The 112,235-nt window shown below is 55.3% G+C and carries 120 protein-coding genes, 1 tRNA gene and 3 pseudogenes (1 of these 124 running past the window's edge); 68 read left to right on the top strand and 56 right to left on the bottom strand.

Annotation, left to right across the window (positions count from 1 at the left end; genetic code table 11):
• From H8Z83_RS10805 to H8Z83_RS10785, 5 genes are all read left to right on the top strand, one after another.
• Positions 1-1,591, top strand: partial view of a sensor histidine kinase gene (locus tag H8Z83_RS10805; RefSeq protein WP_187015029.1) — the 3' portion only. It extends 665 nt beyond the left edge of the window; the window shows 1,591 of its 2,256 coding nt (coding positions 666-2,256); its start codon lies off the left edge, out of view; it ends in the stop codon at positions 1,589-1,591.
• 435 nt (positions 1,592-2,026) lie between these two features.
• The gene (locus tag H8Z83_RS10800; protein WP_243184934.1) at positions 2,027-2,377 is read left to right on the top strand and encodes an XRE family transcriptional regulator; all 351 of its coding nucleotides are present in this window, start codon (positions 2,027-2,029) and stop codon (positions 2,375-2,377) included.
• Between the two features lie 298 nt (positions 2,378-2,675).
• Positions 2,676-3,425 (top strand): DUF975 family protein, encoded by a 750-nt coding sequence (locus H8Z83_RS10795; RefSeq protein WP_187015027.1) that lies wholly within the window; start codon positions 2,676-2,678, stop codon positions 3,423-3,425.
• 50 nt (positions 3,426-3,475) lie between these two features.
• Positions 3,476-4,987: a flotillin family protein gene (locus H8Z83_RS10790; protein WP_187015026.1), complete on the top strand. Its 1,512-nt coding sequence runs from the start codon at positions 3,476-3,478 to the stop codon at positions 4,985-4,987.
• A gap of 77 nt (positions 4,988-5,064) precedes the next feature.
• Positions 5,065-5,469 carry a DUF2500 domain-containing protein gene (locus H8Z83_RS10785; protein ID WP_243184932.1) on the top strand — a complete coding sequence of 135 codons (405 nt, stop codon included), beginning with the start codon at positions 5,065-5,067 and terminating at the stop codon, positions 5,467-5,469.
• A gap of 294 nt (positions 5,470-5,763) precedes the next feature.
• On the opposite strand, the gene H8Z83_RS10765 is transcribed toward H8Z83_RS10785, so the two are convergent.
• The 5 genes from H8Z83_RS10765 to H8Z83_RS10755 all read right to left on the bottom strand — a co-directional run bounded on the left by H8Z83_RS10765 (position 5,764) and on the right by H8Z83_RS10755 (position 16,840).
• Positions 5,764-13,161: an S-layer homology domain-containing protein gene (locus H8Z83_RS10765; RefSeq protein WP_243184929.1), complete on the bottom strand. Its 7,398-nt coding sequence runs from the start codon at positions 13,159-13,161 to the stop codon at positions 5,764-5,766.
• 47 nt (positions 13,162-13,208) lie between these two features.
• Positions 13,209-15,086 carry a hypothetical protein gene (locus tag H8Z83_RS19620; protein WP_243184927.1) on the bottom strand — a complete coding sequence of 626 codons (1,878 nt, stop codon included), beginning with the start codon at positions 15,084-15,086 and terminating at the stop codon, positions 13,209-13,211.
• Complete coding sequence (locus H8Z83_RS10760) at positions 15,083-15,415, bottom strand: hypothetical protein (protein WP_187015025.1); 333 nt, start codon at positions 15,413-15,415, stop codon at positions 15,083-15,085. The genes H8Z83_RS19620 and H8Z83_RS10760 overlap by 4 nt, the downstream gene beginning before the upstream one ends.
• Positions 15,416-15,568: 153 nt before the next feature.
• Positions 15,569-15,697, bottom strand: coding sequence for a hypothetical protein (locus H8Z83_RS19885; protein ID WP_256435329.1), 129 nt, complete (start codon positions 15,695-15,697; stop codon positions 15,569-15,571).
• A gap of 453 nt (positions 15,698-16,150) precedes the next feature.
• Positions 16,151-16,840 carry an S-layer homology domain-containing protein gene (locus H8Z83_RS10755; RefSeq protein WP_187015024.1) on the bottom strand — a complete coding sequence of 230 codons (690 nt, stop codon included), beginning with the start codon at positions 16,838-16,840 and terminating at the stop codon, positions 16,151-16,153.
• Positions 16,841-17,078: 238 nt separating this feature from the next.
• Between H8Z83_RS10755 and H8Z83_RS10750 the strand changes: the two genes are divergently transcribed.
• From H8Z83_RS10750 to H8Z83_RS10740, 3 genes are read left to right on the top strand one after another with little or no spacing between them, the layout of a single operon-like run.
• Complete coding sequence (locus tag H8Z83_RS10750) at positions 17,079-17,588, top strand: RNA polymerase sigma factor (protein ID WP_187015023.1); 510 nt, start codon at positions 17,079-17,081, stop codon at positions 17,586-17,588.
• Positions 17,575-18,429, top strand: coding sequence for an RsiV family protein (locus H8Z83_RS10745; protein ID WP_187015022.1), 855 nt, complete (start codon positions 17,575-17,577; stop codon positions 18,427-18,429). The genes H8Z83_RS10750 and H8Z83_RS10745 overlap by 14 nt, the downstream gene beginning before the upstream one ends.
• A complete protein-coding gene (locus H8Z83_RS10740) occupies positions 18,429-18,779 on the top strand; it encodes a hypothetical protein (protein WP_243184924.1) in 351 nt (116 codons plus the stop codon). The genes H8Z83_RS10745 and H8Z83_RS10740 overlap by 1 nt, the downstream gene beginning before the upstream one ends.
• A gap of 401 nt (positions 18,780-19,180) precedes the next feature.
• Here H8Z83_RS10740 and H8Z83_RS10735 read toward each other — a convergent pair whose 3' ends face one another.
• The 4 genes from H8Z83_RS10735 to H8Z83_RS10720 form a co-directional block, all read right to left on the bottom strand.
• Positions 19,181-20,686, bottom strand: a complete 1,506-nt coding sequence (locus H8Z83_RS10735; RefSeq protein WP_147563759.1) for a recombinase family protein — start codon at positions 20,684-20,686, stop codon at positions 19,181-19,183.
• A gap of 85 nt (positions 20,687-20,771) precedes the next feature.
• Positions 20,772-20,960 carry a hypothetical protein gene (locus H8Z83_RS10730; RefSeq protein ID WP_021886981.1) on the bottom strand — a complete coding sequence of 63 codons (189 nt, stop codon included), beginning with the start codon at positions 20,958-20,960 and terminating at the stop codon, positions 20,772-20,774.
• A gap of 631 nt (positions 20,961-21,591) precedes the next feature.
• Complete coding sequence (locus tag H8Z83_RS10725; RefSeq protein WP_187015020.1) at positions 21,592-22,011, bottom strand: sigma-70 family RNA polymerase sigma factor; 420 nt, start codon at positions 22,009-22,011, stop codon at positions 21,592-21,594.
• 462 nt (positions 22,012-22,473) lie between these two features.
• Positions 22,474-23,232, bottom strand: coding sequence for a helix-turn-helix domain-containing protein (locus H8Z83_RS10720; protein ID WP_187015019.1), 759 nt, complete (start codon positions 23,230-23,232; stop codon positions 22,474-22,476).
• A gap of 267 nt (positions 23,233-23,499) precedes the next feature.
• Between H8Z83_RS10720 and H8Z83_RS10715 the strand changes: the two genes are divergently transcribed.
• A complete protein-coding gene (locus H8Z83_RS10715) occupies positions 23,500-23,859 on the top strand; it encodes a helix-turn-helix transcriptional regulator (protein WP_187015018.1) in 360 nt (119 codons plus the stop codon).
• Positions 23,860-24,036: 177 nt separating this feature from the next.
• Here the strand turns inward: H8Z83_RS10715 and H8Z83_RS10710 are convergent, their stop codons facing one another.
• The 22 genes from H8Z83_RS10710 to H8Z83_RS10605 all read right to left on the bottom strand — a co-directional run bounded on the left by H8Z83_RS10710 (position 24,037) and on the right by H8Z83_RS10605 (position 41,957).
• Positions 24,037-25,386, bottom strand: coding sequence for a relaxase/mobilization nuclease domain-containing protein (locus H8Z83_RS10710; protein ID WP_187015042.1), 1,350 nt, complete (start codon positions 25,384-25,386; stop codon positions 24,037-24,039).
• Between the two features lie 142 nt (positions 25,387-25,528).
• Entirely contained in the window at positions 25,529-25,822 is a 294-nt protein-coding gene (locus H8Z83_RS10705) for a CD1845 family protein (RefSeq protein WP_187015017.1), read from the bottom strand.
• 144 nt (positions 25,823-25,966) lie between these two features.
• Positions 25,967-26,314: a plasmid mobilization protein gene (locus H8Z83_RS10700; protein WP_178626138.1), complete on the bottom strand. Its 348-nt coding sequence runs from the start codon at positions 26,312-26,314 to the stop codon at positions 25,967-25,969.
• Positions 26,311-26,484 carry a DUF4316 domain-containing protein gene (locus tag H8Z83_RS10695; protein WP_187015016.1) on the bottom strand — a complete coding sequence of 58 codons (174 nt, stop codon included), beginning with the start codon at positions 26,482-26,484 and terminating at the stop codon, positions 26,311-26,313. Before H8Z83_RS10695 ends, H8Z83_RS10700 begins: the two co-directional genes overlap by 4 nt.
• A gap of 10 nt (positions 26,485-26,494) precedes the next feature.
• On the bottom strand, positions 26,495-27,073 hold the full coding sequence (locus H8Z83_RS10690) for a defense against restriction DarA-related protein (protein WP_187015015.1): 579 nt from the start codon (positions 27,071-27,073) through the stop codon (positions 26,495-26,497).
• Positions 27,074-27,207: 134 nt separating this feature from the next.
• The gene (locus tag H8Z83_RS10685; protein ID WP_187015014.1) at positions 27,208-27,558 is read right to left on the bottom strand and encodes a cysteine-rich VLP domain-containing protein; all 351 of its coding nucleotides are present in this window, start codon (positions 27,556-27,558) and stop codon (positions 27,208-27,210) included.
• Entirely contained in the window at positions 27,548-27,733 is a 186-nt protein-coding gene (locus H8Z83_RS10680; protein WP_118482312.1) for a hypothetical protein, read from the bottom strand. The genes H8Z83_RS10685 and H8Z83_RS10680 overlap by 11 nt, the downstream gene beginning before the upstream one ends.
• Positions 27,730-28,470: a DUF4366 domain-containing protein gene (locus H8Z83_RS10675; protein ID WP_187015013.1), complete on the bottom strand. Its 741-nt coding sequence runs from the start codon at positions 28,468-28,470 to the stop codon at positions 27,730-27,732. Before H8Z83_RS10675 ends, H8Z83_RS10680 begins: the two co-directional genes overlap by 4 nt.
• Complete coding sequence (locus H8Z83_RS10670) at positions 28,467-28,718, bottom strand: DUF4315 family protein (RefSeq protein ID WP_055060864.1); 252 nt, start codon at positions 28,716-28,718, stop codon at positions 28,467-28,469. The genes H8Z83_RS10675 and H8Z83_RS10670 overlap by 4 nt, the downstream gene beginning before the upstream one ends.
• A 15-nt stretch (positions 28,719-28,733) precedes the next feature.
• A complete protein-coding gene (locus H8Z83_RS10665; protein ID WP_187015012.1) occupies positions 28,734-30,377 on the bottom strand; it encodes a C40 family peptidase in 1,644 nt (547 codons plus the stop codon).
• Positions 30,358-32,691: a VirB4-like conjugal transfer ATPase, CD1110 family gene (locus H8Z83_RS10660; protein WP_366464145.1), complete on the bottom strand. Its 2,334-nt coding sequence runs from the start codon at positions 32,689-32,691 to the stop codon at positions 30,358-30,360. The genes H8Z83_RS10665 and H8Z83_RS10660 overlap by 20 nt, the downstream gene beginning before the upstream one ends.
• The gene (locus H8Z83_RS10655) at positions 32,675-33,055 is read right to left on the bottom strand and encodes a PrgI family protein (RefSeq protein ID WP_097785037.1); all 381 of its coding nucleotides are present in this window, start codon (positions 33,053-33,055) and stop codon (positions 32,675-32,677) included. Before H8Z83_RS10655 ends, H8Z83_RS10660 begins: the two co-directional genes overlap by 17 nt.
• On the bottom strand, positions 33,043-33,633 hold the full coding sequence (locus H8Z83_RS10650; protein WP_187015011.1) for an MT-A70 family methyltransferase: 591 nt from the start codon (positions 33,631-33,633) through the stop codon (positions 33,043-33,045). The genes H8Z83_RS10655 and H8Z83_RS10650 overlap by 13 nt, the downstream gene beginning before the upstream one ends.
• Entirely contained in the window at positions 33,630-34,304 is a 675-nt protein-coding gene (locus H8Z83_RS10645; RefSeq protein ID WP_365803100.1) for a DNA-methyltransferase, read from the bottom strand. Before H8Z83_RS10645 ends, H8Z83_RS10650 begins: the two co-directional genes overlap by 4 nt.
• 129 nt (positions 34,305-34,433) lie before the next feature.
• A complete protein-coding gene (locus H8Z83_RS10640; RefSeq protein ID WP_187015010.1) occupies positions 34,434-35,300 on the bottom strand; it encodes a VirB6/TrbL-like conjugal transfer protein, CD1112 family in 867 nt (288 codons plus the stop codon).
• 12 nt (positions 35,301-35,312) lie between these two features.
• On the bottom strand, positions 35,313-35,525 hold the full coding sequence (locus H8Z83_RS10635; RefSeq protein ID WP_097785041.1) for a Maff2 family mobile element protein: 213 nt from the start codon (positions 35,523-35,525) through the stop codon (positions 35,313-35,315).
• A 195-nt stretch (positions 35,526-35,720) separates the two neighbouring features.
• Positions 35,721-37,559, bottom strand: coding sequence for a VirD4-like conjugal transfer protein, CD1115 family (locus H8Z83_RS10630; protein WP_187015009.1), 1,839 nt, complete (start codon positions 37,557-37,559; stop codon positions 35,721-35,723).
• Positions 37,546-38,001 carry a PcfB family protein gene (locus H8Z83_RS10625; RefSeq protein WP_365803093.1) on the bottom strand — a complete coding sequence of 152 codons (456 nt, stop codon included), beginning with the start codon at positions 37,999-38,001 and terminating at the stop codon, positions 37,546-37,548. Before H8Z83_RS10625 ends, H8Z83_RS10630 begins: the two co-directional genes overlap by 14 nt.
• 60 nt (positions 38,002-38,061) lie before the next feature.
• Positions 38,062-38,775 carry an antirestriction protein ArdA gene (locus H8Z83_RS10620; RefSeq protein ID WP_118482324.1) on the bottom strand — a complete coding sequence of 238 codons (714 nt, stop codon included), beginning with the start codon at positions 38,773-38,775 and terminating at the stop codon, positions 38,062-38,064.
• A gap of 2 nt (positions 38,776-38,777) precedes the next feature.
• On the bottom strand, positions 38,778-39,848 hold the full coding sequence (locus tag H8Z83_RS10615) for a DNA cytosine methyltransferase (protein ID WP_187015008.1): 1,071 nt from the start codon (positions 39,846-39,848) through the stop codon (positions 38,778-38,780).
• 1 nt (position 39,849) lies between these two features.
• Entirely contained in the window at positions 39,850-40,191 is a 342-nt protein-coding gene (locus H8Z83_RS10610) for a DUF7768 domain-containing protein (RefSeq protein WP_147563399.1), read from the bottom strand.
• 392 nt (positions 40,192-40,583) lie between these two features.
• Positions 40,584-41,957 carry a ParB/RepB/Spo0J family partition protein gene (locus H8Z83_RS10605; protein WP_187015007.1) on the bottom strand — a complete coding sequence of 458 codons (1,374 nt, stop codon included), beginning with the start codon at positions 41,955-41,957 and terminating at the stop codon, positions 40,584-40,586.
• A 130-nt stretch (positions 41,958-42,087) separates the two neighbouring features.
• Between H8Z83_RS10605 and H8Z83_RS10600 the strand changes: the two genes are divergently transcribed.
• From H8Z83_RS10600 to H8Z83_RS10550, 11 genes are all read left to right on the top strand, one after another.
• Positions 42,088-42,936 (top strand): hypothetical protein, encoded by an 849-nt coding sequence (locus tag H8Z83_RS10600; protein ID WP_187015006.1) that lies wholly within the window; start codon positions 42,088-42,090, stop codon positions 42,934-42,936.
• Between the two features lie 332 nt (positions 42,937-43,268).
• Positions 43,269-43,664 carry a Fur family transcriptional regulator gene (locus H8Z83_RS10595; protein ID WP_058117458.1) on the top strand — a complete coding sequence of 132 codons (396 nt, stop codon included), beginning with the start codon at positions 43,269-43,271 and terminating at the stop codon, positions 43,662-43,664.
• Between the two features lie 22 nt (positions 43,665-43,686).
• Positions 43,687-43,983, top strand: coding sequence for a hypothetical protein (locus H8Z83_RS10590; protein ID WP_187015005.1), 297 nt, complete (start codon positions 43,687-43,689; stop codon positions 43,981-43,983).
• Positions 43,984-44,096: 113 nt separating this feature from the next.
• Positions 44,097-45,626: a metal ABC transporter solute-binding protein, Zn/Mn family gene (locus tag H8Z83_RS10585; protein ID WP_366464127.1), complete on the top strand. Its 1,530-nt coding sequence runs from the start codon at positions 44,097-44,099 to the stop codon at positions 45,624-45,626.
• A 9-nt stretch (positions 45,627-45,635) separates the two neighbouring features.
• Positions 45,636-46,340 (top strand): metal ABC transporter ATP-binding protein, encoded by a 705-nt coding sequence (locus H8Z83_RS10580; RefSeq protein WP_436231645.1) that lies wholly within the window; start codon positions 45,636-45,638, stop codon positions 46,338-46,340.
• Positions 46,340-47,194, top strand: coding sequence for a metal ABC transporter permease (locus H8Z83_RS10575; RefSeq protein WP_187015003.1), 855 nt, complete (start codon positions 46,340-46,342; stop codon positions 47,192-47,194). The genes H8Z83_RS10580 and H8Z83_RS10575 overlap by 1 nt, the downstream gene beginning before the upstream one ends.
• Positions 47,191-47,748 carry a hypothetical protein gene (locus H8Z83_RS10570; RefSeq protein ID WP_187015002.1) on the top strand — a complete coding sequence of 186 codons (558 nt, stop codon included), beginning with the start codon at positions 47,191-47,193 and terminating at the stop codon, positions 47,746-47,748. Before H8Z83_RS10575 ends, H8Z83_RS10570 begins: the two co-directional genes overlap by 4 nt.
• 305 nt (positions 47,749-48,053) lie before the next feature.
• Positions 48,054-48,578 (top strand): YcxB family protein, encoded by a 525-nt coding sequence (locus tag H8Z83_RS10565; protein WP_187015001.1) that lies wholly within the window; start codon positions 48,054-48,056, stop codon positions 48,576-48,578.
• On the top strand, positions 48,575-49,339 hold the full coding sequence (locus tag H8Z83_RS10560) for a YwaF family protein (protein WP_187015000.1): 765 nt from the start codon (positions 48,575-48,577) through the stop codon (positions 49,337-49,339). Before H8Z83_RS10565 ends, H8Z83_RS10560 begins: the two co-directional genes overlap by 4 nt.
• A gap of 40 nt (positions 49,340-49,379) precedes the next feature.
• On the top strand, positions 49,380-49,838 hold the full coding sequence (locus H8Z83_RS10555; protein WP_187014999.1) for a hypothetical protein: 459 nt from the start codon (positions 49,380-49,382) through the stop codon (positions 49,836-49,838).
• Positions 49,839-49,952: 114 nt separating this feature from the next.
• Positions 49,953-50,555: a hypothetical protein gene (locus H8Z83_RS10550; protein ID WP_187014998.1), complete on the top strand. Its 603-nt coding sequence runs from the start codon at positions 49,953-49,955 to the stop codon at positions 50,553-50,555.
• A 399-nt stretch (positions 50,556-50,954) separates the two neighbouring features.
• On the opposite strand, the gene H8Z83_RS10545 is transcribed toward H8Z83_RS10550, so the two are convergent.
• A complete protein-coding gene (locus tag H8Z83_RS10545) occupies positions 50,955-51,743 on the bottom strand; it encodes a CPBP family intramembrane glutamic endopeptidase (protein WP_187014997.1) in 789 nt (262 codons plus the stop codon).
• 426 nt (positions 51,744-52,169) lie between these two features.
• Positions 52,170-52,865 (bottom strand): Crp/Fnr family transcriptional regulator, encoded by a 696-nt coding sequence (locus H8Z83_RS10540; protein ID WP_187014996.1) that lies wholly within the window; start codon positions 52,863-52,865, stop codon positions 52,170-52,172.
• A gap of 87 nt (positions 52,866-52,952) precedes the next feature.
• On the opposite strand from H8Z83_RS10540, the gene H8Z83_RS10535 reads away from it, so the two are divergent.
• The 26 genes and pseudogenes from H8Z83_RS10535 (at position 52,953) to H8Z83_RS10410 (ending at position 75,025) form a co-directional block, all read left to right on the top strand.
• Positions 52,953-53,666, top strand: coding sequence for an ATP-binding protein (locus H8Z83_RS10535; protein WP_187014995.1), 714 nt, complete (start codon positions 52,953-52,955; stop codon positions 53,664-53,666).
• Between the two features lie 78 nt (positions 53,667-53,744).
• Positions 53,745-53,855 (top strand): annotated as a pseudogene (locus H8Z83_RS10530) (rubredoxin); the annotation flags it as partial.
• A gap of 25 nt (positions 53,856-53,880) precedes the next feature.
• Positions 53,881-54,138, top strand: a complete 258-nt coding sequence (locus H8Z83_RS10525; protein ID WP_118601945.1) for a DUF2249 domain-containing protein — start codon at positions 53,881-53,883, stop codon at positions 54,136-54,138.
• A gap of 4 nt (positions 54,139-54,142) precedes the next feature.
• Positions 54,143-54,832 (top strand): DUF2249 domain-containing protein, encoded by a 690-nt coding sequence (locus H8Z83_RS10520; RefSeq protein WP_187014994.1) that lies wholly within the window; start codon positions 54,143-54,145, stop codon positions 54,830-54,832.
• Positions 54,833-54,855: 23 nt separating this feature from the next.
• Complete coding sequence (gene hcp / locus H8Z83_RS10515) at positions 54,856-56,451, top strand: hydroxylamine reductase (protein WP_187014993.1); 1,596 nt, start codon at positions 54,856-54,858, stop codon at positions 56,449-56,451.
• A gap of 457 nt (positions 56,452-56,908) precedes the next feature.
• Positions 56,909-57,451, top strand: a complete 543-nt coding sequence (rbr, locus tag H8Z83_RS10510; RefSeq protein ID WP_187014992.1) for a rubrerythrin — start codon at positions 56,909-56,911, stop codon at positions 57,449-57,451.
• A gap of 14 nt (positions 57,452-57,465) precedes the next feature.
• Positions 57,466-57,840: a desulfoferrodoxin family protein gene (locus H8Z83_RS10505; protein WP_187014991.1), complete on the top strand. Its 375-nt coding sequence runs from the start codon at positions 57,466-57,468 to the stop codon at positions 57,838-57,840.
• A 156-nt stretch (positions 57,841-57,996) separates the two neighbouring features.
• Positions 57,997-58,167 carry a ferredoxin thioredoxin reductase catalytic beta chain gene (locus H8Z83_RS10500; RefSeq protein ID WP_187014990.1) on the top strand — a complete coding sequence of 57 codons (171 nt, stop codon included), beginning with the start codon at positions 57,997-57,999 and terminating at the stop codon, positions 58,165-58,167.
• Positions 58,168-58,179: 12 nt separating this feature from the next.
• Entirely contained in the window at positions 58,180-58,383 is a 204-nt protein-coding gene (locus tag H8Z83_RS10495) for a 4Fe-4S binding protein (RefSeq protein WP_187014989.1), read from the top strand.
• The gene (locus H8Z83_RS10490) at positions 58,380-58,958 is read left to right on the top strand and encodes a 4Fe-4S binding protein (RefSeq protein WP_187014988.1); all 579 of its coding nucleotides are present in this window, start codon (positions 58,380-58,382) and stop codon (positions 58,956-58,958) included. The genes H8Z83_RS10495 and H8Z83_RS10490 overlap by 4 nt, the downstream gene beginning before the upstream one ends.
• A gap of 28 nt (positions 58,959-58,986) precedes the next feature.
• The gene (trxA, locus tag H8Z83_RS10485; RefSeq protein WP_187014987.1) at positions 58,987-59,307 is read left to right on the top strand and encodes a thioredoxin; all 321 of its coding nucleotides are present in this window, start codon (positions 58,987-58,989) and stop codon (positions 59,305-59,307) included.
• Positions 59,304-60,995 (top strand): FAD-dependent oxidoreductase, encoded by a 1,692-nt coding sequence (locus H8Z83_RS10480; protein ID WP_187014986.1) that lies wholly within the window; start codon positions 59,304-59,306, stop codon positions 60,993-60,995. Before trxA (H8Z83_RS10485) ends, H8Z83_RS10480 begins: the two co-directional genes overlap by 4 nt.
• Positions 60,992-61,663 carry a GTP pyrophosphokinase gene (locus tag H8Z83_RS10475; protein WP_187014985.1) on the top strand — a complete coding sequence of 224 codons (672 nt, stop codon included), beginning with the start codon at positions 60,992-60,994 and terminating at the stop codon, positions 61,661-61,663. The genes H8Z83_RS10480 and H8Z83_RS10475 overlap by 4 nt, the downstream gene beginning before the upstream one ends.
• A 355-nt stretch (positions 61,664-62,018) precedes the next feature.
• Positions 62,019-62,450: an RrF2 family transcriptional regulator gene (locus tag H8Z83_RS10470; protein ID WP_243184921.1), complete on the top strand. Its 432-nt coding sequence runs from the start codon at positions 62,019-62,021 to the stop codon at positions 62,448-62,450.
• Positions 62,451-62,472: 22 nt separating this feature from the next.
• A complete protein-coding gene (locus H8Z83_RS10465; RefSeq protein ID WP_187014983.1) occupies positions 62,473-64,386 on the top strand; it encodes an acyl-CoA dehydrogenase family protein in 1,914 nt (637 codons plus the stop codon).
• A gap of 22 nt (positions 64,387-64,408) precedes the next feature.
• Complete coding sequence (locus H8Z83_RS10460) at positions 64,409-65,620, top strand: FprA family A-type flavoprotein (protein WP_187014982.1); 1,212 nt, start codon at positions 64,409-64,411, stop codon at positions 65,618-65,620.
• A gap of 165 nt (positions 65,621-65,785) precedes the next feature.
• Positions 65,786-68,302 carry a ribonucleoside-diphosphate reductase subunit alpha gene (locus tag H8Z83_RS10455; protein ID WP_187014981.1) on the top strand — a complete coding sequence of 839 codons (2,517 nt, stop codon included), beginning with the start codon at positions 65,786-65,788 and terminating at the stop codon, positions 68,300-68,302.
• A gap of 10 nt (positions 68,303-68,312) precedes the next feature.
• Positions 68,313-69,356: a ribonucleotide-diphosphate reductase subunit beta gene (locus H8Z83_RS10450; protein ID WP_187014980.1), complete on the top strand. Its 1,044-nt coding sequence runs from the start codon at positions 68,313-68,315 to the stop codon at positions 69,354-69,356.
• Positions 69,357-69,390: 34 nt separating this feature from the next.
• On the top strand, positions 69,391-70,254 hold the full coding sequence (locus H8Z83_RS10445) for a nitroreductase family protein (RefSeq protein ID WP_187014979.1): 864 nt from the start codon (positions 69,391-69,393) through the stop codon (positions 70,252-70,254).
• A 128-nt stretch (positions 70,255-70,382) separates the two neighbouring features.
• Positions 70,383-71,564, top strand: coding sequence for an FprA family A-type flavoprotein (locus H8Z83_RS10440; RefSeq protein ID WP_187014978.1), 1,182 nt, complete (start codon positions 70,383-70,385; stop codon positions 71,562-71,564).
• 301 nt (positions 71,565-71,865) lie between these two features.
• Entirely contained in the window at positions 71,866-72,135 is a 270-nt protein-coding gene (locus H8Z83_RS10435) for a helix-turn-helix domain-containing protein (RefSeq protein WP_187014977.1), read from the top strand.
• A complete protein-coding gene (locus H8Z83_RS10430) occupies positions 72,095-72,427 on the top strand; it encodes a DUF4300 family protein (protein WP_187014976.1) in 333 nt (110 codons plus the stop codon). The genes H8Z83_RS10435 and H8Z83_RS10430 overlap by 41 nt, the downstream gene beginning before the upstream one ends.
• 320 nt (positions 72,428-72,747) lie before the next feature.
• Positions 72,748-72,960: a hypothetical protein gene (locus tag H8Z83_RS10425; RefSeq protein ID WP_187014975.1), complete on the top strand. Its 213-nt coding sequence runs from the start codon at positions 72,748-72,750 to the stop codon at positions 72,958-72,960.
• Positions 72,957-73,157, top strand: coding sequence for a helix-turn-helix domain-containing protein (locus H8Z83_RS10420; RefSeq protein ID WP_187014974.1), 201 nt, complete (start codon positions 72,957-72,959; stop codon positions 73,155-73,157). Before H8Z83_RS10425 ends, H8Z83_RS10420 begins: the two co-directional genes overlap by 4 nt.
• A gap of 147 nt (positions 73,158-73,304) precedes the next feature.
• Positions 73,305-73,619 carry a hypothetical protein gene (locus H8Z83_RS10415; RefSeq protein WP_187014973.1) on the top strand — a complete coding sequence of 105 codons (315 nt, stop codon included), beginning with the start codon at positions 73,305-73,307 and terminating at the stop codon, positions 73,617-73,619.
• Between the two features lie 92 nt (positions 73,620-73,711).
• Positions 73,712-75,025, top strand: coding sequence for a hypothetical protein (locus H8Z83_RS10410; protein WP_187014972.1), 1,314 nt, complete (start codon positions 73,712-73,714; stop codon positions 75,023-75,025).
• 25 nt (positions 75,026-75,050) lie between these two features.
• On the opposite strand, the gene H8Z83_RS10405 is transcribed toward H8Z83_RS10410, so the two are convergent.
• The 5 genes from H8Z83_RS10405 to H8Z83_RS10385 all read right to left on the bottom strand — a co-directional run bounded on the left by H8Z83_RS10405 (position 75,051) and on the right by H8Z83_RS10385 (position 77,537).
• Complete coding sequence (locus tag H8Z83_RS10405) at positions 75,051-75,323, bottom strand: hypothetical protein (RefSeq protein ID WP_187014971.1); 273 nt, start codon at positions 75,321-75,323, stop codon at positions 75,051-75,053.
• A gap of 105 nt (positions 75,324-75,428) precedes the next feature.
• Positions 75,429-76,352 carry a thioredoxin-disulfide reductase gene (gene trxB / locus H8Z83_RS10400; protein WP_187014970.1) on the bottom strand — a complete coding sequence of 308 codons (924 nt, stop codon included), beginning with the start codon at positions 76,350-76,352 and terminating at the stop codon, positions 75,429-75,431.
• Positions 76,353-76,362: 10 nt separating this feature from the next.
• Positions 76,363-76,686 (bottom strand): thioredoxin, encoded by a 324-nt coding sequence (trxA, locus tag H8Z83_RS10395; protein ID WP_418499825.1) that lies wholly within the window; start codon positions 76,684-76,686, stop codon positions 76,363-76,365.
• A gap of 9 nt (positions 76,687-76,695) precedes the next feature.
• On the bottom strand, positions 76,696-77,112 hold the full coding sequence (locus tag H8Z83_RS10390) for an RrF2 family transcriptional regulator (protein ID WP_187014969.1): 417 nt from the start codon (positions 77,110-77,112) through the stop codon (positions 76,696-76,698).
• A 2-nt stretch (positions 77,113-77,114) separates the two neighbouring features.
• Positions 77,115-77,537 carry a rhodanese-like domain-containing protein gene (locus H8Z83_RS10385; RefSeq protein WP_187014968.1) on the bottom strand — a complete coding sequence of 141 codons (423 nt, stop codon included), beginning with the start codon at positions 77,535-77,537 and terminating at the stop codon, positions 77,115-77,117.
• A 198-nt stretch (positions 77,538-77,735) separates the two neighbouring features.
• Between H8Z83_RS10385 and H8Z83_RS10380 the strand changes: the two genes are divergently transcribed.
• From H8Z83_RS10380 to H8Z83_RS10320, 12 genes are all read left to right on the top strand, one after another.
• Positions 77,736-78,125 carry a Fur family transcriptional regulator gene (locus H8Z83_RS10380; RefSeq protein WP_187014967.1) on the top strand — a complete coding sequence of 130 codons (390 nt, stop codon included), beginning with the start codon at positions 77,736-77,738 and terminating at the stop codon, positions 78,123-78,125.
• Positions 78,122-78,631, top strand: coding sequence for a ferritin (locus tag H8Z83_RS10375; protein ID WP_187014966.1), 510 nt, complete (start codon positions 78,122-78,124; stop codon positions 78,629-78,631). The genes H8Z83_RS10380 and H8Z83_RS10375 overlap by 4 nt, the downstream gene beginning before the upstream one ends.
• A gap of 94 nt (positions 78,632-78,725) precedes the next feature.
• Complete coding sequence (locus H8Z83_RS20200; protein WP_366464142.1) at positions 78,726-78,905, top strand: nitrous oxide-stimulated promoter family protein; 180 nt, start codon at positions 78,726-78,728, stop codon at positions 78,903-78,905.
• A gap of 14 nt (positions 78,906-78,919) precedes the next feature.
• Positions 78,920-79,534: a class I SAM-dependent methyltransferase gene (locus tag H8Z83_RS10365; RefSeq protein WP_187014964.1), complete on the top strand. Its 615-nt coding sequence runs from the start codon at positions 78,920-78,922 to the stop codon at positions 79,532-79,534.
• Position 79,535: 1 nt separating this feature from the next.
• Positions 79,536-80,141, top strand: coding sequence for a class I SAM-dependent methyltransferase (locus tag H8Z83_RS10360; RefSeq protein ID WP_187014963.1), 606 nt, complete (start codon positions 79,536-79,538; stop codon positions 80,139-80,141).
• Between the two features lie 15 nt (positions 80,142-80,156).
• Positions 80,157-80,858, top strand: coding sequence for an L-2-amino-thiazoline-4-carboxylic acid hydrolase (locus H8Z83_RS10355; protein WP_187014962.1), 702 nt, complete (start codon positions 80,157-80,159; stop codon positions 80,856-80,858).
• Between the two features lie 26 nt (positions 80,859-80,884).
• The gene (locus H8Z83_RS10350; RefSeq protein ID WP_187014961.1) at positions 80,885-81,661 is read left to right on the top strand and encodes a ZIP family metal transporter; all 777 of its coding nucleotides are present in this window, start codon (positions 80,885-80,887) and stop codon (positions 81,659-81,661) included.
• A gap of 154 nt (positions 81,662-81,815) precedes the next feature.
• Positions 81,816-82,607 (top strand): class I SAM-dependent methyltransferase, encoded by a 792-nt coding sequence (locus H8Z83_RS10340; protein ID WP_187014960.1) that lies wholly within the window; start codon positions 81,816-81,818, stop codon positions 82,605-82,607.
• 44 nt (positions 82,608-82,651) lie between these two features.
• The gene (locus H8Z83_RS10335) at positions 82,652-83,008 is read left to right on the top strand and encodes a DUF3793 family protein (protein WP_187014959.1); all 357 of its coding nucleotides are present in this window, start codon (positions 82,652-82,654) and stop codon (positions 83,006-83,008) included.
• 36 nt (positions 83,009-83,044) lie between these two features.
• Positions 83,045-83,467, top strand: a complete 423-nt coding sequence (locus H8Z83_RS10330) for a flavodoxin (RefSeq protein WP_187014958.1) — start codon at positions 83,045-83,047, stop codon at positions 83,465-83,467.
• A 678-nt stretch (positions 83,468-84,145) separates the two neighbouring features.
• The gene (locus H8Z83_RS20195) at positions 84,146-84,979 is read left to right on the top strand and encodes a helix-turn-helix domain-containing protein (protein WP_494546119.1); all 834 of its coding nucleotides are present in this window, start codon (positions 84,146-84,148) and stop codon (positions 84,977-84,979) included.
• 623 nt (positions 84,980-85,602) lie between these two features.
• The gene (locus H8Z83_RS10320; protein ID WP_187014956.1) at positions 85,603-85,779 is read left to right on the top strand and encodes a hypothetical protein; all 177 of its coding nucleotides are present in this window, start codon (positions 85,603-85,605) and stop codon (positions 85,777-85,779) included.
• 554 nt (positions 85,780-86,333) lie between these two features.
• On the opposite strand, the gene H8Z83_RS10315 is transcribed toward H8Z83_RS10320, so the two are convergent.
• Positions 86,334-86,409, bottom strand: a tRNA-Ala gene (locus H8Z83_RS10315).
• A 326-nt stretch (positions 86,410-86,735) separates the two neighbouring features.
• Between H8Z83_RS10315 and xdh the strand changes: the two genes are divergently transcribed.
• Positions 86,736-89,303, top strand: a complete 2,568-nt coding sequence (gene xdh / locus H8Z83_RS10310) for a selenium-dependent xanthine dehydrogenase (protein ID WP_187014955.1) — start codon at positions 86,736-86,738, stop codon at positions 89,301-89,303.
• 39 nt (positions 89,304-89,342) lie between these two features.
• On the opposite strand, the gene H8Z83_RS10305 is transcribed toward xdh, so the two are convergent.
• Positions 89,343-89,912, bottom strand: a complete 570-nt coding sequence (locus tag H8Z83_RS10305) for a nucleotidyltransferase family protein (protein ID WP_187014954.1) — start codon at positions 89,910-89,912, stop codon at positions 89,343-89,345.
• A gap of 99 nt (positions 89,913-90,011) precedes the next feature.
• Here H8Z83_RS10305 and xdhA point away from each other — a divergent pair, with 99 nt between their 5' ends.
• From xdhA to H8Z83_RS10275, 6 genes are all read left to right on the top strand, one after another.
• Positions 90,012-92,318, top strand: a complete 2,307-nt coding sequence (gene xdhA / locus H8Z83_RS10300) for a xanthine dehydrogenase subunit XdhA (RefSeq protein ID WP_494546118.1) — start codon at positions 90,012-90,014, stop codon at positions 92,316-92,318.
• Positions 92,319-92,320: 2 nt separating this feature from the next.
• Positions 92,321-93,208 (top strand): xanthine dehydrogenase subunit XdhB, encoded by an 888-nt coding sequence (gene xdhB / locus H8Z83_RS10295; protein WP_187014952.1) that lies wholly within the window; start codon positions 92,321-92,323, stop codon positions 93,206-93,208.
• Positions 93,208-93,714, top strand: coding sequence for a xanthine dehydrogenase subunit XdhC (gene xdhC / locus H8Z83_RS10290; protein ID WP_187014951.1), 507 nt, complete (start codon positions 93,208-93,210; stop codon positions 93,712-93,714). Before xdhB ends, xdhC begins: the two co-directional genes overlap by 1 nt.
• 168 nt (positions 93,715-93,882) lie before the next feature.
• Positions 93,883-94,536, top strand: a complete 654-nt coding sequence (locus tag H8Z83_RS10285; protein ID WP_187014950.1) for a cytidylate kinase-like family protein — start codon at positions 93,883-93,885, stop codon at positions 94,534-94,536.
• Between the two features lie 507 nt (positions 94,537-95,043).
• A complete protein-coding gene (locus tag H8Z83_RS10280) occupies positions 95,044-95,508 on the top strand; it encodes a MarR family winged helix-turn-helix transcriptional regulator (RefSeq protein WP_187014949.1) in 465 nt (154 codons plus the stop codon).
• On the top strand, positions 95,505-96,872 hold the full coding sequence (locus H8Z83_RS10275; protein WP_187014948.1) for an MATE family efflux transporter: 1,368 nt from the start codon (positions 95,505-95,507) through the stop codon (positions 96,870-96,872). Before H8Z83_RS10280 ends, H8Z83_RS10275 begins: the two co-directional genes overlap by 4 nt.
• 213 nt (positions 96,873-97,085) lie before the next feature.
• On the opposite strand, the gene H8Z83_RS10270 is transcribed toward H8Z83_RS10275, so the two are convergent.
• A complete protein-coding gene (locus H8Z83_RS10270; protein ID WP_187014947.1) occupies positions 97,086-97,427 on the bottom strand; it encodes a winged helix-turn-helix domain-containing protein in 342 nt (113 codons plus the stop codon).
• A gap of 124 nt (positions 97,428-97,551) precedes the next feature.
• Here H8Z83_RS10270 and H8Z83_RS10265 point away from each other — a divergent pair, with 124 nt between their 5' ends.
• A complete protein-coding gene (locus H8Z83_RS10265; protein WP_187014946.1) occupies positions 97,552-97,989 on the top strand; it encodes a WapI family immunity protein in 438 nt (145 codons plus the stop codon).
• Between the two features lie 77 nt (positions 97,990-98,066).
• A complete protein-coding gene (locus H8Z83_RS10260) occupies positions 98,067-98,405 on the top strand; it encodes an immunogenic protein (protein ID WP_187014945.1) in 339 nt (112 codons plus the stop codon).
• A 143-nt stretch (positions 98,406-98,548) separates the two neighbouring features.
• Here the strand turns inward: H8Z83_RS10260 and H8Z83_RS19605 are convergent, their stop codons facing one another.
• The 15 genes and pseudogenes from H8Z83_RS19605 to H8Z83_RS10185 all read right to left on the bottom strand — a co-directional run bounded on the left by H8Z83_RS19605 (position 98,549) and on the right by H8Z83_RS10185 (position 111,799).
• Complete coding sequence (locus H8Z83_RS19605; RefSeq protein ID WP_256435330.1) at positions 98,549-99,703, bottom strand: IS3 family transposase; 1,155 nt, start codon at positions 99,701-99,703, stop codon at positions 98,549-98,551.
• A 362-nt stretch (positions 99,704-100,065) separates the two neighbouring features.
• Positions 100,066-101,556, bottom strand: a complete 1,491-nt coding sequence (locus H8Z83_RS10250; RefSeq protein WP_187014944.1) for an SEC-C metal-binding domain-containing protein — start codon at positions 101,554-101,556, stop codon at positions 100,066-100,068.
• 52 nt (positions 101,557-101,608) lie between these two features.
• Complete coding sequence (locus tag H8Z83_RS10245) at positions 101,609-102,427, bottom strand: KilA-N domain-containing protein (protein WP_187014943.1); 819 nt, start codon at positions 102,425-102,427, stop codon at positions 101,609-101,611.
• A 16-nt stretch (positions 102,428-102,443) separates the two neighbouring features.
• A pseudogene (locus H8Z83_RS10240) lies at positions 102,444-102,572 on the bottom strand (low molecular weight protein-tyrosine-phosphatase); the annotation flags it as partial.
• A gap of 362 nt (positions 102,573-102,934) precedes the next feature.
• Positions 102,935-103,141: a hypothetical protein gene (locus H8Z83_RS10235; RefSeq protein WP_187014942.1), complete on the bottom strand. Its 207-nt coding sequence runs from the start codon at positions 103,139-103,141 to the stop codon at positions 102,935-102,937.
• 2 nt (positions 103,142-103,143) lie between these two features.
• Positions 103,144-103,659 carry a hypothetical protein gene (locus H8Z83_RS10230; RefSeq protein WP_187014941.1) on the bottom strand — a complete coding sequence of 172 codons (516 nt, stop codon included), beginning with the start codon at positions 103,657-103,659 and terminating at the stop codon, positions 103,144-103,146.
• A 76-nt stretch (positions 103,660-103,735) separates the two neighbouring features.
• Positions 103,736-104,191, bottom strand: a complete 456-nt coding sequence (locus tag H8Z83_RS10225; RefSeq protein ID WP_187014940.1) for a low molecular weight protein-tyrosine-phosphatase — start codon at positions 104,189-104,191, stop codon at positions 103,736-103,738.
• Positions 104,192-104,279: 88 nt separating this feature from the next.
• Positions 104,280-104,588, bottom strand: a pseudogene (locus H8Z83_RS20190) (DUF1016 N-terminal domain-containing protein); the annotation flags it as partial.
• Between the two features lie 177 nt (positions 104,589-104,765).
• A complete protein-coding gene (locus H8Z83_RS10215) occupies positions 104,766-105,512 on the bottom strand; it encodes a metallophosphoesterase family protein (RefSeq protein WP_187014939.1) in 747 nt (248 codons plus the stop codon).
• A complete protein-coding gene (locus H8Z83_RS10210) occupies positions 105,509-107,164 on the bottom strand; it encodes a recombinase family protein (protein WP_187014938.1) in 1,656 nt (551 codons plus the stop codon). Before H8Z83_RS10210 ends, H8Z83_RS10215 begins: the two co-directional genes overlap by 4 nt.
• A gap of 63 nt (positions 107,165-107,227) precedes the next feature.
• Positions 107,228-107,968, bottom strand: coding sequence for a recombinase family protein (locus H8Z83_RS10205; protein WP_187014937.1), 741 nt, complete (start codon positions 107,966-107,968; stop codon positions 107,228-107,230).
• 4 nt (positions 107,969-107,972) lie between these two features.
• Complete coding sequence (locus H8Z83_RS10200; RefSeq protein WP_187014936.1) at positions 107,973-109,568, bottom strand: recombinase family protein; 1,596 nt, start codon at positions 109,566-109,568, stop codon at positions 107,973-107,975.
• A 75-nt stretch (positions 109,569-109,643) separates the two neighbouring features.
• Complete coding sequence (locus H8Z83_RS10195; protein ID WP_174232995.1) at positions 109,644-109,787, bottom strand: hypothetical protein; 144 nt, start codon at positions 109,785-109,787, stop codon at positions 109,644-109,646.
• Between the two features lie 93 nt (positions 109,788-109,880).
• Positions 109,881-110,288: a YolD-like family protein gene (locus H8Z83_RS10190; RefSeq protein WP_187014935.1), complete on the bottom strand. Its 408-nt coding sequence runs from the start codon at positions 110,286-110,288 to the stop codon at positions 109,881-109,883.
• On the bottom strand, positions 110,285-111,799 hold the full coding sequence (locus H8Z83_RS10185) for a Y-family DNA polymerase (protein WP_187014934.1): 1,515 nt from the start codon (positions 111,797-111,799) through the stop codon (positions 110,285-110,287). Before H8Z83_RS10185 ends, H8Z83_RS10190 begins: the two co-directional genes overlap by 4 nt.
• Before the next feature lie 161 nt (positions 111,800-111,960).
• Between H8Z83_RS10185 and H8Z83_RS10180 the strand changes: the two genes are divergently transcribed.
• Complete coding sequence (locus H8Z83_RS10180; RefSeq protein WP_187014933.1) at positions 111,961-112,221, top strand: hypothetical protein; 261 nt, start codon at positions 111,961-111,963, stop codon at positions 112,219-112,221.
• Positions 112,222-112,235: the final 14 nt, after the last annotated feature.

Below are 112,235 nucleotides of genomic sequence, written 5' to 3'. Positions count from 1 at the left end.
TTTCAAGGTCGGCGAGGAAGAGGCAAAGGTTACCATAAAAATGGCTGTGCGGCAAATCCCCATTCTCTACAAGGGCAGCAACAGCTATTCGTACAACTCCCTCTACTGGATATACCGGAGCCTTCAGAACAGCCACGAGGCGTGGAGATCGCTTGCAATTTCCTTCTGCGTGGGGCTCGTGCTGCTTGCAGCATGGTTCGTGCTGAGGAAGGAGCGGTACGCGGCAGATCAAGCCATCGCCAAAGTGACCTTCCATATCTGGACGGAACTGCGCTTCCTTGCGGTGTTCCTGTGCCTGCTTTGTCTGACGGTTCCCATGCTGGCGGCTGCTGACGGCTATCTCTGGTGGTATCCGGATGATGTGTCTTATACGATAATGCAGACCCTCCGCTGCTTCGGTACGGGGTTGTTCAACCCCGGCGCAGCGCTGGGGCTATTCTGGGCGGTATGGTTCATCCGTAATGACCACCATTATCATCCCGCCGAAACACGCAAGAGCCTATACCGTACCGTATCCAGCGCCATGCGGAAAAAAGAATTGACCTATCCCATACAGAAGCGGATCAATCGCCGGATCGCCATTCGTAATTTGGCAACGGTTCTCGCCACGCTGGGTTCTTTTGCTCTTTTGTACATTTATCTTGAAACCTATGACGAAATCGCACTCTTGGGTATATGCGCCGTTTGGCTGGTGCTTGGCCTGCTCTCCTCGATTTTGTGGGGACGCCGCGAACGGGCGCTTGCCCGTGATTTTGGGCTGCTGGCCGACCATGTGGCCGCGGTCCAGAGCGGCGAGTTGACCACACCGCTGGATCTGCCTGCGGATGCAGACCTGCGTGAGACCGCCGAACGGCTCAACAGTATCCAGTCCGGCCTAAAGGCAGCGGTGGCAGAGCAGACCCGCAGTGAGCGCATGAAGGTGGAGTTGATCTCCAATGTATCCCACGATCTGAAAACGCCGCTGACCTCCATCCTCAGCTATTCTGAACTGTTGATGCAGGAGCCGCTGGAGGGAGCGGCCTCGGATTACGCACAGATCATCCAGCAAAAGGCATTGCGGCTCAAGAGTATGGTGCAGGATGTGTTTGAGATCAGCAAAGCCGCCAGCGACCAGCTCCCCGTGAAGCCGGAGGTGCTGGACTTTGGCAAGCTCCTGCGTCAAACCCTTGCCGACATGGATGGCGAGATTCAAAAATCCGGCCTGACCTTCAAGCTTGACCTGCCGGAGCAGCCGGTTGAGATCACGGCCGACGGTACGCGCCTGTACCGGGTGTTCCAGAATCTCCTTCAGAATGCCCTCAATTACAGCTTGCCTGGGAGCCGCGTCTACCTCTCTCTGAAAACCACCGGCAAAGCGGCAGTCGCCTCCCTCCGCAACACCTCCCGCAATGAGCTGCCGGAAGGTGTGGACTTCACCGCCCGATTTGTGCGGGGCGACGAGAGTCGCACGGATGGCGGCACCGGTTTGGGCCTGTCTGTTGCTAAGAGCTTCACCGAGGCTTGCGGCGGCACCTTCCGGGTGGAAACCATGGCGGACCTCTTCACTGCCATCGTGAGCTTTCCCGTGTCCATGCATAAACCCAAGCAGTGAACGATGCAAATATAAGGGACCTATGAAGTTTTATCATAAATGAGAACAAGCCGGGCAAACGCCTCGGCTTGTTTTTTTAAATCGTTGTTTACTTCCTTGCGAGTGCAAATTATAATATTAGCAAGAAGCTGGCAGTGATATGACCACCTACAAATGGCTCAATCTGCTTTTCAGCAAACGTGGCATCAATTCCAATCGGATTGAGACTTTTTATGATAAGTTGTTTATATAGCGATAAACTGAACTTGAGATCGTGAGGGTACAGCTATGGCGAGAGTTTCCACCAGAGAGAATAAAAATATATATCAGTTGACCAGAGAAAACCTGAAGCTTACCAGAGAGACCGCGAGTGAACTGTTAGAATCCATTCCGCCGGAGCGTATAGAAAAGATTGAGAACGAGCGCTCTTTTCCGCATCCGGATGAAGTGCTTACAATGGCAGAGAAATATAAAAAGCCGGACCTGTGCAACTATTACTGCGCCAATCAGTGTCCCATCGGGCAGGAGTATGTGCCGGAGGTCAAGATCAAGGACCTGTCTCAGATCGTGCTGGAAATGCTGGCATCTTTAAACGCGATGAATAAGCGGAAGGACCGGCTTATTGAAATCACGGCTGACGGCAAAATTTCCGATGATGAGCTGGAGGATTTTCTATACATTCAGGAGGAGCTGGAACGCATTTCCATTACGGTGGAGACCTTGCAGCTCTGGGCAGAGAAGATGCTGGCTGCCGGTGTGATTGATGAGGCGCGGTATGAAGCGTATCGGAGCCGGAAGAAAACCTGAAAGGGGTATTTTGCTCCGAAAGTGAAAATAAACTGCTGTATCTTTCCAATTCTATGATGTATTCCGCCGTCCTTTTGCTGTACGCTATTCTCAAGCAAAGGGGCGGCGTTCCAAAAACCGGAAAAGGAGCTGAGGGCAATGGGGCCAGAGAGCGGCTGTTGACCATCCACTTGATGGAATTATTGAGAAAAAACGGAAAATATGCAACAAAATTAGGATTGGAACCGTCTATAAAAGTGAGAGTCCTTGCAGAAAAGAAATATAGTGGGGAAGCCCATGGGGCGGAAAGGGAGAGCTAATGAAATACGCGGCAGATTTTAGGCAGGAAGCTAGGGCGGCGCTTCAGGGGAAATGGCCGTTGGCCATTCTGGTGGGATTGGTGGCGGCGATTCTGGGAGGAGCCACTTCCGGCGGACCTGAATTTAAGATCAATTTTACCGGCGGCAGCCTGAACGCGAATATTCAATATGCCGGACAGACCATCTACTCTTGGGGAGACGGGATCACACCGGGACTGCGGGCAGTTCTGGTTGGCGGCGCGATCTACCTGATCTTAGCGGCAATCGTGCTGGGGGTCCTGTATTTCATTCTGGGCAGTGTTATCGAAGTGGGCTATGCCCGGTTCAACCTGAACCTGACCGCCGGAGAAAAGCCACCCTTTGAAACGCTGTTTTCCTACTTCCCCTATTGGAAAACCATAGCTGTGACTGCGCTGCTTCAAGCCGTGTATATTCTTCTTTGGACGCTGCTGCTGATCATCCCCGGCATCATGGCTTCTTACAGCTATGCCATGACCGGCTACATTCTGGCGGAGCATCCGGAACTGACAGCCGGCGAGGCCATCGCACAGTCCAAGGCTATGATGGCGGGGAACCGCTGGCGGCTGTTCTGCCTGCAATTCAGCTTTATCGGATGGGACATCCTGTGTGCTCTGACGCTGGGCATCGGCAATCTGGCCCTGCGGCCTTACAGACACGCTGCTGAAGCGGCGTTCTACCGGGAGCTGTGCGGCGGTACGGTGCCCGAAGACGAGGAATACTCCGTATAAGTATTGTCATCCCTTAAAAACTACATAAAGAAAAAGAAAAGGAGAACCACATGGACATTTTACTGAAGGCAATTCCCATTGCGATTCCCGTGATCCTGGTCATTCTCATTTTCCTGATGGGCTACGTGAAAGCACCCCCCGACGTGGCCTACATCATCTCCGGCCTGCGGAAGCACCCCAAGGTGCTCATCGGTAAGGCCGGTATCAAGATCCCCTTTCTGGAGCGGGTGGATAAGCTGATCGTCCGCCAGATCTCCATCGATATCAAGTCTGAAGGCTACATTCCCACCCAGGACTTCATCGGCGTGGACGTGGACGCCGTGGCCAAGGTGCGGGTGATGACAGACCCGGAGGGCATCCAGTTGGCCATGAAGAACTTCCTGAATATGACGGAGGACGACTTCAACCGGGCTATCGTGGATTCCTTGCAGGGCAACATGCGTGAGATCATCGGCACCATCACTCTGAAAGAGATCTGCAATGACCGTAAGAAGTTCGGCGACGAGGTGCAGTCCAAGGCCCAGACCGATATGAACGCGCTGGGCATCCAGATCATCTCCTGCAATATCCAGCGTGTCACCGATGAAAACAGCCTTATCAACTCGCTTGGTCAGGACAACATGAGCAAGATCCAGAAGGATGCTGCTATTGCCAAGGCTGAGGCAGAGAGGGATATTGCCATCGCCCAGGCCCAGGCTGCCAAGGCGTCCAATGATGCCCAGGTGGAGGCGGACATGCATATCGCCCAGAAGCAGAATGATCTGGCGATCAAGCAGTCTGAACTGAAGGTGCAGGAGGATACTAAGCGGGCCGAGGCCGACGCCGCCTACACCATCCAGCAGCAGGAGCAGCAGCGCTCCATTGAGACGGCTACCGTCAATGCCCAGATTGCCAAGACGGAGCGCGAAGCCGAGCTGAAGAGCAAGGAAGTCGAGGTCAAGAAGCAGTCCCTGGACGCCGAGGTCCGCGCCGCTGCCGACGCCGACCGTTACCGCAAGGAGCAGGAGGCACAGGCAGCTCTGTACCAGCGGCAAAAAGACGCGGAAGCTGTCCGCTATGAGCAAGAGCAGGCGGCGGAAGCCGCCAAGAAGGCCGCCGAGGCTGCCCGTTTCGCCAAGGAGCAGGAAGCTGCCGGTATTGCCGCTGTCGGTCAGGCGGAAGCCGAAGCCATCCGGGCCAAGGCCTTGGCAGAGGCCGAGGGTATCGACAAGAAGGCGGAGGCCATGAAGAAGTACGGCGAGGCCGCTGTGATCGAGATGATCATGAACGCCTTGCCGGAGATCGCCAAGAACGTGGCGGAGCCCCTCAGCAAGGTGGATAAGATCACCATGTACGGCGAGGGCAACAGCGCCAAGCTCCTCAGCGACATCGTCAACGGCACCACCCAGGTCACCGAAGGCATCAGCGCCGGAATGGGGCTGGACCTCAAGAGCCTGCTGGCAGGTGCCCTGGGCGGCAAGCTGGCGGCGGGCAATTCCCAGCCGGTGCAGGTGACGGTAACGCCCCAGGCCCAGCCTGACGCGGCGGCCGCTTCCGCGGACACGCCGGAGCAGCAGGTGTGATGACTTAACCGGACATAAAATCTGCCTGGGGCCTCCTGCAGGAGGTCCCAGGCTTCCGTAAAGAGAGGAGTTCGTTTATGATAGGCTTTGGAGGATACCCGGGCTTTGGTATGACTTTCAGCATCATGCGGATCATGGTTCCTGTCATATTTGTGTTGGTGTTTGGCATTATTATCGTAGCAATGGTTCGAGGTATATGTGAATGGAACAAAAATAATCATTCACCGAAACTGTCCGTTCCTGCCAAGGTGGTATCCCGGCGTACCGCTGTTTCTCACCACCACCATCACCAGGGAAATGGGATGCATCATACCCATACCGCTACCAGCTATTACGCCACCTTTCAGGTAGAGAGCGGCGACCGGATAGAGTTTCTGGTATCCGGCACGGAATACGGAATGCTGGCGGAAGGAGACTCAGGGGAGCTGACCTTTCAGGGTACCCGCTATTTGAATTTTCAACGGAACGAGTCGGCGGAATGAAGGGCGTAACCGTCAAACGCAGCGGCGGATTGAAGATTTCCCGTGAAAATGAGAGAATACCCCGTATAGAGCGTAGAGTCCACGCATAGTGAACGGCTCCTTGAGATGGCGGCCTTTTATACGTGGTTAGATTTTACGCTTACTTATAAAGTTCTATTCGCCATTAGCTTTGACGGTTACGATTTGTCAAGGGTATTTTTCCACGCCGTCACACATAAAGCAAGCGGCGGCTCGTGGCGAGCCGCCGCTTGTAACCTGATTGGATTTAATTTTTGCTTATCCGCAGCTCGCCGATCACTCTACAGTAAAGCGATACAAGAAGGTTACGATTTGCGCTCTGGTGCAATCCGCGTCGGGGCTGAATGTGGTGTTGGTGGTTCCCTTGGTGATGTTCTCCTTGACCGCCCACAGTACCGCATCAGCATAGTAGGCGGTGGACTTCACATCGGCAAAGGGATTGGCCGTACCCGCTGCCGGGGACTTCTCGGAACGCCACAGGAACGCGACAATCTGGGCGCGGGTGCAGGTCATGTTGGGGCTGAACGTGGTGTCGCTGGTGCCCTTGGTGATGCCATTCTCCACCGCCCACAGCACAGCGTCGTAATAATAGCTGCCCACAGGGATGTCGGCGAAGGGCATGGCGCGGGTTTCGGGTTCGGGACTGCCAGCTGCTCTCCACAGGAAGGTCACGGCCTGCGCACGGGTGCAGATGCCGTCCGGGGAGAAATGGGTATCATCGGTTCCCTTGGTAATGCCGTTTTCCACTGCCCAATCCACAGCGTCCTCATAATAGCTGCCGGTGGCTACATCCACAAACACGCCGGTCTGGGGGTTGCCGTTGGCTTTCATAAAGATGACCTCAATGGTATGGGTTCTGCTGACATTCTCAAAGGTGTAGGACTTCACTGCGCCGATGCTCTTGCCGTCGATCTTGACGTTGGAGACGGCGTAGCCCTTATCCGGGGTGATGGTGAAGGTCTGATCCCGGCCCTCGCGGACGCTGACATTGCCGGAGGGAGAAATGGAGCCGCCAGCCCCGGCAGTTGCCTTGATGGTGTAGTAGCTGTAGCCGCTGCCGCCACCGCCTGCATTGCCGCCTGTGCCGCTATTGCGCAGAATCGTCAGCGTGTAGGTTTTAGTACCGATCTCCACGACAATGTCGGTTGTGCCGCTCTTGGGGATGGCAACGGCTGCGCTGCCGCCGGTGGACAGAGCCTGTCCGTTGATGCTCACGGGCTCGTCGTTTCCAGACACCGCTGTGACCAGCGTAGATGTTGCTCCGCTATCATTTTGCAGCGTATAGGTATAGTTCGTTCCGTTGGCGGTAAAATCGCCGAGCCCCACTGCCAGACCTTCAAAGGTCAGAAGGTCATTACCGGGCACTGCGGCTCGCACCACTACGCGGGTGCCAAGCTTGGAGAAGGTGACGGTTTCCGTCCGGAAGGTTTCCCCGGAGATGGCACCGCCAATACTGGTCTTTTTCGTTTCCAGAACGGTCCCGGCAGCATCCAGCAGCGTGGCCACCAGCGCTGCGCTGGTCTGAGACTGCAGGCAGTTGTTGCGCAGGGTAATGGCGGCGGTGCTGTGACCGTTGCCGTCGTTCCCCTGTGTCACATCCATCGTCAGCCGCTCTCCGGTGCGGGCCAGTGCGCCGGTCATATGGACGCTGGCCTCACTGTCACTGCCGTCATACTCCGGCAGGCGCTGATTGCTTCCCAATCCACCGATCTCGCCTTCCGCCCACGCCTCGGCGTACAGATAGGTACCCACATTGGGGATCTCGGTTTTGCCAATGGATGTCATATACTTGCCCAGATCATAGGTCAGATCCAGTGTAAAGCTTCCCTGATCGATGCGGGCGAGGGCGCTGTCATCGGAGATGGTGATTTCATTATCGCGAACCGATACGCCGGTTGTGGTGCAGGCTACCTCTGCATGTTTGGTATGCAGATCATCCGCATAGAACGCAAGCTTCACCTTGCGGTTCTTTCCGCTGGCCAGCGTGGCGGCAGAGGAATTATAGAGGGTCATGCGCACCGTGCGCTTGCCGGCGCTCTCCGCAATCACTTCCATTTGCGAGATGCCAATGTCGGGATAATCCAGATACACTGTGCCGGTTTCGTTGATGCCGGCGGCGGCGGTGATGGTATAGCGCGGGTCGGTCACGTGGTCCTCCACATGGTGCCAGACGGTAAGGGTGGTGCTTTCATTGGGCAGCAGTTTTTCCGTAAGGGTGGCGGTTTCCCCGCTGCCAAGGCTGACCGTTAGGTTTTTCACATCGTTCAGCCCGGTGTTGCGGATGGTAAAGTGAATGGGTGTCAGGCTGTTCAGCGCCAGCGTTGCATAATCCACACCGATCTGTTCCACTGCCACTGCATCGGTGATAAAATCAGAGGTAGCGGTATAGAGGATCGTTTCCTCACCCGGAACGGTCACGCCGCCGATTACCTTCGGGCTTTCGTCGTCATACCGGGTGGCCTGAATGACAGCCTGCACCTGATTGGTGCCGCTGACATAGGCATCAAAGTGGTCAGCCAGCGTGCGATCCGGCAGTTTTGCCAGTTTCAATGGTGCGGAGAGCGTGTAGGTATTTGTATTTGCGTCATAGCGCAGCTTGGTCGCCTTCAAAATGCCGTGATCTACCGCGCCGTTGGCGTCATTGACAGTCTCATTCCAGACGATGGTAAGATCATTGCGGCTGCGATGACCCCCGCTGAGGGAAGCGAAGCGGAAGTCTCCGCCCACGACGGCGTTGCCGCTGCTGGTCAGGGCAGACAGAGAGCCGGGGAAACTGTTGGACATGGTGCCGCTGCCGTCCACAGCCAACAGCTGAATATCGCTGCTGCCGTCTCGGACACTATGCCAACCGATGACAAATCGGTCATCCCCGCCGCCGAAGTCGGCTGCAACGACCTGGGGGGCTTCGTCAAGATTGCTGTCACAGGTCGCCAGCATGGCTGTACCGGGCGTTTCGTCAGCAGCCACGGTACAATAGGCGATCTCGTAGTCGGAGGTATTTCCGGTTCCGCTGCGGTCCAGCGAGTAAACCGCCATAGCGGTTCCGTCGGGCAGCATGGCCGCCTGCAACGCCTTCACGCGGCCAGTAGCACCGTTATAAAGCATTTTGGCATCGCTCCATTTGCCGTTACTGCTGTCATAGCAGCTGTACATGATACAATCTCTGGTCGTGAAGTTCAGCAGGTTGTTGCTGCCCGAAGCGCTCACGGGATCGGGGGTGTAGACGCTGCGCCAGAACACGATGGCCTTGCCGTCGCCGCCCACTGCCGTGGCTGGGGCCAGATCCGGCGTGCCGTCTTCGGTTAGGCGGGTGGAAGTCCAGGTTGAGCCGTCATAGACGGACGCTACGATCTCCGTGCTGTTCATCAGCAGGTTTTGCTCTTCCAATGTCACGGGATCACCGGCATTTTTACCCGGCAGGTCGGTGCCCATGCGAACCCAAGCCGCCGCCGCGAAGCTTTCAGTGCCGGACAAAGAAACGCTCGTGTCGCCGTGGCCGGTGAACCCTGTGGGATCGTCAATTTGGATGGAGGGAGAATAGACGCCGCCATTGAGGGTGGAGAAATGCGCCCGGCTGTCGTAAATACTGCTGCTGTCGCCGTCGTTGATGTAGGCCAATACCTTCCCGTCATCGCTGAGCTGTGGATAGGATGTGGGGTTGGCATTGGTCTGGATGTTTTGCAGCCCACTGGGGGAGTTCAGAGAGAACAGCATCATCCGCTGCCGGGGCTGGCCCCAAGTACGGGCATATTGCTCCAGATAGTCCCGGCTTTGGAGCGTTGCACTGGCAGAAGCCACCTGCATTCCGCTCTGGGCCGCCGCCATCTGCAGCGAGGCAAGGCTCAGCCCGCTGGTGGCGCTATTCCAGTAGTCGTCGATTTTTTTCCAGTCATTAAAAGTCCTGGTGGCTCCAAAGGTTCCGGAGGCGATCACCGCCTCGTAGGAGATAAACAGGAAGCTGGCCACAAATTTGATTCCCACTTCGCTTTGGATCCCCAGGGCCTGACCGTTGATCTGGCGCTTTGTCTCGTCGGCAAGATAGGTGCGGGAAAGGAACTTATTCTGACTGTCCACATCCAAATTGCCGAATAGGCCGATCTTCAGCGCCACGATCGAATAGTCAAAGCCAATGCCGCCAAACGCGTGGACATATGCGTTGATACGCAGCGTGGTCAAAAAGTCATTCACTGCCGTGGCCGTGGGATCGCTCCAGGCAAGACCCTCGCCCTGCTGGCCGTAGCGCACTGCGGTACGGAAATCCAGCTGAATGGCGCCACCCAGCTCAAAGGTTGCTGTCAACGGTACGGGGCCAGCCATGGCGTTCACGCTGAAGGAGAAGCCCACGCCAACGCCGGCGGTAAAGCCGCCGCCTACGGTGAAAACCTCCCACTCCTTTTTTTCGGCGTTATAGCGGATCTCCGCTTCGTAAAAGCCCTCCAACTGCAAGTTGAGATCCGTGCTGGTGACATTGTCGGCCAAGGAGTTGGCTTTGTATTCCCCCTTGGGATCATAGGTGCCCTGGGCCATCTGGCTCAGATCCCCGGTACCGGGCACGCCCACGTCCAGGTTTTGCGTCAGCACATTCGCACTCAACGCCACGCCGTCCTCGGAATAGTCCATGTCCTCCATCTCCAGCGTATTGTACCCGGCCCAAATCATGGCACGGAACACGGAGGGATCTTCGCTGGGGGTGATGATCATTTTGAACATGGAACTGTTCACCGGACCGCTCAGATCATCCAGCCGTCCGGTCAGCACCTTGAGAATGTTACTGCCGTCCACTTCGCCAAAGTCAACTTGATTCACTCCACTGGAGGAGGTCATCGTCGCCAGAATACCGGTGACGCGCGCATCCTCTGTCACCTTGGGCACTCGGGTCAGATCAACGACCCGGAAGGGCAGTATTTTCTCCTGCAGCAGGCTGCCGTTCAGGCTCAGCTGCGTTTTCATACCCACATCCTTGCCGTCGGCGATCCATCCAGAGGTGGTCATGGTGGCCTCGGTGAGGGTCAGATCGTTTTCCGCTACGGGGATGGATGAGAAGGGATACTGCTTGGTACTGCTGCTCTGGGCGGCAGGAAGAACGCCGTATTCGTCCGCCAGCTTGAGACTGTAATTCTGCGCGTCGGCAATATCCTCGCCCCAGAGGAACATGGTGGTGTGCAGACTTGCTGTTTTAAAGCTGCTGTTAGGGCCGATCTTCCCGGTCGAGCTGCGGACATCCACCTTCTGACCGTTGGCAAGACCGTAATCAACGCTTTGCGTCACAATGAAGGGCTTGTTTGCCTCCCCCGCCGGCACGCGCTCCAGAGAGACAACGCCCTCTGCGGTGCGCATTACATCGTCCACGCCCAGCTTGCCGTTGACGGTCAGCAGCAGCGGATAGTACTGGTCGCCGTCAATTTCGCTGATCTCCAGAATGTACTCCAGCTGATCCAGAGCGGAAAGCGCCGTGGTGCTGCTCTCGCCCTTTTCGGCCGACCAGAACTGGGTGGAATCCAGATAGACGGTTATATTTCCCGCCGCATCCGTGGTATAGATGCCGCCGGTGGTGCCGTCGGCAAGTGCGTCTGCCTTGGAGCCCAGCAGAGCTGTCTCGCAGTAGCCTCCGTTTTTATAAACGCCGCCGCGAACGGTCACCGTCTTGTTCACCAGCGGATCGCCGCCCGGCGTGATGAGCGCCACAGATGCCCGGGCGACTCGCCGGAGGGTGAAGGTATTCAAGGGATAAAGCTGCAGTTTTGTGGCATCCCGCTCGCCGGAACGCAGATTTTCTTTATAGATGGTGCCCAGATAAATATCCCCACCGGTGCCGGACCGCAGAGACACCTCACTGTCGATTCCGTTGGGTTCGTAAAGCGCCAGCACGCCTTCACTGTTGGTCGTGAACGTTTTGGACGCGCCTTTGCCGTCGGTGTATTGCAGCGTAGTTTCCGCCGCAGGCGTCAGCTGGAAGAGATAGAACTTATTTTGCAGCGTCTCCGCTGTCACCTGTACGGCGGCGCTCATGCCCGTGGCGGCATGGGTAGCCGTGACGGTTGCGGTGCCGTTGGCCCGGCCGGACAGCGCCATTTTGGTTTCGGGAAGGTAAGACTTAAAGGAGAAGTTTCTGATGTCCTCATACAGTCCGCCCTGCTTGTAGTTGACGGAAATGGCATTGTTGTCGGAGGCCCACTTGATGCCGTCTTTAAAGGAGTTCCATCTGTACTTGTCATAGTTGATGCCGATGTACTCGATCAGCCCCAGCTCCTGGCGCAGCTGCAAAATTTCAGCTGTAACGGTGGGCAGGCTACCGCTGACCTTGGAGGTATTGTCCATGGTCAGCGCAGAAATCGTGTTTCCTTCGTCGTCCTGCACCTTCAGTGCGTCGGCATCGTAGACATACAGGGGGAAGGAGTCGGTGCTGGGAGCTTCCTCACCAGGATTCTCCACGCTCAAAACCACTTGATAGGTGTCCTTCAGATTGCCGTCTTTCACCCTCTGTAACAGCAGGGGGAAACTCCCGGAGGTGCCGGATAGGCGCTCACTGTCCACCACTTTGGTGGTGTTGTTGTCCTCTGTGACCCGGGTAATGGTCAGCGTGGGCTGCGGAGAGGCACCGGTAGTGGCGTTTTCCACCGACCAGCCGATATTGACGGTGCCGTCGGTATCCTTGTAGTAAATGCTCCGGGGCGGTGTCAGCTTGGCTGTGGCAGGCGGCGCCTGCACGATGATCCAGGCAAGTGCCGACAGGCGGATGTCCTCACTCTTGGCGTTGGGGTGCGGCATGGAGACCCGCACCGTGTAGGCCGGGGTATTGCCGTTGGAGAGCTCGGAGAGCACATTCTTCGGGATCCGCACGCTGTTTTCACCTTTGCCGGCGGTATAAGACGCAACGAGCTGGCTGGCGCTCAGCGCCGCCTCATTCTTGTGGTTGCCCTTATACAGTTCGATCGTGTAATGGAATTCTTTGTTCGGTGCCATCAGCGCGGCGTTGGAGCTCCACAGCACGGTGGCGGGCTGATTTACCCGCGTCACGATGGACGCGCTGCCGGGAATCACCAGTGCCAGGGAATCGCCTGCCGTCACGGTATAGGGCTGTGACTGGCCCGACACATCATCATTGTCAGTGTCCACAGTCCCGTTGTCCGCCGTAAAGGTAAAGATGACGGCTCCCACCTTGGTTCCTGTGGTGGCAACAACGCCGGTATCCTCGTTGATGGTGGCAATGAGCGGGTCACTGCTGCTCCATTTACCGGTGGTGTAGCTGGCCGGCTCACCGCTTTCCCCCAAAACCTTGGCCTGAAGCGTGGGGCGGGCGGTTGCAGCGAGGGAAATCGTATAGTCGGCGGAATTCGCTTCCGGGACGACCTCCACCGTGTGCGCGGAAACTCTCTTTGCCACCGTGAACTGCCGGGTCAGGGGAAGAACATTCACCCAGTTAGAGTTAGACTCGTCTCGCTCGCCCTCGTTGGCCTGCAGCGTCACCGTGTAGGTGCGGTCGAAATCAGAGGGTGGTGCGATTGCGTAGTCGCTGACGGTGAAGGCTTCCTTCTCTGTGTCCAGATAGACCTGCAGAAGGATCGGTTCATCCGCGGAGCCGTACCTCAGTTCGAGGCGGAAAGGGGCTTCCTTCGGGTCTGTTCCTTCCGGGGTGTGATAACTGTTGTATACGGTCTTGTAGGCCTGCTCCATGTTGGCCTGCATCTTGAACGATGCCTTGCCGTTGGCGTAGTCGGCGGTCAGTGCGGTGGGGCGTTGCGCATCAAGACGCTCCTCAGCGCAACGCCGGTAATCGAGTCGCTCTGATAGGGCGTGGTATCCAGCTCATGGCCGAAAACATCTTCCACACCGGTCATATCATTGACGATGACCGTGGTGTCATCCGCATCCTGCACCGGGTACCAGAGCATTGCCGTGACGCCGTAGTCGTTCATGGAAAGCGCAGCGGCGGTATACTCTTCGCCATTGATGGTCACGCGGGCGCCTCTAAGATCCACGAACTCGCTAAAGGTAACTGTGATGGGCACGTGCTGTCCGCTGGCATAGGTTCCCGCCGGGGCCGTGACGCTTTGAATGATGGGCTTGTCCGTGTCCACCAGCTTGGCGGAGACGTTGCTGGTATTGACGGTGGCGGAGGAGTTATTGTATCCGCCAAATACCTTATCAAAGTCTAGATACAGTCGGAAGGGCAGATAGTACCGCTGATCCACTCTGTTTTGCGTGGTAGACTGCAGGGAGATGTCGACCGTACTGCCCTTTTTAATCGTACAGTCCAGCGTTCTCGTTTTGTTGCTGCTGAGCTCCAGATCTGTTCCATCGAGCTTGTACTCCGTCAGATAGAACGGGGCACAGGGTTGGGCACTATTATAGCCATACGGCGCAGGGCCAGTATAGGCAGCTACGCTTTCTCTGCTCCAGTCAAACTTGATGCTGGCGTCGATTTGGTATGGCTGATAAAACTTGGGGGAGCTGTCGGGAAGCACCGAGTTGCGGGCACCCTCCAAAACTCTGATGGTATCGCTTAGTTCAACGAAGTTCGGATTGTTGGCACCGCCGCCGACAGTGTATCCATCTGCCAGCAAAGGAATCCACAATTCCGAAATTATTTCTCCTGGTTTTTTTTCGTAAGCATAGTCCGGCGCGGTCATTGATGTTTGTATTGTGGGGACGCCAACCGTCTTTTTTAGCTTGAGCTGACAGTGGTCGGCATAAGCGGCACCGTCATAGAACACCAGATTTTCCGCATCGTAAAATTCAATCATCCCCAGCAGGTCGCCATAGGAATAAGTATTATCGTGCCAGTCCATGGGACTTCCTTTGGTTGTAACCTTGACAGTGATTTTTTGATTACTTAAACTGAAAGTCGAGCCTACGTCATAGGTCAGCTTGTAGGTCCCGTCGCCTTGATCGACCCCACTCTCCCCGCCTATCGAGACCGTCACACCGGTGATATAATCGCGGAGCTGGCCTTCTTGAATGCGGTAGGAAAAGCTGACCGGTTTTCCGCGGTATACAGTAAAAGCCCCGGATTTGCAGCTGTTGTTTACGAGATCCTCCAGCGTTAGGCTCATCATGCCGCTCATATCCACCGTCTCAACGCCATCAGGCTTTGTGGCAGAGGCGGGATTCCGCAAGCTGATGCCCCGCAGCTCCAGCTGCTCCATCAGGCTGTTGAGATTCTCCAGAGCTTCCCCGGTAAACTCCCTGCCGGAGAAATAGGTGTCCTTGATCCGCTGCAGCTCCTGTTCGATTTGGATCATGGTCTTCAAATCGCCCAGCGCCACCGGAGTCCCATCCACGTCGGCTATGCGGGTGAGATCCGTGGCGGGATTTTCCAGCAGCTCCATGACAGCCGCCAGTGTCAACATCTGGCTGTCCAGCGTGATGGTTTGATCCACCTTGAAATTGCCGTCTTCATCCAGCAGGCCCAAAGCGTTCAGCACGGAACGCACTTGGTCGCTGCTGCCGCCAGTCAGGGCGGAGAGCTGCTCCAAAATCGCCTGATTTTCCTCGGGTGTGTTGCCCAGCGAATCGCTCAGCGCTGCAAACGCCGTAGTTGGCAGCAGCGTGAGCGTCATGCACAGGCTCAGCAGCGCCGCTAAAAATCTTTTCTTCATGCTTCCTCATCCTCCTTAGTTCGTTCCTCCTGTTTATTGTTTTTCTTTCTCAATCGTGTGCAAAACACGGTAACGACCACCGCCGCAATAAAGCAGATCACGCCAACCAACACATAGCTGCCCACGTTTTCCAGCAGCATCGTTGCGCCGTTTAAGCCCTGCACCGCACCCGGCGACCGGTCGGGGAAATGTCCCATCGCATAAATAAGGCAACAGCAAAGCGCAACAGACACAAGCGACAATCGCTCGGTGATGTGCTTTTCCTGTCGGCGGCGTATTTGCCACGCTCGGCTTTTGACAAGCTTCACACGCTGCCCGGTATCCATCATCAAAAACACTCCTTTCAAAAAAGTCTTAAAACGGGCGTTCACTTATATAGGTACAGAAAAAAGCAAAACTACGCACCTAAAATTAAAAAATTTTTATTTCATTTTCGCACCATACGCCAGTGGTAGGTTGCCTTTTCAATTTTTCTCGTATTTTTACAGATATTTTGTCAATCCGGCCCGTAAAGCGTCATTGACCGATTCCGTCAAATTCTTTCCTTCCTCCAGCGCCATCCTACGCAGCGCCTTATCAATATCCCAATCCAGATAATAGGCCCGCTGCACCTGATCACTATTCTTCTTTGCAGTTTTTTCTTTAGCAGCAACAGTATTCTCGCTCTGGCGTCCTGCTCCGATGATAGACTTAAACGCAGCCTCCCGGTCAAACTTCGCTTACTCAGCCCACTGTTTTGCCCCGCCTGGATGATCTGGCTCCACTCCTGCAGACGATACTCATCCCGGATCGCTAACACATCTTCCGTTTCTTGCACGCACTCCCTTCGCATTCGAAAACTTACACGCAGTCTTTGTTGACTGCATATCATTTTCTCACACTTACTCAACCTTGGAAATGCGGGTGGTTATTGAGCACTTACGAGGAAAAGGTTTGAGTTGATGCATAGAGGTTTAAAGTTTCCTATGGCGAAAAAGGAACGGCGCAGCAGACGATTATAACACCGTCTGCTGCGCTGTCCTTTGCCTGATGTGGAATCATGTATGGATGAACTGGCAGCTGCTTTACTCAGCCATGTCCCGCCAAAGGAATGCCACAATTTGGCCGCGGGTGCAGTTGTTGCCGGAGCCGAACAGACCACCGCCGATACCGCCGGTGATGCTGTTTTCCAGCGCCCATGCCACTGCGTCATAGCAATAGCTGCCGGGGAGTACGTCGCCGGGAACTTTAGCTGTGCCCTTGGGAGCGGGAGAACCGGCCGCACGCCACAGGAAGGTCACTGCCTGTGCGCGGGTGCAGGTTGCGTCGGGGCTGAACTTACCGTTGCCGGTGCCGCCGGTGATGCCCTTCTTCACGGCCCATTCCACTGCCTTGGCGTAGTATGTGTCGGCGGGAACGTCCGCGAAGGTGGCAGCCGCCTTGATTTCCGCAAACTCAGCGGTGACGGTGACCTTGCTGTCAGGCATGGTGAAGGTGTACTTGCCGTTGCCCTTGTCGGTCAGCTTGAGCTTATTGCCGCTGGCGTCCTTGACAGTGAGGCTATCCAACTCGTAGCCCTTATCAGGGGTCACGGTGACGGTCACCCGGTCGCCCTTGGAGGCGTTCTTGGGGCTGACGGTCACATCGCCGTTCTTGGTGCTGGGTGCGGATACAGCGTAGCTGCTGCCGGAACCGGAGGAAGAGCCGCTGGAGGAGCTGCCGCTGGAACCGGAAGAATGATTGCTCTGTTTCGGAGTTTCGAGTGTGAAGGTCAAATCCTTACTCCTCTTGACAAAACCGGTCTCATTCTGGTATATGGTAAAAATATTGGAATCACAGCAGATTTCATTCATCGGGCAATCTGCCCTGTACTTTGCCAAACACAATAAGAAAGGGCAAACGGATCAACCACTCCAGCCAAAGAAAAAATTTCAAGTGCTGCCACCTTTTTCGTGCTCAAAGCGTCTATATAGATGACCGGAAAGCAAGGGGCTTGATAGGAGGTCATCCAGTGTGGTAAAAAGATTAGATAAAGATGACTTCACCCGTCTGGTGCTGCAGAATCAGACGGCCATGTTCCGAACCGCCCGGGCAATCGTGTCAACCGACGAAGACGCAGAGGATGCGGTACAGAGTGCCATTTGTACTGCCTTTACGAAGCTGGATGCCCTGCGGGACCCTGCAAAATTCAAATCGTGGATCCTGCGGATCGTAGTTAACAACTGCTATGACCTATGCCGGAAGTATCGGCCAATCACTGATCTGTCTGAAGTACAGGACTTTCTGCCTGCAGACGATCCGGATCCGACTGAACGGCTGTCCCTATGGGAAGCGGTGCTATCATTAAACCCGGAAATGCGCTCCGTGGTAACACTGTTCTATTATGACGGATTTTCCATTCGGGAGATCAGCCGCACTTTAGGGATCAGCGATGCAGCAGTAAAAACCAGATTGTCCCGCAGCAGAAAGCAGCTGCGCCTTTTGCTGGCCGATGAACAAGGAGGGGTCTATGGATCAATTTGACGAGTTGCTCCACCAGCGTGCCGCTGAGGAATCATTTCCGCTCCCGGAGGATTATGCCGGTCGGGTGTTCCAAACCTGCGCGGCTCTGGACGAAAATTCCCGACGGCGTCAGCGACGCCACTGGGAAACATGGGTCGCAGCAGCGCTTGCGCTGTTCATCACAATTCCAAACGTATCCCCATCAGCTGCGGCAGCGATGGCGGAGATCCCTGGGCTGGGGGCGTTGGTGAAAGTGGTCACCTTCCGGAGTTACGCCTACAATGATGGACATAGTTCTATGGATATCTCCGTACCGGAGTTATCCGGCAGCGATGCAGCTGATACGGTAAATCAGGAAGTCCACGCATACACCGACGAGCTGATGACGCAGTTTTACAAAGACTGTGAACGCATCGGAAATGGCTATCAGGATCTGCGTGTATCCAGCGTGGTGCTTACCAACACGGACACATGGTTTACCCTTCGCATAGACGCCACACAAACGGAAGCCAGCAGCTATGCCTTCAGCCGCTTCTATCACATTGACAAAGCAACGGGACAAATGATCTCTCTGAGGGATCTCTTCCGCGATGGGACCGATTATGTGTCAGTGCTGTCCAATGAGGTGCTGCGGCAAGTGGAAGCGCAGATGTCCGCAAATCAAGCCCTCGCATACTTCCCGGAGGATTTTGCTGGGATCGACGCGGAGCAGAATTTCTATCTCGACGCAAACGGAAATCTCGTGTTGGTCTTCGACGAATTCGCGATTGCGGCAGGCTCTATGGGGATGCCGGAATTCACGATTGAAAAAAACATCTATCAAGACCTCTTAAAAGAAGCATATCAGAAAGGATTCGTATGATGAAAAAGAAATTATTTGTATTGCTGACGGTTGTATGTATTTTGGCGCTGGCTACCGCTTGCGGCAGCCAGACATCCGGCACAGACACAGATTCCAATGCCGGCACTCAAAGCGGAGCGCAGCAGGAGGAAAGCACCCTGACCGGCAAGCTGGACGAGAAAAAGGACTTTATGTTTGTTGTGACGGATGACCAAGGCGCTTCCTACCAGTTTTCCATCGACTCCTCCGCAAAGCCGGAAGGGTATGATGATGTTGCTGTGGGTGACTCCGTCACTGTGACCTACACCGGCGCGTTATCGGAGGTTGATCCCTTTGAGGGCACAATCGCTTCTGTGGAGAAAGTTAAATGACATTCGCCCTTGAAGATAACAAAAAGTAGAAATCGGAGCCAGAACGGCTCCGATTTTTGCTTTTTACCACCATTCGCTCGGTGGATTTTGCTGGGAAAATCAATAACGGAACTACATCAGTCACCCTAACAATAACAGACTGATAAAATATGCGAAAACGCCGCCCGGTGTCGGGCGGCGCTGTTCTTGAGTTTGAAATAACCATTGGGACGAGAAAGGAGAACCAACTTTTATGTTACAAAGCCATTTTTCAACTATCCTCCTTATGCGACTTGGTTCTACAAAACGTATTGAACAGTGCTATAATACAAGGACGCTATCTTTTGGATGTGCTGCAAACTGGGTTACATCGCTTGACAAGGGCACACAGCCCTTTGTCGTGTGCGATGGATAAGTAAAGGTCAAATTTTCCACTCAATCGAAACGTGTTCGTCGGTTGCGCGGATCTGTGAGATCAGGCCATCGGCAACCTGCCGCCTGTCCTCAAAGTCAATTTCTTCCCATTGGTTGAGGTAGACTGATAACCGCTCGATCTGCTCCGGGGACATGGTTTCCGCTGACAGCGCCGCAATCTCTTTTGTCAGGGCTTGGCGGCGTGTGTCCAGCTCCTCAATTTTGCTGTTAGCGTAGGACAGCAGCACCGCATTGGCCCCGGTCAGAGTATTCAGCAATTTTTCAATCTCGTCCTCTACGCGGGCAAGCTCCATGTTCAGCGCGGTCAATTTGGGATTGACCGTTTCCCGCTTTGCCGTCAGCGTCTGGAACTCGGACAGCTTCTTGACCATCTCGCCGTACAGGAATCTTTCAAATTCCCGTGTACGGAGCGTCCCGCAGCCGTCACAGCTTTTACTGTCGGCTCGCTTGGAGCAGCGGAGATATTGAACGCCTGTCGGGTTGCCAACGCTCATAAGCGCATACCCGCAACGGCCACACTTGACCTTTCCGGCAAGCCATGTGTTTTTTGCCTTGCGCCCGCCTTGGAATGTCTTGTTTGCCATGAGCTTTTTCCGGCAGCGCAGCCATGTATCAGACGATACCAGCCCCTCGCTGGGAGCCAGAACAAGTATCTGATCTTTCAGATGCTTGTTTTTTCTTTCCTGCACATCCCGGCCCTGATAGAGATAGCAGCCGTTTGTCCCGGCAAAATCTGTTGCTTCATTGACTACCACCGTACCCTGACTTTTGAAGAACTCGTACATATCGAGGTCAGCCTGTGCGTAAATGGGGTTTCTCAGAAGTTGGGAGATAAAGCCCCGCTTCATTTCCTTGCCGTAAATCAGGATACCCTCGTCGGCAAAGTAGCGGGCGATGTCCCCGAAAGAGGTTCCGGGTTGGGAGTACATTTCAAACATCAGCTTTGCAATATCTGCTGTTTCCGGGTCGGGCTTCATCATTTTTGTGCGGATGCCCTCAATGGTGGTCGGCTCCAGTTGGAAGCCGTAGGGAGCTGCGCCGCTCATGTGAAAACCGTGCTGGCAGCGGGAATAGTAGGCATCGGTCACGCGCTTCTGGATGGTTTCGCGTTCAAGCTGGGCGAACACGATGCAGATATTCAGCATCGCCCGGCCCATCGGGGTGGACGTGTCAAACTTCTCCGTGGAAGATACGAACTCAACATTGTATTCCTGAAAAGTTTCCATCATGGTTGCGAAGTCCAGAATGGAACGGCTGATACGATCCAGCTTATAGACCACCACGCGCTTGATCAAGCCCCGGCGAATATCGGCCATCATTTCTTGAAATTTTGGCCTATCGGTATTCTTGCCGGAATAGCCTTTGTCGGTGTATTTGCGGAAATTGCCTCCTCTCAATTCATACTTGCAGAACTCAATCTGGCTTTCAATACTGATACTGTCCTTGCGGTCAACGGACTGTCTGCCATAAATGGCATCTTCACGAATAATCATTTGGTGCTCCTTTCCGTGTAGGAGCTGCCAAACCTTACACCTATATTATACCTCTGGCAGCCCCGCATCTCAAGGATGTCCCGTATTAGTGCATCTGCGCCCGTCCCGGCGCATACTTCACAAAGACCTCATACAGACAGCTTTCAATTTCACGCTTGCGCTTATCCCGTGCTCGGGGAGAGAGCATCGGGGTCAGGTTTTCCACGGTGATGGATTTGCCCTGAAAAGACGCGGTTTTGACTTCCTTGTGATAGCCGACTCTTGCCTCCGTCATCTGAAAACCTCCTATAACAATCAGCGGTGTGAATAGATTTGATGGTTTCCCGTTGTCCGTGGGGAAACGTGAAAGGACGGCACAACAGCGCCGTCCTTTGACCTTGCCCCACCTCTGGCCACGATGACCAGAAGCAGCGGGACAGTTGTTTTCCGTTTCAATCCACAAAAGAGGGAGCCGCCGCGCCGGAATGGTTTGGGCTGTCATAAGACAGAAAGGCCCGGTTTGACGGCTCCCTGTATGATCGTTGTGTGCCGTATTTGCCACGCATCCCCGGCACGGGGAGTATTCCAGACCGCCGATGGCTTCGGCTGCATAGCCCCACAGCACCGCTGCCCGTGGAGGGCTGGCGCATACCGCAGGAACTCCCCCTCAAGTCTGTGGGAGGGCGTGAGCAAGTTTCATTATCCTCCGCGCTGTCCTCGCGCCCGGTTTGCCAGCACCGGGTCAAAGGCTGCGTTGATCGCTCGGCCAGCTTGTCCATCACCTCCTGAACTGGCTGTCGTGGCGGCGCACCTTACGTCGCTATCACGCGGATTTCGTATCGGGAATACTGTCTATTCAGTTTTCAAGGCGAGGAAGAAAACTCCTCTCACCTATCAGGAGGTTTCGGGGGCAAATGTACTCCCTCTTACAGAGATTTTTTCAAAATATTTTTCATAGTGGCCAGCCCGCGCTCAATGGAGCAGCAGATGCGGCTCCGGCCAACGCCCTCGGCTGCCGCGATCTCGGCCTTGCTCATGCCGAGAAGATAATGCTGGTACACACGCCGGGCCTGCGTAGGCGGGAGCTGGGTCAGCGCATCATAGAGGGCAAAGGTGGTTTCCTGTGCCTCAATGTACTCGTCCGGGGTCATGGGCTGACGGAGCACGTCGGCCTCAAAGCCGGGATCGGTGTCCAGCGAGCACTCGCCATTTCTGCGCTTCTGCCGCTTGTAGCTGTCGCACAGGCGGCCTCCCATCGAGAGGGCGGCGGCGATCTCGTCCGAAACTTCCAGCATCACATTTTCGGTCATATAGGGGTAATACCGTTTCAGGTTGATAGTCGTCATAATTGTCCTCCATTTCAAAAGGTGGTTGGTGAGTGCGGATTGAAATGGAGAACAGGCGGCCCGCGGCACCTTGGAGCCTCTGGCCACCGTGACCAGAAGCGGGGGCATAAAAAAACGCCCGCACAGCATGACGCTATACGGACGCAAGCAAATGAACATCTTGTTACATGATGTTTAATTTCATGTTCAAAGCCGGACTGCTCCGATGGAGGGGCTATGCTTTTTTTAGCTGGTGCAGATCATGGACGCTATGAAAAAGAAACATGGACACGGCAGACAAACCTCCCATCGGCCACCGTGTCCCTGCAAGTCGTCATAGGTTTGCAAGCGCAAAGAAACGGCGGCTCTGAAACTCAAAGCCGCCGTTTCAAATAGGCATGTCAAATTGTCTGCTGTACGACGGCTTTTTTTCTTTTGCCGTCGTACGGCATGTACTTTTCCATATCTCAATTCAAATCAAACTTATTCATATTTTTTCCCAACAACATATATCGGAAGGAATATGCTACACAGCATGATTACCACGAGGACATACCTTCCGATATTTTCCCATACGACTACCGCTACACTACTTGCCAGAAGATTGAGAATTGGCATCAGAATCATGCTCAGGCACAAAGACAAGCGGAAAGCCTGCACAATATGCGGCCAGTTACGGTTATTGAAGTTAACTCCCGGAACATGCATACGGAACGGGCCATCATAGAAAATATTTACGTTGTTTTCGTCATAAAATCTTGAAAGTTTCATTCGTACAAAGCAGCAAAAATACGCACCAAATACTGCACACATGAGCACAGACATTATCAAGGAGTCCATACAGGGCGTTGCCATTGTATGGTTCAGAAATGTGCTGATGCCGCATATCAGAAGTGAGACTCCATAAATGACAATCCACTTGCTTTTAACATGATATGCTCTTTCAGGCGCTTCGTCCGCATAAGTGATTGCCGTCTTAACAATATCCTCAACTTTATCAGGTTTTAGTACATCATCGTTCGGCAATCTCTCACACATCAAAAGTTCCGTAACGGAAACATCCAACAGATTTGCCAGCGGGATCAATAGAACGGTATCGGGCAAGCTAACTCCCGTTTCCCATTTGCTTACAGCCTTATCAGATATACAGAGTTGTTCTGACAACTCTTTTTGAGTGATTCCTTTTTCTTTGCGAAGTGCGGCGACAAATGCGCCAAATTTCTTCTTGTCAATATTGAACATTGATTTTGACCTCCTGTGATTGCTAAGAGCATTATCGCTCTAACGCTGCCATTTAGCAACCGAATGGCAAGCGAGTATATCATTTTGGATGTTGAATGATAGTAGAGTTGTGATATTTCTTTCGTGAAAGGTACACTATTGTTTATTTTATCATTACAGTATCACAAGTTCAACTGTGTACATGAAATGAAAAATGAGTACGAATGAAATGTAACACCGTTCAAATACTATCACCCGAAATGTAAAATTACATTAGGTGGTGATGACATGAAGAACGAAAAAAGCGAACGCAAATTTGATTTTCGTCCGATGGGGCTTGCAATCAAGAAAGCCCGCGAGAAGAAAGGCATGACACAGGAGCAATTGGCTGACATCATCGGGCGGGACACTCGTACTGTCATGTACCACGAAAACGACGGTCAACATCCGAGCTTAGATATTTTCTATCAACTGGCAACCATGTTCGACCTGTCAGTAGATGAATACTTCTACCCCGATATGGGAGCCGATGAAGCCGCAAAGAAGCGGATCAACATTCAGCTCAATTCTCTCAGCGAAAACGAGCTGCGGCTCGTCGAGGGGATTATCAACGCGATCATAGAAAACCGTGGAACGGAGGGAGCGTAAGAAACGGCGCTGCCTCCGTTTTTCGCGGGGGTTCCGGGGGATCGCGTTAGCGGCAAGCAAGGCAAGTGTATTGACACTTGCAATTTCCGCGCTGCGGAAATGCTTGTTGGGGTGCCCCCAAACCCGCTGGACTTCTGGCCACCGTGACCAGAAGAAACATTGTCTGCGTCGCCGTCCCTAACGGGCCTGCTCCTTATTGCGCTGGTTGTCCGTCAGCCCGCGCAGATGATCTACGCTACCCTTAACCGCCACCAGCTCCCGCATATCCTGCTGGGCCTTGCGGTATTCCAAATAAAGAGCTTTTTTCTGCGCTGCCAGTTGGCGGCGTTTTTCTTTTAGTACGTCCATTTTGGGGAGCTTCTCGCCGCCCAGCAGCTCGGCCATCGTCGCCTTTGCAGCCCGGTAGTCGGCCAGTTCCGCCTCATGCTCGGCAAGGTATTTCCGGCTGTACTTGGCGGCCTTATACCCATCGAACGCGGGGCGGGTCTTGGCGTACTGCACCACGGCGGCCATCAGATCGGACACACGGGAAAGCTCGGCCTCGGTCTGCTGAATGTCCTCGGCCAGCGTGTGAAACTGCTCCGTGGCAGCGTCAGTCTTTGCGGCCAAATCGTCATATTCAAAGAGCTGGTGCTCTTTCAGATATTGCAGCGCAGCCGCCATCTGTTTAAGGTTATACACCTTGGCCCATCGTTCATAGGCGGGGCCTTTGCCCTGACGCATCCGCTCCTGAATGTCAATCAGCAGATTGACACGGCGGGGTGCGGGCGCTTTCCGCGCCGTGGCCGTTCGTGTGGGAGCCTTGCCGTCAATAACGGCCTGCACGTCCTCGGGGCCGTAGCCGTCCCCCAGCGTGGACGCCCGGAAACGGGCCGCCCGCTGTTGCCCTGGCACAAGGAATGAGATCGCACCGCCGCGCCCGCGCTTGACCTCTATGCCTGCCGTTTCCATGCGTCGGAGAAAATCTGCGAAGTCCTCGGGGCGCTCCGTCAGGGCCGTGTCAATGGCAAGGCAGATCTGTTCTTTCTGCGAGAGTTTTTGATTTTCCCCCAGCCATTGACCGTAGTGCAGATACCGTCCCTTGCTGTGGAGCTTGGGATTTACGATCACGGATAGGTCGTGCTCCAGACATACCCGGTCAGACAGCCGCCGCAGGGCGAACGAGGAGCCGATGAAGTTGCGAAACTTCCGGGAGCGGTCATAGGCGGTGGAATTGTAGTAAATGTGATTATGAATGTGCTCTTTGTCTATATGGGTACAGACGAAGAATTGATACTTGCCCTTTGTCCAGCGCATCGCCGTTTCATAGCCGATGCGGTTGCCCTCCTCCGCCGTCACCTCGCCGTGGGGAAACGCCTGCCGGATCTGGTAGCATAGCGCCCCGTGTCCGGCCCTGCGGTCGGTTTCGCCCTGATACTGATTTTTGACCAGCATGAACTCGGCGTGTGCCGTGGCCGGATCGCAGAGGTAGGAGGAAACGGCCCCCAGCTTCTCCGGGTTCAGGCCATAGTCAAAGCGGTCTTTCAGGCTCTGCAGGGCCGTCCGCTTATCGGCCCGCTTGTGGGATTTGAGGTAGGTTGTGGCCGTAGGCATCCCTCCTTTCCATACGACAAACGGCGGATGGGATCAGCCGCCGTTTTCTGCATCTTCTGGCCACCGTGACCAGAACTCAGCCCGTGATGAAGCCCCGCAGGGAGCCGTTCAGCTCGTCCAGCTTGGCAAGCAGCCATCCGGCCAGCGCAGGCAGGCCAAAGGGTGAAATGGCAAACGCCATCAGCAGCCCCGCGATCCCCGTGGGAATGTCTTTCTCCACAAACAGCATCAGGACGCTCAGCAGCCCCAGCACCGACGCGAGGATGGAGAGCAAACCAGCGGAAAGACTCAGCAGGAACGAGAGCACAGCCACAAGCAGGGTCAGCACCAGCACAAAGGGAGCGGCAAGAATTTTGAATATGATCCGCATAGGGGGTTCCTCCTTTTTCCTGTATATGTCTATTATAACTCTGAAAAAATTGGCACTCAAGGATGTCCCGGCCCTCCGCACTTCTGGTCACGATGACCAGAGGTGCGGACAGCCGGGGAACGGCACGGGGCCGTTCCCCCTGTGTCACATCGTTACAATGGCGGAGAGCTGGGCCAGCAGATCAGACAGCGGCCCCCACAGGTCGGCATAGTCCTTTTGCAGCCGCTTCAGCTCGTCCGGGTACAGGCCGCCGTAGCTGTTGGCATGGATGGCCGCCTGATTGAGATTGTTTGCACAGCGCCGCTGGAGCGACACAAGCTCCTTGACAGGTTCAAGGTCAATGTGGAGCACATAGCCGCCCAACGCCATTTTTCGGATATATGCGCTCATGTTGCGGATGCCCGCCTCGGCCATGCGCTCCCGAATGACCTCCAGCTCGTCAGGCCGTACCCATACATAGATGGGGACACTGCGGACGCGCTTTTTTGTCAACGCTCCTCACGCTCCCGGCTGCGGCGCTTGGGCGGGTGTTCCCGCACCTTATCCAGCGGCTTATCCTCTGGGAGCGGCGCAGGCAGATTGTTGATGATGCCGTCGATCTGATTATAATTCTGCTCCATAGAAAGCTCGGCGTTCTTGTTGGGATTGTGTTCCTGCTCCATAAATGTCCTCCTATCTGTCGCCCCGGTCAGGGGCATTTTTCTTTGGGGCAGTTTGGCCCCGGTCAGCCTCGGCCTGTTTTGCGGCGGTTTTCATCTGCTCCCGGATCGAACGGGGCCTGTCGGGATTGTCAGGTGCAGGCCGCAGCTCATAGTCAGATGTCTGCCGTTTAGTCAATGGCCGTGTGTAGGTCAAATGCCCCCACGCCAGAAATGCCCCATTTTCAACCGGGACGCGCTGATCGTAGTTGACGATCTCATCCGGGGCGTTGCGGGGCGGCTTGGGAAATGTCCCAATGTCCACGGGGCGCTGGGTAGAGTAATACTTGTAAAGGCCGGGAGCCTCGGTCTGCTTGACACCGACGTTGTAAAGGCGCTGGTATTCCTGTACCCGCGCCGCAAAGTCCTGTTCCAGAGCGGCGCGGTCGCTGCCGTAATGCCCCCATTCATACTGCCGCTGGCCGTCTTTGTCATCATAGTAAGCCCATGTGACATAGGGCGAGGGCGCGGCGGGATCATGCCCCAGCGCAAAGCCGCGGCCATTTTCCAGCATGACGGCCTGAATGATCTCATAGCCTTGGTTTTTGTCCATACGTCCTCCTTTCCAAAATGTTAGCAATATTTCTGCAAAACCGGGCGGGGCTATGAAATCATACGCCCCGCCCATGAAGCGGCCCCGGAAAGCCCTACAATTAAGGGCGTTTTCCGGGGCCAAATGCTCACGGTCTACCCCCGGTATTTCCGCATATAGCCGCGCTGCTTCTGCCGCCTTGCGGCATGGGCACAGGCCGGGGAGCAATATCGCTGCCGCCCGTCCGGGAGAAAGGCCCTGCCGCACACCGGGCAGGGCCGGGTTTCCGTGATACGCTCCACGGCCAGCGACCTTTCCAGCACGGGATCAAGGGGCAGCACCGCAGAACGGAAATAGCGGCAATAAGCGCCCGTCCAGCATTTCCCCAGCATATAACAGGGGCAGTCCAGCGGCAGGCAGCCAGCGTCCTTGTCATAGTTGGCGCACCACCGCTTCACAAGGGAGCGGATCGCCGCCTTTTCCTGCCGGGTCAATTCACGGCTCATGTTTGCCCCCTGTCTTTGACTGAAGCCGCTCCCGGTAGCAGAACACGCAGCCGATCCCATGCCAGTAGGGACAGCCATCACAGCGGGAGCCTTTGGGCGGCAGGTTGGGCGGGACACCCTTGAAGTAGCTCTTTTCTTTCATAAAGTCCTCATAGGGGCTGTCGGTAAACCTCATTCCTCACCGTCCTCGTCCCACGGCGGCCCGTCATCCTCGGGATCGGTTTCGTCATAGTCCTCCGCGCCGTCATATTCGCCGCCGTAGTCCGCCTCGGACTCAGCGGCCCGCTGCTTCTTGGGACGGTAGATTTTGAAGTACCAGCCAGCGCCGCCGCCAATGACCACCACGGCCAGCGCCAGCAGAAGCATACCGCCGTTGCCCGTGGCCTTGGGCTGCTCCGGCTCGGGGTCAGGCTCCGGCTCTACCACGGGCGCAGGCTCCGGGGCCTTACCCTGGCACTCGCTCATGTTCACGGCGCAGACAGCGCAATCCGTGTTGATGGCACCCACGGCACATTTGTCGGTGCAGGAGCACTCCGGCAGCTCACCGCCCGCCGCCCGCATCGCCGCCAGCAGGTCGGCCTCGTCCACCATGTTCAGAAAATAGGTCTGGTACTGTTCGCCGTCCTCGTCGGTGGGCTTATCGTAGTCAATGACGATGTAAAAGGTGCTGCCGCCGCTGGTCTGCACCGTGATGAACTGCTTGTTGGTGGCCTTATCGTAGAGCAGGTCACGGGTCACAAGGTTGCCGTCCTCGGTGAAGCCCTCGCCGGGGTCAACGGTTTCCGTGGGCAGCGGCTCCACCGGGTCAAGCCAATCCCATTCCTCACCGCCCCCGGCGTAGGCCGTGACCGCCATACTACCCATGAGGACGGTCACACAAAGCGTCATCAGCAAAAGCCGCAGTTTTTTCATTCCGTCACCTCCGTCTGTTCCGTTGGCTTCTGGCCACCGTGACCAGAAGCACCGCCCCGAAGCTGCTGGAGCACCAGCGGCAGATCGGCAAGGGAGATACTCATACCGCGCACGATCTCCACGATCTCGCTGTTTTCCGCTTCCAGCTTCTTCTGCTCCAATTCTTTAAGCCGCGCCTGCTGCTCGGCAATTTTGGCCTTGACCTTTTCAATCTCGGCCTCGATTTTTGCGCTTTTCGTAATTGCCATATCAAAAAACCTCCTTTACGGTAGTCGCCCGTAGGCGTAAAGATGGGACTGCCAATAGCTGCTGTTGAGGTTGGCATAGCTGATGGGGTCGCCACAATGGAGCATCCAGCCGTCGCCCACATAGATGCCTACATGGGAAACGCCTGCTGTGTCATAGGTGCCGACAAAGAACACCAGATCACCGGGCCGAGGGCTGCTCGTCCGGGAGCAGGTGTTATAAAGGCCCTGCGCCCCCAGCCGCCCGAAGTCCCAGCCGCATTGATTGTAGACGTAGCTGACGAAGCCGGAGCAGTCAAAGGACGTGGACGGGCTGCTGCCGCCCCACACATAAGGGAAACCGAGATATTTTTCCGCTTCTTTCAGAATGGTGGCAAAGGTTTCATCATCCAGATAGGACTCCGGGACTTCATGCTCCGGCGGGCGATTGGTGATGTATTTTCCGATATAGCCGGACGAGGGGAACAGATCGGGCCGGTTCCCCAGCGTGGACATATACAGGGCGTACATGGAAAGCTGCTCCTCGGACATCATGTAAACCGGTACGTGGGAGAGATTGAAGTTTTCCAGCGTGACATAGCAGATGTAATAGTTGTACGGCACCTCCACATCGTAGTTGTTTCCCTCGCTGTCCGTCCGGGTGACGGTGCGGTAGCGCACCTCGACCACCACATCCTCGGTCAAAATGTACTGGCGGCCAAAGAGGTCTTGCAGCGTCCCACGCACCTCGTCCAGCGTCCACGCGCCCTCATGGAGCGCGGAGATCATGGAAATCAGTACATAGGGATCGTGTTCAATGGTGTCGAGGTCAAAGTGATACTCGTCGTAGTCGTGGGTACGGGTGTAGGTGTCGAGGCAGCGTTGCAGCTCGTCCTCCAGAGCGCAGTAGGCGGCCTCGGCTCCCAGCATATCCGCGTCCTCCGCCTTATAGGTGCTGGCGGCGATGGCCGCAAGGGTGCTGTTTCCCACGGACACCATCGAGGACATACACGATTGCAGGGTCAGCACCACCAGCAGGCAGCCCAGCGCAAGCAGCGTCCCCACGGGATGCCGCTTGACGAACGCCGCCGCTTCCCGGACAAACCGCTCTGTGGCCGATACGGTTTGTTCGGCGGCTTTGGCGGTCTGCTTGGCGGTTTCCCGCGCCTTGCGCTGATACTCCCGTTTCAGCTTGTGGCGGTGCCATAACCGGGCGGCGGCGCTCTGCGCCTCCGGCTGCTCCTGTGCAAACTTGCGGGAATGGTAGTCCGCCGTGGCCTTGATGTACCGGGACTCCGCACGGGCGGCAGCCTTGGACGGGTGCTCCCGGATGGCCCTGCGTACCTTGTGCCGCCCATAGTGCAGCGCGGCCTCGCCGGAACGCTCCACAAAATGACCGCCCTCCACACCTACATTGTCGCGCTCCTCCTGATACACCTTTCCATGCAGAAAAGCATGGGTTTCATGTCCGGCGATCCGGGCGATCCGCTTGATGGGGCCGGGCTTTTTCGGCGGCTTCTGCTTTGCCAGCCTTTCACGGGCCTTGTTCAGCCGTTCCTCCCGGCTCTCCATGCGGAGCTTGGACTTGTGGAGCTTGGCCTGTTCGCTGTCGGTATGGAACTTCTGGCCACCGTGACCAGAAGCAACCTCGCCCTCGGGCGGCTTATTCTGTCTGTTTTCCATTGGCGGCGTCCTCCGGCTTGGTGGTCAGCAGGTCGTATATCTCGCCACGGGGGAAACGGTCAACAAACGGGATGGTGACGCTGCCATAGAACAGCAGGCCCTCGCCGGAGTTGGACTGCGTGATATACGATAGCTGGTGCTCTGAAATGCCGATCTGCTTGGCAAGAATGGCGCGGTCACTCTGCGCCTGCGACAGCAGGATCATAAAATCCGTATTATCCAGAATGTTCTCGATCTCCCGGCTGGCCAGCAGGTCTTTCACATTCTGCGTCAGGGCCGAGGGGACACAGCCCTGTTTGCGGAGCATCTTCCAGACGGTCACAAAATAGCTGGCGGTCAGCGGGTCACGGAGCAGAATATGGAACTCGTCAAAATAGCACCACGTCGCCACACCGTTTTTGAAGTTGGTTCCCACCGCAGAAGTGACAAAATCGTTGGTGATGTGCATGGCGATCTTGCGGAGGTTTTCGCCCATGCCTTTGAGCACAAAGCACACCACGCGGGAATTGAGGTTGACGTTGGTAGGATGGTTAAAGAGGTTGAGGGAGCCTGTGCAGTATAGCTCCAGCGCCGTGGCGATCCGCTTGGCCTCCGGCTCCGGCTGGCGCAGCAGCTCCTCATACAAATCTTGGAGCAGCGGCGTTTTGGCCGTTTCCAGCCCCAGCGCCATTTCCCGGTACACCTGACGCACACAGCGGTCAATGACGGTTTTCTCGATGGGCTGCAAACCATCCCGGCCTCCCACCACCAGCTCACACAGCGACAGCAGAAAATCCGCTTTCAGGGACAGGGGGCTGTCCCCGCCGCCCATGTCCATCTGAACATCCATCGGGGAAATGTGGTTGGGGCTGTCCGGCGCGATCTCGATGACCTGACCGCCCAGCCGCTCCACCAGCGGGGCATATTCGCCCATCGGGTCTACCACGATGATGCGATCCTGCGGGATGGCAAGAAAGACGTTCAGCAATTCACGCTTGGCGGCAAAGCTCTTGCCGCTGCCCGTGGAGCCGAGGTAAAGACCGTTGGCGGATTTCAGCTTTTTGCGGTCAGCCATGATGACGTTATGGGACAGGGCGTTCATGCCGTAGTAGAGGGACGGGCCATCCATGCGAAGCTCCCGCGTCATAAAGGGGACGAAGATGGCCGTGGAGCTGGTGGTCATGCCGCGCTGAATTTCAATGCCGTTGTAGCCGAGGGCCAGCGAGGACATATAGCCCTGCTCCTGCTGCCAGTCCAGCCGCTTGACGGCGCAGTTATATTTCTGCGCGATGCCGTTGACGGTGAAAATGTCGTTTTCCAGCCGCTCCCGCGTTGGGGCGGTGTTGACAATCAGGAACGTCAAGAGGAACATTCGCTCGTTGCGGCTTTGCAGGTCGGCCAGCAGTTCGGCGGCGTCCTTGGAAAAGGTAACAAGATCGGGCGGGAGAATGTCAGGGTCATATCCGGCGCGGGTGGCCTTGCGCTGCTCCTCCACTTTCATCTTGTCGATGTCGGAGATTTTTCCCTTGACCGTTTTAATGGCCTTGACCTGATCCACCGTCTGAATGTGCATGGTGACGGTCAGCTCGGCGTCCAGCTCCAAAATCTCCAACAGCAGCTTGTCCGACAGCTCCGACGCCATAATCTGCAAATAGGACGCCGCGCCCCATGTCTGGCCCACGCGGAACGAGCGGCTCTGCCGGAAGTCAAAGCTGTCCGGCACGATAAAGTCTTTCGTTCCCATGCCCGTATGGGCGATGTCCGCCCACTTGAAGCGGAACGGCTCCCGGCTGCCGGGGTGAAGCTGGCCGTGCAGCAGGGCAAGACGCTCCCGCCCGTCGAGGGGCTGGCTCTGTACCCCCAGCCGCTTAAAGTTGCCGATCACGTCCGCCTCTACACGTTCCAGACGGGGCCGGGCGGCGGCCACATTTTCAGCGGGGATGCAAAAGGTGACGTACTTGGCCCGTTCGATACCGTTGTTGCTTTTGGCAATCTGGTTTTTCAGCATCCCCGTGTATTCCGTGCGGACGCTGTTGAAGCGGTCATCCGCCTCGGAGATATTCACCTTGTAGCGGCTCCCGGAGCGGCTGCGGCGGTTGACAAAGGAAAGCTGGAACGGCAGCGAACTGTCAAAATAATTCAGCCACGAACTCCAGCCGCCGAAAATGGCCGTCTGATCCTCGGCGGACGCAACGGAATAGTTGATGTCCTCATATTCCAGCGTTTTTGTGTAGACACCGCCGGGGAGCTGACAAATGCCGTCTGGCAGCATCCGCACATAGGGAATGGTCTGCTGGGCCGATATGGTCGCCGGACGATTACCGGCCCGCGTCAGGCTTTTTGACTTCTTGGGGCTTTTGCTCAAGTGTGACCTCCTTTCCCGCAAACGGGGCGTAGATATTCTGCGTCTGATAGGGCCTCACACCGGGCCGCAGGAACTTGGCCCGGATGATATTCCGCGCCACCTTTTCAAAGGGCAGGCCGTCACGCTCATACATTGCCATGAAAAAGGCCGGGAGCATGAGCGCGATCATCAGGAACATCGCCCCGGTGCCGCCCAGTGCGTGACGGGTCAGCAGATACACGGGGATGCCCACGGCAGCCGCGCCGCCGAAGCAGATAAGCTGGCGGCGGGTAAGGTTAAAGGCAATTTTCGTCTTGATCTTGGAAAGATCGTTGGGAACATTCACATAGGGCAAGATACGTCCTCCTTTCCGCTATCTTCTGGCCACCGTGACCAGAGGCCCGCTGTCGGCTCCACCTCGTTGCCCCACACGTCCCAGCCGGGAGGGGTCTGCCGTGCGAACAGCTCCACGCGGGGCCTGTCGCCCATGAGGGCAACGATCTTGTCCCGCGTTTCGTCCGGCTTTTTGCTGTGGGCCTCGATGGGCGAAATGATAAACTGGTGAATATCGGCGGCCTGCCGCTTTGGGTGTCCCTTGGTCGCCAGCAGGCAAACCTCAGCGTTGGCCCGCGTCCAGAAGCCCAGCCCATAAAACCAGCTATCCGCCTTTTTGTTCTTTTTGAGCCAGACAAAAGCGACGCTTTTATAGGTGAAGCCCCACGCACGGATCAGCCGCAGGGCCTCCGGGAGCTGCGGGAACGTGGCCCACATGAAAAGGGCACTGTCCTTGGCCGCAAGCTCGGCCACAGGCAGCGCGCACAATTCATCAATGCTCATGGTGGGGTAATGGTTTTCTGCCGCCCCCTGCACTTTCTTTGCGGAGTAGCGCCACGGGGGATCGGCGTAAATAATTTCGTAGGTTCTTATCATCATTCTCCTTTCCCGCCCCCGGCCACAGCCTCCCGCGCCCGCCGGATGCGCTCCGTGGCGGGGCCGTAAAAGGCCGGGGCGGTTTCAAAGCAGACAAAGCGGCGGCCCGTGTTCAGCGCGGCCACGGCAGTTGTGCCGGAGCCAGCGCAGATGTCCGCCACCACCTCGCCGGGGCGTGTGTAGGTGCGGATCAGGTACTCGCACAGGGCCACGGGCTTCTGCGTGGGATGTACGGTGGTTGTCACCGTGGGGAACGCCAGCACGTTCCCCGGAAAGCGCCGCCCGTCGGACTCCCCGCTGGTGCGTTCAAACTCCCCGTAGTTGGGGCTGCTCCCGCTGCAACGGTGGATTTTCTTGTACGGCTTGCCCTGCTCAAACTGCGGAAAGTAGGCCGGGGACTTCTGGTAGAACACCAGAATGTTCTCCGTCTTTTTCAGCGGAGCGCGGCGGGCATTGAGAAAACCCGTGCAGCGGCTTTTGTACCATACCCACTCATAACGGAGCATGGCGAGGTTGGACGCGCCCAGCACCTTGTCATAGGGGCATTGTGCGAAAAACAGCACCGCGCCCTCCGGCTTGACGGCCCATTTCACCGCCTCCCACAGCTCCGGGAGCGGCAGCGGCACATCCCAAAAGTTCCGGGTCGTGCCGTAGGGCGGATCGGTCAGAAGCATATCCACGCTATGCTTCGGCAGGGAGCACAGGCCCTCAATGCCGTCGGAGAGGTGCAGGCCCTCCGGGATCGGCCTCTGGCCACCGTGACCAGAAGCGGCGGTATCAGCGATAAGATCACCTTTCCTTTCTCAATGGGCGCTGAAGATACTTTTGGAGATCGTCCCGGTTTTCAGCAGCATGAAGCACAGAAGCACCGTATAGCCGATACAGCCCCAAATCGCGCCGATGGGATCTCCGCCTGTGGCGATCCCCTGAATGAGCACCGCATAGATGGCAACGCAGACGAGGATCAGCATACCCTGAAAGCCCACGGCAAACAGGGAGCGCAGATAATTCTGGCCCATCGCGCCAAGCTCCCGGTTGGAGAGCGTCGCCACGGGGATGGGGGCTAAACTGGTCAGCAGATATATCTCGATCATGCGGCCATAGACGATCACGAAAATAAAAATGTTCAGCGCCAGCATGGTAAACTTAATGAGGAACGATTGCAGGAACAGGCCCAGCAGAGAGCCAAGCTCCATCGTTTCAAGGGTCATTTCCAGATCGGCCAGCATATCCGGCGTGATGTTGGTTTCGCCTGTGACGATGCCCGCCGCGCTTGCGATCACGCTTTGGGACACGTCAAAGACCGCCATGACGATATTGAATGTGTTGGACAGGATCAGGATGGCACAAGTGGTTTTGAATACCCATTTGTAGATATTCGCCACGTCGAACTCGTGCATATTGTTCTTTTCCAGTATCATCTGGATCAGCTCATAGGTGGCAACAAAGGTCAGGATCAATCCGGCAATCGGCAATATCACCGTTTCGGAAAGCTGCCGTATCAGGGAGAACACCCCGGCGTTCCATGCCGCCGGAGTAGTCCCCACCTGTACGGATATTTCCCCGACGCGGGTATTTACCGTTTCAAACAGCCCCTCGAGGTTTCCCATGATGCCCTCGATCAAAAGCCCTTTGAGCCATTCCGTGATCCATTCGGTGAGAATACCCATCGGCAGCTACCCTTAAAACAGGGTAGACAGCAGAGGGATCAGGGTCGTGCCCAGCACGATGATGCCGCCGCCCGCCATAAGCTGTTTGATGCCCTGGCTTTTGGCCGCTGCGTTATCCGAGCCGTAGCCCTCCAGCAGATTGACCACGCCCCACACGGCAAGGCCAGCGCCCAGCGCCACGACGAGAGTTTGCAGGGTAGTAACGGCAGAAGCAAAAAACTGCATAAATCCTCCATTTCTCCGGGATGTCCCCGGCCATGAAAAAAACCGCCATTTCTGGCGGCAGCTACGAATCCTCTGGACTCGTCGCCGCAAACTTCATATCGTTCATTTCCGCGCAAGCGCGAAAAATCACTTATTCCGTTGCGGCTCCTCTTCCCACAAAATCTCCGATTTTGCGGGAGCCCTTTTTACCAGAGGTTATACAAAGGCGTCCGGGTCGTCGAGGTCGTCATAGTTGAGGATGTCCTCGTCCTCGCCTGAGAGCGCCTCGTCCGGCACGTCCACCTTGTAAACGGTATAGGTTTCGTTGGGGTTGAGCTTGTCCATCCGCCGCGTCACAAGGCTGTTGAGGTCAAAAGCGTTCTTCACCTTGTCGGTCTCGGCGGTGTATTTGTAATTGGGATGTTGCTTCAAATCGTACTTCTTGGAGTAGAACGGCGGCAGGCCCCGAAGCTGCAAAATGCACCGATCTCCGGGCATGGTGGCAAGCTCGCTGGGGGTCATCAGCTCCCGGCCCAGCCGCTGGGTGTTCTGGCTGTAACTTTCGGACTGGCCCCGTGAACGTCCCTCGGTCTGCATGGAGATGGTGGCCTTACCCAGCCAGTTTTCCGAAATTTCCTTGATGGTGGAGCTTTCGCGCCCGCCGAGGAACAGCACACTATCCATGTTGCCGAGAATGGTTTCCGCGTTCTTGTCGTAGATGGCCTTGCACTGCGCCAACTGCTGATACAGCAGACACAGGCTGATCTCACGGGAGCGGATGACGGCCACCAGCTTTTCAAGCTGGGGCACCTGTCCCGTATTGGCCGCCTCGTCCCACAGTACCCGCACATGATGGGGCAAGCGGCCCCCGTGAACATTGTCCGCCCGTTCACACAGGAGGTTGAACATCTGCGAAAAGGCCAGCGCCACAAGGAAATTGTAGGTGCTGTCCGTGTCGCTGATGCAGAAAAAAGTAGCCGTCCGGCGATCTCCCATGCGGTCAAGCTCCAGCTCGTCATAGGACATGATCTCCCGAAGCTGTGGAATGTCAAAGGGGGCCAGACGAGCGCCGCAGGAAATGAGGATGCTTTTGGCCGTCTTGCCGCTGCTTAGCTTGAATTTGCGGTATTGCTTCACGGCGAAGCAATCCGGTTTGCGTTTGGCAAGGCCGTCAAACATATAATCCACGGCGTTTTTATAGTTTTCATCATCCTCCTTGACCTCCATGCCGGAGATCATGTCCACCAGCGTATTCATATTCCGATCCTCGGCAGGCCCCTCGAAAATGATGTAGGCAATCAGGGCGCAGTACAGAAGCGTTTCCGCTTTCGTCCAGAACGGATCGCCCTCCTTGCCCTCGCCCTTGGTGTTGGTGATCAGGGCGTTCACGAATTTCAGGATGTCAGCCTCGTTGCGGATGTACGACAAAGGGTTGTAGTGCATGGACTTGGAAAAATCTATGCTGTTGAACACCTTGATTTTATAGCCCCGGCGCTGGAGAAAGGCCCCGACCTGCCCCAGCACGCCGCCCTTGGGGTCTACCACCACATAGGAAGAATGGGCCTGCAAAAGCTGCGGCGTGAGCCAAAAGCGGGTCTTGCCGGAGCCGGACGAGCCGATCCCGCAGAAATTGAGATTGCGGGCGTTTGCGGGATTTTTCGGGCGGGTATTCATGGTGAGCCGTTCTGTGGCGGTCAGCAGCATATTGTTTTCAAACTTGGGATCAAAGAACGGCTTGATGTCTGCTGCTGTACCCCAACGGGCTGTGCCGTACTCGGCATCGCGGCGAAATTTCTTTGCTTTTTTCGCCTTGCAGTAGATCAGCAGCCGGAAACCGACTGCGCCCACAATGCCGACAAACCAATCCAGCGGGGCAAGGCTGGGGGCAAAGCTGGCAAAGGCCGCACCGATAGTCTGGCCCAGCCCCAGCAGCTTTTCACCGAAGCCAGCGCCAGCGGCCAGACGGTACGCTGTGCCGATTTTCAGGCAAAACCAGCCGATGAACAGATACGGGATATTCGGAAGAACATACTTCCTGATTTTATCTGTCGCCATGCGCCGCCTCCTTTGTCAGTTCCCGCTGGGGCTGCTTTTTCACCTGTTCCTCCGCCTGCCGGAGCTGCTCCCGGATCGGCGTCTGCCGGGACTTGGCCCGTTTCAGCTCCAAACGGGAATACTCGGCAAAGCAGCCTGTGATGGCATCGGCCTGCCGTGCCTTGAACAAAAGCAGATATTTTTCATCCCCCACACGGCGGATGGCGTAGTCCACGCCCCATTTCCGGGCCACCTTGTCAAACAGCTTGGGCGTGTCCACCTCAATGGCGTTGGTGTCCCCGCCGTGGCCCATGAGCTTTCGCACACTCTGCTTGCCGTGGGGCGTCTGTGCCTTGCGGTGCTCCTTGGCGATCTTCCGGCCCACGGCGGCCACCACATAGGCCAGCGCACGGGCGGTCAGCTTGGACGCCTTGACGCTGACAGCGATGGTTTGCCGGGACACTTCATCTCCGACGATAGCTTACACCTCCTTTGCCCTCTGGCCACCGTGACCAGAAGCGGCCTATCTGTCCTCGCGGCTGGCGGGGAGCCGCTGCTTTTCCTCGTTCAGCGCCGAACGGTCTATGACCTCCTGATACGCCGCCATCTGCTCCCGGATATTCAGCTTGGGATAGGCAAAGATGCGGTGCTCCGGGGGAATGTCCTCCATTCCGTGATACCGCTCCACAAAGTTGCCGCCGTTATTGAACACATAACCGCCGGGGGCAAAATGGCCGCCGTCGTTGATCCGTGCGTCCCGCCCGTAGGCTTCAAAGTCGAAGTAGGGCAGCACATTATCCGGCACATCCAGCATTTCCATTTCCTCGATATAGACCCGGCCCAGCGCCTCCTCGCTGTCAATGCCGGGGTAGAAGTCATAGCAATCCAGATTTTGCGCGAGATTGATCAGGTCATGGACGCTGCCTGTGTATTCGCCGCTGTCAATGACGGCTTCAAACTTTTCAATATCGCTCTGGTCGAGGTCAGACAGCACATGGGCCAGATGGTTCAACTCGTCAATGCTTTCATACTCGCCCAAATGGTCATACAGGCCCAGCACATCACCGTCAAATGAGGTAATGAAGATTTCCTCATACCGTACCCCATCCACGCCGATGCGCTTCAAAAGGGCCTGCACCTCCTCCGTGGTGGCCGGGAATTTCAGCGTTTCGCCTACAAGCCGCCCCTCGTTATATTTGCCGAGGTTGGTAATGTAGGCTTCAAACAGGGATGACATTTTCAGCACCTCCTTGTCAGAACGTCGTATATGCCGCGCATAATGTACTCAGCACAGGGCAGCGCGATAGCGTTTCCCAGTGCCCGGTAACGGTGGGCGGGCAGGATTTCCTCACTATCCGCGCCGTACTTTGTCCAGCCCTCCGGCAGCCCCATGAGCCGTTCACACTCTCTTTCCGTTGGAAAACGGACACAGCCCCCGGCAGGATCGTCCTCATACCAAAAGGCAAAGGGACTGACCGCGCTGGCTAACAGAGTGGGAAAAGGGTCAGTTGGCAATCCGAAGCTGTTTCGGAACGCCTCCGTTGTCCGCTCCTTTGCCGATGCCCGCATACGGTAGCATTGAAAGGGTCTGGTGATCGGTACACGCCGCCCTGCTTCAATAAAAGAGCCTCGATCTCCGCAGGCGGCGGACAGCCAGCAATTTCCGCCAGACGCAGAAATTGACTGCACTGTGCGGGGCTTAAAAAGTATTTCGTTGGAACATTGTCCTCCAAAGTCTGCCACAACAAAGACGCGCTGCCGTCGTGCCAGTCGGGGGCTTGCCCAATGCTGGGCGTCCATGAGCCGCCATGCGAGATCGGGTGTGTGCCCTCGCACCATTCCGGCTCCTGCCCATTTTCCAGAAGCAGGCATTGAAATGTCGGCGGCTGTGAACGCTGAGAGCACGGCTCTAAAGTCCATCCGGTCATTTGAAAAAAACGCTCCCATGACGTTCTCCCAAACAGCGATTGCTGGAAATATACCATTTGTCGCCTCCCTCATTTCACGGATAATACGGATCGCATGAAAGAACAGGCTGGATTTTTCCCCGGCAAGACCGGCCCTGTTGCCGATCTGTGAGAGGTTCTGGCAGGGTGAGCCAAAGGTGATAATGTGGACAGGCGGAATGTCGCCGCCGTTCAGCTTTGTCACATCTCCTAAATGCGCCATACCGGGAAAGTGGCGTTTCGTGATGGAGATAGGCGCTTTTTCTATCTCGCTGGCCCATGCGGGCACGATGCCGCAGTGCACCGCCGCCAGCGGGAACACGCCGATCCCGTCAAACAGGCTTCCCAGCCGGATCTCGTTCATATCAGCGGCGGCCCTGACGCTTTACGGTCAGGATGCCGTCCAGCGTGGTTGCCGTGATCCCCAGCCGCTGGGCCACGGCCACATCGTTTTTCATGCCTTCCGTGGAGATGCTGCCGCACACCACCAGCACATGAGAGCGGCGAAGCAGGTCGCGGCCCATGTCGATGCCGCTCTTATGTTCCTCGGGAACGGCGTCGTTCAGGAAAAGCGGCTGATAGAGCGTGGGGCAGATGGGCGAAAAGCCCGCCTCATAGACAGCGCGGCAATACTTGGCGGCCTGCTCCGTCGCCTCGCAGGGATCGCCGCTCCACGCGGCGGTGATATACGCAAGGGGTCGTTTCATTTTGAAAACCTCCATTTTTATAATGTGGTGGGTCAACCTTTTTCCCCCGCCCTTTTCCAATCTTGGAAAAGGGGGCGGCTCTGGAGGATATACCCCCGCCGCTTGCCGGAGAAAAAGCACAGCCGGGGCAGGCGGTCAAGGGCAAGGCCGCCGCACACGGCGGGGCGAAGCCCCCTTGACAGCCCACTCCCGCCTGTGCTCGATTACGGGCGGCGACGGGGGATATAACCGCAAGAGCCACATCGTCGGCACAAACTTCATATCCCTCACTTTTGCGGATGGCAAAAGCTCGATCATTCCGTTGCGCCTCCTCTCCCCACAAAGTCTTGCGACTTTGCGGGGCACCCCGGATAGGGCAGCAAAAAGCCTCTGGTCATGGTGGCCAGAGGTCGTTACTTCTCCATATCCATTTTCTTGTCGGGCTTGGCAAGCTCGGGCGGCTGTCGCTCTTTCCAGTCCTCCAGCAGCGTCATGATCTGGTCTTTCATCTGCCGGGGCGTGGCCTCCTTACCAAAAAACTTTTCCAGTTCAGCGCCAGTAATAATCACGTCACGATCCTCCTTTTTCTTTTCTTCACACAAAATACCGTCGATCACGTCTGGGGAGAGCTTGTTTTCCTTGTCCAGCTCACGGAGCCGCTTTGCCTGCCCCTTGGAGGGCGAAGCCTGCTGGCCCTCAATGGACACGGCGATATACTTCTGGTGCTTGGGGCGCACACGGGAAATTTCCACAGCCGGGGTGAAAGACAGCTTTCCGTCATCCATCGTCTGCTTCAATTCCGGCACAAGATCATTGAGCCAGATATACCGCTGCACGGTTTTCACGCTCATGCCGTTGCGCTGGCCCACGCTTTCAAGAGAGAGCTTTCCGGCCTCGGCGCTGTCGCCTCGTGCTCCCTGATGCTTGATGGCCTCATACTGCATTTTCAGGGACAGGGCCTTTTCGCTGGGCAAAATCGTTTCACGCTGACGGAGGTTGTCATCCGTCATAGCGAGAATAGCCTCGTCATCCGTCATATTGCGGACGATACAGGGCATATTGCGATACCCGGCAAGCTGGCTGGCCATCTGGCGGCGGTGGCCCGCGATGATCTCATAGCCGCCGCCCTCACGGGGACGCACCAGTGCGGGCTGGTTGACGCCGCCGTTGCGGACGCTCTCCACCAGAGATTTCATTTCCGCATCGTCACGGACACCAAAAGGATGATCCTTGAACGGGTGCAGGTCGGAAAGGTTAAGATAGACGATTTCCTCTTTTTCGGCGCGGGTAGCGTCGCGGGGTGTAGGCGGCACTTCCGGGGCCGGAGGTGCTCCCTTTTCCTCGGGGGCTGCATGGGTTTTGCCAGCCTTGGGCGGCTTGGTCTGCTCCGGGGCCACTTTTTCCGCCTTGGACGGGCGGCCACGGCGGGGCTTTTCCGCCTGTGTCTCTTTCTTGGCCCCCGGCTCGGTAGGCGCAGCTTTTTCGGATTTTGCGGGGCGGCCCCGTTTGGGCTTGGTTTTCTCCGGCTCCGGCATGGGCTTTTTCCATTCCTGCTTGCTGTACTCGGTGACGGAAACAGGCTGGGCTTCCGGCTCCTTGGGGATGTCCGTCGGAGCATCCTTTTCCGGCGTGGAACGCACAGCGGAAAGGTCGATCACCTTTGCGGACGGAGCGGGGCCGGCGCCCACATCAGGGATCTCGGCCTGCTCCTTTTCCGGGGCTTTTCCCGGCATTTCAGGCGGGGTCTGTTCCTCCGTGGTAGGGGGATGCTTGTTTTCTTCTGCCATGACACGAATAACCTCCTTGACAAGAATTTAGGCCACGCCGCACGGCTGGCCCATATCAGCACACAGAGAAAACGCTGTCTGCATACAAAAACACCGCCTATGTCCTGTTAGGCGGTGCATTGTGTAAGGCTTGGCAGCTCATTTTCAGTTGTTTTTCTCTGTGTGCCCTTGTCAAGCGATGTTTGATTATTCAAAAACAGGCGACAAGGTAACTGGAGATCAATTAGAATGTGTTTTTGCCCGCCTGAAAAATGGTGACTCTCGGATGAATGTTAAAGATTCACACGGTATCCCTATGGGAAATCACCTTGAAACCTTATATGACCCCAGAACGGATACATACTATCTGCGTTTCATTCCGACACTTTTGACACCAACTATGTGCTTCTATTCATTCGACGCAGCGAAAGTAGCTGCTATGAATGATGGCAAGATGCCTATATTTCCCCATGTGGTGTCTTTTCTGCCTGATAGGTACTTAGATGAAATGTGCTACGAAAAAGATACTGCCAGTTTTTTATTCATAAATAGCCCGGAAAAGTTTTTTGAGGAGCTGAAAGAACAAGTTCCAATAGCCATCAAGCAAAATGAGAATATCCTAACTACTGACCGATATTATCATACTAAAGGAAATGACGACTGTGAACTTTTTGCAGATAAAGTTGATTATACTCGACATTTGCCTACAGACATCTATTATGATGAGCCAAGACCATCGGCAGAACTCTTTTGGAAATACCCACAATATCATTTTCAATCAGAGGTTCGAGTCGCCATTTTGAACACAAATTTCGTGTGGGACTATGACCCGCAGCACTTCAAGTACGAACAGCACCGGTTAGATGTGTATTTGCCGCACTTGCACGAATACGCAACCATTCGTGCAGCCAAAGACCTACAGAATATTTGTTTCTTTTGCCGTAGTGAAGATGAACCTGTCATGTGCGCGGTCAACTTACCTTATCAAGAAGAAAAATGACTCATGTCAAACTGTAAGTTTAAGATTATACAAAATATCTTCGGAGGGTTGGAGAGAAGCTGGTGCCCTATTGGATGCCAGCTTCCTTTTTTATATACAATTCGTTTACTCGGAGGAAATCCCACACAAAAGTTGGAAGAAGTTGCTCACCCGAAATCGGGGCTTAAAACAGAAATCCCACAGAAAAGTTGGGAGAAGTCGCTCGGTCGAAATAGGGCTTAAATTAAAAAATCCCACACAAAACTTTGAATATCCTATCGCGGGATGATATTGACAAAATGGAAAATGATGCTATAATATCTGCGAATGATTCGCATATTGGAGGGCGGCTGATGTCAGGCTATAATACAAAACAGCGAAGAGCCTTGCTTGCTTTTTTAGGGGAGCACCCGGACGAACTGCTGACTGCACGCCAGATGGCGGACGCGCTGGCAGAGAAGCAGATCAGTCTCAGCGCTGTGTATCGAAATCTTGCGCAGCTGGAAGCGGAGGAAAAGGTGCGCCGCAGCGCAAAAAGCGGGTCGCACGAAGCGTTTTATCAGTATCTTGACGCCAAGGGCTGCAAGGGCGCGCTGCACATGAGCTGTGTGAAGTGCGGCAAAACCTTCCACATGGCCGACAGCAACGCCGCACTGTTTGCAAAGCACTTGGCGCAGAGCGAGCAATTCACGCTGGACGCAGCCGACACGATCCTCTATGGAACCTGCTCGGACTGCAAGGGAAAATAACAAACAGAAGGGAGGACAGACCATGACAAAGAAGCTTTGTTTTATGACGCGCCTGCTGGCGGCCGTGCTGGCCGTTGTCATGCTGTCCTCTGCAATCTATCTTGCGGTCGAAGCCGATCATGACTGCTCCGGCGACGACTGCGCCATCTGCCATCAGATCGGTGTCTGCGAGAATCTGCTGAAATCTCTGGGGCTTGCCGGTGCTGCCGCAGTGATCACTGCTGCGTTTACATATACCATGTGCAGGGCGATCCTACCCTGCACAGAGATGATCGGCACACTGACACTCGTTTCTCTCAAGGTAAAGCTTTCAAATTAAAATAGGACTTTTACAAGGGCGAAGTCTATCCGTTTTCGGATAGGCTCTTGCGGTTTTGCCGCTGCCCTTGTATTTTTGCGCCTATTTTTCAAAAATTCGGAGGTTTTATCCATATGATGAAGAAAATTTTTACCATCTTTCTTGTGCTGACCATGGTGGTCGGCCTGCTTGCCGGCTGCGGCAAAAAGAACGCCGTAGAGAAGGGGGAGAGCGATTCCAACAAACTGAGCGTCGTCACCACCATTTTCCCCGAATACGACTGGGTCAGAGAAATTCTCGGCGACAAGGCCGAGAGCACCGATCTGACCATGTTGCTGAGCAACGGCGTTGACCTGCACAGCTACCAGCCCACGGCGGATGACATCGTCAAGATTTCCGACTGCGACCTCTTCGTCCATGTGGGCGGTGAGTCTGACGGCTGGGTGGAGAGCGTCCTGAAAAACGCCGACAATAAGAATGTAAAAGTCATCAATCTGCTGAATGTGCTGGGTGATTCCGCAAAAACGGAGGAGACCGTTGAGGGGATGCAGGAGGCAGAGCACGCCCATGACCACAGCAAGGAGGTTTCCACCTTTGAAGATCATGAGGTTCAGGACAGAAGCCTGTCCGACTGGGAGGGCAGCTGGCAGTCTGCCTACCCCTTTGCGCTGGACGGAACGCTGGACGATGCCTTTGCAGTGATGGCAGAGGAAGGCGAGATGACCGCCGACGAGTATAAGACCTACTATCAAAAGGGCTACAAAACGGACATTACCAATATTGACATTGCAGGCGACCACATTACCTTCACCTATGAGAATGGCAAAAAGGCCGGCACTGACTACAAGTATATCGGCTATTACATTCAGAACTGGTCTACCGGTACCAAGGCGGCCATGTATCGCTTTGAAGCGGTAGACAGAACCTCCGGCGCACCGATCTACATCGAATTCAACGACCACATGATCGAGTCAGCTGCGGCCGAGCATTTCCACATCCGGATGAGCAACGAGAGCTTTGACGCCATCGTTGATCCGGAAAAGTCGTGGCCAACCTTCTTCCCGGCTGACATGACCGGTGAGGATCTCTGCGAGCACATGGAGGGCCACGGCCATGACCATGGGGAGGAAAAGGACGAGCACGTCTGGCTGTCTTTGAAGAACGCCAAAACGCTGGTCGGCGCGATTGCCGATGCCTTGCAGGAACTTGATCCCGATAACAAGGATACCTACGCCGCCAACGCCTCCGCCTATATCGAAAAGCTTTCCACGCTGGATGGCGCGTACCAATCCGCCGTGGACAGCGCGACGCGCAAGACTGTCCTGTTCGGCGACCGCTTCCCATTCCGCTATCTGGTGGATGACTATGGTCTGAGCTACTATGCTGCCTTTGCGGGTTGCTCCGCCGAGAGCGAGGCCAGCTTTGAAACCGTTTCATTCCTTGCAAAGAAGGTGGACGAGCTGGGGCTTCCCTGCGTGCTGACCATCGAGGGCAAGAACCATAAAATTGCCGAAACCATCGTGGAAAACACCGCCGAGAAGAACCAGAAGATGCTGACCATGGACTCCATGCAGTCCACCACCTCTGAGGATGTGGCAAACGGCACCACCTATCTCTCCGTCATGGAGCAGAATCTGGGCGTGCTGAAAGAAGCATTGGATTAAGGGGGTGAGATGATGGCTCAGCTCACCTGTCAGAATCTCTGCGTCGGCTACGATGGAAAGTCCGTTCTGCAAGACCTCAATTTTGAGGTCTTTGCAGGCGACTACCTCTGCATCGTAGGAGAAAACGGCTCCGGCAAGAGCACCCTTATAAAAACGATCCTTGGCTTGCAGCCGCCCATCAGCGGCAGAATTTTGACGGGCGACGGGCTGAGGAAAAACGAGATCGGCTATCTGCCGCAGCAGACCGTTGTCCAGAAGGACTTCCCGGCATCCGTGAGAGAGATCGTTCTCTCCGGATGTCAAGGGCACTGCGGCAGCCGCCCCTTTTACAGCAAAGAAGAAAAGAAACTGGCGGCGGACGCCATGGAGAAAATGCAGATCACGCCCCTTGCCAAACGCTGCTACCGGACGCTCTCCGGCGGCCAGCAGCAGCGGGTACTGCTCTCCCGCGCCCTGTGCGCTACCCAGAAAATGCTGCTTCTGGATGAACCGGTCTCCGGCCTTGATCCCAAGGTGACGGCGGAAATGTATGCGCTCATTCAAAAGCTCAATTACGAGGATGGCATCACCGTTGTGATGATCTCCCATGACCTGAGCGCGGCGCTGCAATATGCCAGCCACATTCTGCACATCGGGGACAGGGTGTTCTTCGGCACGAAGGCGGCTTACCTGAACGAGTTCCCCCAGGCATGGCAGAAGGGCGGCGGGGCATAATGACGGCGATTTTTGAAAAAATTGCGTTCTACTGGACCTATCCCTTTGTCCGCTACGCACTCATTGTTGGTGTGCTGATTGCGCTCTGCTCGTCGCTTCTGGGCGTGACGCTGGTGCTGAAAAGGTTTTCCTTCATCGGCGACGGGCTTTCCCATGTGGCCTTCGGCGCGATGGCGATTGCCGCCGTGCTGGGACTGACGGACGATATGCCCCTGACGCTGGGCGTCACGGTGGTCTGTGCCGTCCTGCTGCTACGCACGGGGCAGAACACGAAGATCAAGGGCGATGCCGCCGTCGCCATGATCTCAGTGGGAGCGCTGGCCATCGGGTATCTGCTGATGAACCTCTTCTCCACCTCGTCCAACCTCTCCGGCGATGTGTGCAGCACGCTGTTCGGCTCCACCTCCATCCTGACGCTGTCAAAAAGCGAGGTCTGGCTGTGTGCGGGACTGTCCGTGGTGGTCGTGGCGGTGTTTCTGCTCTATTACAACAAAATTTTTGCCGTGACCTTTGACGAGGACTTCGCCAAGGCGGCGGGCACAAAGGCTGATTTGTATAATCTGCTGATCGCCGTCATCATTGCCGTGGTGATTGTGCTGGCGATGAATCTGGTCGGCTCGCTGCTGATCTCCGCGCTGGTGATCTTCCCGGCGCTGTCCGCCATGCGCCTTTTTCAGAATTTCCGGTCCGTGACGGTCTGCTCGGCCGTACTGTCGGTGAGCTGCGCGGCGCTGGGTATCCTGATCGCTATTTTAGCTGGGACACCGGTGGGCTCCACCATCGTGGCGGTGGATATTCTGGCGTTTTTGATTTGTTCGACTATCGGCCGTGCAAGGGGAGGCGGAACGGGATGAAACAGCTTTTTTGCCTGCTGCTGGCTGCCTGCATGATGCTTTCCCTCTGTGCCTGCGGGAAAGATAGCGGGAAGGACGCAGGAAATGACGTATCTTCTTCCGATGAAGAAGCGTCTGCATCGGCTGAGAGCATTCCAACGCCGAAAGAACAGGAAACGCCGGGGAAGTCTAAGCCGTCGCAACCCTATGCCGGCAAAGTGGATGTGGATCTGACGGTGCTCAGCAGCACCATGGTCTACTCCGAGGTCTACAATATGCTCTATTTCTACCCGGAGGACTATTACGGTAAAACGGTCAAGGCAAATGGCATATTTGCCATTTATCAGATGGTGGTGGACGGCGTGACGCAGCCGGCCCCGGTAGCGTATGCCTGCATCATCGCCGATGCGACCGCCTGCTGCGCTGAGGGGATGGAATTTGTGCTGGAAGGTGATTATACCTACCCGGACGATTACCCGGAGCTGGGGGCGGAGATCACCGTCATCGGTGAATTTCAGTCCTATGAGGAAAACGGGATGACATGGTATCATCTGGTGAACGCAAGGCTGGCGTGATGCCGTGATAGCGCTGCATACATAGTAAGCGTGACGATTTCAGGGAGAAAAGTATTCCGGTGCTGCCTGACTGCAATTTATACGAGCCGGACAAAGGACGTCATTTATCCCGCTGCAGAAAAATTCTCATGAGGAGAGCAGTGTGTTGAATTTGAGATGACTCCTTAAAGAATAGGCAGACTTAACATAAACTTTATTCCTGTTATGATAACATAATCCATAAATACTCTGCTCTGGACGGAACACTTCTGCAAGGAACCAGACAGGCTGCAAAAAACAGAAATGATCAACGATGGAGAATATGAATGACTTTTGAAATTCACAGTGATATCACAAATCGATCTATGACCGTAGCTGCCCGCGCGATGCGCAGGGCGCTGCGGCGAAAGAGAAGCATTGTTTGGGCCATCTTCGGCTGGAGCGTCTTTTTATTCAGCGCATTGCTGCTGATCCCATTCGATGGAGAGCCTTTTGCGCTTGATGTCAGAACGGTGACTTCCCTGCTGGTAGAGGTGATGCTGCTGTCCGTTCTGCTGTTTCAGGATCGATTCAACGGCATGATTGCCCGCAAAAACACGCTGGCGGGCACAAAGGAATATCATGTCGCGTTCGGCGAGGATTCTTATACCGTCGTTACGGCGGCCACGACCTCCACCTTCCGCTATGAACTGATCGACGCACTGGCTGAGTCGCGGGACTACATCATCCTTCTGATGAAGAAACGCTATGCGCAGTCTCTGGACAAGCGTACTCTTACCGGCGGGACGGTGGAGGAATTCAACCGATTTCTTGAGGAGAAGACCGGAAAGACGTTCCGGCGTGTGAAATGAACGAATTTTCTATTACGCCCTTTCGCGGGCCGCATTTGCTTCTGCTTTTGCTTACGGTAACGGCGGTGCTGTTCATACTCTTGCTGCTGCGCGGAAAACCGGAAGCACGGCGCTCCCGGTATCTGATCGGCGTTTGCTTTTTTAATCTCGCGCTGTTTGCCGGCTACAAGCTCTCGCTGTCCATGGACGCAACGTATATCCGTGCGTACTATCCCAATGGCTTCAGCATTTTTAATGAGCTGCCGCTGCACCTGTGCAACATCAATCTGTTCCTGATCCCGCTGGGCGTGTGGAAGAGAAACCGCTCGATCATGGGCTTTTCCTTCTTTGTAGCGCCCCTTGGCGCACTGATGGCGCTGCTCTTCCCGGAGCCTCTATTCTCCGGCTTTTCGCTGTTAATGCCGCGAATTTTCGGCTACTATGTGACCCACGCGCTCCTTGTTGTCTGCGGCCTGAGTCTGGCGACGCTGGGCTTTTACCGCCCCGACCCCAAGGATATCCCGCGGATCCTCAAGACCTTTGGCCTGCTTGCCGTAGGCGCGCACCTTATCAATCTCCTGTTGCGCCTCACGCTCTGCCCGGAGGCGAACTACTTCTTCACCTACGGCGCGGAGATCGGTGTGCTCAAGCTGTTTTGGCGTATCATCCCGGCGCCGCTGCTTTACGGACTGCCGGCACCGCTGATTCTTGCAGGCTATATGTACGCGGTCTGTGCGTTGTCCCGCCTGACGCAAAGGGCGGAAGAAGTGTCTTTTTCATAGATTGGATAAGTTCCGTAGCAAAAAACAGGAGGATAAGACATTGCTGGATAGAAATGTAAGAGGAATCGGCATCGCTCTGTGCTTATTGGCTCTCTTGCTGTCCCTGTCCGGGTGCGGTTCATTGAAGGATGACACGCTTCTGATCGCCAACGCAGTGATCACGGAAATCGATACAGAAAAGCAAACCATAACGGTAAAGGACGATGTCGATGAAAGTACTTTAGGTGAAGGATGTCTGACAGAATGTTCGTCCATTCCTATGGTCTATTGCGACTTTGCCACGCAGAAGGTTACAAAGATTTCTTTTGAGGATTTACAGGTCAATGATAAGGTTATTATGTGTATCAGGAGCTCGGAAATGGAGAACTTCCGAAGCGGCGGCAACGAGGAGAATACGCTCAAAGTCGAACAATTGCAGTTGTATACGCAAAGACCTGCCGAATGGGTCTCGGCTGTCCAACGCTGCATCGAGGCTTTGAGATCGAGCCGGAGAGCATGAAGTGGGTCAGCCAGCACACCAACGCTAACATAGTCGAAACGGACTTCTTCGAGACCTGCAGCACCTCTTATGCCAATAGCACGGCACTGTGGATAATCTTGTGAGGATGCACATATGAGCAATCAAAATAGACAGCTATATATCGTAATCAGCCAGACCGGAACACTTCTGTCCCGAATCCTTAAGCAAATCACCGGCGCAGAATATAACCACGCCTCCATCAGCCTGTCCAGAGATTTAGAGAGGATGTACTCTTTTGGCCGCAGGCATCCCTATAATCCGTTTTGGGGCGGCTTCGTGATAGAGTCGCCCCGTATCGGTACCTTCAAGCGTTTTTCCGAAACCAAGGTGTTGGTTCTGAGCGTGAGTGTCACAGAAGAACAACACGCAGAGCTCAAAGAAATGCTCGATGTGATGTGGAAGCGGAGGAGGAAGTACAGTTACAACTATATTGGCTTATGTCTGGCATACTTCCATGTTGTCTGGAAGCAGGAGGGCTGCTATTATTGCTCAGAGTTTGTCGGAGAGCTTCTCACAAAAAGTCGGGTTGACGGCACGGAACAGCTACGTTCCTCTATCATACAGCCGATGCAGTTCCTTAGAGTGCCGCACACACTGCTCTACTGCGGAAAACTTCGCGAATATGTGAGCAACACCTGTTCCGAGGGCATATGTGAAGATGCAACGAACCGCACAGTGCATAGGCGACTGCCATAACAGCAGATAAGGGAGCGCGTGGTCGAGCATCTGCAAAGGTGTGGTTTTGATCCGTCGACGTGGCTTCTGCTTTTTGCCGTCATAATGGATATTCGTCCTGGATATGTTGACCACAAGGGTTGTGTTCCTCATACACAAGCCCTGTGGTCATTGAATATCTTTGGAGGCTTGGGGACGGTCATTTCAACCGTGTGTACCCGCTTCCTTGACCGGCGACCATGGAGATGGATCAGATTTCTGTGGAAATACCTGATCAGACAAGAAGGACTGCCGCAACTTTGGCGCTGCTTACTGTGCCCCGGTCCCTTTTTCCATGCTGAATCTATTACGAAGATAAAAAACAGCGGCACAGAGCAAACTCTCTGTGCCGCTGTATGCTTTATACATTGTATAAAAACCTTACATGCTATCTGCTCTTTTGCCCTGTCTAAGTGAACGGCAGACGACATACCCTGCCGGAGCGATCATGATCAGAATAAAAATGCTGATCAGTTCATTCACTTCGGATGGCGCAAAGCCCTGCAGCATAGTAATGAGGTTGTTTGCGAAATGCACGAGGATGGGAAACAGCAGGTTCCTTTTCTTCTCGTAAAGGATTCCTGCGGCAATGCCCATAAGGGTGGCATAGGCAGCCTGCACGATATTCAGGTGATAAACGCCGAAGAGTACAGATGATATTAGAATCGAGGCCCAAGCTGGGGCGAATTTCCACATGGAGCGAAGCACAATGCCGCGGAATAGAATTTCTTCTACAACAGGTGCAGCAATCAGCGCAATCATAAATGTTCCAAATGCATTTCCGCCGGCAATATTTTCAGCACCGGCGTTCACTGCCTCAACGCTTTTTTGCAGCGAGGGAAGCTGTTCTGCCAGCATGATCCAAAGACCGGAGATCCCGCAAATGCCAAATCCCACGACCAGACTGCCGAGCACATCTTTGAAATTTGTCGCTGTGCGCGGTTCGCTTATATCTTTCCTCCAAAGCAGGTTATAGAGCGTGAAGAATACGAGGATAAGAACAGCGTAGATCAAAATCTCGCCCCAATATGAGTGTTTCATAAATTGCTGCGAGGGGATATGAAAAACATCCAAAACGAGCCTTTCCACAAGAAAATATAATAGATTGGACAGCAAAAAATGCAGTGCGATTGCAAGAATGGGAATAGCGAAATATCTTTTTTTCATCATACGGTCAATTTTTTCTCCTGTCTGTATTTTTGAGGGGACTGCAGCAGTATAACAGATTTAACTTAAAGTCTTCGTTAAGGGGCGAAGCTGTGATTTTTCGGAAGCGGCATCGCAAAAGGACACCGTTCATCTTCCCTGTTGAACCTTTTGACCTTTCTCTAAAAGATGTTTTCCTCATAGTTGGTGACATGCTGAATTTGGCATTAGGCTCCTTGCGTTCTGCAAAGCTTTTGAAGTTCAAACAGAAAATACCCACAGCCAAAGCGACTGTGGGTATGATCAAATCAGATTGTACGAGATGACGCTGTCCTGCCGATCTCTACAGACCGTAGCTGCTTCTTCCATCTGCAAAACCCCGACGCTCCGTGGCTGACGGGGTTATCCGCACTTGCCAATACGCCCAAAGGGGGCTTGAAGGGGAGATTCTTAACGCGCAGAAGGAGGAAGATCGTCCGTCTCTGGCGCCTTGAGAAGAAAGTGGCTTTTGTGAAAGTCGAGCAAGCCCTCATCCCGCATTTTTCCAAGCTCCAGCGACAGTCCGCTGCGCTCCACACCGAGGTAATCCGCAAGCTGCTGGCGGGAGAACGGAATGTCGAACTCGTAGCCGCCCCGGCGCTGCGCCTCGGCGGAAAAATAGGACATCAGCTTTGCCCGGGTCGTGCGCTGGCCCATGTGGGTGAGCTTTTCGTTGAGCCGCAGGTTCTTCTCTGCCAATTCGCCCAGCAGGTTGCGGATGATCCGGCTGTGGTGGGAGCAGGCGGAGGGGCACACGCTCAAAACGCGCTTGATGTGCAGAAACATCACCGTCACCGCGCTCTCCGCCTCCACGCTCACGTTCAGCACCGCCCCCGGCGCGCAGGCGAACACCTCCGCGAAGGTCTGCCCCGGCCCGGTCTTGGAGAGGATGTTGCGGTTTCCCCAGATATCCTCCTGCACGATGAGGGTGCTGCCCGCCAGCACGAGACCCACCTCATCCACCGCGTCTCCAGCGCGGAGCAGGCGGGAGCCTTTGGGAAAGGTGCCGATCCTCGCCCCAAGGCAGGAGAGCATGGCGGCAAGCTCCTCGTCGGAAATGCCGGAGAAAAGCGATGCCGTATGAAGTACCGGAAAAAATTCTTTCATAAAAAGTCCTCTTTCGTTGAAAATTCAACCGACTTGCTGCGTTTAGTATAGTACAATGGGCATACAAAAGCAACAGGAGGATCGAACATGAAACGACGGATCATTGAAATCGATCAGGATAAATGCAACGGCTGCGGCGCCTGCGCCGCCGCCTGTCACGAGGGCGCCATCGCCATGGTGGACGGCAAGGCAAAACTCATGCGGGACGATTACTGCGACGGCTTGGGCGACTGTCTGCCCACCTGCCCCACCGGGGCCATCACCTTTGTGGAGCGGGAGGCGGCGGCCTATGACGAGCAGGCCGTCATGGAAAATAAGCAGCGGAAAATGCGGAAAGAGGGCATGACCCTGCCCTGCGGCTGCCCCGGCAGCCAGTCCCGGAATATTCAGCGTCAGGAGGCGCCCGCCGTGGAAACGCCACAAGCCCAGCAGACGAGCCGCCTTTCCCAGTGGCCTGTGCAAATCAAGCTGGTACCGGTGAACGCCCCGTATTTTGACGGTGCGCGGCTGCTCATCGCCGCCGACTGCACCGCCTACGCCTACGCCGCATTCCACGAGCGGTTCATCAAGGGGCACATCACCCTTGTGGGCTGCCCCAAGCTGGACGGCGTGGACTATTCCGAAAAGCTGACGGAGATCATCCGGGAGAACAACATCAAGAGCGTCACTGTTGTGCGGATGGAGGTGCCCTGCTGCGGCGGACTGGAGAACGCGGCGAAAACGGCGCTCCAGCAGAGCGGAAAATTCATTCCGTGGCAGGTGGTCACCGTAACAGTGGACGGCCGGCTGGTGGAAGAATAACAAAATCATTAGAAAAAGGAAGAAAGAAGCACAATGAAGTATATATGCAGTCTTTGCGGTTGATAATATGACGAGAGCGCGGGTTACCCGGAGGGTGGCATCGCCCCCGGTACGCCCTGGAGCGAGGTGCCGGAGGATTTTGAGTGCCCCCTGTGCAATGTGGGCAAGGATTCCTTCGAAGAGGCGTGAGCTTTCTGCAAGAGAGGCAAAGACTATGAGTTATGAAAACTGGAAGGACAAAATCGGCACATTTGAAGTGATGGACGTGCGGGGCAAAAAGATGGACTTCTTCCCCGCATTGAAGGCAAAGGCTGCCGCGCTGAAAAACGGCGAAGGACTGCATATCATCCAGACCTTCGAGCCTGTCCCCCTGTACCCGGTGCTGGCCCTTATGGGCTTTGAGCATCACACGGAGAAGGTGAGCGGCAGCGAATATCACATCTGGTTTTATCGAGTGAGGAAAGGAGAATAACTGCATGAGCTATGAAAACTGGAAGGACAAAACGCAGGGGTTTCAGACCATGGATGTGCGCCATATACAGGGCAGCTTTTTTGAAGGGCTGAAGAAACGAGCCGAAGCGTTGGAGGTGGGTGAGGGATTACACATCATCCAGACCTTTGAGCCGCATCCGCTGTACGCTGTCATGGAGGACTTGGGCTACGAGCACCACACCGAGCAGCGGGGTGAGGCGGAGTTCCATGTCTGGTTCTGCCGCACAGAGAAGAAGGAAGGCGACAGCTCCGCTCCCTTCAAGCCGCTGGCTCTTTTGAACTATCCCATGATCGACGAAAAGCTGGGGCAGATCGCCGTGGATTTCTGGGAGACCACATGGCAGAGCGAGAAGCGCACGCTTCCCTACGAAACGCGGCTATTGCTGTCCCTGACCAACGCAGTGGGCGCAGGCCGGATGCGGCAGGCGGCGCGAGAGCTGGTAAAGGCATATATCCACGGGGTGGAAAGCGCCGCGCTGGACGATGTGTTCGAGCTGCTGGCATGGAATCAGGGTATCGGATTTTTCAGCAGCGAGATCGGCCCCTCGGCACTGTTTCAGGCGTACAAGCTCATTAAAAACGGTGAGAAGCAGGGCAAGTCCCGGGAGGATATCTACAGTGCGCTGCGCGAGAAATTCGGGGAGAAGAACCCAGAGATGCAGGTTCTGAACTAAAAAGCAGAAGGAGACGAACGACAATGGATAACAGAATGTTTTGCTTTCAGTGCGAGCAGACGGCTGGCTGCGCCGGTTGTACCGGAAAAGCCGGTGTCTGCGGAAAAACCGCTGAGGTGGCGGAACTCCAGGACCAACTGACTGGCGCACTCATTGGTTTGGCACGCGCCACTGATGGCGATACGTTGGCAACGCCAAATACATGGCGGCTGATGATCGAGGGCTTGTTCACCACCGTCACCAATGTGAGCTTCAACGAAAAGACCATTCGGACGCTGATCGATCAGGTACACGAGGAAAAGGCCCGCCTTGTGCCCGGCTGCTCCGGCTGCGGCTCCCGCTGCGGGCGAAACGATGATTATGATATGAACTTGCTCTGGAACGCGCAGGAGGATATTCGCAGCCTCAAATCCCTGATCCTCTTTGGCGTGCGCGGCATGGCGGCTTACGCCCATCACGCTATGATGCTGGGCTATGCCGACGAGGAAGTGAACCGCTTTTTCGCCAAGGCTCTTTTTACCGTGGGCGAGGACTGGGATATGGACGCGCTGCTGCCCATCGTCATGGAGGTGGGCGAGAAAAACCTCAAGTGCATGGCGCTGCTGGATAAGGCCAACACCGAAAGCTACGGTACGCCCGCGCCTGTCACCGTTCCGCTGACGGTGGAGAAGGGGCCGTTCATCGTCATCACAGGCCACGATCTCCACGATTTGAAACTGCTGCTGGAACAGACCGAGGGCAAAGGCGTCAACATCTACACCCACGGCGAAATGCTGCCTGCCCACGGCTATCCTGAACTGAAAAAGTACGCCCATCTCAAGGGCAACTTCGGTACGGCGTGGCAGAACCAGCAAAGAGAATTTGCCGACATCCCCGCGCCGGTGCTGTTTACCACCAACTGCCTGATGCCGCCGAAAGCAAGCTACGCCGACCGCGTATTCACCACGGCGGTGGTATCCTATCCGGAACTGACGCACATCGGTGAGGATAAGGACTTCACCCCTGTCATCGAAAAGGCATTGGAGCTTGGCGGCTACAACGAGGACAAGCCGTTCACCGGCATCAACGGCGGCGGCACGGTCATGACCGGCTTCGGTCATGGCGCGGTGCTTGGCGTGGCGGATCAGGTGATCGAGGCGGTAAAGAGCGGCGCGATCCGGCACTTTTTCCTGGTGGGCGGCTGTGACGGAGCCCGTCCCGGGCGGAACTACTATACTGAGTTTGTCAAGCAGACGCCCGCCGATACCGTGGTGCTGACGCTGGCCTGCGGCAAATACCGCTTCAACGACCTTGACCTCGGTACCATTGGCGGCCTGCCTCGACTCATGGACGTGGGCCAGTGCAACGATGCTTACGGAGCTGTCAAAATCGCGCTGGCCTTGGCGGAGGCGTTCGGCTGCGGCGTGAACGATTTGCCCTTGTCCATGGTTCTTTCGTGGTATGAGCAGAAGGCAGTGTGCATTTTGCTGACGCTGCTGCATCTGGGGATCAAGAATATTCGCCTTGGTCCCACGCTGCCGGCGTTCATCTCTCCCAATGTGCTGAACTACCTCGTAGAGAATTTCGGCATTGCTCCCATCACCACCCCGGAGGAGGATTTGAAACAGCTTCTCAAATAACAGCGCCTCAGGCGGCGGCGCAAGAAAGCGTGACTCCCTTGACGGAACGATGTGACGATGCATACAGGAATGGAGATTGCAGTGATTTTTGAAATAAATATTGCTTTTTCTGGGGCCAAAACGGTATAATCAATATGTAACAAAAACAACGGAAAAGCGTCTATGCTAAGGCTGCCGCGAGCCGTCGGGTTGTGACACACCAAAGCTTGATACATTCTGCCCCAACTGGAACAGATACTGGAGCGGATACAATAGGCGAGCGGATCGGCACGGCACATCAGCCCGGCGCGGATACGCAAGAATTTCTCGGAGGACGGACTGGTGGAACTGAAGCGCGGCGCGATCACGCTGCGGGATAAGAACCAGCCCAAACTGCTTGAAATAATGTGATTTTGTTACAGAACGGAATCATAATTCCGATATAATGAAAGCAGGAAAACCAAAAGGGGAATTGACCATGAAAGAAACGAAATACGCAGGAACCCAGAGCGAAAAAAACCTGATGACTGCCTTTGCCGGCGAGTCCGAGGCCCGCAACAAGTACACCTACTTCGCCTCCAAGGCCAAGAAGGAGGGCTACGAGCAGATTGCGGCGCTGTTCCTGAAAACCGCCGAAAACGAAAAGGAACACGCCAAGCTCTGGTTCAAGGAGCTGGACGGTATCGGCGACACCGCCGAAAACCTCCGCTCCGCCGCTGAGGGCGAAAACTACGAATGGACGGATATGTACGACGGCTTCGCCAAGACCGCCGACGAGGAAGGCTTCCATGAGCTGGCCCAGCGGTTCCGTCTGGTGGCTGCCATCGAGAAGCACCACGAGGAGCGCTACCGTGCCCTGCTGCGCAATGTGGAGATGGCGCAGGTCTTCGCCAAGAGCGAGGTCAAGGTGTGGGAGTGCCGCAACTGCGGTCACATCGTCGTGGGCGAGAAAGCGCCGGAGGTCTGTCCGACCTGCAACCATCCCCAGAGCTACTTTGAAATTCATGCGGAGAACTATTAAAAGAGGAAATCATCATGGAGCAGAAGTTTTACATTTGCAAGCATTGCGGCAACATCATCGCCAAGGTCAAGGACGCAGGCGTCCCCGTCATCTGCTGCGGTGAACCCATGAGCGAGATCATCCCCGGCACCACCGACGCCGCCGTGGAGAAGCACGTCCCTGTCTGGACTGTGGAAAACGGTATCGTCCATGTCAAGGTCGGCTCCATGGAGCATCCCATGCTGCCGGAGCACTACATCGAGTGGGTGTCCCTCCACACCAAGCAGGGTAACCAGCGTAAGGAACTGCATCCCGGCGAAAAGCCGGAGGTCTGCTTTGCGCTCTGCGAGGGCGACAAGGTCGAGGCGGTTTACGCCTACTGCAACCTCCACAGCCTGTGGAAAGCATAATTCATCCTCTTAAAATCCGGTGCTGAAAAAAGCACCGGATTTTTTATCAATGTAACCTCGTCACATAAAAAAGATTTGTCCTGCGGTATGATAAAGCCACAATTAAGAAAGAGGTGGCAAACATGAAAATCAAAGCTCAATCCCGATCAGAAGGTCGTGAATACCATCCGCGAGGGCCTAAAACGTACCGGCGGGTACTGCCCCTGCCGACTGGAGCACACGGAGGAAAACAGGTGTATGTGTCAGGAGTTCAAGGATCAGATCGCTGACCCTGATTTTGAGGGCTACTGCCACTGTATGCTCTATTACAAATCTTTGAAGGACTGAGAGGGGAACGCCGTGCTGTCAAAACGATTGGCCGCCGTGGATACGATGCGATGCGTCGCCTGCGGCGTGTGTGAAAATACCTGCCTCTTGGGGGCCGTCAAGGTGCGCCGGGGCTGCTACGCCGCCGTGGAGGCGGAACGCTGCGTTGGCTGCGGCAAGTGCGCGAGGCTCTGTCCCGTGGGCTGCATCGAGGTGAAAGCGAGGGACGAGGCATGAAGAAAGCAAAACATTGGTACGACTATCTCTGGATCTGCGCCATCCTCTACTTCACCCTCAGCTTTTTCAACATCCTCTTTGCGTGGCTGGGCATGATCGATTTTCTCTTGCCGCTGATCTTAGCCATCTTTGGCGGGAACAAGTTTTTCTGCAACCACCTCTGCGGCTGGGGGCAGTTGTTCAGCAAGCTGGGAACTGACCTTAAATGCTCCCGCTGCAAACCCACGCCCCGCTGGATGTCCTCCAAGTGGTTCCGCTACGGCTTTTTGATCTTCTTCCTGACCATGTTCGGCAACATGGTGTTCCAAACCTATCTGGTGGCGGCGGGGGCCGCGTCCATGCGGGAGGCCATTAAGCTGTTCTGGACATTCCGTGTGCCCTGGGACTGGGCCTACACCGCCGGGACGGTGACGGATTGGGTGGCACAGTTCAGCTTCGGCTTTTATAGCTTGATGCTGACCTCGCTGCTCATCGGCCTCATCGTCATGGTGCTCTACAAGCCCCGTACATGGTGCGCCTTCTGCCCCATGGGGACTATGACCCAGAGTATTTGCAAGCTGAAAAACAAAGACTGACAATATACAAACGAAAGGAACCCTTCTTATGGCTGAACTGAAAATTACTGCTGCGAATTTTGAAAACGAGGTACTGAATTCCGATAAGCCCGTCCTGCTGGACTTCTACGCCGACTGGTGCGGCCCCTGCAAGATGCTCGCCCCCGTGCTCCACGAGATCGCTGAGGAAAACGCTGGAACCCTCAAGGTGGGCAAGATCAACGTGGACGAGCAGATGGAGCTGGCAATGCGTTTTCAGGTATCCAGCATCCCGATGCTGGTGGTCTTTAAGGACGGCAAGGCCGTGGCGAAGTCGGTGGGCTACCGGCCCAAGGCGGAGATCGCCGCCATGGTGGAGGGCGCAAGATGAAAGTTGTGATCGTAGGCGGTGTGGCGGGCGGTGCGTCCGCTGCGGCCCGCATCCGCCGTCTGGATGAACACGCGCAGATCGTGATGATCGAGCGCAGCGGCTATGTGTCCTACGCCAACTGCGGCCTGCCCTACTATGTGGGCGGCGTGATCGTGGATCGGGACGAGCTGACGCTGCAAACCCCGGAGAGTTTTTGGGACCGTTTCCGCATTGACGCGCGGGTGCGGCAGGAGGTGACGGCCATCGATCCCGAGGGGAAAACCGTCACTGTTCACGTGCTGGACAGCGGCAAGGTCTATACGGAGACCTACGACAAGCTGATCCTCGCCCCCGGCGCGAAGCCGACGGTTCCCGCCCTCTCCGGCGTGGACAGCGAGCGGGTCTTTACCCTGCGCACCGTGGAGGACACCCTCCGCATTCGGCGCTTTGTAGAGGATCAGAAGCCGAAAACCGCTGTTTTGGCTGGCGGCGGCTTTATCGGTCTGGAAATGGCAGAAAACCTTGTGGAGATGGGTGTTTCGGTTACCATCGTTCAGCGTCCGAAGCAGCTATTAGCACCACTGGATGCGGATATGGCGAGCTTTGTCCATGCGGAAATGCGCAGACACGGCGTGGCTCTACGGTTGGGTGAAACCGTCACCGGATTCCGACAGGACGGAGATTCCGTGCTGACCCTGTTGGAGGGTAGTGAGCCACTGCATTCGGATATGGTGCTGCTGGCCATCGGCGTTACCCCGGATACGCATCTGGCAAAAGATGCCGGACTCAGGCTTGGTATTCGTGGCAGCATCGCTGTTAACGAGCGGATGGAAACCTCCGTGCCGGACATCTACGCTGTGGGCGATGCCGTGGAGGTCACCCATTTCGTGACCGGGCAGAAAGCGTTGATCTCGCTGGCAGGGCCTGCCAACAAGCAGGGACGCATTGCCGCTGACAATATCTGCGGCGGAAACAGCCGCTTTCACGGCTCTCAGGGTTCGTCTGTTCTGAAGCTGTTTGACTTGACAGCGGCCTCTACGGGCATCAACGAAAAAACCGCCAAGGCGGCGGGTATCGCCTACGAGAAGGTCGTGCTCTTTCCCGCCTCTCACGCCAGCTATTATCCCGGTGCACAGTCCTTGACGATGAAGGTGCTGTACGAAAAGGAGACTTTGCGGCTGCTGGGAGCGCAGATCGTGGGCCGCGAGGGTGTAGACAAGCGTATCGACGTGCTGGCTACCGCCATCCGCGCCGGTATGACGGCACTGGAGCTGAGAGAGTTGGACCTCGCCTACGCGCCGCCCTATTCCTCTGCCAAAGACCCGGTGAATATGGCGGGCTTTATGATCGAGGACTTGGAGAGCGGAAAGGTGCACCAGTTCCATTGGGATGAGGTGGACGACCTGCCCCGCGATGGCAGCGCGGCGCTGCTGGATGTCCGCACGGCGTGGGAGTATCAGCGGGGGCATCTGGACGGCTTTCGGAACATTCCCTTGGACGATCTGCGGGAGCATTTGGACGAGTTAGACCGGAGTAAGCCTGTTTATGTGAATTGCCAGACAGGGCTTCGCAGCTATCTGGCCTGTCGGCTTTTGACGCAATATGGTTTCGCCTGCGCCCATCTCGCCGGCGGATACAGCTTCTATCAGGCCGTGATGAAGGAGCGGCTGGCCCAAAGCCCCTATCCCTGCGGAATGGAGAAACTATGAGTGAAAATCTATTTGGCTTGACGGTTGCGGCAGATAAAGGCCTGGATGACCTGCAATGCCAGCGGCTTTTGAGTGAGAACCTCAAATATCAGGAGATCATGCTGCAATACCGCTGCGCGCTGAAAGCCCTTGAAAACCGGTTGGAAATTCTGAACGAGGAATTCTCTCTGCGGCATGACCGAAACCCCATCGAGAGCATCAAAAGCCGTTTGAAATCACCGTCCAGCATTATGAATAAGATGCAGAAGCGCGGACTTTCTCTGGATTTTCCGACCATGCAGGCAAATATCATGGATGTTGCCGGTGTGCGTGTGATCTGCTCTTTCGAGGAGGATGTGTTCTTTTTGGCAAAGTGCTTAAAAGATCAGTCCGACATTGAAATCATCACAGAGAAAGATTATATTTCACACCCTAAGCCAAACGGCTATCGCAGTCTGCACCTGACGATCCGGCTGCCGGTATTCTTTGCGGAAAAAGAGATCCATGTGCCGGTGGAGATACAACTTCGTACAATCGCGATGGACTTCTGGGCCAGCTTGGAGCACACCATCCGCTACAAGAAGGATCTGCCTATAAACGTGGAGATCGAAACCGAATTGAAAGAGTGCGCCGATTCCAGCAGAGAGTGGGATGGTAAGATGGAACATTTACTGCATATCATAACATAATGTGTCGAATATAACATGAAAAGCACGCACTTTATTGCTTGTTTCGGTTGGACGGCTTAGGCTTGTCAGGGATCGCCGCATCCGCCTTGGGTGGGCGCCCCCTGCGAGCCCCAACCAATTTCTCCGCTTTCTGTTTTTTAGTCATAGCCTTTTCTGCTTTCGGCGGACTGCCACGGCACAGCTTTTTCGGCTTCTATAATTGGAAGGAACATGGCTTTTCACTGAATGGAAAGCGAAGCTGACCCGGGCCGTGGCGGTCTGTTTTAAAGCGATAATTTTTTTGGAATTATCTTGACAAATTTTATCAAGATTGATATGATGACAGTAACAAGCAAGCGAAAAGAGGATGCGGAACATGATCATCACCAAAGAGACGGACTACGCCCTGCGCATTTTGCGGGTGCTGCTGGACGGGGAGAAACATTCGGTGGCCGAGATGTCGGAAACGGAGCTGATTCCCAATCAGTTTGCCTACCAGATCCTACGCAAGCTCTCCGCCGGCAACTTGGTGCGGGTGAGCCGCGGCGCCCTCGGCGGCTGTGAGTTATCCTGTGATCTGGACGCGACCTCCCTCTACGATCTCATGGGGGCCATGGGGGAGCGGGGCGTCCTGTGTGCCTGCATGGAGCCGGGATATGAGTGCCGCTGGCAGAACGAGCACGGGCGGTGCGCCATCCACTGTCAGCTGGCGGCCTTGCAGCGAAAGCAGGACGAGGCGTTCCACGCCGTGAGCCTGCGCAGGCTGCTGACCGGCGAATCCGATCCTCAAGATACAAGCGAGCTGTAAAATTTTAAGAGGAGGTATCCGTATGCTGTTTCAAACCACGGCGGCGCACGAAGAGCTGCGCGCGAAGATCCGGAGCTTTGCGGAGGAGGAGATCAAGCCTCTCGCGTTTTTGATGGATCAGAACAACGAGTTTCCCGAGGAGGCTGTCAAGAAGCTGGGCAAGCTGGGCTGGATGGGCATCCCCTACCCAAAGGAGTACGGCGGCGCCGGTCTGGACGCCCTGAGCTACGCCATCGCGGTGGAGGAATTGGCTCGTGTGGACGGCGGCGCGGGCGTTATCCTCTCCGCCCATGTCTCCCTTGGCTCATGGCCTATTTTCGCCTACGGCACTGAGGAGCAGAAGCAGAAATATCTGGTTCCGCTGGCCAAGGGCGAGAAGATCGGCGCCTTTGGTCTCACGGAGCCCAACGCCGGATCCGACGCCGGCGGCACGGAGACTACGGCGCTGGATAAGGGGGACTACTACCTCCTTAACGGCGGCAAGATCTTCATCACCAACGCCCCTAAGGCAGACACCTATGTGGTTTTCGCCGTCACCACGCCGGACATCGGTACCCGGGGCATCTCCGCTTTCATCGTGGAGAAGGGCTGGAAGGGTTTTGAGTTCGGTGACCACTATGACAAGATGGGCATTCGCTCCTCCTCCACGGCGGAACTGATCTTCAACGATGTGAAGGTTCCCAAGGAAAACCTGCTGGGCAAGGAGGGGGACGGCTTCAAGATCGCCATGTCCACGCTGGACGGCGGACGCATCGGCATCGCCGCCCAGGCACTGGGCATTGCCCAGGGCGCGTTTGAGCAGGCGCTGAGCTATTCCAAGGAGCGTATTCAGTTCGGAAAGCCCATCGCGGCCCAGCAGAGCATCGCCTTCAAGCTGGCAGATATGGCCACCAAGCTGCGCTGCGCCCGGTTCCTCATCTACTCCGCGGCGGAGCTGAAGGAGCAGCACGCGCCCTACGGCATGGAGTCTGCCATGGCGAAGATGTACGCCTCGGACATCGCGCTGGAGGTCACCAATGACGCCTTGCAGATCCACGGCGGCAGCGGCTTCCTCAAGGGCATGGAGGTGGAGCGGGCCTACCGCGACGCCAAGATCACCACCATCTACGAGGGCACCAACGAGATCCAGCGGGTGGTCATCGCCTCTCATCTGGTGGGCAGGCTGGGCAAGAGCTCCGGCGGCGAGAGCCGTTCGGCGGCCAAGAAACCCGCGCCCATCACCGGCATTCGCAAAAAGACCATCTTCCGGGAGGGGGATGCTGCCCAGCAGGTGGCCGACCTTGTGGCGGCGCTGAAGAAGGATGGTCACGACTTCTCCATGGGCATCCCTATGGATACGCCCATCCCGCAGGCGGAGCGGGTGGTCTCCGCAGGCAAGGGCATCGGGGAGAAAAAGAACATGAAACTGGTAGAGTCGCTGGCCAAGGCCGCCGGCGCGGCCATCGGATCCTCCCGCCCCGTGGCGGAGACCCTCAAGTATCTGCCGCTGAACCGCTATGTGGGTATGTCCGGGCAGAAGTTTACCGGCAATCTGTACATCGCCTGCGGCATCTCCGGCGCGTCCCAGCACCTAAAGGGTATCAAGGATGCCTCCACCATCGTGGCCATCAACAAAAACGGCAACGCCCCCATCTTCAAAAACTGCGACTACGGCATCGTGGGCGATGTAGCGGAGATTCTGCCCCTGCTCACCGCTGCGCTGGATAGCGGCGAAAAGCTGCCCGCGCCGCCCATGGTAAAGATGAAGCGGCCCACGCCGCCGAAGCCCACTCCCATCGGCGACCGCTATGTCTGCGGCGGCTGCGGCTACGAGTATGTGCCGGAGCTGGGCGACGAGGACGGCGAGATCGCGCCCGGTACGCTCTTTGAGCAGCTTCCCGCCGAGTGGGTGTGTCCCGAGTGCGCGGAGACGAAGGATCAATTTGTAAAGGCTTGAGTCGTGAAGGAGGTAAGATAAGATGTATTGCGTGCGTAAAGTAACGAACGACCTCTACTGGGTGGGCGCCAACGACCATCGCCTGGCCCTGTTTGAAAACTGCTTTCCCATTCCCCGGGGCGTAAGCTACAATGCCTACTGCCTGCTGGACGAAAAGACGGTGCTCTTTGACACGGTGGACTGGTCTGCCTGCCGCCAGCTTTTGGAAAACCTGGTGTATGTGCTGGATGGCCGCGAGCTGGACTACCTGGTTGTTAACCATCTGGAGCCGGATCACGCCGCCTGCATTGAGGAGATCCTGCTGCGCCATCCCAAGGTGAAGCTGATCTCCAACGAGAAGGCCTTCATGCTCATGCGGCAGTTCGGTTTCCATGTGGACGGGCATGAGTGCATCGAGGTGAAGGAGGGCGACACCTTCTCCTTCGGCAAGCACACCGTCACCTTTGTGGGAGCGCCTATGGTCCACTGGCCGGAGGCCATGGTGACCCTTGACGTCACCGACGGCGTCCTCTTTTCCGCCGATGCCTTCGGCACCTTCGGCGCGCTGGACGGCAAGCTGTTTGCTGACGAGGTGGATTTCGAGCGGGACTGGCTGGACGACGCCCGCCGCTACCTCACCAACATCGTGGGCAAGTACGGCCCCCACATCCAGCTCCTACTGAAAAAGGCCGGCGGTGTTTTGGATCAGATCAAGTATATCTGCCCGCTCCACGGCCCCGTGTGGCGCAAGGATCTGGGCTGGTTCATCGAAAAATACGACACATGGAGCCGCTATGCCCCTGAGACCCAGGGCGTGCTCATCGTCTACGCCTCTATGTACGGCAACACGGAGAACGCGGCGCAGGCGCTGGCGGCGTCGCTCTGCGACAAGGGCATGAGCAAGGTGGCGATGTACGATGTGTCCTCCACCCATGTCTCCCAGCTGATCTCCGAGGCGTTTAAGTACAGCCACATCGTTCTGGCCTCTGTGACCTACAACCTCGGCATCTACCCCGCCATGCACGACTTCCTCATGGATATGAAGGCACTGAATCTGCAAAACCGCACCTTTGCCATCATTGAAAACGGCTCATGGGCGGTGAAGTCCGGTGACCTCATGCAGAAATTCGTCAACGATGAGCTTAAGAACATGACGGTGCTCAACGAGCGCCTCAGCCTCGCCTCGTCCATGGGCACGGACAAGCGCACTGAGCTGGAAGCACTGGCGGACGCCATTCTGGAATCTATGAAATGACTGGCAGGGAAGCCAAAACCAAGACAACAGACAACAAACAGCCCCGCCGCGTCGGCTGCAGAAAAACCGGCTTTCAAAAACAGAGCGGGCAAGCGTGATACTGCGCTTGCCCGCTCTTTGCCCAAAAGGACATGAGAAGTGACCGGAGAAGAGGAGAGGATCGAAATGGAGATCAGAAAACGAAACGGGGAGTCTGTTCCCTTTCAACAGGAGAAAATTTTCAACGCCATGAAAAAAGCGTTTGATGGACAGAGGAGGGAGATCGGGAGCAGAGAGCTGAATGAGATCCTCGCCGCCGTTCTCGACAACCTCGCCGCCGCAGCGCCGCTCACCGTGGAGCGTGTGCAGGACGAGGTGGAGCGGACGCTCATGGAGCGCGGACACTATGAGGTGGCAAAGGCGTACATCCTCTATCGCGAAAAGCGGTCTGCGCTGCGCCGCGTCCGGCATACCATCGCGCAGACGGTGGGGGATAACTCGCTTGACGAGGTGCTGCGCCGTATCCAGATGGATTTTACCGAGGAAGTCTACTCCCTCGCGGCGCTTCAAATGAAGTTTGAGAGTTTCTGTCGCCCGGGCATGACGGAGGATGAGCGGGCTGAGGCACTGACCAAGGCAGCGGTAGAGCTGACTACGGCAGAGGCACCCAAGTGGGAGTTCATCGCGGCGCGGCTTCTGAACCACTCCTTTCGCTGTCGCAACGCACAGGAATGGGAGGGGCGCGGCGTCGGCGACCTCTATGGCAGGCTTCGCTATCTGACGGATAAGGGACTCTACGGTGATTATATCCTTGCCCACTATACCCACGAGGAGATTGCCATGGCGGAGGGCTTTCTCTGCCCGGAACGGGACGAGCTGTTCACCTACTCCGGCCTTGACCTGCTGCTCAAACGCTATGTGATCCAGTCACGCAGCCGCATGCCGTTGGAAACACCGCAGGAGATGTTTTTGGGTATCGCGCTGCATCTTGCTATGAACGAAGGCTCTGACCGCATGGGGTGGGTAAAACGCTTTTACGATATGCTCAGCCGTATGGAGGTCACGATGGCGACACCTACCATGTCCAACGCACGAAAGCCCTACCATCAGCTTTCAAGCTGCTTTGTGGACACTGTGCCGGACAGTCTGGACGGCATCTACCGCTCGCTGGACAACTTCGCAAAGGTCTCTAAATTCGGCGGCGGAATGGGGATGTACTTCGGTAAGGTGCGCGCTGCAGGCAGCACCATCCGCGGCTTTCAAGGGGCGGCGGGCGGTGTTATCCGCTGGATCCGGCTGGTCAATGACACCGCCGTGGCGGTGGATCAGTTGGGGATGCGGCAGGGCGCTGTGGCGGTTTACTTAGACGCATGGCACCGGGATCTGCCGGAATTCCTTCAACTGCGCACCAACAACGGCGACGACCGCATGAAGGCGCATGATGTGTTTCCCGCCGTGTGCTATCCGGATCTCTTCTGGCGACTGGCGGAGGAGAACATAGACGCGCCGTGGCATCTCATGTGTCCGCATGAGATCCTCACGGTCAAGGGCTATGCACTGGAGGATTACTGGGGTACGGAATGGGAGAAGCGGTATCTGGACTGCGTCAATGACCCGCGCATCGAAAAGCGCAGCGTCACCGTCAAGGACATCGTGCGGCTGGTGCTTCGTTCAGCAGTGGAGACCGGCACGCCCTTCGCCTTCAACCGCGACAGCGTAAATCGTATGAACCCAAACGGCCACACGGGAATGATCTATTGCTCCAATCTCTGCACGGAGATCGCGCAGAACATGGCGCCCATCGAGCATATCAGCACTGAGGTGCACACGGAGAACGGCGACACAGTGGTGGTGACGGCTACACGCCCAGGTGAGTTTGTGGTCTGCAACCTGGCGAGTCTGTCTCTCGGTAATCTGCCGGTGGAGGACGAGGCCTATATGGAACGCACGGTGGAAACGGCCATCCGCGCACTGGATAATGTGATCGACCTCAACTTCTACCCGTTGGAATACGCGCGGCTTACCAATCAGAAGTACCGCAGCATCGGCCTGGGCGTCAGCGGCTACCACCACATGCTGGCAAAGCGCGGCATCCGCTGGGAGAGCGAGGAACACCTTGCCTTCACCGACGCAGTGTTCGAGCACATCAACTACGCCGCCGTCAAGGCGGACGCAGCACTGGCACGGGAAAAGGGTCGTTACGCGCTCTTTGAGGGCAGCGACTGGCAGACGGGCGCGTATTTTGAAAAGCGGGGTTATACCTCCGAAAAGTGGCGGGCACTTGCGGAAACGGTGGCGGTGCAGGGAATGCGCAACGCCTATCTGCTGGCGGTCGCACCGACCTCCAGCACATCTATCCTCTCCGGCACGTCGGCGGGCATCGACCCAATTATGAAGAAATTCTTTTTAGAGGAAAAAAAGGGCAGCATGCTGCCCCGCGTTGCGCCGGAGCTTTCTATGGATACATGGTGGTACTATAAGGCGGCGCATCTGATCGACCAAAGCTGGTCGGTGCGCGCCGCGGGCCTTCGCCAGAGACATATTGACCAGGCGCAGAGCATGAATCTCTATATCACCAATGACTATTCCATGCGTCAGGTGCTCAGACTGTATTTAGAGGCGTGGAGGGCCGGCGTCAAGACCATTTACTATGTCCGCAGCAAGGCCCTTGAGGTCGAGGACTGCGAAAGCTGCTCGTCATAAGGAGGATAGCATGACGGAACTGAAGAAAAAGCCCCTCTTTAACCCGGAGGGCGACCCTGATGTGCGCCTGCGGCGCATGATCGGCGGCAATACCACCAACCTCAACGACTTCAACAATATGAAGTACGCTTGGGTCAGCGACTGGTACCGGCAGGCCATGAACAACTTTTGGATCCCTGAGGAGATCAATCTCTCGCAGGATGTGAAGGACTATCCCCACCTGCTGTCAGCCGAGCGCAGCGCCTACGATAAAATTCTGAGTTTTCTTGTCTTTTTGGATTCCATTCAGACAGCGAACCTGCCTAATATCGGCGCCTACATTACCGCCAACGAGGTCAATCTCTGCCTGTCCATTCAGGCGTTTCAGGAGTGTGTCCACTCACAGAGCTACAGCTATATGCTCGACACCATCTGTTCCCCCGTGGAGCGCAATGACATCCTCTACCAATGGAAAACGGACGAGCATCTGTTGCGCCGCAATACCTTCATTGGGGACTGCTACAACGAGTTTCAGGAGCGGAAGGACGCTCCCACGCTGCTGCGCGTGATGATGGCGAACTATATTTTGGAGGGCATCTATTTTTACAGCGGCTTTATGTTCTTCTACAATCTCTCCCGAAATGGGAAGATGTCCGGTTCGGCGCAGGAGATCCGCTATATCAACCGCGACGAGAACACGCACTTGTGGCTGTTCCGCAATATCATCACGGAGCTGCAAAAGGAGCAGCCGGAGTTGTTCACCGCCGAGAGCGTACAAGCGCTGCACGAGATGATGCGTGAGGGCGTGGAGCAGGAGACCGCATGGGGGCATTATGTGATCGGCGACGACATCCCCGGGCTGAACCGGCAGATGATCCGCGATTACATCCGCTATCTCGGCAATCTTCGCTGGACGAGCCTTGGCTATCCCGCATTGTATCCGGGCTTTGAGAGTGAACCGGAGAGCATGGAATGGGTCAGCCAGTACGCCGACGCCAACATGGTCAAGACCGATTTCTTTGAGGCACGCAGTACCGCCTACGCCAAGAGCACCGCACTGATAGACGATTTATAAGAAAACCAAAGACATCAGAATAGGAGATACTACTATGAATTACAGCGCTATGATTCAAAATCGCAGATCCGTTCACGCATTCCGCGAAAAGGAAGTTCCGAGCGAGGCTATCGGCCAGCTCCGATCCTACTATGAAAAGACCTGCCCCCGTCTTGTCCCGGAGATTGCAACGGAGTTGATCGTCTTGGACAAGAATGCACAGCCGGCGCTGGAGAGCTCAGCGGGCTATAAGCAATTTCTCATCGGAGCACCGCACTACCTGCTCCTGATGTCTGCCCCGCATTCCTATGCGGCCATCAACGCCGGCTACATGATGGAAGATCTCGTCCTCAAGCTGACTGAGTTGGACATTGACACCTGCTGGATGACATTCACCGACAGCGACAAAATCAAAAAGGCACTTTCTCTTACCACCCCGTTAGAGGTGGCGGCAATCGTTGCCTTTGGCTACGGGGAAAAGACCGCAAAAAAGCTGCGGCTGAATATCCTAAGTATGTCTCAGATCGATGTGCGGGCTGAGCAGCAGTACTACGCGCCCAAAAAGGGTGTGCATGATTTGGTTCACATGGGGAGCTGGAGCAACAAGTCTGGGCTTGACGAGATGATGGACTTCTACGACGATATGCTCTGGCAGTCCTTCTACGCCGCTTCGCTCTCCCCCAGCTATCTCAACCGTCAGCCCTATGGCTTCCTTGTGCAGGATCACAGCATCTATTTGGTGCAGCAGGAGGATGCCTACACCGATAATTTGGATGCCGCATTGGATCTCGGTATTGTCATGCTCCACTTCTCCGCCGTCGCCTCCCAGTGGGCGGGGCAGGTACGCTGGGAACTTTCACCTGCTGCGCCCGACGGCCTGCCGGAAGGACTTCGCTCCGCTGCGGTGTACCACATGTAACGACTCTGGGGGAAGCAAGGCAACGGTAAAATGCGCGACCGTCGATCCGCGGTTGAGCGTATGTTCCGTTAGAAAGGAAGAACCTATCAGTCAGAGTCTGAGTAAGGAAAATAGGAGGTATTTTTTATATGGCTATCCGAACGGTAACAGATGCCATCCGCTATGTAGGGGTGGATGATAACACATTGGCACTCTTTGAAAACCGGTACCCCGTCCAGCCTATGGGAGTGAGCTACAACTCCTATGTCATTCTGGACGAGAAAATCGCCGTGATGGACAGCGTGGACGCACGGGCGGCGGAGGAATGGCTTTCCAATGTAGCGCAGGTGTTGGAGGGGCGCAGTCCCGACTATCTTGTGGTCACACACATGGAGCCAGATCATTCCGGCAGCCTCATGCGGATAGCGCAAGAGTACCCGGAGATGAAGATCGTGGGAAACGCGAAAACTTTTACCCTGATCAAGCAGTTCTTTGGCACGGGTGCATTGTCGGAAGACCGTATGCTGGAGGTTGGCGAGGGCAGCATACTCTCTCTGGGTTCGCACAGACTGCAATTTCTGCTGGCGCCGATGGTACACTGGCCTGAGGTGATGACGGCGTATGAGGAAACGGAAAAAATCCTGTTCTCGGCGGATGCCTTCGGACGCTTTGGCTCACTGGAACGGACTGCCCGTGCCCCCTGGGTGCCGCAGGCCCGACGGTATTATTACAATATTATCGGGAAATATGGCGCACAGGTGCAGGCTCTGCTGAAAAAGACCGCCGCGCTGGAGATCCAAACGATCTGCCCGCTCCATGGTCCCGTGCTTACAGAAGGGCTGGAGGAGTGTCTGCGGCTCTATGATCTCTGGTCACAATGGAAACCGGAAGAACCGGAGAGCATACTGATTGCCCACGCATCCATCCATGGAAATACTGCCCATGCGGCGAAGACCCTCAAGGGTAAATTAGAGAAAAAAGGCGTGCAGGTCAACATATGTGATCTCACTGTGACAGATCTTTCCTACGCTATTGCCAGTGCGTTCTACTGCGGGAAGTTGGTTTTAGCCAGCTCCACCTATGACGGAGGACTGTTTCCGCCCATGAAGGAGTTTTTGGAACATTTACAGACAAAGGGATTCCGAAACCGCCGGGTTGGCCTTATTGAAAACGGCTCTTGGGCACCTGCTGCCGCGCGGCTGATGCGCACCAAATTGGAGGAAATGAAGGATATCCACCTTTACGAAACGGTAGTGTCTCTGCGTAGTGCATTGAACCAAGCCAGCGAAGTGCAGATGGACGCTCTGGTGGCTGAGCTCTGCGCGGAGTAGGCGGCGAGTCTGGCTTCGTCCGGCCGCCCGATGTCTCAAAAGCAAAACATCGTCGCCGATTTATTTAGACAACAATATGGCGTTGAGTGATGCCGAAGCTTTGAAAATGGATCGAAGCGCAGCCGCAGATGTTCTCTGCGGCTGCGCTTTTTGTATTCTGACCACGGTGCAAACGGATGGCTTTGACAGTTGCCCTTAGTTTCTGAGGGAATACGAAGTGTGCTGCATGGAAGTGTACTTCGTGGTGGGATAAGATTTTTGCAGAAGATGCAGAAATCTGTCGAGACGGAGGACTCAGCACATGAATCCATATAAAAAAATACTCCGAAAATTCTTCTCGGAATATGTCCGCACTTTAAGGAAATGCAGAGGACTGACACAGGAGGAAATGGCGGAAAAACTCCGCATCTCTGGACGGGCATACAGCGATTTGGAGCGGGGCATATATTGCTTTTCCACTGTTGCACTGGTGTTCCTGCTGCTCATGCTGGAGGAGGGGGAAATAAAGGAACTTTTATCTCCCCTGCTGGATGAGATCGAAAAAGTCGAGGGCAGAGGGGTGGCGGAGTGATCCGTTCTTCCACGATAAGCCGACCGAGGAGGAATCTCTGCTATTTGTCGGGCATGTTGGCGTTCTTTTGACGGCAGAGGACGGGACGCTGCACTTTGTAGAAAAGGTTGCCTTTCAGGAGCCGTACCGGATGCTGCGCTTTGCCGACCGAACGGCACTGAGCGATTACCTTATGGGGAAATGTGACACCTCATGGGGACAGGATATGGCGAGCCCCTTTATCATGGAGAATGACGAGTTTATGGACGGCTGGCGTCCAAACCCGGATAGAAAAAGCTCCGCGATCGGCTAAGGGCTGCGCATTGCTGCCAATATAAGAAATCCCCGACTCCGATAGACAGGTGTTCGTAAAACAGGTTTAGACCGAAATTACGAAATGAGCATCTGTCAGGCGGGATTGGCAACGGAATAACGGGTATCTGGTGAGAGTCGGATACCCGTTATTTTTTGCCGCCACGAAAAGCAATAGATTTATTCACAGCTTTCAGGTATAATTGCCTTAAATCAATCTTATCCCATCCATTCCGAGATTTTTTCAAAAAATCTCAAAAAAGTTTGGAAGCATTGGAACAATTCAGCCGTTCTCATGCCCTCTATAATAGAGGGCTGAATATGGACGGCTTGACTGAACAGGAGATTGCAGACAAGGTTGGCTACAAGACCGCCAGCACAGTCCATAAGCGGATCGCCAAAATCGTAGGAGCTTATGAAGACTATGTGACAGTGGAGTATCAGAAGTATTTGGACAAGTTAACAGACGCAGAAACGGCAGCAGTTACCGAAATGGTAGCTGCTGCCGTTTCTGCGGGAAAGGAGATTCTATGAGCAGAGAACCGTTTGAAGCCATGCCCGATGTGATGGATGCAAAGCAGCTTGCCGAAGCGTTGCAGATTTCCAAAGCGGGTGCATATAACCTTTTGAGCAGCCCGGACTTCCCAACCTTGCGGATCGGCGGGCGTAAATTGGTGATGAAAAATGAGCTGGTGGAGTGGCTGAAAAGCCGCACAAACAAAACATCGTGAAAATGCAGTCAAGAGCTGGAAAAGTGGCAAATCAGTCAATAAGGCAAGGCGAAATATACTCCGCATCGTTTAGGGTGTTTCCATCAAAAATCGCAGCACTTTCCCAATTCAAGAGCTGGGAAAAATCTATGAAAATCAGGAGGTTTTATGAGAACAGGACTTACCAAGAAGCAAAAGACAACCATGATCTATTTTGACGAGCAGAGCCGCATCATTGAGGTGCAGACCCACAACACCGATCTCAAAAAGCGGCTGACAGCATTTGCGGCAAAGTACCCGCAATGCTGCCGCCAGACCGACGATGATGAGCAAGGCGGGCTGACCTTTGAGATTGAGAAAGGGCGTTTCTCTTTCCGTCTGACCGCGCCATACAGCGCAGAACGCCGGAGAGCCGCCAGCAAAGCGGCGAAAAAGTGCGGCGTTCATAGAAAAATTACACATTTGTGTGGAGACAGTAATTGAAAAGTTCGTGCTTTGCATGATATAATTATATTGGATAAGTTTATCCGCACAAAGTGAAAGATGATGATATGCCCGAAAGGAGGAACACTTTTATGAAACGACTGCCAATTATTGTGCTGACGCTTGCGCTCTGCCTGCTGACAGCGGGCTGCGGCGCAAAGCCAAACGAGCCAGACGATGGGGACTCTGCAAAAGCAGGGATTGTCGAACGGATGGCAGCGGTAAAAGCAGCGGAAATCAAATATATCTCATCATTCTTTTCTCGTGAGCATGTAAACGCCGAAGACATGGCCTCCGTCCTCAATGCCGCTGCGGAACATCGCAGTGAGCAGTCCAGTCAGGGATTGAACCATTATACGATGGAGATATACCTCTCCGGGGGGCCTGACGCATACAGTTCATCTGACGAACACTTCGTTTTCTTTGCCGGACTGGATGAAAACCATATAAACGGCATTTATTTCAACGGAAAAGGAGACAGCCATCGCATGAGCTTTGAGGACGAAACGCTCTACTGGCTGATCCGCAACAGCTACCGCACCGAAGAACATGTAGATAAAGACGCTTATGCATACTACCGGGACACTCTTGACCGGCGTGCGCAGCGATTGGTTTCGCATTGCGTCTCTCCATCCCGAACGGATATCCTCACCGGCTATGAGGTTGTGCAGTTTTATCAAAAAGAAGTCCTTACGGACGAAAGCGGCAGCTACACGGTCTATTGTTGGGAACCCGCGTTTCTGGCGGATTCTACCGACGCTGTTCCGTGGGTGGGAGGGATGTGCCTCGATGCCGACGGCAGAGTCTGCGCCTATGAGCAGTACACCTATTTTGTGGCAAAAGGTGAATCCGGAGACTTCCCACCCTACCGTTTCCTGTTCTGGGATTTGTATAACGGAGAAACCGAAGAAGCGGGAAAAGAGCACGCTTTGCAGCGTATCCGGCAGGCGTTTGAACCGGCGGTTCAGGCGCATTGGGCGGAGAATGTGTTGGTCGGCCTTTCCGATTACCACGAGGTTTCCGTCAGTACGGCAGAGCCGCTGGCCAGGGTGCTACTTTCCTGCGAGTATGCCGTAAAGGACTTCAAGGTGCTGGGAATCGAGGCTTCTCCCATGAGCAACAGCCTATCGTTTTCCACAGAAGAGCTGTACGCTCTGGACGAACTGTCACCGGATCGTCCGCTACTGCTGAATATGACATTCTATGGGTTGCTGCCGTATTACGGGGTATCCTATGTCGATGACAGCGGCGAAACGATAAGCTATTCCATCAATATGAGCGGCGAAGACGGCTCTGTGATTTTAACCGAGTTTTTACCGTGCACACAGTGCAGTACAGCCTCGAACGGTCTGATAATCAAAAACACCAAAGCGCAATCGACAAAAATCGGTTGCGCTTTTCTATAGTGACTCTCCAATGACAGACATGTGGTTATTTCTCTCTAAAGAGCGAAACAGAGTTTAATAAAATCGATATTCCTACACATACCCACAGAGCCTTGCTCATGGTTGGCATGATATCCATCAAGCCTCCCCAATCTTCATTTAGCACACGCATCGCTTCGTCTGAATAAAAGGAACATACGGTCAATGCAGTGAAAGATAAGGCTGCGAATCTAAACCATTTTGCATTCTTACTTTTAAAAGAGCAAATCAAATTGAATCCTGTAAAAATGATCGCAGAAATTCCTAAAAACAGCCACATATATTGCCTCCTTAAATTCTCTTACCCTGCACCCCTATGAGGCATGGTCGCAATCGTGTTGCCTGCGGACAGGAACTGCCGATGAGAGGATCGTTTGCAGCCCCTTTACCGATTCTCTGCCAGATATTCCTCTGCGTAGTGGACAGCCACTGCGCCGTCCGATACGGCGGTGACCACCTGCCGCAGTGCCTTGGTGCGCACGTCGCCCACGGCGAACACGCCGGGAAGATTCGTGCGGGTGGATTCGTCCGCGATGATATAGCCGGATTTGTCCAGTGCCAGTTCGCTTCGGAACAACTCCGTCGCCGGGGCGCGTCCCACGCTGATGAACACGCCGTCACAGGCAAGCTCACGCTCTGCGCCGGTATTGACGTCTTGCAGCCGAAGTCCCGTCAGGCGGCTTTCGTGCAGCAGCGCGGAGACGGTGCTGTTCCAGCAGAATTCCACGTTGGGCGCGGCCATCAGCGGCTCATGATAGACCTTCGTTGCCCGCAGGCTGTCGCGGCGGTGGATGAGGTAGACCTTTTTTGCGATGCGGGACAGAGCAAGTGCGTCCGCCGCGGCAGAGTTGCCGCCGCCCACCACCGCCACGGTCTTGCCCCGATAGGGCGCACCGTCACAGGCGGCGCAATAGTGAACGCCCTTTCCTATGAGCGCTTCTTCGCCGGGAACGCCCAAGGGGCGGGGCGACGCGCCGGTGGCGATGACCACCGTGCTGCTCTGAAAGACACCTTCGCTGGTGTCCAGCGTTTTGATTTTTCCTGACAGACTGGCCTTGTACACCTCCGCCAGCTCCGTCACCGCGCTGAAGCGCTCGGCGCTCTGCTGCATTTTTTCGCCCAGCGTAAAGCCGTCGATGCCGCTTTCAAAGCCGGGGTAGTTGTCGATCTGTTCCGTCAGCGCCATCTGCCCGCCGGCAGAGAGCTTTTCCAGCACCAGGGTGGAAAGCCCGGCACGGGCGGCGTACAGGGCGGCGGTGTATCCGGCGGGGCCGCCGCCGATGATGATCATATCATAGATCTGCTCCATAGCCACGCCCTCACTGTGCCAGCGTTTCCCGGATAAATGTCTCAATGGCCGCCTTGGAGGCGGGTGCGACAATAGAGCCGAGCGCTTTTCCGTTCTTAAAGAGCATCAGCGTGGGGATGGTGTCGATGCCGAAGCGCTGGATGAGCTGCGGCTCCTCGTCATAGTTGATCTTGCCGGTGATGAGCGTGTCGGCGTACTGCTCGCCCACCTTGTCGAAGGCCGGGGCAATGCGGCGGCAGTAGGGGCACCACTGGGCCCAGAAATCCACCAGCACGGGCTTGTCCGCGTGCAGGACGTCATTTTCAAAGCTGTTGATCGTAATGGTAAGCATCATAAGATCCTCCTATTTCTGTGTAAAAAGCTGTGTTTCAATATCCGTGATGGTAATGCGCGAGAGATACGCGGCGCACTGCTCGTTCATGTTCCGATACAGCGTGTCCATCACGCCCGCCATGCCGGAGCAAATGGCGCAGTCCCGGTCAATGTCGCCGCTGTGCCACGCGCAGTCCACAAAGCGGGTATTTATCGCCTCCGCCACCTGCCGGAGAGAAAGGGCTGCGGGGTCGGTGCAAAGGCGATAGCCGCCGTCCAGACCCTCCCGGGTCTCCACCATTCCCGCCTTTTTCAGCCCCGCCAGCACCCGGCGGACGCGGGTGGGGTTAGTGCAGATGTTCTCCGCCAGCGCTTCGCTGCTGAGAGAGCGTCCGCTGTGGCTCAGGCAGACCAGCGCGTGAACCGCCAGATTAAAGGAACTGTCCACCCTTATCCCTCCTTCACAAGCTCGTAGGGCCAGTCGATGACGCCGCCGAAGTCGTAGACGCTCTGATACCCCAACGCCAGCAGCTTTTCTGCGGCATCCTTGCTGCGGCGGCCGCTGCGGCAGTAGACCAGCAGCGTGGCTTCCTTATCAGGCAGCGCTTCGGGCATTTCGCTCCCGATGCTCTCGTTGGGGAGAAGGACGGCGTTTTCAATATGCCCGCCGTCGTATTCTTCCTGGGTACGAACATCAACCACCACGACCTCCTGCGAGGCTATCATCTCATAGGCTTCCTCGGTGCTGATCTTATGATACGCCGCCTTGCTTGAACTTTCCTTCGCCGTGTCTTCTTTTGTTTTGGACAGCGCACAGCCGCTCAGCAGCGCGAGCGAGGCGGCAAGAAGCGCAAAAAGCAATATCTGACGCATAAATACACCTCCAAAACATTTGTGCTTATCGCTGATACAGTTTATACTGTGATTATAACAGATACAGTTAAAACTGTCAAGGTACTTCGGGGCAGCTTTTGGGGCACAAGCCTTTTGTGGTTGTTGACAGAGAAAAAAATATAGGTATAATAAAAGCAAAAGAATAAGACTTATTCTTGTAGTTGGAGGGTTGGCAGTATGCCAAAATACGCAGAGGAGATATTGGCCGCCGTAACGGAGCTGCAGCAGCATCCCACGGCGGAGCAGGTGTTCCTGGAGATGAAAAGGGAGCATCCCAGCATCGCCATTGGCACCGTGTATAAACATCTGAACGCCTTGGCGGGGGAGGGTCTGCTGCACCGCATCACCGAGTCGGGTTCGCCGGACCGGTACGACCGAACGGAACGGCACGATCACTTGATTTGCAGCTGGTGCGGGAAAATCGCGGACGTTCACCTGCCGGATATGCAGAGCCGGATCGAGCACGCGCTGGGACGGGAGATCCTCTCGTATGATCTTAAAATCCGGTATATCTGTCCCGATTGCAGGGAACAGGAAGAAAACAACACTGAAGGAGGAGCCCAATGAACGCTAACGTATCTAAGCTGCTCAACGAGCAGATCAACAAGGAGTTCTACTCCGCCTATCTGTATCTGGATTTTGCAAATTACTACGCCTCCGTGGGCTTAGACGGCTTTGAGAACTGGTACCGGGTACAGGCGCAGGAGGAACGGGATCACGCCATGCTGTTCTATCAGTATTTGCAGAACAACGGCGAGGGCGTCACCTTTGAGGCCATCGCAAGGCCGGAGTGGGAACGAGGCGACCACATGACCCCGCTGAAAAAGGCGCTGGAGCATGAGAAGCTGGTCACTGCCAGCATAGACGCCATCTACGCCGCCGCATACGAGGTCAGGGACTTCCGCGCCATGCAAATGCTGGACTGGTTCATTAAGGAGCAGGGCGAGGAGGAGAAGAACGCCGCCGACCTCATCACCAAGATGGAGCTGTTCGGCGGTGACAGCAAGGGGCTGTATATGCTCAACAGCGAGCTGAAGGCACGGGTCTACACCGCGCCCTCGCTGGTGCTGTAAGCCCCGCGCGTCTGCGGGCTTTCGCATCAGGCAAAAGGCAGACTGCATACAGGTGGCCTGCCTTTTCTTCCACCAGGCGGTTAGAGGAGACTAACTGTGTATAAAACAGAAAGGACTTCAGAACTTAAACAAGGAAAAGGAGATCGAAACCGTTACCCTCATGGTGCGCCGGTATTGTTGGGGCGTGCATGGGACAAGGGGCGAGGCGCTTTGTCCGGCGTGCAATGCACTGCTGGAATACGCCAGAGAGCGGCGGGACAGATGCCCGCCATGAGGAGAATGACAGCCATGAGAAATCATAGGAACTTTTGGGACAGAAATGCCGGTCGGTACGACCGCTTTATGCGAAAGGACCGGGCGGCGTATGAGGAGATGTATGCGCTGATCCGGCCGGTGGTGAAAGCAAAAACAGTGCTGGAGCTTGCCACCGGCACGGGGCTGATTGCAAAGCACATCGTAAACGCGGCGGCGCACATCGAGGCGACGGACGCCTCCGCAGAGATGATTCTTGAAGCAAAGCGGGATAATCAATCTGCAAAGCTGCATTTTTCCGTGCAGGATATGTTCCGCCTGCCCTATGCGGACAAGTCCTTCGATGTGGTGATCGTATCCAACGCACTGCACATCGTGCCGCAGCCGGAGAAGGCCCTTGACGAGATCCGTCGGGTACTAAAGGACGGCGGCGTGCTCATCGCACCCACCTTCACCCACGCAGGAAACTCGTTTTCCGGCAAGGTAAAGGCATTTTTCATGAAGCTGGCAGGATTTCCTCTCCACAGCAAGTGGGCGAGCGAGGAATACCTGTGCTTCCTGCGGCAGAACGGCTGGACGGTGCGGAAAAGCGCTGTCCTGAAAGCCTCGTTCCCGCTGACCTATGCCGAGTGTGTAAAAATGGAGGTGTGATATGTCATTCTTTGAAAACACCCGCAAGCCCGTGGGCTTTGGCGGGAAAATTATGGTCGCCATGATGAATGTCGGGCACAGCGCCGTGGCCCGGTGGGGGCTCCAATTTCTGAATGCCGCGCCGGACACCAAGGTGCTGGACTGCGGCTGCGGCGGCGGGGCGAACATCCGACGGCTGCTGAAAAAATACCCGCAGGCTATCATCAAGGGCATCGACTATTCGCCCGTCAGCGTGGAGAAGTCGAAAAAGGTCAACGAGGCCGCCATCGCGGAGGGGCGCTGCGCCGTTCTGCAAGGCAGCGTGGCGGATATGATGTTTGCTGACAACTGGTTCGATGCGGTCACAGCCTTTGAAACTGTCTATTTCTGGCCTGATCTGCCCCGGTGCTTCCGGGAGGTTTCCCGGGTGCTGAAGCCCGGAGGGACATTTCTCATCTGCAACGAAAGCAATGGCGACACAGACAAGGACGAGAAGTGGACAGAGATCATCGGCGGCATGACCATTTACAAGGACACCCAGCTGAAAGCATATCTGGAGCAGGTGGGCTTTCACGAGGTGCAGATCCACAAAAAGAAGGGCTGGCTTTGCGTCACGGCGCGGAAATAAGGGAGAAGCAGCCAGATGAAGGACAATGCTTTGCAATTCGACCGCAGCTACCACGTGCTGTATTCCAGGCCCTGCAAGAAGGAGATACGGGCAAAAATCGCCCTGCACTATCATGCGGTAGAGCGGGAGACGATATGGGAACAGGTACAGCGGCAGTATGCGGACTTTCTCTCCGACTGGCGCACCGACTTGGGCGGCAAAAAGAACTTCCACAACGGCGTAGGCGGCACCTACGACTGCATCGCCATCATGAGCTATTATGTGGTCTGCAAAGCAGTTACTTCGTTCTGCGAAATCGAAGAGATGGAGGAAAATCTGATTCTTCCGACCTTCCGCAGGCTGCGGTTTGTGAACTGCAACAAGCCGTTCTGGAGGAAGCTGATGTACAGAGCGTTTGTTCGTGCGAAAAGCGGCTGCGACAAATGGCACGATTACGAGATGTCGGTTGCGCCTTATGAAACCGATAAGCCTATTTATTATGAATTTACATCGTGTCCGGCAGCGGAGTTTGCTATCCGGCACGGTCTTACGGATATCATGCCCGCCTTGTGCAATGTGGACTATGCATCTATGGAGCTGCTCCACGCAAGGCTGGTGCGGACGACCACCTGCGTGGACGGCTGCCGATGCGACTATACCATCTGCGGCGACAAAGACCCATACTTAAAGGAACATCCCGAATACCGGGACGAGGCCGGATTTCGGAAAAATAAATAACAATTAACGCAAAGGCGGTGAGACAAATGGAAACTTTTCTCGGAATACTAATTCCCTTTCTCGGCACAGCACTGGGCTCGGCCTGCGTGTTCTTTATGAAAAAATCCCTCGGTGATCTGGTGCAGCGTTCACTCGCGGGCTTCGCCGCCGGGGTGATGGTGGCAGCGTCCATCTGGAGCTTGCTGATCCCCGCCATTGAGCAGTCGGAGGATATGGGGAAGCTGTCCTTTCTCCCCGCCTTTATCGGATTTTGGGTCGGCGTGCTGTTTTTGCTCCTGCTTGACCGTTTGATTCCCCATCTTCATGTGGGAAGTGAACAGGCCGAGGGTCCGAAAAGCAATCTCGGGCGCACCACCATGATGGTGCTGGCAGTGACCCTACACAACATCCCGGAGGGAATGGCGGTGGGCGTCATGTACGCGGGCTTCCTCGCAGGGAACACGCAGATCACAGCGGCAAGCGCGCTTGTCCTGTCCCTTGGCATCGCCATTCAGAATTTTCCCGAGGGTGCGATCATCTCCATGCTGCTCCGGGCGGAGGGGAAACGCAAGGGCCGAGCGTTTCTCGGCGGCGTGCTCTCCGGCGTGGTGGAGCCTGTCGGAGCGGTGCTGACGATTCTTGCGGCACAGCTCGTGATCCCGGCACTGCCGTATTTTCTGAGTTTTGCCGCGGGCGCCATGCTCTACGTTGTGGTGGAGGAGCTGATTCCCGAAATGTCGCAGGGAAAGCACTCCAATATCGGCACGATTTTCTTTGCAGCCGGCTTCAGCGTGATGATGACGCTGGATGTGGCGCTGGGATAGGCGCGGAGGTGCCGTTGCTTTTGCGACAGCGACGACATCAGCTACGCCGGTCTGCATCCGAAGCTCATTTGGCATCGAATGAAAACGCCGGGACGTGGTGACGACCGCTGAGATTTTCGCATGAAGACCGTTAGAAAAGAAAGGAGTCCCAAGAATGAAGCCTGACTACAAAAACTGGATCCCCAAGGGAATGCTGTTTTCGCTCATCGCGGGAACGATGCTGTCGCTTGCGCTGCTGCTCGTTTTCGGCGTATTCGGCATCGGTGTGAGCGGAAAGCTGCGCATCGTGCTAAGCGTGGTATTCGGCATCGCCTTTGTCGTCTGTGCAAAGTACACCGTGTGGTGCGTGTATGCCTATCGGAGCTTTTCCTATGACGGCGAACGCAAGCTCTCAAAGCAGCTCATTGACGGCACGGCGGAGCAGATCACACTACCGGAGGGCGGCGTGGGACTGGATATCGGCTGCGGCAGCGGTGCGCTGACCATTGCCTGCGCAAAGCGCAATCCGCAGGGGAAAATGGTCGGCATTGACCGCTGGGGCAAGGAATATGCCTCCTTCAGTCTGCCGCTGTGCGAAAAAAACGCCGCTGCTGCGGGCGTGAAAAACGCTTCGTTCCGGCGCGGAAACGCCGTGAAGCTGGATTTCCCCGACGAGAGCTTCGACGCAGTGACCAGCAACTATGTCTATCACAATATTACAGGGGCAGACAAGCAGGCACTTCTGCTGGAAACACTGCGGGTTCTGAAAAAGGGTGGAACATATGCCATCCATGACCTGATGTCGCCCGGTAGATACGGCGATATGCAGGCATTTGTCCAAAAGCTCAGGGATATGGGCTATGAGCGCGTGGAGCTGATCGACACGACCGACGGCAGCTTCATGACACCAAAGGAGGCCAAACGCCTGATGCTTCGCGGCTCGACATTGCTGCTGGGAAGAAAGTAAGGCGGCGATGACGTCAGCAATTCTGGTCTGCATCCGAGGCTTACTTGGTAGAGAACCATGGCATTGGGGCGCGGCGGCAGGCGGTGATCTTTGAAGAGCCGCCTACGGGCGGCTTCTCAAGGGCTATATGGTTAGAGTATGCTAACCGGCAAACATTCAAAGGAGACGAGAGCGGAGAGTTTCCGCACGAGGTGGGGCTGTTTCTCAGCTACCCGCCGGAGGATGTGAAGGGCTTCATCGACCACCGCGCGAACAATTTCAAGTGCACGGGGCCCTGGAAGGTCTACGGCGACGAGGGAAAGGCGCGCTCACTGTTCGCAAAATACAAAAAATGTACGGAGATCTACTGCGCACTCTGGCAAAGCGGCTCGAAGCTGGAGCAGCTTGCCGTCGCGGTTTGATCATATAAACTCATCAAAAGAAAGGAATTGACAAACATGAAAACTGCTGTTATTTACTGGAGCGGTACGGGCAATACGGAGGCGATGGCGCATGCCGTTGCCGAGGGCATGACCGCCGCGGGCGTGGAGGCTGTGCTTCTCACGCCCGCCGAGGTACAGCCCGGCGATCTGAACACCTACGACGCCATCGCCTTCGGCTGCCCCGCCATGGGCAGCGAGGTGCTGGAGGAAATGGAGTTCCAGCCCATGTTCGATGCCTGCAAGCACAGCCTCGGCGGCAAGCGCGCGGCGCTGTTCGGCTCCTACGGCTGGGGCGACGGCGAGTGGATGCGCACCTGGGAGAGTGACTGTGACAGCGCAGGGGTGAACCTCGTTTGCGAGAGCGTGATCTGCACGGAGACGCCCGACGACGCGGCGCTTGAAGCCTGCCGCGCCTTGGGTAAGGCGTTGGTGGAATGAAAAATGATGCCCGCCGCTGACGGTAACTTTAGCGGCAGATTGCGTGGTTTGCGTTTGCCAAACAGCCTATCCGAAAAGGCAGGGATACCTCTTGCGGTGTTCCTACCTTGCGCTGTATAGCGATGCTTTGAAAAAGAATATGCTCAAGCACCCAAGACAGGTGAACAGAGAGTCTCTATGTTGAGTAGCTGTAAAACCGAATAAGAAAACGTGTTTGAATCGATTGAATATTTCGCTGAAAGTACTGAGACCTTCCCTCTCGGCACACGGATGACATTGGGCAAACGGAGAATTCGCAGGAAAAGCAGGAATGCCTGGTGTTCTTCATTGAAATCCCTGCGCGCTTATGGTAAAATATTTTTTATAGGTACTGTGCCGTCGGATTTGAGGCAAACTGCGTACAGGCAGGCTGCCTTTTCTTTCATCCACTGGTTAGAGTAGGCTAACCAGCGTGCAGAACTGGAAAGGTGGAATAGGCCAATTTGCATAAAAGTGTCTAATCATGTGTCGGAGGAGGGAGCCTGGTATGCAAGAAGCACAATATGATTTTCTTCATGGGCAAACGGATCGCAGCGACTTTTTCTCCCCCGCAATGCAGCAGCTTTGTGGTATTATGAAAGACAATCAGGTTGCTTTGCCAAGCGATATTGGAGAAGGATATTTCCGCTATATTTCACCGTGCCCCAATATCGAGATGTACATCTGCGATGTAATGTTTTACAGGGACACAGTATTGCGGAGCAAGTGTATAAGGATTCTTTTTCCGTCGTTTTCTCTCTTTCCGACGCATTGGAGTGGAAGTCTTCGGGCAGAAACCAAAAAACGTTGTTGGAAAAGGGAGATTGCTGCGTATACGGCAGCGGTCTGTTTGATGCGGAAAATATCTATGAGGCAGGGCGGAGATATATAGGCGTCGGGCTGAACCTGCATCCCTGTCGGTTTCGGTCTGTGATGGATGGCTTGCAGAAGAAAAAGGCTTGCACCGCCTTTAACGGGGGTAAAACTCCACCAAAACATAGAATCACCGCTACCATAGAAGCCACAATACGCCAGATATTGCAGTGTAACTATAATGGCTGTGCAAAGTCATTGTATCAAGAAGGAAAGATACTGGAACTTGTTGCAGCCTTTGCGAACGAGATGATGGATCAGAATTCTGTCGCTGTGAAGGGGTCGTTGAGCTGGGCGGATAGCGAGGCGCTACTTCGGGTCAGGCGACAGATAGATGAGGGATTTCTGGAACCCGTGACCATCGCGGAGCTCTCCAAACAGCACTTTATGTGTGAATCCAAACTCCGTGAGATATTTCGAAAGCACTATGGAATCACCATATATCAATATATGTTAAATCGCCGCATGGAGCACGCCTGCGAACTGTTGTCTGCGCCCGACGCTCGGGTGAAAGACATAGCAGGGTTGGTGGGGTACAGCAACATCAGCCATTTCAGCGACGCCTTCCGAAAAAAGTTTGGATGCACTCCGAGCGAATATAAGAGGAGCTTACCATTCTGAAACATAAAAGCAAAGACACAGGTGTATTCTTTTGTGGTTACTATGTGCTAAACTATCCTTATCCATTTGGATAACCTCCTTTGTAACGGCAAACCATACCGTAAACAGCAGAGGAAAGCTACCAAAAAAACGAACTGTTATCAAAAAGTTATCATTTGAAGGGGATGCCCTATCTTTGTCTATGGCGGCACAATTTTTGCGCTGCCGGAGGCGTTCTTCTTTGGTTCTGCCAGCGCAACTGAGCGCACCCGAGATTTCTGTGGATTATTCCCCCTGCATATTGCCAAATATGCCGCAAACAGGTGTATTTACAGCACAAATCTAAGCATTCCTTTTTGCACCGCACCCCTTTGACCACATATTTGCCCACAGACAGCGAAAAGCCGCCCCGCCGGGGAATTGATATGCTCCCTCCATGTTTGGCAGTTTGTTTTTTCACTGTCTCTCATGGAGGGAGCATATCAGCATTCAAACAAGTGCCGAAACCAACACTTATTTCCGCGCTAAAGAAGAAACTGCGCAGGGAATACAATCTTAGGTCTGTCAATTTGCGTTGCTCTAAGGCTTGCAAGCCGAACAGTAACAGCAATGCCCTTAGCATCCTATCTCTCGACGATGTGGCGTTGGACTATGACGGAGCGATCAAAACCTATACCGGCAGCGGTACCGACCTTGTCATTGGTATGGAAGGAGCGGCTTTATATGCGAGCAGTCCTAACGCTCTTGAAGTGCTGCTTGGTGAGGCCCTTGCTAAAACGTGGGCGAATCGATATAATAAAAATACCGATATTGTGCTTTAGGCGGTAGAACGGAATATAAATGACCAATATGATCCGGAGATCGGAAAGCTATTGGATAAGGGGTATTTGGAATGTGACTGCCGGATGACTTAATGGCTTCCATTCAAACCATACAAACATCATGAGAAACTGTTGACAGTGGAAAGCAAGACCTCCAATGGTATCTCTATTGGCGTGATTTGAACGCACTGTTCAGCTCCTATGAGGTGGAACGGGGACAACCGATGTCCCTGTCCTTGAAAATAATGGCGAAGAATTTGTGATTCAACACGAAATTCAACACAAGCGCAGGAAAGATAGAGTGGACAGAAAAATACATTTTTTTGACTGTGCTTTTTCAAATGGGCAGAAAAAACCTTTTCCTATCAATGCGTTTGTGCAAAATGTAGAAATTATAAAAATATAGAAAAAGTTGTGAAAATGCGTGGCGGGAAAAAGGAAATTATGAGCAATTTTTCCGCGCGTTCAACACAAATTCAACACAAAAGCGACTTTGTGCAATTTGCCATATATAAGAAAAAACCTCGAAACCATTATGGTTTCAAGGTTTTTCTTGGTGGAGAATAGCGGGATCGAACCGCTGACCTCTTGACTGCCAGTCAAGCGCTCTCCCAGCTGAGCTAATCCCCCAGGTCAGTTCGTTTTGAACTTGTTTCGTTCGCTCGGAACAATAGCTAGTATATCAGGGCACCCCCTCTTTGTCAACACTTTTTTTATTTTTTTCAAAAAACTTTTTTCGCCCACTCAGAGGGGGAAAATCGGAGCCTGAAGGGATGGCAATCGGGGGAGCGGCTCATAGGAGTTTCCGGCGGGTGACAGAGGCTGCCGCACTTCCTCGGTTCGCTATCTTATGGAAAGGATAACGAATGATAGAAAGAACCGTTGCGAAAACAGACAGCCTATTATATAATAAGTTCAAGAAATAAAAGGTTGACCTTTTGAAGGGGGGACCCGACATGGCTGTTTTTACGGTAAACGGCAAAACGGTAACCGCTGAGAAAAATCAAAAGCTGCTGCGGTTTCTGCGCGACGAGCTGCGCCTGACCTCGGTGAAGGACGGATGCAGCGAGGGCGCCTGCGGCACCTGCACGGTGCTGATCGACGGCAAGCCCACCAAGGCCTGTGTTCCGCAGACGGATAAGCTGGAGGGAAAAAACATCCTGACGGTGGAGGGCTTGTCCGACTGGGAGAAGAAGGTCTACACCTGGGCCTTCGGCGAGGCGGGGGCTGTTCAGTGCGGCTTCTGCATCCCCGGCATGGTGATCTCCGCCAAGGCGCTGCTGGACACAAACCCGGATCCCAGCCGGGAGGAGGCGGCCTTTGCTATCCGCAACAACATCTGCCGCTGCACCGGCTATGTGAAGATCATCGACGCGATTCTGCTGGCGGCAAAATGCTTCCGGGAGGGCAAGCTGCCGGAGGCACCGGTGGACTGGAAGGTAGGCAGCCGGGTCCACCGGGTAGACGTGGAGGAAAAGGTCACCGGCACCGGCCAGTACCCTGATGACGTATATCTGGACGGGATGCTCTACGGCAGCGCCGTCCGCAGCCAGCACCCCCGTGCACGGGTGCTGGCCATCCATACGGAGGAGGCCAAGGCCCTGCCCGGCGTGGTCTGCGTCCTGACGGCGGCGGACATCCCCGGCATCAACAAGGTGGGCCATCTGAAAAAGGACTGGGACACCATGATCGCCGTAGGCGATATCACCCATTATCTGGGCGATGCTATTTGCCTGGTGGCGGCGAAAACACCGGAGGCTCTGGCTCAGGCCAAGGCGTTGGTGAAGGTGGACTACGAGGAACTGCCTGCCGTCCATAACCCGCAGGAGGCCATTCTGCCGGACGCACCGCTGGTGCACCGGGAGGGCAATCTGCTGGCCCATAAGCACATCCAGCGGGGAAACCCGGCGGAGGCACTGGCCAAATCCAAGTATCTCATCACCCGGCGGTTCTCGACCCCCTGGACGGAACACGCCTTTCTGGAACCGGAGTGTGCCGTGGCCTGTCCCGATGGGGATGGCGTTCTGGTGCTCTCCACGGATCAGGGCGCATACGATACCCAGCACGAGATCATGGGAATGCTGGGCCTGCCCGCGGAGCAGGTGAAGGTCCGCAACTGTCTGGTGGGCGGCGGCTTCGGCGGCAAGGAGGACGTAACGGTCCAGCACCACGCCGCGCTGATCGCCTATCTCACAAAGCGCCCGGTAAAGGTGAAGCTCACCCGGGCGGAAAGCCTGCTGATCCATCCCAAGCGTCACCCCATGGAGATGGAATTCTCTCTGGGCTGCGATGAAAACGGCATCATTCAAGGCGTGGCGGCGGAGTGCATCGCCGACACCGGGGCCTACGCCTCTCTTGGCGGGCCGGTGCTGGAGCGAGCCTGCACCCACGGCGCGGGGCCTTATCAGTACGAAGCCTATGAGATCGACGGCTGGGCCTACTATACCAACAATCCCCCGGCGGGAGCCTTCCGGGGCTTTGGCGTGACCCAGACCTGCTTCTGCATTGAAACACTGCTGAACGAAATGGCGGACAAGGTGGGCATTTCCCCTTGGGAGATCCGCTACCGCAATGCCATCCGACCCGGCGGCGTTTTGCCCAACGGTCAGATCGTGGACGGCTCCACGGGACTGGTGGAAACGCTGGAGGCGGTGAAGCCCTATTATGACGAGGCTGTGAAGAACGGTGACCCCGTGGGTCTGGCCTGCGCCATGAAGAACGCGGGTGTGGGCGTGGGCATCCCCGACACCGGCCGGACGCGGCTGACAGTACGGGATGGAAAACTCCACATTTTCGCTGGCGCCTCCTGTATCGGTCAGGGCTTGGGCACGGTGCTGACCCAGACCGTCTGCGGCGAGACCGGCATCCCAAGGGAAAACGTGGTCTACGAGCGTTCCAACACCTGGATCGCGCCGGATTCCGGCACTACCTCCGGCTCCCGCCAGACGCTATTCACCGGCGAGGCCTGCATCCGGGCCTGTCAGGACTTGAAAAAGGCCTTAGAGGAACATAGCTTGGCAGACCTTGAGGGACAGGAGTTCTACGGCGAATATCTGGGTAAGACCGACCCACTGGGCGCAGATGTGCCCAACCCGGTGAGCCACATCGCCTACGGCTATGCCACCCAGCTCTGCGTGCTGGATAAGGACACCGGACGCATCAAACAGATGGTAGCGGCCCACGATGTCGGCAAGGCCGTGAACCCCCTCTCCGTGGAGGGACAGATCGAGGGCGGCGTGGTGATGAGCATGGGCTACGCCCTGACGGAGCGGTATCCCATTGACGAAAACTGCCGCCCCACGGTAAAATTCGGCACACTGGGCCTATTTCGGGCCAACCAGATCCCGGAGATCAAGCCTATCATCGTGGAAAAACCGGGATTGAACGTAGGCGGCGGGGCCATCGGTATCGGTGAGATCACCTCCATCCCCACGGCCCCCGCCATTGCGGAGGCATACCGCCGCTATGACGGCGAGCTGCGTACCGAACTTCCCCTGAAAAACACCCCTTATGCAAAAAAATGACAGCGGCGAACCGCTGTCAAGGCACATATACTTCACGCATTAACTGGCGCTTCCGGCTTGCTTCAAAGCCTCCGGGGTGTCAATGTCCGTCAGCTCCAGAGCGTCTGTCTCTAACAAAATGAGGTCGGCCTCGTGGTTGCGGATGACGGCGCTGCCGCCCCGGTCCCCATTGAGGGCCAAAAGCTCCGGGTAGAACTGAGCGGGAAAGAGGCAGGGATTGCCACGGACACCGCCGTGGGCCATGGCAGCGATCTTCGCTGGGTGCTGGGCCCAGAGCGCGGCCAGCGCTTCGACGCTGTCCCGCTTCAGCCACGGCTGGTCGGCCACGAGGAACAGAACCCCGCCGCAGTCCGTGAGCCGTTCCAGACCCAGACGGACGCTGCGGCTCAGCCCCAGATCCGGCTGATCGTTCAAAACGGCCTCAAAGCCGTATTCACCGGCCAAGGACAGAATCTCCGGGTATTGACTTACCAGCACGGTCACAAGACCGCTGGGAACCGTTTCCAGTGCCCGGCGGATGAGGGATTCCCCATCCACCTGCACCTGCAGCTTGTTAGAACCGAACCGGCGGGCGTTACCCGCCGCCAGCACGACACATCCGATTTTCATAGCGATCACCTCATAGGAAAATTCCAGATCTCTCTCAGTATACCCAATTCAGACCCTGTCAGTCAATATGAGCGATAGAAGGAGGGATGCTCCATGAGCATAACAGTAGGAAAAAGCGTGGCCCGTGTGGATGCCTTTGACAAGGTGACCGGCCGCACAAAATACTACGAGGACCGGATGCCTGCCGGTGCTCTGTACATCCGGATCAAGCACGCGGAGATCGCCCACGGCTTCGTGAAGTCCGTGGATACAGCGGCGGCGGAGGCCATCGACGGCGTGGTGAAGGTGCTGACCTGTTTTGACGTACCGGATATTCCCTTTCCCACGGCGGGCCACCCCTGGTCCATGGACCCCGGTCATCAGGATGTGGCGGACCGCCACTTGCTGAACCGCCATGTCCGCTACTACGGCGACGATGTGGCTGTGGTCATCGCGGAGAACGAGGTGGCGGCCATGCAGGGCGTCCGGGCGCTGAAGGTGGAGTACGAGGAACTGCCCTTCGTGCTGGATGTTCAGAAGGCCATGGAGCCGGACGCCCCGCAGATCCACGAGAATTATCCCGGAAATATCCTCAAGCACACGGACATCCGCAAGGGCGACTATGCCGCCGCCATTCAGGAGCCGGGTCTGATTAAAGTGGAGGGCTGGTACGAGACCCCTACGGTCCAGCACTGCCACATCGAGAACCACGGCTGCTACGCCTACGAGGAAAACGGCCGGGTAGTGGTGGTCAGCTCCACTCAGATCCCCCATATCATCCGCCGGATCGTGGGGCAGGCCTTGGGTCGCCCGTGGGCGGATGTTGAGATCATCAAGCCCTATATCGGCGGCGGCTTCGGCAATAAGCAGGATGCCCTGTATGAGCCCCTTTGCGCCTGGTGCTCCACGCAGGTCAACGGCCGCTGCGTCCGGATCGACTGCTCCCGGGAGGAGACCTTCGTTTCCAACCGCGTCCGTCATGCTATCCGGTTCCATATCGTCTCCTGGCTCCGGAAGGACGGCCAGCTGGTCGCCCGGAAGGTGGAGTGCTTCTCCAATCAGGGAGCCTACGCCTCCCACGGCCACTCCATCTGCGCCAAGGCTTTGGGTTCCTTCGCCCAGATCTACCCCTGCGACCACATGGAATGTGACGGCTGGACCGTGTTTACCAACCGGCCCGCAGCGGGCGCCATGCGGGGCTACGGCATGCCCCAGGCCAGCTTTGCTGACGAGGCCAACATCGACGAATGTGCCGCCGCCGTGGGCATGGACCCGCTGGAATACCGCATGAAGTTCATCATGCCCAAGGATTATCACGACGCCTTCTCCGGCAATACCAACTATTTCGACTCTTTCCGGGCCTGTCTGGAAAAGGGCCGTGACGCCATGGACTATGACCGCCGCAAGGCGGAATTCGCCAAGGATACCGGCTCTGTCCGCCGGGGCATCGGCGCGGCGTCCTTCTGGTACAACACCGGCGTGTATCCCATCTCTCTGGAGACGGCCTCCAACCGGATGCAGCTGAATCTGGACGGCACCGTTACCATGCAGTGCGGCGAGACGGAGATCGGCCAGGGGGCCGACACCGCCTACGCTCAGATGACCGCAAAGGCCGTGGGCCTCAAGAGCTATAAGGATGTTCATGTGGTGTCCTGTCAGGATACAGACATCACCCCCACCGGCTTAGGCGCTTACGCCAGCCGCCAGACCTACATGGAGGGCTTCGCCATCGACCAGACCGGGCGGCTCCTGCGGCAGAAAATACTGGCCTATGCCGCCGAGATGCTGGGCTGTTCTGCGGAGGAACTGGACATCGTGGAGGGCAATGTAGTCCGCAAGGACAGCGGCGCGGTGGAGATGGACCTGTCCCATCTGGCCATGACCGCCCAGTATAACCCGGTCCACTCCGAGCATATCACGGCGGAGAGCACCGCCACCATCCGCTCTAACGCCTATTCCTTCGGCTGTACCTTCGCGGAGGTGGAGGTAGACATTCCCATGTGCAAGGTAACACTGAAACGGATCGTCAATGTCCATGACTGCGGCAGCCTCATCAACCCCGCCTTGGCGGAGGCACAGGTCCATGGCGGTATGTCCATGGGCATCGGCTACGGCCTTTCCGAACAGCTGCTGTTCGACGAAAAGACCGGCAAGCCCCTGAACAACAACCTGCTGGACTACAAGCTGTCCACCGTGATGGACCATCCGGATCTGGAGGCCCTGTTTGTGGAGAACGCAGAGCCGACCTCTCCCTTTGGAACGAAGGCTCTGGGAGAGCCCCCGGCCTGTTCTCCGGCGCCGGCCATCCGCAGTGCTATTTACAACGCCACCGGCGTTTCCATCGACACCACGCCCATCACCCCCCATGTGCTGTACCGCGCATTTAAGGAGGCCGGGCTGATCCATGACGAGAAGGAGGGTGACTGACCATGTATGATATGAAAGCCCTGTATCAGGCCGCCAGTGTGGAGGAGGCCGTGGCGCTCCGGCTGGAGCACCCGGCGGCCCAGATCATCGCCGGCGGCAGCGACGTACTGGTGCAGATGCGGGAGGGCAAGCGGGCCGGCGCGGAGTTGATCTCCATTTACGGCATCGACGCCCTCCGGGGCGTTTCCATGGAGCCGGACGGCACGTTGCGGATCGGCTCTCTCACCAGCTTTTCCCATATTACCAGGGATCCCCTCATTCAGAAGTACATCAACGTGCTGGGCGAGGCTGTTGATCAGGTGGGCGGCCCCCAGATCCGCAACATCGGCACCATCGGCGGCAACACCTGCAACGGCGTTACCTCCGCCGATTCCGCCTCCACCCTCCACGCGTGGGACGCCGTTATTGAGCTGACAGGCAAAAACGGCGTCCGTCGCCTGCCCATCCGTGATTTCTACATCAAGGCGGGCGAGGTGGACATCCGGGCGGAGGACGGCGAGATCCAGACCGCCGTGCTGATCCCCAAGGAAAGCTATGAAGACTGCTTCGGCCACTATATCAAGTACGCCATGCGCAACGCCATGGACATTGCCACTCTGGGTACGTCCGTGAACGTGCGGCTGTCGGCAGATAAAAAGACGGTGGAGCGGGCCCGGGTGGCCTTCGGCGTGGCGGGACCGGTGCCCCTGCGGGCAGCCACGGCGGAAGCGATGGCAAAGGGCCAGATCGTGAGTCTGGAACTGGCGGAGCGGTTTGCTCAGGCGGTGACGGCGGACATCAACCCCCGGGATTCCTGGCGGGCCGCTAAGGATTTCCGGCTGCACATCGCAGTGGAGAGCGCCAAGCGGGCGTTTATCGAATCGGTGAAGCTGGCGGGAGGTGAGCTGTAATGGCACAGTATCAGTTGGTCCATTTCAACCTGAATGGCAAGGATGTGGAACGGATGGTGGACGTCCGGGCCAGCCTGACCGATATGCTTCGGAATGACTACCACATGACCAGCGTGAAAAAGGGCTGCGAGGTGGGGGAGTGCGGAGCCTGCAACGTCATCATTGACGGCGAGTGCTTCAACTCCTGTATCTATCTGGCTGTCTGGGCGGAGGGCAAGCGCATCCGCACCCTGGAAAGCCTGATGGGGCCCAACGGTGAGCTGAGCGACATTCAGCAGGCGTTTATCGAGGAGACTGCCGTCCAGTGCGGCTTCTGCACCCCCGGCTTTATCATGACGGCGGTGGAGATTTTGGAGAGCGGCAAGCTCTACACGGACGCGGAACTGCGCAAGCTCCTCTCCGGGCACCTGTGCCGCTGCACTGGCTATGAGAACATCCTCCGGGCGGTGAAAAAGACCATGTACCGCCGTCTGGGGCTGCCCATGCCTGCGGAACCGGAGGCGTGATAAAGCGCTGATAGAATCATCAAAGGTCCGCCCATACGGGCGGACTTTTTCACGCAGATTTTCGTTTGACGTGCCCCAGGATTTGTGTTAAAATATTATCGTAGATTACATCCGTGTCCTTTGACAGAGATGCGAGTCCTCAAACGCAAAGAACAAGGAGGAACGTTTATGAAAACGATCATTACCATCGGACGGCAATTCGGCAGCGGCGGCAAGGAGGTCGGTATCCGGGTCGCGAAAGAGTTGGGTATTCCCTTCTATGATAAGGAGCTGCTGCAGGAGGCTGCGAAGAAGAGTGGCCTGTGCCAGAAGATCTTTGAAAATTTTGACGAGCGGCCCAAGAGCCTGCTGTACGCCATCGCCATGGATGCCTACCCCTTGGGCTTCTCCGGGATCACCGGTGAATCTCTGGAGCAGCAGGTGCATCTGGCGATTTTCAAGACCATCCGCCACATCGCGGAGGAAGGTCCCTGCGTTATCATTGGCCGCAGTGCCGATTACGCCCTGGCGGATAATCCAAACCTGTTGAGCCTGTTCATCAGCGCCCCGCTGGAGGACCGGATCGCCCGCGTGGCCAAGCGCCAGAAGGTGACGCCGGAGGAGGCCAAGAGCCTGATCCAGAAAACCGACAAGCGCCGGGCATCCTACTGCGAATACTACGCCTCTAAGAAGTGGGGCGCGGTGGACGCATACGATTTCTGCCTGAACAGCAGCGCACTGGGCCTTGGCGGCACGGTGGAGCTGATCCAGGCCATGGTTGCTCACAAGGAACATCCCATCCCCAGCCCCACGGAGATCGACCCCACCCAGACCGAGGCATAAGCGCTTTTCAGAACGGCCCCAAAGGGGCCGTTCAGCGTGTCGAAAAAGTCTTTTCTCCCCGCATGGAGCAAGAATACACCGTCGGCCCAGCCGGTTTCCGTGCGCTTTGCACCCGAAAATCGGGGGCCTTCCTCGAAACAGGCTCGTTTTATCCGCCACCGGCGGCACTTCGCCTGTTTCCCCTCCTTGGGTTTCCCGCGCACACCCTTCACCCGCAAGGGGTATGCGGCATCCGTAAAGCGGCGGAGCCGCTAACGGCTGCCCTACCTTACCGCCGCGGAGAATTTACTACTTTATCGACAGTCTCAACGGCCCCAAAGGGGCCGTTCTTTTTTGCGCGTTTGCGGCGAAACGGTTCGACAAGTACACCTGTCTGCATGGTTTTCCGCCTCATGTTCATCTATCGAAAAACGGCATATCTCTATTCTGCCGGGGCTTGACAATTCACGGAAAAGTATTATAATATCAAATTATTCAAAATTGTACTATTCGAAAGGAGATAGTCTCATGCTGCCTGCCGTGCGGTTTTATACCTATTCCAAGCGCTTTGAGGAGGCGTACACCGCGGCCATGCGCCCCTTGACGGAGGAACTGGATATGGCCCAGCCCGCCGTAGACATTCTCCTGTTTTTGGCCAACAATCCCAGCATGGATACCGCCCGGGACATCTGTACCTACCGCCATCTGAAGCCCGCTATCGTCTCTTTCCATGTGGAAAAGCTGGCGGGGGAGGGGTATCTGGAGCGCCAGCCGGTGCCGGGAGACCGGCGGAAATGCCGTCTGGTGTGTACGAAAAAGGCCGGGCCGGTGATCCGGCGGGGCCGCGCTGTACAGGAGACCTTTTCGCGGCAGCTGACGGAGGGCTTGACCGAGGAGGAGCTGGAGACCTGTTTCCGCTGCTTTGCGGTATTCGGAGAAAATATGGACCGGCTGAGCGGCAGCCGGAAAGCGACAAAAGGAGACGCAAAATGAATCAGGATAAAACCTTTTTAGGCACGGAGCCGATCGGCAAGCTTCTGCGGCAGCTGGCCATCCCCACGGTCATCGCCCAGCTTGTAAATATGCTCTACAACATCGTGGACCGTATCTACATCGGCCACATTCCCGGTGACGGCGATCTGGCCCTTACCGGCGTGGGCGTATGCCTGCCGCTGATTTTAATTGTCTCCGCCTTCGCGGCGCTGGTGGCCTCCGGCGGCGCGCCCCGGGCCTCCATCTACATGGGTAAGCAGGATCATGACACCGCCGAGAAGATTTTAGGCGGCTGCTTTGCCCTGCAATTAGCGGTCTCCGCTCTGCTGACGGCGGTATTGCTGCTGTGGAGCCGGGATCTGCTGTTGGCCTTCGGCGCCAGCGAGAACACCATCGGCTACGCCGCCAGCTATATGCAGATCTACGCTGTGGGCACCGTGTTCGTGCAGCTGACCCTGGGCCTGAACGCCTTTATCACCGCACAGGGCTTTGCCAAGATCGGAATGCGGACGGTGCTCATCGGCGCGGTGGCCAACATCGTTCTGGATCCCATTTTTATTTACGGACTGCACATGGGCGTCCGGGGCGCGGCGCTGGCCACCATTCTCTCCCAAGGTCTGTCCTGTATCTGGGTGCTGCGGTTCCTCACCGGCCCCAAAACCCTGCTGCGGCTGAAAAAGGAAAACGTCCGTTTCCGCCCTGCCCTGATTTTGCCCTGCGTAGCACTGGGGACGGCCACCTTCATCATGCAGGCCAGCGAGAGCGTCATCTCCGTGTGTTTTAATTCCTCGCTGCTGAAATACGGCGACGACATCGCCGTTGGCGCCATGACCATCCTCTCCAGCGTCATGCAATTCGCCATGCTGCCCTTGCAGGGCATTGCCCAGGGCGCCCAGCCCATCACCAGCTACAATTACGGCGCACGGAATACCCAGCGGGTGCGGAAGACCTTCCGGCTGCTGCTGAAGGTGTGTCTGTGCTATTCTGTGGCGCTGTGGGCGGTGATCCAACTGTGCCCCGGAGCGTTTGCCCGGATCTTCACCCCTAACGCGGCGCTGGTGGCCTTTACGGTGCCCGCCCTGCGGATCTATTGCGGGGCGCTGTTCCTCTTTGGTATCCAGATCGCCTGTCAGATGACCTTCGTTTCCATTGGCGCCGCCGGCTGCTCCATCATTGTGGCAGTGCTGCGGAAATTCGTCCTGCTGCTGCCCTTGATCTATCTGATGCCCCGGCTGCTGGCGGATCAGACTATGGCGGTTTACACCGCCGAGCCGGTGGCGGATGCCATCGCCGTGACCTGCACCGCCATCCTGTTTACAGTCCAATTCCGCAAAGCTTTGCGGAAGCTGGACGCGGAAGATTAAAAACACCGCCCCGGTTTGTGATATGCTCCCTCCATGAGCAATTGATTTGTCAAGTGTTTTTTGCGAAAAATATTGTTTTTATATGTCCCCCTGCGCTGAAATAAAAACGCTCAATCACCATCATAAGTGATTGAGCGTTTTGCGCGCAAACTTAATGACATTGTCTTGACGGGATGCGGTTCAAAAACCGGGGCGGTGCTTTTTATGGTTCAATTACGGCTTCGATTGGGGGAAGATTTCCTGAAAGCGGGCTTGGCTGTAAGCAAAAATATCCGCTTCAAAGCGGCGATAATCCGCTAAAAGCTGCTCTGCCTCAGGCGTCAGGGACGCACCGCCGCCGTGACGGCCGCCGATGGTGGAGTCCAGCAGCCGGAAGCCAAAGCCCTCCTCCGCCTCATGTATGATGCGCCATGCCTTGGAATAGGCCATCTCCATGGAGGCGGCAGCGGCCCGCAGGGACCGGTGCTCCCGGACCCGCTCCAGCAGCTCCGCCACGCCGGGACCGAAAAAGCGCTGTCCATTTTGCAGAAAGCGGGGTGTCAGCTTCAATTCCATGGTATACCTCCCGTCGGCTTGATAAAATCATTGTATCATATTCCGCCGGAATTGCAAACGGGGAAAGAACGTGGTATGATGGGACTGTCAAAAATCAGGCCATAGAGCCGGTAAGGAGAACACTATGCTGCTGAAAAACGAGAACGCCAGTATTCGACTGGATTTTGTAAGCTACGAATTTCCAGAAACTGAATACGGAATGGATGAATACGATAAGAATTGGCTGCAACTGCGCTGCACCTGGGTGGATGAGGACGGCTATACCCATAAGGACTCCAACGCCTGCCTGCTGGCTCAGGAGCTGGCGGGGATGAACGCCGGATTGAAGGTGCTGGCCGCCGGGATCAAGGACCGCTATGACTGCGACTTCATTTCGTCGGATCTCAGCCTGTTTGCCTGGGCGGAGGGTGAGCTGTTCCGGGTGTATATCTCCTTTTATCTGCCCAACACGATGGATGGAGACGATACGGCGGAGCTGAACTGCACCCTTACCGGACCAGAATTGAAAGCACTCATTGAGGATCTGGATCAGGCCTGCGCCCGGTTCCCGGAGCGGAAATAATCGCTCTGAACCGCAATTCCTGACAGCGAACGGTAAAATATCCATACAGGATCAACAGAACGAAGGAGGACATCGTTATGAAAAATCTGACAGTCATTTTCCTGTGCCTGTTCCTTGCGTCCGTTGCCATCGGCTGCGGGAAAAAGAATGGGATCAGGGCGACCTACGATGGAAATATAAACACCTATTACGAACTGGAGGACGGTACCTGGTCCTGCGATGACCGGTCCTATGAATACCGCCTTGAATGCAGAGGGCGGCTGCCAAACGCGGAATGCGATTCCGTGTTTGTGTACCTCAGCAACCTGCCGGACATCTCCTTTGAACAGGCTGCGAAGGCATCGGGGCTTAGCAGCGACACAGCGGATTATTTTGCCGCCGAGGACGCCGTTTTAGTGGAGCTGCGGACGGAATAAGTCTGTGCTCTTTGGAGTCCAAACAGAAGAAGCTGCGGAAACCGACCGGGTAATGTTCATAGGGACACAAGTTGACACCATGTCTTGCAAGGGGGCGGACAGCGCTTACTGTCCGCTTCTTGCGTTTTTTCTCTGCTTTTTTATTATGCGGGAAGCTCGAATACCTCACTCAGGGGCGGCGCAATGCGCGGCTGCGCCTCGCCCTGCTCCATCGCGCTGTCCACCGTGCCGATGTCGCGGTACACGATGCGGATGCTCTGGTGGGAGCTGCGGGAGTATTTCTCCGTCCGCTCGCCTACCTCGATCCGCTGGATGAACAGCCGCAGCAGCTCCGGCGTCAGCTCGTCGATGGCGGTGTACTGCTTTGCCTTCTCAACGAATGTGTTCACGTTGGCGGAGGCGGCTTTCAGCTTTTCCAGCCGGGCCTCCTTTTCGGGGATCTGTTCCTCCAACGCTTTCTGTTCGACGGTGTAATCGCCCGCCAGCATCCGGTACTGCTCATCGGTCACCCGCCCCAGCACATTGTCCTCATAGAGCCGCTTGAACAGCTTGGACAGCTCCTCTCTGCGCCGCCGCATGGTACCGGCGGGGTACTCACCTGTGGTGATGTAGTGGTAATATTCGTTAGGGGATAACTTCGCCAGATCCCACTGGCAGCGGTCGTTGTTGTAGTAATCCATCCAGCGGTCAATGGAGGCTTTGGCGGCCTCAAAAGACGTCCGCCCCGGGATCTCACTGGCCAGCTCGTCCTTCATGTGCCCGAAGAAGCTCTCTTGGGGCGCGTTGTCCCAGCAGTTCCCTCTGCGGGACATGGACCGCCGCAGCGCGCTGTTCTCCACCAGCTGGATGAACTTCAGACTGGTGTAGTGGGTACCCTGGTCGCTGTGGATCACGGTCTCCTTGCTCAGCGAGATCCCATGGTGCTTTACCAGCAGCTGGACCGTTTCCAAAACAAAATCCACTTCCAGCGATTCGCTCATCGCATAGGCCAGGACCTGCTTTGTACAGGCGTCCAGGATCGTGGAGAGGTAGCAGAATCTGCCGCAGAGCGGGATGTATGTGATGTCCGTCAGGAGGATGGCTCTCGGCCCATGAGACTCGAATTCCCGGTTGACCAAATTCTCCGCGGCGCTGCCCATTCGGATGGATCGCTGCAATCTGCGGTAGGGATTCGGCTTTCGGATGGGGCAGGTGAGCTTGTATTTCCGCATCAGGCGGCGGATCTTCTTCACGTTCATTCGGATACCCATGTGCAAAAGCCGCATATGAATGCCGCGAACGCCCTTTGCGTAACACAGGTGCGGCGCTTCTGACCCTATGGGTCAAATGCGTGTCCGCCGAACGGGGCCATGGGTCAAAATCTCGTGTCCATTTTCTTGGGTACAGTTTAGCTCCCGTTGGGGTCAGCGTTTGGGTCAGAAAAAAGTGGTATCCGAAAATGACAACTTATGAAAAGCAAAAGTCATCGAAATCAGACGATTTCGATGACTTTTGGCAAGCTACTTCATTCTGGATATTTTCTTTTAACGTTATTGTTATGTCATCTTTGTGCTTTTTATCTTTGTGCCATCGGTTATTTTACAGTTTGCAGAGAAGCACTGTAAATTTCTTCTCGGGTACAAGTATCCTGCCATAATTTATGCCTTTTACTAATTGCCAATCAACTTATGCCGCAACAGTTCTTGAATTTGCGTCCGCTGCCACATGGACATGGCTTATTTCTGTCACGCCCTTTCATTTTTGGAGCCTCTGAGTAAAAGGTTCTTGATGCCATTGAGCGTTCTGAAAGCAAATGAAGTTCCTCATATTCTGTTTTTAGAGCTACTGCGTTATGCTGATCTTCGTCAGACCATTCGCTGGCATCGAAATATACAAAATCTTCTGAAGAGTAGTCTTTATCAGATGTTTCGTGCGCTACGCCGATTATATAAGAAATTTCCGGATATTCAGATTTGATAATTTTACAATAATTTGTAAGCATTTCCCTTCGGATGGCACGATAATCTGTATCGGACATGTACTTCTCTCTGGGAAGCAGTAACAATAAATAGCAATGGTTGCATTCGCTGGAATTAAACAGGATTCTCGTTCCTCTATCCCCAGGATTAGCCTTTGACAAAAACGATAAAAAACCTTCTGAAAGGCAATGCCGATGAAAACGATCCTCGCAAGCCATGTATTTAAACAATTCACTTTGTTCATGTATTGTTGGAATCGTAGTAAATTCTGACATTCCATTTTCAACAAAGAAAAATGTTTTCTGTAACAAGTCATCCCAGAAATAGCTTGTTCTTACTTTTACGCGCCAATCGCGGTACTGCTTAGATTGTTTTAGTTCTGGTAGTAATCCTCCCTCAAAGTAGACATCAGAATATTCTCTGCTGATTTCCTGCAAAGATGCGTTGTTTCCTTTTATTACCCCATACAAATGCTGTGCTAAAATGTCATTCTCACTTTCAGCCAATACATGTTTTTGAGTCAAGAGTTCTTGGCGTGCATTCAAATATCCGACAAAATCTCGTACAGTATCTAACTCTGAGAGAATATTGTAATATGATGAATCATCAAAAACGTGTATGAAATTATCTGTATCGTCAAGTATTTGCCCTATGCGAAATGGTTCGCAATCTTTACCGATATGCATATCACCGACAATCTGATTGTCGATAAGGAGACCTCCATCTTCACCGGAAAAATAGGCTTTGCATGATTCTTCAGCCCCATGTGCGATGGCAATTAAATGAAATCTGGTTTCGGGGGTAATTTTTATTTCCAGTGGAAGTTTTTGAGAGCACTTAGCATCAACTGCGATTCTATCTGGGTAATGCAGTATCCAGTTTTTGGCTCCAATCAACTGTTCTGCAGATTTTTGAATTGCTTTTTTGTACCATCTTCTCCAATCAACAAGTGCATCACCGGAGTTTCCATACGCACAGTCTTTGTCTGAAAAAATGATGATATGCTTATCAAAAACAATTAATAAATCGCACAATTCCTTTCCATTTGACTGCATTTTATATGGATTAGGATAGCTCCACAAACTTAAAAAGGTATGATATCCCAGGATAGCCAGTTTGTTCTCTGATGCGGTTAGTCCACCAGATTTTTTTACCACCATCTCTGGATAGTTAATTGGAAATGGCATTTTCATCAGTTTTCCTCACACTGTCATATATTGTAATACAGTTATTATCTGAGCAAACCTATTTATCCTCGGCTGCATCGAGCTGCAGCAGCCTGTGGTCTTCCGTCAACACCTTCATCTGGCTGATGGCAATGGCGTTGAGCTTTGCCAGACGCTCTGCCTGCGGGATTCCTTCGTTGATGAACACCGCATTCAGGTTCTCCAGATTGGACAAGCACACAAGCTGCGAAACGTTGGCATAGTCGCGGATGTTGCCTTTAAGATTCGGGTGGGCATCGCGCCACTCTTTGGTCGTCATACCAAACAGCGCCATATTCAGGACATCGGCTTCATTGGCATAGACCAGGGAAATCTGCCGGGCAGACAGTTCAGGTGGGATCAGATTCTCCTTGATGGCATCCGTGTGAATGCGATAATTGATCTTGGCAAGGTTGCGCTTGATATCCCAGCCAAGCTGCTTCAACTCCTCGGACTTGAGCCGCTCAAACTCTTTGATGAGGTAGATTTTGAATTCGGGGCTGATCCACATACCGAACTCAAAGGCGATGTCCTTATATGCGTATGTTCCACCATATCGTCCGGCCTTGGCTCTGAGACCAATTGCGTTGGTTTTTTCCACCCACTCTTTTACGCTGATCTTGTAGCTGTTCAAGCCAGCCTGACTTCTAATTGTGGCGAATTCGCCATAATTAAAATCGGGGTTGTGTATCTGTTCCCAAATCCCAAGGAACTCAACGGTATTCCGGTTTCTCAGCCAGTCAGAGATAAAAAAGTCGCCGTCTTTGGCTTTGAGCATATCTGTCAAAGATATGTAATCCTTATCATCAATGGTAGTGACCGTGATCTCAGCACCGTTTACAATGATTTTCCCATTCATCCGCTTTCGCCTCCATTCAGACCTTATCGTGGGTCAATTCTTTGAAAAGCCCCTGACACCCTTCCAGCACATCCCGCCAAGTGGCCTCGAAATTGCCTGTGTACCACGGGTCGGCAACATCGCCAGGGCGGTCGGTGTGGTCCATTCTCTGCGATTTTCTCCGTGTACCAAAGGCGTTCTTTGCTATCGAAGAGCTTGTCCAATAACGCAACATTATGTCCCTACGGGATTTGTGCAACAGGCTGTTGCACAATTCATCACCGGAATAAGCTGCTGCGAACTTTGCCATATATTACAGGTTTCTCACCGAGTAGCCGGTGGTGTCCGGGGAAGAAATTTTGATGTCGGCGGCAAGGTTTTCAACAAATTTGCTGCCTGATGTAACCGCATCATGCACTGAACAATAAGAACACCGCAGGCGCTTGAAAATACTTACAAGTCCGTTTAATCGAAAAGTGTGACTCGTTCGTTCCCTTCAGTCGCTTGCGGCATAATGGATTTTATATATCAGGCTCGCTTTGGCATAAAGCTCTTTTCCGCCATTTTCATCACAAAATTCTTCTCATCAGAATCGGCAGATGAAAAGTCAATATTGTACCGCTTGCATATCTGACGGAAATGAACGACATAGGACAGATCCTCACTGGTCGGAGGCGCAACATAACAGTTCGGCGCTGCTAAGTCGTCCAGTTTTGCATACTTTTCCTGTAACATGATTACTCCTCCTTCAAATATTGCGAAAATAACTCTCTTGCCGCTTCTCCATCAATCAAAAGCAGGTATGGATCTAATCTGCTGAATGGAATTGCTCCAAAATCCCGAATATAGTGTTCCCTGATTTCTGAAGTTTTTGCCTTTAAATAAATCGCTCCACCGTATCCGTAGTCGATCGATAACTGAATGCCATAAGCAAGCAACGCTGCTCCAATGCCTTTATATTTACGCCGACCAGCTAATGTAGGATTACTATGCGGTGCGCTTTCGATATATTCAACATATACCAGAACGCCTTCCGGCATATCCCTGTATGCACCAAGTCCAACTAATTCTCCGGTTGCCGCAATTTCAAGTGCGTACTTCTCCAATGAGTCCGTCTGAATGAAATCGGATAGCCAGCTTGTCTGCCATTGTTCTTCAACGGTTTTCTTATAGTCGAATTGTGTTGCCTTCCTTATTTCCGCCCATACAGGAATTCCTGTTGTGGCATCAGTCACATAGTATTCGACCTTCATTAGTCATCCTCCGCAGGCTATATCGGCTTTATAATGCAACTTTCTATGCTTATTATAGCACATTTTTGAGGAAAGTCTACATAAGTTTTGCATCTCTCAGCAGCCCCTGGCAACCCTCCAGCACATCCCGCCATGTCGCCTCGAAGTCCTCGGTGTACCACGGGTCGGCAACATCGCGGGGGTGGTCGGTGTAGTCCATCAGGAGGTGCAGCTTGCCGGCAAAGTCGCCGCCGCAGATGCGGTGCATATTCCGCAGGTTCGCGCTGTCCATGCCGATCAGGAGATCGTATTTTTCGTAGTCGGCATTGGTGAGCTGCCGTGCTGCGTGGCCGTCGCAGGAGATCCCGTGCTCCGCCAGCTTGCGCCGCGCCGGGGGATAGACCGGGTTGCCGATCTCCTCCTGGCTGGTGGCCGCCGATTCGATATGGAACTGTGATGCCAGCCCAGCCTTCTTTACCAAGTCCTTCATCACAAACTCGGCCATGGGGCTGCGGCAGATATTCCCATGACACACAAAGAGTATCTTCTTCATCGCTCTCGCTCTCCCGCGTTGCTTCTTTTTCCTCAGTATAGCAGGAAATCGCTTGCTCGTCGAGAGAAGAATGCAGCCACGCCTGAGATTCTATGGCGGCCAGCAGTTTTGCTTTCTTCCAGCCGAAGTGCAACACGGCTCGGATGTACCACGCCCGTTCCTCGTTGCTGCCGCACCTCTCTAAAATCGCCACATTTTGCGTCCAGCCGAGGTGCATCGCCAGCCGCATGATTTCAGGGGATTCCTCGTAGGCTGCGTAAAACGCCCGCATCCGGCGCAGATTGCGGGGAGAGAAGCCCTCGGCTGCGGGATAGGCCGCTTGCAGGTATTCCGACGCCGCGACAGCCGCGCCTTTCTCCACTCTGCCGCTGACCAGCCGACCAATTTCACAGTACATTTCCATCTGCGGGAGCTGCGCCGCCATAAGCGTGTCCAGTGTGGTGAACATGGTGACGTAATCTGTGGGTTTGCGAATGTTCATTGGCTTTCTCCTTTCCGACGCGGCGCGCCTGATCAACGCTCAAAGCAGAGAAAAGCACGGGGACCGCCGTGTTTTTCTCTGCTTTGATCTGTTTCAGATGACTCGCACGATCTGCTCCCACAGCAGAATGTGCTTTTCATCAATGGCTTTGTTGTCATGATAATGGCCGAACAGCCAGTAGTGGTATTTTGCTCTTTCCTGCACCTCCTGCAAGAAATCCGTGAGCCGGTCCGCCTCGTTGTGACGGGTCCCCATGAGGGCGATGCTGGTGGGAGCGCAGTGGGTGATGATGTAGTCCACCTGCCAGCCGACCGCGTCGAGGTTTCGCCGCGCCTCGGCGTATTCTTCATCGGAGGGAAGCTCCTGCGCCCACCATGAGATGTGGTTGACGCGGTATCTCGCTCTTGGTTTGCGCTGGAGCATCGTGAGCCTTCGCTCAAAATCCGGGGCGTCCGGCTCCAGAATCCCATCCTCGATGTCGTGACTTTTTGCGCCGCCCATGGTGAAGAAGCGGTAACCCTCCAGCTCGAAGATCTGGCCGCGCATCAGGTGTAGCACATGAGGTCGAACGCGATGCACCTTGCCGCCGCGCCACTCCGCTACGGGGTATCTCGCCAGCGCGTCATAGTTTTCATGATTGCCGCAGACGAATACCAGCGTGAAGGGCAGGCGTTCCAGCCAGTCCAGCGTTTCATCGTCGCGGCTGTCACCAAACCATACGCCGCCGAAGTCTCCGGTGATGATGACCGTGTCATCCTTTGTCATGTTCGCTTGTTCCGGGTAGTTTTTTTGCTCGAACCTTGCAAAATTTCCGTGACAGTCACCAGTTACATAAATCATGCGAATTTTCTCCTTTTTGGCTGTTCTACAGCCTGTTCAATTTCCAGACCGTCCCGCAGCGTCACACGGATGCGCTCTCTGGACAGGACGGTGACCTTTTCCAGCAGCTGATAGATCGTGCCGTCATCCCAATCCGTGAGTTTGTTCGATGTGCTTTCCAGCGCCATTGTGACCCTCTGCATGCGGTGGTTTGCTTGATCCTGCTCTTGCCGCAGCTGTTGGATGATGGCCTTGCGGCGCTTGAACTCTGCCATTGCCGTGGAGATAGATTGAAACCGCGCGGTGTAACCGTCTGCGTTGTCCGCATCGGCGGCCTCGCTCAGCAGGGCGGTGAATTGCCGCCCCAGGTCTGCTATGGCGCGGTCAATGTCTCCGAGGCTCATGTTCTCACCGGGGATGGGGGATAGCTCCTGTTCCATCGTATCTTTAAGCTGCTCTGCCAAAGCGCTATGATTGGACATGACGGAGTTGATGGCGTTCAAAATTGCCTGTTGGAGCGGTTCTTCATCCAGTGTCGGAGAGTTCAGACAGTATTTCCTGCCATAGTCCAGACGGCTCGTGCAGCGCCATACCGCGCGTTTTTCGCCATGCTGTGTCCATACGACACGCCGGTAAGCCGTACCGCATTCCGCACAGAACAGCAGACCGCTGAGCGCGTATTTGCCGCTGAATTTTCCACGGCCCGTGGGGGCGCTTTTTCTTGAGCGGCCGTCCTGCGCGCGGCGCCGCGCGAGTTCAAGCTGCACGGCATCGAACATCTCATGGCTGATAATGGCTTCATGATTGTTTTGGATCAGGACTTTGGCGAGCTGCCCTGTGTTTGGGATCGATTTTTTACTGATGCAGTCTTTAACGAAGGTTTTCTGGAGCAGGGCGTCTCCGCAATATTTTTCATTGGTGAGGATGGAGCGCAGGTTGCTGGTGGTCCAGTCTGTGGTTCCAACGGCGTTCCGGAACCCGCCGGCCACCAGCGCCAGACGGATATCCCGGATGCTTTTTCCGGCAAGGTACCATTCAAAAATCCGCCGGACAGTTTCTGCTTCCTCTGGAATGATCACAGGATTCCCGTCGGGCCCTTTTTCATAGCCCAGCAGGGTTTTGTACTGGAAGGTGACTTTGCCGTCTTTGATGGACTGGCGCTTGCCCCAGCGGACATTGGCGGAGATGGATTCGCTCTCAGACTGCGCGAAGGCGGCGTGGAGCGCGATGAGGAATTCACTTTCCGGGTAGATGGAGTTGATGTTCTGCTCCTCGAAGATCACGGCGATGCCAAGGCTCCGCAGCTCACGGGTATAGCTGATGGTATCCAGCGTATTTCTGGCGAAGCGGGAGACGGATTTGGCAAGGATCATGTCGATCTTGCCCTGTCTGCACTGACGGATCATACGCAGGAAATCCTTGCGCCGGCAGGTGGAAGTTCCCGTGATGCCCTCATCCGCGAAGATATCCACCATTGTCCACTCCGGATTTTTCATGATCTTTTCGGTGTAGAAGGCTTTCTGGTTTTCGTAGCTGGTCAACTGCTCCTCATCACCGGTGGAGACGCGGCAGTAGGCGGCAACACGCAGATTGCGCTTCTTGGCCTGTTCCTGCGGAGATTCGTTTTTTGCCGGAATGACGATGATCTTCTTTTCCGGATGAGACTCTGTCATGCGCGCTCACGCTCCTTATATTGCACTGTTCTTTTGGTGTGTTTCGATAGTATGCGCATCTGCCTACGCTTCCAGCCATTGGCCGTTTTTCAGCAGAAGGCATACCGTGTCACCGTGGCATTCGATTTTGCGTAGGCTCTGCTTCAGAAGCGCGGCATCCAGCGCGTCCATTTTCGGGTGTGTTTCAAAGATGCTGCGGAGACGGTGGGATTCATATTCCTCCGTTTTGACGCTCGCCAGCTTTAGGGACGCGACCTCCAAGGCTTTCTGCCGTGCGGCGTCCTCATCTACAGGCGGTGTCTGCAGCAGCGTGTCCAGTTCCTGCTGGAGCTGCCGGATCTCTGCCGTGTCGCAGACGGCGGATGCCGCCATACTGATCTGCAGAGGATTATCAATCAGGTGATTCAATGCCGTGCATATTCTTTTCGCTGCGCTGCCGGGGACTGCGCTGCCGCACAGCTTATAGAGCTCGGCTTGCGCGGGGAGCGGGGGAGAGACTGTGCGGTTCTGCCTTCGACGCTCCCGCACGGCTTGGAGCTGCTCTGCGGGTATGATCGGGGGATAGAGATCCGCTCCAACATAGCGGCTGTCCTCCAGAATACGGGCTACCATATTTTTGTTCCAGGACTTACCGGTGTGGTAGGGGAGCGCTTTTTGGTTCAGCTCGTTTGCCAAGCACTGGAATGACGCGCCGGCGAGGTACCGTGTGTAGACGTACCGCACCGTTTCGGCCTCGTTGGGAGAAGGGACGATGTCCCCAAGCTCCATGCGGTAGCCAAAGACCATTTTTCGTTTGCTTGCCATCGGTTTATTTTTTCCTTTCAATGTGTTCCGGAAGCTCCAGCCCGTTGATCAGGCGGAAGCGGATGGTGCTGTTATCCTGAATGGTGATCGTCTCAACCAATTCGCTGAACAGTGCCTCGTCGAAGGTCATCAGCAGATCCGGCCCATCTTCCAGAATGTCCAGAAGCTCCTGTGTGCGTTGAACTGACTGATCGTCTTCGGAACGGAGGATGCGGGATTTTTTCAGTTTTGCCTCGCGGCGCTGTTCGGCCAGTTGATTGCTTTGGAATATAAAAATATCAGGATCGACCACGGCCTGCTGCTTGAGCTGGGCCAATAATCGTTCCTGACACGCAATGTCCGCTATTTGCTTATTGAGTTCTACAATATCCTCGCTCCAAAGCAGCTTGCCGTTTTTGGCAGTTTGGAGATCCTGAATGAGCTGGGTCAGCACCTGATCGCCATGATGCTTGAGCGTGAAATATATCCGAAGAAATGCTTCTGTGATCTCCGTTTCGGGGATCTGCATGGTTGGGCAGCTCCCGGCATTTTTATTATGTGTCTGGCAGATCCAGTAGGCGGTGCCGCGGGTTTTCTTTCGCTTGCAGAACGCGCCGCAATGTCCGCATACGATCTTCCGTGAAAGGGGATGGGGGGCGGCGGCACGAGGGGGAATGACGGCGCTTTTTCGCGATAGAAGCTGCTGTGCCTTATCAAACACCGTGCGGCTGACGATGGGAGGATGACTTCCTTCGATAAAATATTGGACTCCCTCACCCTTATTCTCTATTTTCCGGTGGGGGAGAGTGAGTGTGGTGTAAGTTTTCCCCAGCAGGGAGTCCCCGACATATTTTTCATTTCGCAGAATGTATTGGATGCTGCGAACCTGCCAGAAGGGGGTGTTTTGCTTGGTGGGGATGCCCAGCGCCGTGATCTCCTTTGCGATATCCTCCATGCTGATGCCAGAGAGGTAGCGGTCGAAGATCTGGCGGATGATGACGGCTTCTTCCTCAATGACCTCAAGCCGATTTTCAACCAGCCGGTAGCCGTAGGGGGCACAGTGAGTGGAGAAGGCGCCGCGCTGCATCCGCATTTGGTAGCTGTGGCGCATCCGCTCAGAGATCGCTTCACTTTCCTTTTGGGCCAGAGCCGAGAAGACCGCGGTGAGTGTTTCGCCGGTGGCCTGCGCGGTGTCGATGTTTTGCTCCTCAAAGTAGACGCTGATGTCGAGAGCCTTCAGTTCCCGTACAGCCGCCAGACTTTCCTTGGTGTTCCGGGCGAAGCGGGAGATGGATTTAACGAGGATGCGGTCGATTTTTCCACTGCGGCAATCCTCCATCATCCGTTGGAAGTCCTCCCGCTTTTCAGTGGAGGTGCCGGTGATGCCTTTGTCTGCATAGACATCTACAAACGTCCAATTCGGATCGCTGTTGATGAGCTTTGCGAAGTAAGCGGTTTGGGCGGCGTAGGAGTGGAGCTGGTCACTGGAGTCCGAGCTGACGCGGGCGTATGCCGCTACCCGGAGTGGGCGCGCGTGGTCCTGATCGGCGGCAGGGATGATGATACGACGCGGTGAGGGATTCAGAGCAAGAGAGCCGATGTTTTTTTCACGGTTGTTCATTCCTTTGCCACCTCCTTCGTCAGCAACACACAATACCATAAAACATCCGCAATAGCTATCCTAAAAGCGAAGAAATCAAAGAGAAATAATAATGTCCGCGCCAAGCTGTACCCTCAGCCGCGCGGCGATCTTTTTGGCTTCGCTGCCGCTGACGAGACCCTGCTCCCGCAGGCTGCGAAGCATGGTGACGATGCCGAGATAATCTGCGTTTGGATTCATTCGGATTCCTCCTTTTGTGATTTAATTTGAGCTATAATGAAAACTCCCAAGCCCACGTTACAAATGGGTTTGGGAGTTTTCGTTATGGTGCCCTTATGGGATGGTCTCGATGCTGAAAACATCCGCGATGGGAATACTCTGCCGGTCCGTCATCTGGATCACGCCGTTGACCGCGTCGATCCGCTTGACCTCTCCGGTGACAGTTTGGTAGCTGCCGCCGTTCTTCCGTTCGTCCGGCACAAAGTGGGTGATGGACGCCGTGGGCCTGCCGGGAAGCAGCTCCTGGAGGCGCTGCAATTCCGCGTCCACTCGCGTCATTTCGTATTCGTCCAGTTCCATGCGCTGGTCCGTCAGCCGCCCGGTTTCCGCAATGGCAGCGCTGTGGCCGGTCAGGGCGGCAAAGGGGGAAAACTGCGCCGCACGGTCATAGAGGGACATTCGCGGATGTTTTGGCGAATCCGGATGGGGCAGACGAATGATGTCATCGTATTGTCCGCTCATGCCTTATGCCCTCCGATCTGCTTATTCCGCTCCTTGGCGGTAGCACCTTCCAGATAGCTCCCGCCATTCAAAATGGCGTTTTTGCCGAACTTCTTTTTAATGTCGAGCATGGCTTCCTGAATTTTGCGTTCCCGTTTCAGTTTAGCTTCTTCCTCCTGCAACCGCTGCTCCTGCACTTCAACGTTGTCAAACAGATTGAACTGCACCGGGGCTTCCGGCTCCTGCTGTGCCATATCTTCGCCCACCAACCGATTGGCTGTGATGGTAAGTCTCCGAATAGACAGCTTCGGATTGACCTTTGCGTCATAAACGTCAAGAACGGCGTCCGTGATGCTCCGGGCCGAAGATGTTTTTCTCGGCAGATTTGCTGTTCCGTGGGTGTGCTTGGGGATCTTCCTGCCATAGCGGTCTGTCACGGTCTCGCCGTGGTAGCTGCTGCCAGCGGTGTTTTCAATGTCATATCCCACCGTCAGGGTCAACTGATCCGTTACCAGTTTCTTTTCCAACAGATCCAGCGCGACGGCTTCCGCCATCTCCCGTACAACCAACCGTGCTTTCTCAAAGGAATACGGGCATTGGAGAACCTGCCCGGAGCAGATGCTGTTCGTTTCCGGCCGGTATGCCTTGATATCCTGCATACGGCACGGCTCCCAGCCCCATGCGTGGTCGATGAGGAGCTCAGCGTTGGTGCCGAACATTCGATAGAGCAGTTCTTCGTTGTAGTATTCGTTCGGCTTGCCGATAGAGCATCTTGCAACATCCCCCATGGTGTAGATGCCGATGGTTTCCAGCTTCTTTGCATAACCGCGCCCAACCCGCCAGAAATCTGTCAGCGGGCGGTGCGCCCAAAGCTGCTCACGGTAGCTCATTTCGTCAAGCTCCGCAATGCGGACGCCATCTTTGTCCGGCTGGACGTGCTTCGCCATAATGTCCATAGCGACCTTGCAGAGATAGAGATTGCTGCCGATGCCCGCCGTGGCTGTGATGCCCGTGGTGTGCAGGACATCCGAGATCATAACCTTTGCCAACTCCTGGGCGGTCATGCGGTAAGTTTGCAGATAGTTCGTCACATCCATCATCACCTCATCGATGGAATAGACATGGATGTCCTCCGGGGCGATGTATTTCAGGTATACGTTGTAGACCTGGGTGCTGATCTGGATGTATTTTGCCATCCGAGGAGGGGCAATGAGATAATCTACCTCTCTGGATGGGTCAGCCGCCAGTTCATTGGCGTTGAAGCTCTTTTCGGAAAGGCAGCCAGCTTTGCGCCGCCGTTCCGCGTTGACTTCCTTGACACGCTCCACCACTTCAAAAAGCCGTGCTCTGCCGGAGATGCCGTATGCCTTCAGGGAGGGGGACACGGCAAGGCAGATGGTTTTCTCCGTCCGGCTGGCGTCAGCCACCACCAGATTGGTGGTCAGAGGGTCGAGCCCGCGCTCCATGCACTCCACGGAGGCGTAGAAAGATTTCAGGTCAATGGCAATATACGTTCGTCCGTTTTGCTGCATGGCGCACCTCCTCACTCGTAGTGGTGATAGTATAGCACAGCACCGCAAATCGAACAAGCGTTTGCATAAAACTTTCGGCTGGATTCTTGTGGAAACAGCCGATTTCAAAAATAGGGGTATCATGTTACAATGGTGCCTGTTTGTGGAAAGGGAGGAGAACTATGCTTTATACAACGGAAGAGGCAGCTGTCATTTGCGGCTTTTTGAACGCGCATTTGGCGCAGGCCGGTGTGGAAGCGTCTGTGCGGAAACGAAACGCCGCGTTTCAGTGCGGTGTCGCAATGGGAACGCTGCAGCCGGATGATTACAGATGGGCGGAGAATGTTCTCTGCTTTCTGAAGCCCTGCTGGTGGCAGTTACATGAAGATCATAGAGCCTTAGAGAATGTGCTGTTGAAAACACATCTTTTAGCTCAGAAATAAAAACAGAGGGCCGC

It is taken from the genome of Dysosmobacter segnis (genome assembly GCF_014297285.1).
Classification (GTDB): domain Bacteria; phylum Bacillota; class Clostridia; order Oscillospirales; family Oscillospiraceae; genus Oscillibacter; species Oscillibacter segnis.
The sequence above is the reverse complement of the archived record's forward strand: the minus strand, read 5'-3'. Positions and strand labels throughout refer to the sequence as shown.

What these genes read in the sequence shown, in the direction of transcription:
- H8Z83_RS10800 (WP_243184934.1), top strand. Translation starts at nt 2,027, where the DNA reads ATGGCAGAGAAATATAAAAAGCCGGACCTGTGCAACTATTACTGCGCC.
- H8Z83_RS10795 (WP_187015027.1), top strand. Translation starts at nt 2,676, where the DNA reads ATGAAATACGCGGCAGATTTTAGGCAGGAAGCTAGGGCGGCGCTTCAG.
- H8Z83_RS10790 (WP_187015026.1), top strand. Translation starts at nt 3,476, where the DNA reads ATGGACATTTTACTGAAGGCAATTCCCATTGCGATTCCCGTGATCCTG.
- H8Z83_RS10785 (WP_243184932.1), top strand. Translation starts at nt 5,065, where the DNA reads ATGATAGGCTTTGGAGGATACCCGGGCTTTGGTATGACTTTCAGCATC.
- H8Z83_RS10765 (WP_243184929.1), bottom strand. Translation starts at nt 13,161, where the DNA reads ATGGAGCAGGCCTACAAGACCGTATACAACAGTTATCACACCCCGGAA.
- H8Z83_RS19620 (WP_243184927.1), bottom strand. Translation starts at nt 15,086, where the DNA reads ATGAAGAAAAGATTTTTAGCGGCGCTGCTGAGCCTGTGCATGACGCTC.
- H8Z83_RS10760 (WP_187015025.1), bottom strand. Translation starts at nt 15,415, where the DNA reads ATGATGGATACCGGGCAGCGTGTGAAGCTTGTCAAAAGCCGAGCGTGG.
- H8Z83_RS10745 (WP_187015022.1), top strand. Translation starts at nt 17,575, where the DNA reads ATGGATCAATTTGACGAGTTGCTCCACCAGCGTGCCGCTGAGGAATCA.
- H8Z83_RS10740 (WP_243184924.1), top strand. Translation starts at nt 18,429, where the DNA reads ATGAAAAAGAAATTATTTGTATTGCTGACGGTTGTATGTATTTTGGCG.
- H8Z83_RS10735 (WP_147563759.1), bottom strand. Translation starts at nt 20,686, where the DNA reads ATGATTATTCGTGAAGATGCCATTTATGGCAGACAGTCCGTTGACCGC.
- H8Z83_RS10730 (WP_021886981.1), bottom strand. Translation starts at nt 20,960, where the DNA reads ATGACGGAGGCAAGAGTCGGCTATCACAAGGAAGTCAAAACCGCGTCT.
- H8Z83_RS10725 (WP_187015020.1), bottom strand. Translation starts at nt 22,011, where the DNA reads ATGACGACTATCAACCTGAAACGGTATTACCCCTATATGACCGAAAAT.
- H8Z83_RS10720 (WP_187015019.1), bottom strand. Translation starts at nt 23,232, where the DNA reads ATGTTCAATATTGACAAGAAGAAATTTGGCGCATTTGTCGCCGCACTT.
- H8Z83_RS10715 (WP_187015018.1), top strand. Translation starts at nt 23,500, where the DNA reads ATGAAGAACGAAAAAAGCGAACGCAAATTTGATTTTCGTCCGATGGGG.
- H8Z83_RS10705 (WP_187015017.1), bottom strand. Translation starts at nt 25,822, where the DNA reads ATGCGGATCATATTCAAAATTCTTGCCGCTCCCTTTGTGCTGGTGCTG.
- H8Z83_RS10695 (WP_187015016.1), bottom strand. Translation starts at nt 26,484, where the DNA reads ATGGAGCAGGAACACAATCCCAACAAGAACGCCGAGCTTTCTATGGAG.
- H8Z83_RS10690 (WP_187015015.1), bottom strand. Translation starts at nt 27,073, where the DNA reads ATGGACAAAAACCAAGGCTATGAGATCATTCAGGCCGTCATGCTGGAA.
- H8Z83_RS10685 (WP_187015014.1), bottom strand. Translation starts at nt 27,558, where the DNA reads ATGAGCCGTGAATTGACCCGGCAGGAAAAGGCGGCGATCCGCTCCCTT.
- H8Z83_RS10680 (WP_118482312.1), bottom strand. Translation starts at nt 27,733, where the DNA reads ATGAGGTTTACCGACAGCCCCTATGAGGACTTTATGAAAGAAAAGAGC.
- H8Z83_RS10675 (WP_187015013.1), bottom strand. Translation starts at nt 28,470, where the DNA reads ATGAAAAAACTGCGGCTTTTGCTGATGACGCTTTGTGTGACCGTCCTC.
- H8Z83_RS10670 (WP_055060864.1), bottom strand. Translation starts at nt 28,718, where the DNA reads ATGGCAATTACGAAAAGCGCAAAAATCGAGGCCGAGATTGAAAAGGTC.
- H8Z83_RS10665 (WP_187015012.1), bottom strand. Translation starts at nt 30,377, where the DNA reads ATGGAAAACAGACAGAATAAGCCGCCCGAGGGCGAGGTTGCTTCTGGT.
- H8Z83_RS10650 (WP_187015011.1), bottom strand. Translation starts at nt 33,633, where the DNA reads ATGATGATAAGAACCTACGAAATTATTTACGCCGATCCCCCGTGGCGC.
- H8Z83_RS10645 (WP_365803100.1), bottom strand. Translation starts at nt 34,304, where the DNA reads ATGCTTCTGACCGATCCGCCCTACGGCACGACCCGGAACTTTTGGGAT.
- H8Z83_RS10640 (WP_187015010.1), bottom strand. Translation starts at nt 35,300, where the DNA reads ATGGGTATTCTCACCGAATGGATCACGGAATGGCTCAAAGGGCTTTTG.
- H8Z83_RS10635 (WP_097785041.1), bottom strand. Translation starts at nt 35,525, where the DNA reads ATGCAGTTTTTTGCTTCTGCCGTTACTACCCTGCAAACTCTCGTCGTG.
- H8Z83_RS10630 (WP_187015009.1), bottom strand. Translation starts at nt 37,559, where the DNA reads ATGGCGACAGATAAAATCAGGAAGTATGTTCTTCCGAATATCCCGTAT.
- H8Z83_RS10620 (WP_118482324.1), bottom strand. Translation starts at nt 38,775, where the DNA reads ATGTCATCCCTGTTTGAAGCCTACATTACCAACCTCGGCAAATATAAC.
- H8Z83_RS10615 (WP_187015008.1), bottom strand. Translation starts at nt 39,848, where the DNA reads ATGAACGAGATCCGGCTGGGAAGCCTGTTTGACGGGATCGGCGTGTTC.
- H8Z83_RS10610 (WP_147563399.1), bottom strand. Translation starts at nt 40,191, where the DNA reads ATGAAACGACCCCTTGCGTATATCACCGCCGCGTGGAGCGGCGATCCC.
- H8Z83_RS10605 (WP_187015007.1), bottom strand. Translation starts at nt 41,957, where the DNA reads ATGGCAGAAGAAAACAAGCATCCCCCTACCACGGAGGAACAGACCCCG.
- H8Z83_RS10595 (WP_058117458.1), top strand. Translation starts at nt 43,269, where the DNA reads ATGTCAGGCTATAATACAAAACAGCGAAGAGCCTTGCTTGCTTTTTTA.
- H8Z83_RS10590 (WP_187015005.1), top strand. Translation starts at nt 43,687, where the DNA reads ATGACAAAGAAGCTTTGTTTTATGACGCGCCTGCTGGCGGCCGTGCTG.
- H8Z83_RS10585 (WP_366464127.1), top strand. Translation starts at nt 44,097, where the DNA reads ATGATGAAGAAAATTTTTACCATCTTTCTTGTGCTGACCATGGTGGTC.
- H8Z83_RS10580 (WP_436231645.1), top strand. Translation starts at nt 45,636, where the DNA reads ATGATGGCTCAGCTCACCTGTCAGAATCTCTGCGTCGGCTACGATGGA.
- H8Z83_RS10575 (WP_187015003.1), top strand. Translation starts at nt 46,340, where the DNA reads ATGACGGCGATTTTTGAAAAAATTGCGTTCTACTGGACCTATCCCTTT.
- H8Z83_RS10570 (WP_187015002.1), top strand. Translation starts at nt 47,191, where the DNA reads ATGAAACAGCTTTTTTGCCTGCTGCTGGCTGCCTGCATGATGCTTTCC.
- H8Z83_RS10565 (WP_187015001.1), top strand. Translation starts at nt 48,054, where the DNA reads ATGACTTTTGAAATTCACAGTGATATCACAAATCGATCTATGACCGTA.
- H8Z83_RS10560 (WP_187015000.1), top strand. Translation starts at nt 48,575, where the DNA reads ATGAACGAATTTTCTATTACGCCCTTTCGCGGGCCGCATTTGCTTCTG.
- H8Z83_RS10550 (WP_187014998.1), top strand. Translation starts at nt 49,953, where the DNA reads ATGAGCAATCAAAATAGACAGCTATATATCGTAATCAGCCAGACCGGA.
- H8Z83_RS10545 (WP_187014997.1), bottom strand. Translation starts at nt 51,743, where the DNA reads ATGATGAAAAAAAGATATTTCGCTATTCCCATTCTTGCAATCGCACTG.
- H8Z83_RS10540 (WP_187014996.1), bottom strand. Translation starts at nt 52,865, where the DNA reads ATGAAAGAATTTTTTCCGGTACTTCATACGGCATCGCTTTTCTCCGGC.
- H8Z83_RS10535 (WP_187014995.1), top strand. Translation starts at nt 52,953, where the DNA reads ATGAAACGACGGATCATTGAAATCGATCAGGATAAATGCAACGGCTGC.
- H8Z83_RS10525 (WP_118601945.1), top strand. Translation starts at nt 53,881, where the DNA reads ATGAGTTATGAAAACTGGAAGGACAAAATCGGCACATTTGAAGTGATG.
- H8Z83_RS10520 (WP_187014994.1), top strand. Translation starts at nt 54,143, where the DNA reads ATGAGCTATGAAAACTGGAAGGACAAAACGCAGGGGTTTCAGACCATG.
- hcp (WP_187014993.1), top strand. Translation starts at nt 54,856, where the DNA reads ATGGATAACAGAATGTTTTGCTTTCAGTGCGAGCAGACGGCTGGCTGC.
- rbr (WP_187014992.1), top strand. Translation starts at nt 56,909, where the DNA reads ATGAAAGAAACGAAATACGCAGGAACCCAGAGCGAAAAAAACCTGATG.
- H8Z83_RS10505 (WP_187014991.1), top strand. Translation starts at nt 57,466, where the DNA reads ATGGAGCAGAAGTTTTACATTTGCAAGCATTGCGGCAACATCATCGCC.
- H8Z83_RS10490 (WP_187014988.1), top strand. Translation starts at nt 58,380, where the DNA reads ATGAAGAAAGCAAAACATTGGTACGACTATCTCTGGATCTGCGCCATC.
- trxA (WP_187014987.1), top strand. Translation starts at nt 58,987, where the DNA reads ATGGCTGAACTGAAAATTACTGCTGCGAATTTTGAAAACGAGGTACTG.
- H8Z83_RS10480 (WP_187014986.1), top strand. Translation starts at nt 59,304, where the DNA reads ATGAAAGTTGTGATCGTAGGCGGTGTGGCGGGCGGTGCGTCCGCTGCG.
- H8Z83_RS10475 (WP_187014985.1), top strand. Translation starts at nt 60,992, where the DNA reads ATGAGTGAAAATCTATTTGGCTTGACGGTTGCGGCAGATAAAGGCCTG.
- H8Z83_RS10470 (WP_243184921.1), top strand. Translation starts at nt 62,019, where the DNA reads ATGATCATCACCAAAGAGACGGACTACGCCCTGCGCATTTTGCGGGTG.
- H8Z83_RS10465 (WP_187014983.1), top strand. Translation starts at nt 62,473, where the DNA reads ATGCTGTTTCAAACCACGGCGGCGCACGAAGAGCTGCGCGCGAAGATC.
- H8Z83_RS10460 (WP_187014982.1), top strand. Translation starts at nt 64,409, where the DNA reads ATGTATTGCGTGCGTAAAGTAACGAACGACCTCTACTGGGTGGGCGCC.
- H8Z83_RS10455 (WP_187014981.1), top strand. Translation starts at nt 65,786, where the DNA reads ATGGAGATCAGAAAACGAAACGGGGAGTCTGTTCCCTTTCAACAGGAG.
- H8Z83_RS10450 (WP_187014980.1), top strand. Translation starts at nt 68,313, where the DNA reads ATGACGGAACTGAAGAAAAAGCCCCTCTTTAACCCGGAGGGCGACCCT.
- H8Z83_RS10445 (WP_187014979.1), top strand. Translation starts at nt 69,391, where the DNA reads ATGAATTACAGCGCTATGATTCAAAATCGCAGATCCGTTCACGCATTC.
- H8Z83_RS10440 (WP_187014978.1), top strand. Translation starts at nt 70,383, where the DNA reads ATGGCTATCCGAACGGTAACAGATGCCATCCGCTATGTAGGGGTGGAT.
- H8Z83_RS10435 (WP_187014977.1), top strand. Translation starts at nt 71,866, where the DNA reads ATGAATCCATATAAAAAAATACTCCGAAAATTCTTCTCGGAATATGTC.
- H8Z83_RS10430 (WP_187014976.1), top strand. Translation starts at nt 72,095, where the DNA reads ATGAGATCGAAAAAGTCGAGGGCAGAGGGGTGGCGGAGTGATCCGTTC.
- H8Z83_RS10425 (WP_187014975.1), top strand. Translation starts at nt 72,748, where the DNA reads ATGGACGGCTTGACTGAACAGGAGATTGCAGACAAGGTTGGCTACAAG.
- H8Z83_RS10420 (WP_187014974.1), top strand. Translation starts at nt 72,957, where the DNA reads ATGAGCAGAGAACCGTTTGAAGCCATGCCCGATGTGATGGATGCAAAG.
- H8Z83_RS10415 (WP_187014973.1), top strand. Translation starts at nt 73,305, where the DNA reads ATGAGAACAGGACTTACCAAGAAGCAAAAGACAACCATGATCTATTTT.
- H8Z83_RS10410 (WP_187014972.1), top strand. Translation starts at nt 73,712, where the DNA reads ATGAAACGACTGCCAATTATTGTGCTGACGCTTGCGCTCTGCCTGCTG.
- H8Z83_RS10405 (WP_187014971.1), bottom strand. Translation starts at nt 75,323, where the DNA reads ATGTGGCTGTTTTTAGGAATTTCTGCGATCATTTTTACAGGATTCAAT.
- trxB (WP_187014970.1), bottom strand. Translation starts at nt 76,352, where the DNA reads ATGGAGCAGATCTATGATATGATCATCATCGGCGGCGGCCCCGCCGGA.
- trxA (WP_418499825.1), bottom strand. Translation starts at nt 76,686, where the DNA reads ATGATGCTTACCATTACGATCAACAGCTTTGAAAATGACGTCCTGCAC.
- H8Z83_RS10385 (WP_187014968.1), bottom strand. Translation starts at nt 77,537, where the DNA reads ATGCGTCAGATATTGCTTTTTGCGCTTCTTGCCGCCTCGCTCGCGCTG.
- H8Z83_RS10380 (WP_187014967.1), top strand. Translation starts at nt 77,736, where the DNA reads ATGCCAAAATACGCAGAGGAGATATTGGCCGCCGTAACGGAGCTGCAG.
- H8Z83_RS10375 (WP_187014966.1), top strand. Translation starts at nt 78,122, where the DNA reads ATGAACGCTAACGTATCTAAGCTGCTCAACGAGCAGATCAACAAGGAG.
- H8Z83_RS10365 (WP_187014964.1), top strand. Translation starts at nt 78,920, where the DNA reads ATGAGAAATCATAGGAACTTTTGGGACAGAAATGCCGGTCGGTACGAC.
- H8Z83_RS10360 (WP_187014963.1), top strand. Translation starts at nt 79,536, where the DNA reads ATGTCATTCTTTGAAAACACCCGCAAGCCCGTGGGCTTTGGCGGGAAA.
- H8Z83_RS10355 (WP_187014962.1), top strand. Translation starts at nt 80,157, where the DNA reads ATGAAGGACAATGCTTTGCAATTCGACCGCAGCTACCACGTGCTGTAT.
- H8Z83_RS10350 (WP_187014961.1), top strand. Translation starts at nt 80,885, where the DNA reads ATGGAAACTTTTCTCGGAATACTAATTCCCTTTCTCGGCACAGCACTG.
- H8Z83_RS10340 (WP_187014960.1), top strand. Translation starts at nt 81,816, where the DNA reads ATGAAGCCTGACTACAAAAACTGGATCCCCAAGGGAATGCTGTTTTCG.
- H8Z83_RS10330 (WP_187014958.1), top strand. Translation starts at nt 83,045, where the DNA reads ATGAAAACTGCTGTTATTTACTGGAGCGGTACGGGCAATACGGAGGCG.
- xdh (WP_187014955.1), top strand. Translation starts at nt 86,736, where the DNA reads ATGGCTGTTTTTACGGTAAACGGCAAAACGGTAACCGCTGAGAAAAAT.
- H8Z83_RS10305 (WP_187014954.1), bottom strand. Translation starts at nt 89,912, where the DNA reads ATGAAAATCGGATGTGTCGTGCTGGCGGCGGGTAACGCCCGCCGGTTC.
- xdhB (WP_187014952.1), top strand. Translation starts at nt 92,321, where the DNA reads ATGTATGATATGAAAGCCCTGTATCAGGCCGCCAGTGTGGAGGAGGCC.
- xdhC (WP_187014951.1), top strand. Translation starts at nt 93,208, where the DNA reads ATGGCACAGTATCAGTTGGTCCATTTCAACCTGAATGGCAAGGATGTG.
- H8Z83_RS10285 (WP_187014950.1), top strand. Translation starts at nt 93,883, where the DNA reads ATGAAAACGATCATTACCATCGGACGGCAATTCGGCAGCGGCGGCAAG.
- H8Z83_RS10280 (WP_187014949.1), top strand. Translation starts at nt 95,044, where the DNA reads ATGCTGCCTGCCGTGCGGTTTTATACCTATTCCAAGCGCTTTGAGGAG.
- H8Z83_RS10275 (WP_187014948.1), top strand. Translation starts at nt 95,505, where the DNA reads ATGAATCAGGATAAAACCTTTTTAGGCACGGAGCCGATCGGCAAGCTT.
- H8Z83_RS10270 (WP_187014947.1), bottom strand. Translation starts at nt 97,427, where the DNA reads ATGGAATTGAAGCTGACACCCCGCTTTCTGCAAAATGGACAGCGCTTT.
- H8Z83_RS10265 (WP_187014946.1), top strand. Translation starts at nt 97,552, where the DNA reads ATGCTGCTGAAAAACGAGAACGCCAGTATTCGACTGGATTTTGTAAGC.
- H8Z83_RS10260 (WP_187014945.1), top strand. Translation starts at nt 98,067, where the DNA reads ATGAAAAATCTGACAGTCATTTTCCTGTGCCTGTTCCTTGCGTCCGTT.
- H8Z83_RS10250 (WP_187014944.1), bottom strand. Translation starts at nt 101,556, where the DNA reads ATGAAAATGCCATTTCCAATTAACTATCCAGAGATGGTGGTAAAAAAA.
- H8Z83_RS10245 (WP_187014943.1), bottom strand. Translation starts at nt 102,427, where the DNA reads ATGAATGGGAAAATCATTGTAAACGGTGCTGAGATCACGGTCACTACC.
- H8Z83_RS10235 (WP_187014942.1), bottom strand. Translation starts at nt 103,141, where the DNA reads ATGTTACAGGAAAAGTATGCAAAACTGGACGACTTAGCAGCGCCGAAC.
- H8Z83_RS10230 (WP_187014941.1), bottom strand. Translation starts at nt 103,659, where the DNA reads ATGAAGGTCGAATACTATGTGACTGATGCCACAACAGGAATTCCTGTA.
- H8Z83_RS10225 (WP_187014940.1), bottom strand. Translation starts at nt 104,191, where the DNA reads ATGAAGAAGATACTCTTTGTGTGTCATGGGAATATCTGCCGCAGCCCC.
- H8Z83_RS10215 (WP_187014939.1), bottom strand. Translation starts at nt 105,512, where the DNA reads ATGATTTATGTAACTGGTGACTGTCACGGAAATTTTGCAAGGTTCGAG.
- H8Z83_RS10210 (WP_187014938.1), bottom strand. Translation starts at nt 107,164, where the DNA reads ATGACAGAGTCTCATCCGGAAAAGAAGATCATCGTCATTCCGGCAAAA.
- H8Z83_RS10205 (WP_187014937.1), bottom strand. Translation starts at nt 107,968, where the DNA reads ATGGCAAGCAAACGAAAAATGGTCTTTGGCTACCGCATGGAGCTTGGG.
- H8Z83_RS10200 (WP_187014936.1), bottom strand. Translation starts at nt 109,568, where the DNA reads ATGAACAACCGTGAAAAAAACATCGGCTCTCTTGCTCTGAATCCCTCA.
- H8Z83_RS10195 (WP_174232995.1), bottom strand. Translation starts at nt 109,787, where the DNA reads ATGAATCCAAACGCAGATTATCTCGGCATCGTCACCATGCTTCGCAGC.
- H8Z83_RS10190 (WP_187014935.1), bottom strand. Translation starts at nt 110,288, where the DNA reads ATGAGCGGACAATACGATGACATCATTCGTCTGCCCCATCCGGATTCG.
- H8Z83_RS10185 (WP_187014934.1), bottom strand. Translation starts at nt 111,799, where the DNA reads ATGCAGCAAAACGGACGAACGTATATTGCCATTGACCTGAAATCTTTC.
- H8Z83_RS10180 (WP_187014933.1), top strand. Translation starts at nt 111,961, where the DNA reads ATGCTTTATACAACGGAAGAGGCAGCTGTCATTTGCGGCTTTTTGAAC.